Source organism: Lachnospiraceae bacterium (genome assembly GCA_025758065.1).
Lineage (GTDB): Bacteria > Bacillota > Clostridia > Lachnospirales > Lachnospiraceae > Enterocloster.
The window spans coordinates 1,525,858-1,641,200 of the sequence record CP107199.1 but is presented as its reverse complement, the minus strand read 5'-3'; the positions used below and the strand labels follow the sequence as shown (position 1 = coordinate 1,641,200).

At 40.6% G+C, this 115,343-nt stretch carries 94 protein-coding genes, 3 pseudogenes and 1 other annotated feature (2 of these 98 only partly in view); of the genes and pseudogenes, 34 read left to right on the top strand and 63 right to left on the bottom strand.

The features are described 5' to 3' along the window. Window positions 1–14: the 3' end of a TIGR04086 family membrane protein gene (locus tag OGM16_07485; protein ID UYJ48078.1), read on the top strand. 349 nt of this gene lie to the left of the window's left edge; 14 of the gene's 363 nt are visible here — the last part of the coding sequence; the start codon falls outside the window, past its left edge; its stop codon occupies window positions 12–14. Between the two features lie 247 nt (window positions 15–261). On the opposite strand, the gene OGM16_07480 is transcribed toward OGM16_07485, so the two are convergent. After that, complete coding sequence (locus OGM16_07480) at window positions 262–726, bottom strand: signal peptidase II (protein UYJ48077.1); 465 nt, start codon at window positions 724–726, stop codon at window positions 262–264. Window positions 727–962: 236 nt separating this feature from the next. On the opposite strand from OGM16_07480, the gene OGM16_07475 reads away from it, so the two are divergent. Then, on the top strand, window positions 963–2,726 hold the full coding sequence (locus tag OGM16_07475) for a S8 family peptidase (GenBank protein UYJ48076.1): 1,764 nt from the start codon (window positions 963–965) through the stop codon (window positions 2,724–2,726). A gap of 13 nt (window positions 2,727–2,739) precedes the next feature. Here the strand turns inward: OGM16_07475 and clpX are convergent, their stop codons facing one another. The 11 genes from clpX to OGM16_07420 all read right to left on the bottom strand — a co-directional run bounded on the left by clpX (window position 2,740) and on the right by OGM16_07420 (window position 18,474). Continuing rightward, window positions 2,740–4,197, bottom strand: coding sequence for an ATP-dependent Clp protease ATP-binding subunit ClpX (gene clpX, locus OGM16_07470; protein ID UYJ48075.1), 1,458 nt, complete (start codon window positions 4,195–4,197; stop codon window positions 2,740–2,742). 8 nt (window positions 4,198–4,205) lie between these two features. Further along, a complete protein-coding gene (locus tag OGM16_07465) occupies window positions 4,206–5,483 on the bottom strand; it encodes a trypsin-like peptidase domain-containing protein (protein UYJ48074.1) in 1,278 nt (425 codons plus the stop codon). Between the two features lie 207 nt (window positions 5,484–5,690). Then, window positions 5,691–7,442, bottom strand: coding sequence for an LCP family protein (locus OGM16_07460; GenBank protein ID UYJ48073.1), 1,752 nt, complete (start codon window positions 7,440–7,442; stop codon window positions 5,691–5,693). Between the two features lie 53 nt (window positions 7,443–7,495). After that, window positions 7,496–8,914 carry an undecaprenyl-phosphate glucose phosphotransferase gene (locus OGM16_07455; protein UYJ48072.1) on the bottom strand — a complete coding sequence of 473 codons (1,419 nt, stop codon included), beginning with the start codon at window positions 8,912–8,914 and terminating at the stop codon, window positions 7,496–7,498. 184 nt (window positions 8,915–9,098) lie between these two features. Then, window positions 9,099–10,085 (bottom strand): glycosyltransferase family 2 protein, encoded by a 987-nt coding sequence (locus OGM16_07450; GenBank protein ID UYJ48071.1) that lies wholly within the window; start codon window positions 10,083–10,085, stop codon window positions 9,099–9,101. Next, window positions 10,078–12,303, bottom strand: a complete 2,226-nt coding sequence (locus tag OGM16_07445; protein ID UYJ48070.1) for a glycosyltransferase family 2 protein — start codon at window positions 12,301–12,303, stop codon at window positions 10,078–10,080. Before OGM16_07445 ends, OGM16_07450 begins: the two co-directional genes overlap by 8 nt. Next, window positions 12,293–13,333, bottom strand: coding sequence for a glycosyltransferase family 2 protein (locus OGM16_07440; protein ID UYJ48069.1), 1,041 nt, complete (start codon window positions 13,331–13,333; stop codon window positions 12,293–12,295). Before OGM16_07440 ends, OGM16_07445 begins: the two co-directional genes overlap by 11 nt. Further along, complete coding sequence (locus OGM16_07435) at window positions 13,330–14,286, bottom strand: NAD(P)-dependent oxidoreductase (protein UYJ48068.1); 957 nt, start codon at window positions 14,284–14,286, stop codon at window positions 13,330–13,332. Before OGM16_07435 ends, OGM16_07440 begins: the two co-directional genes overlap by 4 nt. A gap of 11 nt (window positions 14,287–14,297) precedes the next feature. Further along, a complete protein-coding gene (locus OGM16_07430) occupies window positions 14,298–15,431 on the bottom strand; it encodes a class I SAM-dependent methyltransferase (protein ID UYJ48067.1) in 1,134 nt (377 codons plus the stop codon). Continuing rightward, complete coding sequence (locus OGM16_07425) at window positions 15,428–16,393, bottom strand: NAD(P)-dependent oxidoreductase (protein UYJ48066.1); 966 nt, start codon at window positions 16,391–16,393, stop codon at window positions 15,428–15,430. Before OGM16_07425 ends, OGM16_07430 begins: the two co-directional genes overlap by 4 nt. A 74-nt stretch (window positions 16,394–16,467) precedes the next feature. After that, entirely contained in the window at window positions 16,468–18,474 is a 2,007-nt protein-coding gene (locus OGM16_07420; protein UYJ48065.1) for a thiamine pyrophosphate-binding protein, read from the bottom strand. A 267-nt stretch (window positions 18,475–18,741) separates the two neighbouring features. On the opposite strand from OGM16_07420, the gene OGM16_07415 reads away from it, so the two are divergent. Both OGM16_07415 and OGM16_07410 read left to right on the top strand, forming a co-directional pair. Beyond that, window positions 18,742–20,160 carry a cell wall-binding protein gene (locus OGM16_07415; GenBank protein ID UYJ48064.1) on the top strand — a complete coding sequence of 473 codons (1,419 nt, stop codon included), beginning with the start codon at window positions 18,742–18,744 and terminating at the stop codon, window positions 20,158–20,160. Between the two features lie 213 nt (window positions 20,161–20,373). Then, window positions 20,374–20,859 carry a hypothetical protein gene (locus tag OGM16_07410; GenBank protein ID UYJ48063.1) on the top strand — a complete coding sequence of 162 codons (486 nt, stop codon included), beginning with the start codon at window positions 20,374–20,376 and terminating at the stop codon, window positions 20,857–20,859. Window positions 20,860–20,871: 12 nt separating this feature from the next. Here the strand turns inward: OGM16_07410 and OGM16_07405 are convergent, their stop codons facing one another. Next, window positions 20,872–21,693, bottom strand: a complete 822-nt coding sequence (locus OGM16_07405; GenBank protein UYJ48062.1) for a glycerophosphodiester phosphodiesterase family protein — start codon at window positions 21,691–21,693, stop codon at window positions 20,872–20,874. Between the two features lie 119 nt (window positions 21,694–21,812). On the opposite strand from OGM16_07405, the gene OGM16_07400 reads away from it, so the two are divergent. The 3 genes from OGM16_07400 to OGM16_07390 all read left to right on the top strand — a co-directional run bounded on the left by OGM16_07400 (window position 21,813) and on the right by OGM16_07390 (window position 27,028). After that, complete coding sequence (locus OGM16_07400; protein ID UYJ48061.1) at window positions 21,813–22,127, top strand: hypothetical protein; 315 nt, start codon at window positions 21,813–21,815, stop codon at window positions 22,125–22,127. A gap of 171 nt (window positions 22,128–22,298) precedes the next feature. After that, complete coding sequence (locus tag OGM16_07395; protein ID UYJ48060.1) at window positions 22,299–23,228, top strand: hypothetical protein; 930 nt, start codon at window positions 22,299–22,301, stop codon at window positions 23,226–23,228. Between the two features lie 44 nt (window positions 23,229–23,272). After that, window positions 23,273–27,028 (top strand): DEAD/DEAH box helicase, encoded by a 3,756-nt coding sequence (locus OGM16_07390; protein UYJ48059.1) that lies wholly within the window; start codon window positions 23,273–23,275, stop codon window positions 27,026–27,028. A 386-nt stretch (window positions 27,029–27,414) separates the two neighbouring features. Here OGM16_07390 and OGM16_07385 read toward each other — a convergent pair whose 3' ends face one another. The 7 genes from OGM16_07385 to OGM16_07355 all read right to left on the bottom strand — a co-directional run bounded on the left by OGM16_07385 (window position 27,415) and on the right by OGM16_07355 (window position 36,075). Beyond that, window positions 27,415–27,726: an RloB family protein gene (locus tag OGM16_07385; protein ID UYJ48058.1), complete on the bottom strand. Its 312-nt coding sequence runs from the start codon at window positions 27,724–27,726 to the stop codon at window positions 27,415–27,417. Window positions 27,727–27,729: 3 nt separating this feature from the next. Beyond that, complete coding sequence (locus OGM16_07380) at window positions 27,730–29,115, bottom strand: ATP/GTP-binding protein (GenBank protein UYJ48057.1); 1,386 nt, start codon at window positions 29,113–29,115, stop codon at window positions 27,730–27,732. Window positions 29,116–29,282: 167 nt separating this feature from the next. After that, the gene (locus OGM16_07375; protein UYJ48056.1) at window positions 29,283–29,726 is read right to left on the bottom strand and encodes a hypothetical protein; all 444 of its coding nucleotides are present in this window, start codon (window positions 29,724–29,726) and stop codon (window positions 29,283–29,285) included. After that, window positions 29,695–30,501 (bottom strand): transposase, encoded by an 807-nt coding sequence (locus tag OGM16_07370; GenBank protein UYJ48055.1) that lies wholly within the window; start codon window positions 30,499–30,501, stop codon window positions 29,695–29,697. Before OGM16_07370 ends, OGM16_07375 begins: the two co-directional genes overlap by 32 nt. A 91-nt stretch (window positions 30,502–30,592) precedes the next feature. Then, a complete protein-coding gene (locus tag OGM16_07365; protein UYJ48054.1) occupies window positions 30,593–33,133 on the bottom strand; it encodes a YfhO family protein in 2,541 nt (846 codons plus the stop codon). A gap of 76 nt (window positions 33,134–33,209) precedes the next feature. Further along, window positions 33,210–34,613, bottom strand: coding sequence for a hypothetical protein (locus OGM16_07360; protein ID UYJ48053.1), 1,404 nt, complete (start codon window positions 34,611–34,613; stop codon window positions 33,210–33,212). Window positions 34,614–34,656: 43 nt separating this feature from the next. Further along, a complete protein-coding gene (locus OGM16_07355) occupies window positions 34,657–36,075 on the bottom strand; it encodes a sugar transferase (protein UYJ48052.1) in 1,419 nt (472 codons plus the stop codon). Window positions 36,076–36,338: 263 nt separating this feature from the next. Between OGM16_07355 and OGM16_07350 the strand changes: the two genes are divergently transcribed. The 4 genes from OGM16_07350 (at window position 36,339) to OGM16_07335 (ending at window position 38,678) form a co-directional block, all read left to right on the top strand. Beyond that, a complete protein-coding gene (locus OGM16_07350; protein ID UYJ48051.1) occupies window positions 36,339–36,611 on the top strand; it encodes a type II toxin-antitoxin system HicA family toxin in 273 nt (90 codons plus the stop codon). A 211-nt stretch (window positions 36,612–36,822) separates the two neighbouring features. Next, a complete protein-coding gene (locus OGM16_07345; GenBank protein UYJ48050.1) occupies window positions 36,823–37,305 on the top strand; it encodes a type II toxin-antitoxin system HicB family antitoxin in 483 nt (160 codons plus the stop codon). Further along, on the top strand, window positions 37,292–37,660 hold the full coding sequence (locus OGM16_07340) for a hypothetical protein (GenBank protein UYJ48049.1): 369 nt from the start codon (window positions 37,292–37,294) through the stop codon (window positions 37,658–37,660). Before OGM16_07345 ends, OGM16_07340 begins: the two co-directional genes overlap by 14 nt. Window positions 37,661–37,736: 76 nt before the next feature. After that, complete coding sequence (locus tag OGM16_07335; protein UYJ48048.1) at window positions 37,737–38,678, top strand: tyrosine-type recombinase/integrase; 942 nt, start codon at window positions 37,737–37,739, stop codon at window positions 38,676–38,678. Between the two features lie 51 nt (window positions 38,679–38,729). On the opposite strand, the pseudogene OGM16_07330 reads toward OGM16_07335, so the two are convergent. Next, window positions 38,730–39,473 (bottom strand): annotated as a pseudogene (locus OGM16_07330) (PD-(D/E)XK nuclease domain-containing protein). On the opposite strand from OGM16_07330, the gene OGM16_07325 reads away from it, so the two are divergent. The 15 genes from OGM16_07325 (at window position 39,470) to OGM16_07255 (ending at window position 55,049) form a co-directional block, all read left to right on the top strand. Beyond that, window positions 39,470–40,186: a CDP-glycerol glycerophosphotransferase family protein gene (locus OGM16_07325; GenBank protein UYJ48047.1), complete on the top strand. Its 717-nt coding sequence runs from the start codon at window positions 39,470–39,472 to the stop codon at window positions 40,184–40,186. The pseudogene OGM16_07330 and the gene OGM16_07325 sit on opposite strands and share 4 nt — an antisense overlap. 15 nt (window positions 40,187–40,201) lie before the next feature. Then, window positions 40,202–40,921, top strand: a complete 720-nt coding sequence (locus tag OGM16_07320; protein ID UYJ48046.1) for a 2-C-methyl-D-erythritol 4-phosphate cytidylyltransferase — start codon at window positions 40,202–40,204, stop codon at window positions 40,919–40,921. 14 nt (window positions 40,922–40,935) lie between these two features. Continuing rightward, complete coding sequence (locus OGM16_07315; GenBank protein ID UYJ48045.1) at window positions 40,936–41,421, top strand: RpiB/LacA/LacB family sugar-phosphate isomerase; 486 nt, start codon at window positions 40,936–40,938, stop codon at window positions 41,419–41,421. Between the two features lie 20 nt (window positions 41,422–41,441). Further along, entirely contained in the window at window positions 41,442–43,148 is a 1,707-nt protein-coding gene (locus OGM16_07310; protein UYJ48410.1) for a 1-deoxy-D-xylulose-5-phosphate synthase, read from the top strand. A gap of 256 nt (window positions 43,149–43,404) precedes the next feature. Next, on the top strand, window positions 43,405–44,523 hold the full coding sequence (locus tag OGM16_07305; protein ID UYJ48044.1) for a glycosyltransferase family 1 protein: 1,119 nt from the start codon (window positions 43,405–43,407) through the stop codon (window positions 44,521–44,523). Beyond that, window positions 44,520–45,407 carry a hypothetical protein gene (locus OGM16_07300; protein ID UYJ48043.1) on the top strand — a complete coding sequence of 296 codons (888 nt, stop codon included), beginning with the start codon at window positions 44,520–44,522 and terminating at the stop codon, window positions 45,405–45,407. The genes OGM16_07305 and OGM16_07300 overlap by 4 nt, the downstream gene beginning before the upstream one ends. Before the next feature lie 89 nt (window positions 45,408–45,496). Further along, window positions 45,497–46,210, top strand: coding sequence for a glycosyltransferase (locus tag OGM16_07295; protein UYJ48042.1), 714 nt, complete (start codon window positions 45,497–45,499; stop codon window positions 46,208–46,210). A gap of 36 nt (window positions 46,211–46,246) precedes the next feature. Further along, window positions 46,247–47,647, top strand: a complete 1,401-nt coding sequence (locus tag OGM16_07290) for a polysaccharide biosynthesis C-terminal domain-containing protein (GenBank protein ID UYJ48041.1) — start codon at window positions 46,247–46,249, stop codon at window positions 47,645–47,647. Between the two features lie 5 nt (window positions 47,648–47,652). Next, a complete protein-coding gene (locus OGM16_07285; GenBank protein UYJ48040.1) occupies window positions 47,653–48,900 on the top strand; it encodes a CDP-glycerol glycerophosphotransferase family protein in 1,248 nt (415 codons plus the stop codon). Between the two features lie 71 nt (window positions 48,901–48,971). Further along, window positions 48,972–50,165, top strand: a complete 1,194-nt coding sequence (locus tag OGM16_07280) for a hypothetical protein (protein UYJ48039.1) — start codon at window positions 48,972–48,974, stop codon at window positions 50,163–50,165. 399 nt (window positions 50,166–50,564) lie between these two features. Then, window positions 50,565–51,746, top strand: a complete 1,182-nt coding sequence (locus OGM16_07275) for a transposase (GenBank protein ID UYJ48038.1) — start codon at window positions 50,565–50,567, stop codon at window positions 51,744–51,746. 259 nt (window positions 51,747–52,005) lie between these two features. Then, window positions 52,006–52,320: an IS66 family insertion sequence element accessory protein TnpB gene (locus OGM16_07270; protein UYJ48037.1), complete on the top strand. Its 315-nt coding sequence runs from the start codon at window positions 52,006–52,008 to the stop codon at window positions 52,318–52,320. Between the two features lie 87 nt (window positions 52,321–52,407). Beyond that, entirely contained in the window at window positions 52,408–52,791 is a 384-nt protein-coding gene (locus tag OGM16_07265; protein UYJ48036.1) for an IS66 family insertion sequence element accessory protein TnpB, read from the top strand. Further along, window positions 52,784–53,140, top strand: a complete 357-nt coding sequence (gene tnpB, locus OGM16_07260) for an IS66 family insertion sequence element accessory protein TnpB (protein UYJ48035.1) — start codon at window positions 52,784–52,786, stop codon at window positions 53,138–53,140. Before OGM16_07265 ends, tnpB begins: the two co-directional genes overlap by 8 nt. A 274-nt stretch (window positions 53,141–53,414) precedes the next feature. Beyond that, a complete protein-coding gene (locus tag OGM16_07255) occupies window positions 53,415–55,049 on the top strand; it encodes an IS66 family transposase (GenBank protein ID UYJ48034.1) in 1,635 nt (544 codons plus the stop codon). Window positions 55,050–55,149: 100 nt separating this feature from the next. Here OGM16_07255 and OGM16_07250 read toward each other — a convergent pair. The 22 genes and pseudogenes from OGM16_07250 to OGM16_07145 all read right to left on the bottom strand — a co-directional run bounded on the left by OGM16_07250 (window position 55,150) and on the right by OGM16_07145 (window position 80,556). After that, a pseudogene (locus OGM16_07250) lies at window positions 55,150–55,338 on the bottom strand (acyltransferase). Window positions 55,339–55,666: 328 nt separating this feature from the next. Then, window positions 55,667–57,136 (bottom strand): oligosaccharide flippase family protein, encoded by a 1,470-nt coding sequence (locus OGM16_07245; GenBank protein UYJ48033.1) that lies wholly within the window; start codon window positions 57,134–57,136, stop codon window positions 55,667–55,669. After that, window positions 57,126–57,857 (bottom strand): PIG-L family deacetylase, encoded by a 732-nt coding sequence (locus OGM16_07240; GenBank protein ID UYJ48032.1) that lies wholly within the window; start codon window positions 57,855–57,857, stop codon window positions 57,126–57,128. Before OGM16_07240 ends, OGM16_07245 begins: the two co-directional genes overlap by 11 nt. A gap of 2 nt (window positions 57,858–57,859) precedes the next feature. Continuing rightward, a complete protein-coding gene (locus OGM16_07235; protein ID UYJ48031.1) occupies window positions 57,860–59,602 on the bottom strand; it encodes an HAD-IIIC family phosphatase in 1,743 nt (580 codons plus the stop codon). Between the two features lie 15 nt (window positions 59,603–59,617). Further along, entirely contained in the window at window positions 59,618–60,754 is a 1,137-nt protein-coding gene (locus tag OGM16_07230) for a polysaccharide pyruvyl transferase family protein (GenBank protein ID UYJ48030.1), read from the bottom strand. Between the two features lie 12 nt (window positions 60,755–60,766). Beyond that, on the bottom strand, window positions 60,767–61,924 hold the full coding sequence (locus tag OGM16_07225; protein UYJ48029.1) for a hypothetical protein: 1,158 nt from the start codon (window positions 61,922–61,924) through the stop codon (window positions 60,767–60,769). Beyond that, window positions 61,921–63,015 (bottom strand): glycosyltransferase family 4 protein, encoded by a 1,095-nt coding sequence (locus OGM16_07220; GenBank protein ID UYJ48028.1) that lies wholly within the window; start codon window positions 63,013–63,015, stop codon window positions 61,921–61,923. The genes OGM16_07225 and OGM16_07220 overlap by 4 nt, the downstream gene beginning before the upstream one ends. Before the next feature lie 3 nt (window positions 63,016–63,018). Continuing rightward, window positions 63,019–64,176, bottom strand: a complete 1,158-nt coding sequence (locus OGM16_07215; protein ID UYJ48027.1) for a glycosyltransferase family 4 protein — start codon at window positions 64,174–64,176, stop codon at window positions 63,019–63,021. A 1-nt stretch (window position 64,177) separates the two neighbouring features. Beyond that, window positions 64,178–65,278: a glycosyltransferase family 4 protein gene (locus OGM16_07210; GenBank protein ID UYJ48026.1), complete on the bottom strand. Its 1,101-nt coding sequence runs from the start codon at window positions 65,276–65,278 to the stop codon at window positions 64,178–64,180. A 39-nt stretch (window positions 65,279–65,317) separates the two neighbouring features. Further along, window positions 65,318–65,692, bottom strand: a complete 375-nt coding sequence (locus OGM16_07205) for an acyltransferase (protein UYJ48025.1) — start codon at window positions 65,690–65,692, stop codon at window positions 65,318–65,320. A gap of 14 nt (window positions 65,693–65,706) precedes the next feature. Then, the gene (locus tag OGM16_07200) at window positions 65,707–66,444 is read right to left on the bottom strand and encodes a WecB/TagA/CpsF family glycosyltransferase (protein ID UYJ48024.1); all 738 of its coding nucleotides are present in this window, start codon (window positions 66,442–66,444) and stop codon (window positions 65,707–65,709) included. A gap of 9 nt (window positions 66,445–66,453) precedes the next feature. Continuing rightward, a pseudogene (locus OGM16_07195) lies at window positions 66,454–66,978 on the bottom strand (SIS domain-containing protein). Window positions 66,979–67,007: 29 nt separating this feature from the next. After that, entirely contained in the window at window positions 67,008–67,901 is an 894-nt protein-coding gene (locus OGM16_07190; GenBank protein ID UYJ48023.1) for a kinase, read from the bottom strand. A 520-nt stretch (window positions 67,902–68,421) separates the two neighbouring features. Then, window positions 68,422–69,609 (bottom strand): hypothetical protein, encoded by a 1,188-nt coding sequence (locus tag OGM16_07185; protein ID UYJ48022.1) that lies wholly within the window; start codon window positions 69,607–69,609, stop codon window positions 68,422–68,424. Window positions 69,610–69,625: 16 nt separating this feature from the next. Continuing rightward, window positions 69,626–71,374, bottom strand: a complete 1,749-nt coding sequence (locus tag OGM16_07180) for a glycosyltransferase (protein ID UYJ48021.1) — start codon at window positions 71,372–71,374, stop codon at window positions 69,626–69,628. After that, complete coding sequence (locus OGM16_07175) at window positions 71,374–72,843, bottom strand: oligosaccharide flippase family protein (GenBank protein ID UYJ48020.1); 1,470 nt, start codon at window positions 72,841–72,843, stop codon at window positions 71,374–71,376. The genes OGM16_07180 and OGM16_07175 overlap by 1 nt, the downstream gene beginning before the upstream one ends. A gap of 11 nt (window positions 72,844–72,854) precedes the next feature. Next, entirely contained in the window at window positions 72,855–73,772 is a 918-nt protein-coding gene (locus OGM16_07170; GenBank protein ID UYJ48019.1) for a glycosyltransferase, read from the bottom strand. Between the two features lie 137 nt (window positions 73,773–73,909). Further along, a complete protein-coding gene (locus tag OGM16_07165; protein UYJ48018.1) occupies window positions 73,910–74,890 on the bottom strand; it encodes a glycosyltransferase in 981 nt (326 codons plus the stop codon). Further along, window positions 74,871–76,148, bottom strand: coding sequence for a glycosyltransferase family 4 protein (locus OGM16_07160; protein ID UYJ48017.1), 1,278 nt, complete (start codon window positions 76,146–76,148; stop codon window positions 74,871–74,873). The genes OGM16_07165 and OGM16_07160 overlap by 20 nt, the downstream gene beginning before the upstream one ends. Next, window positions 76,148–77,386: a hypothetical protein gene (locus OGM16_07155; GenBank protein UYJ48016.1), complete on the bottom strand. Its 1,239-nt coding sequence runs from the start codon at window positions 77,384–77,386 to the stop codon at window positions 76,148–76,150. Before OGM16_07155 ends, OGM16_07160 begins: the two co-directional genes overlap by 1 nt. Continuing rightward, the gene (locus tag OGM16_07150; protein UYJ48015.1) at window positions 77,370–78,800 is read right to left on the bottom strand and encodes a sugar transferase; all 1,431 of its coding nucleotides are present in this window, start codon (window positions 78,798–78,800) and stop codon (window positions 77,370–77,372) included. The genes OGM16_07155 and OGM16_07150 overlap by 17 nt, the downstream gene beginning before the upstream one ends. A 148-nt stretch (window positions 78,801–78,948) precedes the next feature. Beyond that, window positions 78,949–80,556 (bottom strand): O-antigen ligase family protein, encoded by a 1,608-nt coding sequence (locus tag OGM16_07145; protein ID UYJ48014.1) that lies wholly within the window; start codon window positions 80,554–80,556, stop codon window positions 78,949–78,951. Window positions 80,557–80,803: 247 nt separating this feature from the next. Between OGM16_07145 and OGM16_07140 the strand changes: the two genes are divergently transcribed. Both OGM16_07140 and OGM16_07135 read left to right on the top strand, forming a co-directional pair. After that, the gene (locus OGM16_07140; protein ID UYJ48013.1) at window positions 80,804–82,609 is read left to right on the top strand and encodes an argininosuccinate lyase; all 1,806 of its coding nucleotides are present in this window, start codon (window positions 80,804–80,806) and stop codon (window positions 82,607–82,609) included. Between the two features lie 114 nt (window positions 82,610–82,723). After that, entirely contained in the window at window positions 82,724–83,899 is a 1,176-nt protein-coding gene (locus tag OGM16_07135; protein UYJ48012.1) for a choline-binding protein, read from the top strand. Window positions 83,900–84,100: 201 nt separating this feature from the next. Here OGM16_07135 and OGM16_07130 read toward each other — a convergent pair whose 3' ends face one another. Then, on the bottom strand, window positions 84,101–85,492 hold the full coding sequence (locus OGM16_07130; GenBank protein ID UYJ48011.1) for an ATP-binding protein: 1,392 nt from the start codon (window positions 85,490–85,492) through the stop codon (window positions 84,101–84,103). Window positions 85,493–85,829: 337 nt separating this feature from the next. Here OGM16_07130 and OGM16_07125 point away from each other — a divergent pair, with 337 nt between their 5' ends. The 3 genes from OGM16_07125 to OGM16_07115 all read left to right on the top strand — a co-directional run bounded on the left by OGM16_07125 (window position 85,830) and on the right by OGM16_07115 (window position 90,440). Continuing rightward, window positions 85,830–87,173: an ATP-binding protein gene (locus OGM16_07125; protein ID UYJ48010.1), complete on the top strand. Its 1,344-nt coding sequence runs from the start codon at window positions 85,830–85,832 to the stop codon at window positions 87,171–87,173. Window positions 87,174–87,406: 233 nt separating this feature from the next. Next, the gene (locus OGM16_07120) at window positions 87,407–89,173 is read left to right on the top strand and encodes an argininosuccinate lyase (protein ID UYJ48009.1); all 1,767 of its coding nucleotides are present in this window, start codon (window positions 87,407–87,409) and stop codon (window positions 89,171–89,173) included. A 103-nt stretch (window positions 89,174–89,276) separates the two neighbouring features. Further along, window positions 89,277–90,440 (top strand): choline-binding protein, encoded by a 1,164-nt coding sequence (locus tag OGM16_07115; protein ID UYJ48008.1) that lies wholly within the window; start codon window positions 89,277–89,279, stop codon window positions 90,438–90,440. A gap of 64 nt (window positions 90,441–90,504) precedes the next feature. Here the strand turns inward: OGM16_07115 and OGM16_07110 are convergent, their stop codons facing one another. The 14 genes from OGM16_07110 to OGM16_07045 form a co-directional block, all read right to left on the bottom strand. Next, a complete protein-coding gene (locus tag OGM16_07110; GenBank protein UYJ48007.1) occupies window positions 90,505–91,371 on the bottom strand; it encodes a hypothetical protein in 867 nt (288 codons plus the stop codon). Between the two features lie 302 nt (window positions 91,372–91,673). Next, complete coding sequence (locus OGM16_07105) at window positions 91,674–92,843, bottom strand: choline-binding protein (GenBank protein ID UYJ48006.1); 1,170 nt, start codon at window positions 92,841–92,843, stop codon at window positions 91,674–91,676. 121 nt (window positions 92,844–92,964) lie between these two features. Beyond that, window positions 92,965–94,767, bottom strand: a complete 1,803-nt coding sequence (locus OGM16_07100; protein UYJ48005.1) for an argininosuccinate lyase — start codon at window positions 94,765–94,767, stop codon at window positions 92,965–92,967. Between the two features lie 729 nt (window positions 94,768–95,496). After that, window positions 95,497–95,871, bottom strand: a complete 375-nt coding sequence (rplL, locus tag OGM16_07095; GenBank protein UYJ48004.1) for a 50S ribosomal protein L7/L12 — start codon at window positions 95,869–95,871, stop codon at window positions 95,497–95,499. Between the two features lie 102 nt (window positions 95,872–95,973). Then, on the bottom strand, window positions 95,974–96,474 hold the full coding sequence (gene rplJ, locus OGM16_07090) for a 50S ribosomal protein L10 (protein ID UYJ48003.1): 501 nt from the start codon (window positions 96,472–96,474) through the stop codon (window positions 95,974–95,976). A gap of 55 nt (window positions 96,475–96,529) precedes the next feature. Continuing rightward, window positions 96,530–96,667 (bottom strand) — a sequence feature (ribosomal protein L10 leader region). Window positions 96,668–96,799: 132 nt separating this feature from the next. Continuing rightward, a complete protein-coding gene (gene rplA / locus OGM16_07085) occupies window positions 96,800–97,495 on the bottom strand; it encodes a 50S ribosomal protein L1 (protein UYJ48002.1) in 696 nt (231 codons plus the stop codon). Window positions 97,496–97,562: 67 nt separating this feature from the next. Further along, window positions 97,563–97,988, bottom strand: coding sequence for a 50S ribosomal protein L11 (gene rplK, locus OGM16_07080; protein ID UYJ48001.1), 426 nt, complete (start codon window positions 97,986–97,988; stop codon window positions 97,563–97,565). Between the two features lie 80 nt (window positions 97,989–98,068). Continuing rightward, a complete protein-coding gene (gene nusG / locus OGM16_07075; protein ID UYJ48000.1) occupies window positions 98,069–98,584 on the bottom strand; it encodes a transcription termination/antitermination protein NusG in 516 nt (171 codons plus the stop codon). Between the two features lie 21 nt (window positions 98,585–98,605). Then, window positions 98,606–98,857 carry a preprotein translocase subunit SecE gene (gene secE, locus OGM16_07070; protein ID UYJ47999.1) on the bottom strand — a complete coding sequence of 84 codons (252 nt, stop codon included), beginning with the start codon at window positions 98,855–98,857 and terminating at the stop codon, window positions 98,606–98,608. A 26-nt stretch (window positions 98,858–98,883) separates the two neighbouring features. Further along, window positions 98,884–99,033, bottom strand: coding sequence for a 50S ribosomal protein L33 (gene rpmG / locus OGM16_07065; GenBank protein ID UYJ47998.1), 150 nt, complete (start codon window positions 99,031–99,033; stop codon window positions 98,884–98,886). Between the two features lie 175 nt (window positions 99,034–99,208). Continuing rightward, window positions 99,209–99,925 (bottom strand): ComF family protein, encoded by a 717-nt coding sequence (locus tag OGM16_07060; GenBank protein ID UYJ47997.1) that lies wholly within the window; start codon window positions 99,923–99,925, stop codon window positions 99,209–99,211. Window positions 99,926–99,985: 60 nt separating this feature from the next. Next, window positions 99,986–102,271 (bottom strand): ATP-dependent RecD-like DNA helicase, encoded by a 2,286-nt coding sequence (locus tag OGM16_07055; GenBank protein UYJ47996.1) that lies wholly within the window; start codon window positions 102,269–102,271, stop codon window positions 99,986–99,988. Between the two features lie 185 nt (window positions 102,272–102,456). Then, window positions 102,457–103,509 (bottom strand): rod shape-determining protein, encoded by a 1,053-nt coding sequence (locus OGM16_07050; protein ID UYJ47995.1) that lies wholly within the window; start codon window positions 103,507–103,509, stop codon window positions 102,457–102,459. A 405-nt stretch (window positions 103,510–103,914) separates the two neighbouring features. Further along, entirely contained in the window at window positions 103,915–104,499 is a 585-nt protein-coding gene (locus OGM16_07045; GenBank protein ID UYJ47994.1) for a PBECR4 domain-containing protein, read from the bottom strand. A gap of 469 nt (window positions 104,500–104,968) precedes the next feature. Between OGM16_07045 and OGM16_07040 the strand changes: the two genes are divergently transcribed. The 3 genes from OGM16_07040 to OGM16_07030 all read left to right on the top strand — a co-directional run bounded on the left by OGM16_07040 (window position 104,969) and on the right by OGM16_07030 (window position 107,957). Beyond that, a complete protein-coding gene (locus OGM16_07040) occupies window positions 104,969–105,820 on the top strand; it encodes a site-specific integrase (protein UYJ47993.1) in 852 nt (283 codons plus the stop codon). Window positions 105,821–105,838: 18 nt separating this feature from the next. After that, window positions 105,839–106,723, top strand: a complete 885-nt coding sequence (locus tag OGM16_07035; protein UYJ47992.1) for a tyrosine-type recombinase/integrase — start codon at window positions 105,839–105,841, stop codon at window positions 106,721–106,723. 169 nt (window positions 106,724–106,892) lie between these two features. Continuing rightward, window positions 106,893–107,957, top strand: a complete 1,065-nt coding sequence (locus OGM16_07030; GenBank protein ID UYJ47991.1) for a hypothetical protein — start codon at window positions 106,893–106,895, stop codon at window positions 107,955–107,957. Between the two features lie 342 nt (window positions 107,958–108,299). On the opposite strand, the gene OGM16_07025 is transcribed toward OGM16_07030, so the two are convergent. The 5 genes from OGM16_07025 to OGM16_07005 all read right to left on the bottom strand — a co-directional run. Then, window positions 108,300–110,036 carry a phospho-sugar mutase gene (locus OGM16_07025; GenBank protein UYJ47990.1) on the bottom strand — a complete coding sequence of 579 codons (1,737 nt, stop codon included), beginning with the start codon at window positions 110,034–110,036 and terminating at the stop codon, window positions 108,300–108,302. A gap of 717 nt (window positions 110,037–110,753) precedes the next feature. Further along, the gene (gene rho, locus OGM16_07020; protein ID UYJ47989.1) at window positions 110,754–112,619 is read right to left on the bottom strand and encodes a transcription termination factor Rho; all 1,866 of its coding nucleotides are present in this window, start codon (window positions 112,617–112,619) and stop codon (window positions 110,754–110,756) included. Window positions 112,620–112,788: 169 nt separating this feature from the next. Then, on the bottom strand, window positions 112,789–114,105 hold the full coding sequence (locus OGM16_07015) for a replication-associated recombination protein A (protein UYJ47988.1): 1,317 nt from the start codon (window positions 114,103–114,105) through the stop codon (window positions 112,789–112,791). A gap of 208 nt (window positions 114,106–114,313) precedes the next feature. Then, window positions 114,314–115,009 (bottom strand): polysaccharide deacetylase family protein, encoded by a 696-nt coding sequence (locus tag OGM16_07010; GenBank protein UYJ47987.1) that lies wholly within the window; start codon window positions 115,007–115,009, stop codon window positions 114,314–114,316. A gap of 184 nt (window positions 115,010–115,193) precedes the next feature. Continuing rightward, window positions 115,194–115,343 carry the 3' end of a GH25 family lysozyme gene (locus OGM16_07005; protein ID UYJ47986.1) on the bottom strand. The gene runs 1,785 nt beyond the window's last position, so 150 of the gene's 1,935 nt are visible here — the last part of the coding sequence; the start codon falls outside the window, past its right edge — the gene reads right to left on this strand; the stop codon is at window positions 115,194–115,196.

Sequence of the window (115,343 nt, the reverse complement as noted above, 5' to 3'; positions counted from 1 at the left end):
TGTTCAGCTTCTGATAAGACCATGTACTACAGTTTTGCCATAACATCATATGATACCAGGGTCAAAAGGTCATAAATCCGATGCAAGCTTGCTTGCAGGAGGATTTTTGAACTTGGGACCCGCCAAAAACATGAGTAAGAAGCCATTTTTTGAAGAAAAATGAGCGGATTACGAATGTTTTTAGAATTGCGAGAGTGCAAAGCACGTAGCAATTCGGTATCAGAGGGGTCAAAATACCTTTTGACCCCAACATCATCATATTCAGTCTTTCATGTCCTCTAACAGCTCTGCGGCCAGGAAGACCAGACTGCCCAGAAACACAAAAATATCGCCAAGATTGAATATCACATTTTTAAGACGCTTAAACTCAATAGAAAAATAGTCCACTACATAACCTTTTACCAGGCGGTCATACAGATTGCTGATGGCGCCTCCTAAAACCATGGAAAGGCCGATCTTCTGGGCCACACAGCCCTTTTTTGTAAAAAGAGCCGCCAGTGCGCCTGCAGCTGCAGATGTGACCGCCAGGGGAATACCTTTTACAAGCTGGGGGCGCTCTTTCATAAAGCCAAAGGGAAAACCTGGATTATAGCTTTTATGAATGCGTATAAAACCTTTTGTGCCAGGAAAATCTCTGGGAAATTCTTCAGTGCCTTCCCGTTCTATTTCGTCTTTTATAAATAAGTCAAGAGCGGCAATGCCGCCTGTAAGCCATGGTAAGAACATATTTTGGTCCGTCCTTTCTTGTAAGATCGACTTATGGATACACATTTTCCGTATTTTTCTGCCTGCTTTTATTTTACTATAATCTCCCTATCACGTCCAGTTATACAGGCAATGTTCATAACCCTAAGATCCAGTACATTTCCATGAAACCAAGGGGCAGTACAGCCGCAATATACATATGATCCCCATTTATCCCATATACTTACAACAACACAGCTTTACAGAAAGGCACTTCCATGCCCTCATGCACCTTAAATCCTGCTTCTGAAGAAGTGGCAGACTTTATCTATCGCTTCGGCTCCCTGCAAAATAACCTCCGCGACCCGGAACAATTTCCCTGTGTAGACTATGTGAGCAATGATTATGCCATTTTTTATACTCCTTTAAACGAAGCGCTGCCGGTCTCCCTGGAACGTTATCCTTACTACAGCATCCCCGGTCTTTTTACCCTTTTAGACGACTCTGCCATGGAAGCTTCCGGTATTCTGGCAGCTTTACAGACACCAGCTCTTTCTAATATGGGCAAAGGCGTTCTCGTCGGCATCGTAGATTCCGGCATTGACTATACCAGCCCTGCTTTCAGAAATGAAGACGGCACCACCCGCATCCTTGGGATCTGGGATCAGACACTGCCGGAGGACACTTCTGTTCCGACTTCCGGTGTACCTGACTATTATCCCATGGGCGGTGCTTCTTATGGAACGGAATTTACCAGAGAAGATATTAATTCAGCCCTTGCATCTGATGATCCATTTTCCCTTGTGCCGTCAAAAGATGCCAATGGCCACGGCACCTATTTAGCCGGCCTTGCAGCAGGAAGATCATTTCCCCTGCAAAATTTTACAGGTGCTGCCCCTATGTCAGATCTTGCCATAGTAAAATTAAAGCCCGCAAAGAAATATCTGCGGGACTATTACCTGATCCCCGAAAAAGCAGATGCTTTTCAGGAAAACGATATTATGATGGGTATTAAATACCTGCGGGTCCTTGCAGACCGGTTCCGCCAGCCCCTTGTTATACTTCTTGGTCTTGGAAGCAATTACGGCAGTCATACCGGCAGTTCCCCCTTAAGTCAGGTAGCCCAGAATTACGGGGGATTTTTCGGCATTGCCACTGTGATCGCAGCGGGAAACGAAACAGGGCTTGCCCACCACTACGCAGGAAGGCTTTCCGCTGACACCTCTTATGAGGATGTCGAACTGAGGGTTGGAAAAAAAGAAGCAGAACGGGGATTTATCCTGGAGCTGTGGTCCTCTGCCACAGAACTTTATACAGTAGGATTTGTTTCTCCCGGAGGAGAGCGGATCAACCGCATCCCTATTTTAGCTAACAATGAAACCAGGATCCCATTTTTACTGGAAAACACTACAGTCACTGTAAATTATGAGCTGATCGAAGCAGGAAGCGGCAGCCAGCTGGTATCCATGCGCTTCGAAAAACCCTCTGCAGGTATCTGGACGATCCGTGTATACAATACACAGTTTCTCACAGGAGATTACCACATGTGGCTGCCGGTCCAGAGCTTTATCTCTGATGAAACTGTATTTTTAAAACCAGATCCATCCAATACCATCACTGTACCTGGAAACTCCCGTCTCCCTATTACAGTAGGTGCATATGATCACAGGAATAACAGTATCTACATCCACTCCAGCCGCGGCTACATCAGCAGGGATTCTGTAAAACCGGATCTGGCAGCACCGGGAGTAGACGTACTTGGACCTGCCAATACCTCAGTCCATTCCGGTATCCTAAAAAACACACAGACATTCACCCACCGCACCGGTACCAGCGCTGCCGCTGCTATTACTGCCGGAGCAGTGGCCAATCTTTTAAACTGGGGCATTGTAATGGGAAATTACCCCACAATGAGCGAAGCCTCTATTAAAAGCTACCTCATCCGGGGCGCATCCAGAAATCCGTCCCTTTCCTATCCCAACAGGGAATTTGGGTATGGTACTCTGGACCTGCTGCAGACCTTTCTCAAGTTGCGGGAATAACAGAGAGATCGGTTTACATCTGACGCATCTGAATCAGAGGGCCGCCTTTCTTCTCCAGATAAGGTCTTGTGACTACCACAGACCCAATATTCGGATCTTTTGGTATCTCATACATAATATCCAGCATAAATTCTTCCAGGATGGCCCTCAAAGCCCTTGCGCCGGTCCCACGCTTTAATGCTTCCTCTGCGATCCAGGAAAGGGCATCATCTTCAAACACCAGCTTCACCTCATCCAGCGCCAGAAGCTTCTCATACTGGAGCAGGATAGCATTCTTTGGCTCCTTTAAAATACGGATCATCATATCCTTATCCAGCCCCTTTAAAGTAACAGTCACAGGCAAACGTCCTAAAAACTCCGGTATCATGCCAAAGGTGCGCAGATCTTCATTGGTCACATGGCTCAGGATATCAGGATCATTGTCATAGCTGTCTTTCAAAGCAGCTCCAAAGCCCATGGAAGACTTCCTGGTCAGGCGCTCCTTAATGATATTTTCCATATCAGGGAACGCGCCGCCACAGATAAACAGGATATTATCCGTATTTACAGTAGCCATAGGTGTCATGGCATTCTTCTGGTTGGAACCTACCGGCACTTCTACTGTACTGCCTTCCAGAAGCTTTAACAGCTCCTGCTGCACAGATTCGCCGCTTACATCCCTGGTATTGGTCTGCTTTTTCTTGGCTATCTTATCAATCTCATCAATAAAGATAATACCTTTTTCCGCACGCTTTACATCATTTCCTGCAGCTGCTAAAAGCTTGGAAACAACACTTTCAATATCATCGCCAATATATCCGGCCTCTGTAAGGGAAGTAGCATCCGCAATTGCCAGAGGCACATCTAAAAGCTTTGCCAAAGTCTTTACCAGATAGGTTTTTCCGCTTCCTGTAGGTCCGATCATTAAAATATTGGACTTTTCGATCACAACACCATCCGGATCCGTTCCGCCTAAAAAGGCACGTTTATAATGGTTATAAACCGCCACAGCCATAACCTTCTTTGCCTTGTCCTGGCCAATCACATATTCATCCAGTTTTCCCTTGATAATATGGGGTGCCGGAATATCCTTCATAGTCAGCTGCTTTTCCGAATCCTTCTTCTTTTTTAATTTCTGCCGCTGGGGGATCTCATTTACCGGCGGCATCTGGGTGAGATCACTGAAATTCATGCCCACATAAGGCATATTTGGCATATTTGGCATTTTAGAAAAATCCATACCGCCTTTTGTCACTGTATCAAAAGCCTTCTGCATACAGTCATGGCACAGGCACATGCCACCTGGCATAGTTATCATCGGTCCCGCCTTGCTCTCCGGTCTGCGGCACATGTAGCAGATCTTTTCGTAATTATCTGCATTATCACTGCTGCCATGAGCAGCCTTATCTTTATCCTGACTGCCATGGGCAGCCTTATCCTTATCCTGAATATCCTTCAGGTCTTCATCTTCAAAATTCTTATCTTCCACCATTTTTCTCCTTACTGCTTGCCACTTACCACAGATCCCGGCAGTCCGGTCAGTGTTACAGGGATCTGTATTTCCTTATACTGGCCATCTTCCTGGCGCTGTACCAGCAATTCTATGGTTTCGCCTGTTTCATAACCTTTTAAGAACTTCTGCAATTCCTGCATGCTCTTTACAGTCATTCCATCTAATTTAGTAATAATATCCTTTTCCCTGAGCTGGGAATCAGCTGCCGCTCCGTCTTTCAGTATCTTGTATACATAAACACCCTTTGGCATACCAAAAGCAGCTGCTGCATCCTCATCCACAGTAGTTCCCTGTATTCCCAGATAGCCCCGCTTTTCTTCCGCGACCTCAGAACGTGTTTTCCTGTTCATCAGTTCATCTAAAATATCCTGAACACCGGAAACAGGAATGGCATAACCAATGCCTTCTACCTCTGTAGATGAATATTTAGCCGCATTAATGCCAATAACCTCTCCCTTCATATTCAGGAGAGCACCTCCGCTGTTTCCAGGATTAATAGCTGCGTCTGTCTGAAGCAGCACTCTTGCATTACCATCGGAAGTCTTTATTTCCCGGTTCAGCGCGCTTACATAGCCTACTGTAACAGACTGTCCATATCCAAGGGCATTTCCAATGGCGATCACTCCCTGACCAACCTTTAAGCCATCTGAATCTCCCAGCCTTGCAACTGCTATCTTCTCTTTCGTTTCCTGTGGAATCTGATCCAACGGAACAGAAATAACTGCCAGATCTGTATCTGTGTCCGTTCCCTTTACAGCTGCATCTACTGCTGCATCATCCACAAAGGTGATCTTTAAGGACACTGTATCCTGTACCACATGATTGTTAGTAACAATCAAAAGTTCTGTATCGTTTTCCCCGATAATAATACCGGAGCCGCTGCTTGGCACTTCATAGGACTGGCTTCCGCCTCCAAAAAACCAGCCAAATCCAAAATCCGGCATCTGGTAAACTGCTGTACTGGCAACTGCCACTACCGCAGGCATGGCCTCTTCTACCACCTGTGAAACATCTGTAGCCGGTGCCGGGACTGCTGGCGCTTCAGGAAGGATCCCCGGTACATTTCCACCTGGAAATGGCTCAGGCAGCAGTTCTTCTCCCTGTTCAGGCAGTTTCTCATCTGATGAAACAATGGCAAAAAACTGGGAAACCATTCCGGAAGATGCGATCTGTACACCTGTCATCACTGTTCCTGCCACAGTTCCAAAAAGGACTGCCGAAAGAACGATCCATGCCGTCTTTTTCAATAAACTGTTTTTCCTCATGTATGTTCGTCTTCCCTTCTTAAAAAACTAACGGACATGTCACCTGAGGGTGACATCATCATTTTATACTGAATCTATCATTTCAGCAAGTGCAGAATATGGAAGTAAAAAAAGAGATCCCGCAGACCATACTTTCGCGGAATCTCTTCATTTATCCTTTACAGCCCAGACATATGCCGGTCTATAACATCTATTCTCACACTCACATCAGGCTGCCGGTACGATCATCGCTCCCGGACCACCTGTATTCTCTTCCTGAATGCTGTTTTCAGGGCTGAACTGTGAAGCTACTGTTGTCTCACGGCTTCCAGGACCAACTGCTTTGGTTGCAGCCTCTGTTGTTGCCGCTTCTGTAGCAGGTGAAGGTGACAAAGTACCGCTTGGAACTGTAGGCTTTAAACCTTCACTGGATTCTCCCGGATGAGGCGCCTTTGTGGTCTCTCCCGGATGTGCCTGGCTGGTCTCACCTGGATGCAACGAGCTTTCAGAGCTGTGTCTGCTGGTCTGTGGAATATAATCTTCCGGCGGATCGATCACATTTCCATCCTCATCTGTTTCATACTCAAAATCAGTTTCGCCGTCAATGATGCTCTCATCCACAGCTGAGGTGCTTTCATTGTTCGTATCAGAAGAAGAGCTGCTTTCTGAATTATCCTTCTGTGTACTCTTTTCATCTGTTTTGGCTTCTGTTTCCTTTGGAGTATAACCACCACCGGTTCCAACATCACCAACTGGCTTTCCTTCCTTGTAAAGACCTGTGTCAGATGCGATCTGTGCACTGATCTTCTTTACCATATCACTTGGTGTGTAATTCTCATCATTAAAGAGGAACTTATGAAGAGAGATCACGTTGCTCTCCAGTGTCTGCGGGATAACACAGTCACCCTTTTTCCCCATAGTCACATCACTTCTTGCCTCAGGGAATCCTGCTGTCTCTCCAATATGATAACGGGTCAGGTTCTTTGCTGCCGGGATCACATCATCCAGAGTGACACTGCTTAAGATCTGTGGGAATACAACTTCCATTACATTATTAACAACTGAGAAATTTGCCTTTTTAAGCTTGTCAAAGCTTAACTGGATGATCTTTCTCTGACGTTCAGTTCTTGCAAAGTCTGTATCCATTTTCCTAAGACGTGCATAGGCAACTGCCTGGATGCCATCTAAATGGTTTGGTCCGGCGCTCTTTAACTGGTAAGAACCAACACCGGTAGAATTTACAGTCTCTGTAATATAGGCATTGATATAGTAGAACTCTGCCTTGCTCAGCTCTACGTCCACACCGCCTAAAATATTAATAGCATCTGCCACTGCCTTCCAGTTAAAGGTAGCATAATCATCAATCTCCAGATCCAGGTTCCTATTTAAGGCCTCTACTGCCTGCTTTGGACCGCCTCTGAAATATGCCTGATTGATCTTATTATAGCCGTTCTTATCATCCACGTTCAGATAAGTATCCCTGAAAAGGCTGACTAATTTAATCTCGCCGGTTTCCTGGTTGATATTGCAGATAATGATAACGTCGGACATATTTCCTTTTCCAACAGAACTGTCACGGCTATCCACGCCAAACAGTGCTACCGTCCAGTAGCCCCTCATTGCCTGCTCTTTTTCCATGGAAATATAGGGGTTAGTCATATCTGCCTTATTAAACTCTGTATCTGTCTGCATCAAAGACATCATACGCTTTCCATACCAGCCTGCGCCGATAAGGGCCAGGGCAATGATCTCGGCCACAATAAAAATGATAATCGTCCTTAAACGGCTCTTTCCGGCCCCGGCAGCTGTCCTGCTGCCTCTTCCTGTACTGCCTCTTCCTATGCTTCTTCCTGTGCTGTCTGTCCCTGAAGTTCTGCCTGTGCGTCCGGAAGACGGGTATTTCCTTCCTTCTTTTCTGCGGCTGCGTCCTCTTTTCAGTTCGTCATCCGTCTCAAATTCGTTGTCAAAATCGTGATTCATGTACATTTCCTCATTGTAATGGTAACGGTTTTCGCTATGCGCTGTATCAGTGATCAGTAGGCATTCTTATTAATAAAGCCCTTGAATATAGTCAGGAACATGATCTTAAAATCAAATCCCAGACTCCAGTTTTCAATATAATACAGATCGTGTTCGATCCTCTTTGTAATAGAAGTATCACCCCTGTAACCATTGACCTGTGCCCATCCTGTAAGACCCGGTCTTACCTGGTGCTTGATCATATAACGTGGGATCTCTTCCTTAAACTTTTCTACAAAAAGAGGCCGCTCCGGTCTTGGGCCTACCAGACTCATATCCCCGATGAGGATATTAAAAAACTGAGGCATCTCATCAATGCTTGTCTTTCGTATAAAACGTCCAACCGGAGTAACCCGTGGATCATGTGGAGTAGTCCACTGCTTTTTCTCCTTGTTTGGATCCTGGACTTCCATGGAACGGAATTTAAACATTTTAAAAGGACGGTTGTGCAGTCCGATGCGCTCCTGACTGTAAATGACCGGTCCCGGAGAAGTGATCTTGATCAGTGCTGCTGTGATCAGCATAAGGGGTGAAAACAGAGTGATTCCAAAGAGTGCCCCGAAAATATCCACACAACGCTTTACCGTAGCATTAAATACATTGGTCAGCGGCACATGGCGGATATTGATCACAGGAAGTCCCTGAAGATCTTCCATATAAGGGATCGTAGGGATAATATTATTGTAATCCGGAATAAATTTCGTATGCACGCCGGATTTTTCACAGGCTGCTACGATCTGTTCCAGATTTGCGTACTCACCGATACTTAATGTAATAACGATCTCATCTAATGTATTGGCAGCAAGAAATGTCTCCAGATCGGAGATCGGTCCTAAAACCGGGATCTTCTTATAAACATAGCCTGGATCTTTATGGTCATCCAGGATCCCCTGGATGTGGTATCCCCATTCCGGATTTAAGGATACCCGGTCAATAAAACCTTCTGCCGCACGGCTGTAACCGATCATAAGCACATGCTTCTGATTATAGCCATTGGTACGCAGAGAGCGTAAAAACAGACGGATCGCCAGTCTCTCTCCTGCCAGAAGAAGAATATTCAAAGCAAAAAACACCAGGAGCATTCTGGTCGAGAAATACCCCAGATGAACAATAAAGCTTCGTCCGCCGAAAAGGATCAGCGTAAAAAGCATCAGACCGATCACATTTGCCTTACAGATATTGGCAAATTCGACCCGTCTTCCCTGGATGCGTTTGGGTACATACAGGTGAAAGCAGCCGTTTAAGATCAGATAAACAGGAACAATAAATATAAGAGCCACAAAATAAGGCCCCGGCTCAAGGGTGGCCCCCCTTAAAGGCACCACCTTACCGCTGACGATAATAAACCACGCCAGCACATAGGCTGCTGCTGTCACCACTGCATCCAGAAGCACCTGAACATGGTTCAGGCTTTTCTGGTTATCTTTAATCATTGTATATCACCTTTTGTTGGATTCCTGGTCCGCTCATTTTCCCGGTCGGGGAAAATAGCTGTTCATTCAAAACATTATACATGATACATTCCCATTATTCCATAGCTTTTCTCTTAAAATTATAATAAAATTTGTGCTTCTTGTTTTCATGAATGATGGAAACAAGAAGATGTAATGGCTGAACTCACAATTTTGCCGCCTGTCTCGCCAAAAATTCCCGGATATACAGCAGGGTTCCGGTACATAACCCCCACTCAATAGCCAAATAATTTTTCAGATGCTTCTTATCATATTTCACTTTTCTGCACTGTTTTGCAGTTTTAAATCCCTCTTTTAAACCGTCAATGTAATCCTTTCCAAAGCCGATCTTCCTGAAAAAAGCATATTTTACCAGGATTCCAAGTCCCAGGGGAAGACTGTTTAATACCAGCTGGAAAAGAGGCATGTTTTTATAATTCAGATACACATTATTCCTTGCTGCCAGCCGCACCTTAAAGGAATTATAGCGGGAACCGCTGGTGCCGCTTCCTACATGATAAACGACCGCTGTGGGGCAGTAAATATTATCATATCCATAGATACGGGCCCTGTAGCCCACATCAATATCTTCCAGATATGCAAAATGCATCTCATCAAAATAACCGATGGTCTCAAATACCTCCCTGCGGTAAATAGCAGCCCCAGCACAGGCAGAAAATACCCGAAAGACTCTGTTATAGCCGCCGGAGGGCCGTCCCACGCCCCTTTGAAAAGCCCATCCCATAAGAGTATACATATCTCCCGCATCATCCATTTTGCTGTGGTCATACAGCTGGATCATCTTGCTGCTGACAGAAAATATCTTCGGCGAACGCTCAATGGCCTTTATCATTTCCCCGATATAATGGCAGTCCGGCTCCGTATCATTATTTAAAAGGATCACATAAGGTGTTTTTGACGCCCTGATCCCCACATTGACAGCTCCGGAAAATCCGGTATTTGTCTCAAGGAAAATACTTGGGATCTCATGTTCCTTTAACCATTCCACACTTCCGTCCCCAGAGCCATTATCCACCACCAAGATCTCAAAATCCCGGCAGATCTGCATCTCCAGCGCCTTAAAGCATGGCTCCATAAACTTAAGTCCGTTATAATTGGGAATAACCACCGTTACTTTCGCAGCATTACTCATCACTGTTTTTCTCCTCAGGTGCAAACTTGTCGTAAACAGACAGGTCGTATGGCTCTCCGATCTTTTCTTTTAAGAGATCGCGAAGAGCAAAATTGGACTTTCTAAGGGTCAGGTTCGGGTTGTAGTAAGGATCACCATTTTTAATGATATCCGGCCACTTCTTAATGAAAATAGCCACCTCCCTGTTAAATCTGGCCACCTTCTCCGGTGTATCTTCCAGACCTCTGGACTTGGACTCATAATGGTAAAGGGTTGCATAAGGTGCATACACTACCAGTTTTCCCAGCGCCCGCACTTTCATGCAGTAATCAATATCATTAAAGGCAACTGCCAGCTCGGTACTTAAACCGCCAACTGCCTCAAACACAGACTTTTTAGTCATTAAGCAGGCCGCAGTAACGGCGCTGTAATCCTGGGCGCACATTGCCCTGTGGAAATAGCTGTTTTCCGCCTTATGAAGACCGATAAAGGTATGTCCTGCAATACCGCCAAAGCCAATAACAACGCCTGCATGCTGGATGGTATCATCTGCATACAGCAGCCTTGCGCCTGCAATGCCAACGTCCTCTCTCTGGCAGAAACCAAGCATTTCCCGTATACTGTCAGGCTCCAGCAGCTCTGTATCATTATTCAGAAGAAGCAGATATTCGCCCTTTGCAAAAGATGCGCCGAAATTATTGATAGCAGAATAATTAAAGCCCTCTTTCCAGGTGACTACATGGAACGCCGGATGCTTTTCTTCCATTTCCTCATAATAAGCAAAGGTCTCCGGCTCTGTACTGTTATTTTCCACAATAATAAATTCCAGGTTCCGGTAGGTAGATTTCTCTAAAATAGAGCGGACGCACACATCCAGATCCCTGCTGTGATCCTTATTGGGGATAATAATAGAAACTAAGGGTTCCCCCTTGATCTTAAAGGTAGTATGGTAAATACCATAATCTACACCCTTTTCCACTTTCTCTGCTGCAATTCCCATACGCTCATAATGAGCCATAATGGCTCTGGCTCCCGCCTCAAAAGCATACATCTTGCTTTCCGGGTTGCTGGCAGTTGATCCCTGATGGCAACGCCAGTGATATAGCACCTGGGGAATATGGACGATCTCTTTTGCCTGTTCTGTGCAGCGGAAGATAAAATCATAATCCTGCGCCCCGTCAAATTCCTGTCTGAAGCCGCCCACCCGGTCCAGTAATTCCTTTTTTACAACAAATAAATGACAGATATAATTTACACTGGTAAGCAGATCCGGGTTGAAATCCGGCTTAAAATGGGGATCAAATAAGGCTTTTCCATCCATATCCAGCTTATCTTCATCAGAATACAGCACATCACAGTCCGGATGCTTGTTAATAGCCTTTGCCACCTCATAAAAAGCCTGGGGCGGAATGGTATCATCATGGTCTGCCAGGATCACAAAATCACCGGCTGCCATAGAAAGGGCCCCATTGGTATTTCCTGCAATGCCACGGTTTCCCCCTAATATCTCATAATGGATACGGGGATCCTTTTCTGCATATTTTTTCAGAACCTTTTCCACATCCTGACCTCTTGGGCTGCCGTCTGCAATGCAGACCTCCCACTGTCCATAGGTCTGGTCCAGAATAGAGTCTAACATTTCCTTCAGATACCGTTCCGGTGTTTTGTATACCGGTATCACCACGGAAAATAAAGGCTCATACTCAAAATGAGTCTCCCTCTGGGCCTTTAAGTCTTCTTCTGTAGGCTTTGTCAGGTCATACCACTCACCGTAGTCGTAATCATTGTCCAGTCCCTGGATCTTGTGACAGGACTTTTTAATAAGGGCACGAAGACCATTTTCCTTCCAGAAATCAAGGGCAACGTGGACTGTTTCCATGTTCATCAGATCCTTGATCTTTTCCATGCGCTTATGGGCCACACTGGCTCTCTTTGTGATCAGTTCTTCATTATATTTGATCTTTGCCTGTCTGCCGTCACAGCGGATCAGCAGCCAGTAACTTTTTCCCCGCTCATAAGGAAACTGGATATCAAAACCAAATTCCCGGTCGATCACTTTCTTAAAATAAATCTGGCTTACATCATCTCTTCTGGTAGAGACCATTTTGCATTTCACCGGCTGGTGATGTTCATCCTCTACCCGGAAAGTGACCTTGCTCTCCGGTGACTTTCCCAGTGCCCAGCCGTTTAATGTGATCGAATTTTCACGGATACGGACCACATCTACCTTATACTTCATTTTCCTTACCGTCCTTTGTATCTACGTCCTTTGTATCTACGTCCTTTGTATCTACGTTCTTTGCATTTACGTCCTTATTAGCATTTTCCCTTTTCTGGTCAAAATTCAGTCTTTCTTCTTCAATGACCAGAGGACGCTTCATCACACGCTGGTTGATACTCATAATATACTCACCCAGAAAACCAATGAAAAATAACTGGACAGAGCCTAAAAACAGCATTCCAATGAGCATTGGCGCCATACCTGCCGGGAAACGGTCCCACCAGATCAGCTTCATTACCAGATAAACCAGTGCAATGATCATACTTCCTGCTGCGCAGATACCGCCGAAAATAGTGGCCAGACGAAGTCCCTCTTTTGTATAAGAAGTAACACTTAACATAGCCGCATCATAAAGACGGTAAAAGTTGTTGTGTGTCTTACCTGCACGGCGTTTTGGCTGCTCATAAGGGATCTCCTTGCGCTTGTAGCCAAGCTCTGCCACGATACCACGTAAAAATGGCGTTGGATCATCTAATTTACGCAGGATCTCAATAAATTCCCTGTCATAAAGGCCGGAGCCTGTGAAATGCTCGATCTGCTCTACCTCTGACATCTTTTTAATGACCTTATAATAACAGGTACGAAGCCAGTACATAACCTTATTTTCCTTGCTGCTGGTCTTAATACCGATAACGATCTTATAGCCCTTTTCCCATTCATGGACATACTTTGGTATCATTTCTACCGGATCCTGGAAATCCGCTACCATTTCAATCACACAGTCACCTGTCACCTGAAGCATGCCATAGTAGGGGGAATTAAACTGACCGAAGTTTCTGGCATTAAAAATAGCCTTTATCTTCGGATTCTGCCTGCAAAGCTCCCGGATCACATCACGGGTGCCGTCAGTGGAATCATTATCAATAAATACAAGCTCATAGTCATACTGGGGCAGCTCCTTCTCTATAATATCGGTAACTGCCTTGCTGATAGGGCCTGCATTTTCCACTTCATTATAACAGGGAATCAATACACTGATCTTTTTCATAGGTTTTTGTTCTCTTTCTCTTTTTTCATCATCGTCTCAATGCCTTTACGGAAGGTAAATCTTTCCTGCCAGCCACCGGTAAGCAGCATAAGGCGGGAAATATCCGGCTTTATGGAAAGCGCGCCTTCTTTTGCCTGGACAAAGGTGCCATATTCCAGCTGGCCTGCGCCGCCGGCAATGGTATGGATCTCCTCAACAAAGTCCTTTAACACCCTGGTGTCCCTGCCTGCAATATTTACGATCGTATTTACAAGTCCGTTTTTCTTAAACCCTTCCTCTGCTGACTGGGGCAGATGTGTATACAATTCATATACAGCTTCCACTGCATCATCAATGTACATAAAATTCCACTGATGCCTGCAGGCGCTCAAAGAAACCTTGTTTCCCGCCGGAAGCTCCCGGACCAGTGTGGAAATAATAGACCAGGGATGATCCCCTGTTCCATATACACTGAAAAAGCGCAGATGCACATAATGGAGTCCCAGGTCTGTGCAAAGAGGTGCTGCTTTCTGGTAGAACTCCCATTTTGCCTTTCCATACTGGTTTACAGGATGACAATCAATATCCTCCTGCATAAAACCGTCTGTCAGGCCATATTCCACTCTGGAACCGGCATCCATAAACATGGTACAGCCAAGCTCCTTTGCTGCACGGATGCATTCTAAAGAACCGGCCACATTTTTTGCCTGGACCTGTGGCGAGTCGATCTCCTGACGGTTTACACCGCCCCAGGCAAGATGAAAGAAAGCATCTGCCTGTCCGATCTGGCCTATGCAGTCCATTACATTGCTTAAACCACAGGAAACCATATGAAGTTTTTCATCCTTTGGAAGTGCCTCTAAATGGCTGGACTCCGGACGCACCAGTGCAAAAACCTCTGCCCCTTTCTCCAAAAACAGTTTCGCCAGATTACTTCCAATAAAACCAGTAGCTCCTGTTATGACTATTCTCATTCCATTTCCCCCTAAACCATTTCCAGATGATTAGAGCGCATGGCACGTATCTCTATCTTTTCACCAAAACGTTCTCTGATGATCTTTGCGATCTCGTCTGTATAGCCGGGAGCTGTGATCACAATAGCATCTACCGGATGTTCTTCAAAATGATCCGGCGGTACAATAGGCAAATGGGATGCAGGAGCAAATTTGCCATGCTTAAATGGGGCAGAATCAATAATATACTCCACATTTTTCCCAAGGCTGGTAGTAGCCGCCAGGGTAAAGCCCTGATGACTGGCACCCCACATACATACCTTCTTGTTCCATGCCTTCAAATACTTCATATATGTGTCCATTTCAGAACGCAGGTTTACATAACAATCAAGGAGGTTTTCTGTCTCCATCTGGGGACGCTTGCGCACCACCAGAGATAAGGTATCCCTGTTAACCATAGACGCCTCTAACACTGCAAAGCCGCAGCGCTCCATAAGAGAGGTAAGAGTATCAAAGGTATAATACGCAATGTGGTCACGGATCAGCTCATAATAGCTGCTGTGTTCCATAATATACTCAAAGCTGGGCACAGTGACCAGTCCTATGGCATCATCTTCCAGATTATTCCAGATGGCCCTGAGCATAGTCACCGGATCCGGCTGATGTTCCAGGAAATTAAAGGACAAAAATACATCGTAAAGTCCCCCTGGGATCACTGTATCCTCTGTCTCTGTAAAGCCCTGTACCACATCAATACCCTTGCTCTTTGCCAGCTTCACTAACTCCGGATCATGTTCCATTCCATGGACCTCTACCGGAAATTCCTTTAAAACCTGCAAAAACTCCCCTTGTCCGCAGCCAACTTCAATAAATCGCCTGCCTTCCAGGTGATAGGTCTCTATGAGATGTTTATACTGCTTTCTGCGAAGCTCTGCCATAGTGGTAGAATATCCACCGGCACGGATCACATCCCGGTAATAATCCACAGGCTCGCAGTCAAACTGCACCAGACCACAGCCGCTGCACTGGCATAGATCCAAAGTCAGTCCCTTATCTGCTCCCACATGGTCTGCATCAGGCATATGCTGCGCAGATGCCGGCATATTATCTAATGTAAGAAGCGGGGTCTCCCAAAGAGGAGCTCCGCAGGCAATACAACGTTTCATTTAACCTGTTCTCCTTTTATAGTCTCCAAAATTCCTTCTTTAAATGATACCTGCTGGTGAAAACCAATGGCATTTTTCAGCTTGCTAAGCTCCGGCATCAGGGAAACACAGCCTTCTGCATTTGGCGGCCGGTACCCGAATTCATAGCTTCCTTTTTCACCGCAGATCATAAATAACTCTTCTATATACTCTTTTAAAGGTCTTGTATCTTCTCCTGCCACATTATACACGCCTGCTGCGGCTTTGCCAAGAAGAAGTTTTACCAGTATCCTGGCTGCTTCCCCTACATACAGGAAGTTCCACTGCTGGGTGCATGGCCCCATTTCCATATGTCCGCCGGATAAAAAGGTACGGATACAGGTCTTAATAAGAGACCATGGATGATCACCTGGGCCATATACACTGAAAATGCGGGTATGGATGTAATCCACCCCCAGTTCCTTTGCTGCCTTCGATGCCTGCTGATACACCAGTACCTTATCCTTTCCATATTCAGATACAGGATGACACTGCTGTTCCTCTTTCATCCAGCTATCACAGATCCCATATTCTGCCTGAGAGCCGGAAAACAGGAAACGGCTGCAGCCAAGAGCCGCCGCTGTATAAAGAGCCTGAATAGCGTAACCAATGTTCTTTTCCTGCAGCTTTACATCCTTTCTCTTGTCACTGCCTGCGCCGTCCCAGCCTAAATGAAGCCATGCTTTTGCCTGCAATTCCTCTTTATTGTAAATTTTTTCCAGTTTTTCAATCTCTCCCAGCTCACAAAAGCAAAGTTCCAGATTTCCAATGCTCTCTCCTTTTTGCTCTGCCCGCTGTTTTAAATCCTTAAAAAGCTCCTGTAATGCCCCGGCCCCGGCAGATGCCGGCCGGGATACTGCAAGCACATTTTCCCCATTTACCAAAAGCTCTTTTACAGCTGCCCTTCCAATAAAACTGGTAGCTCCTGTAACGATCACAGTCATAGGATGATCGGTCCTTTCTTAGTTACATCTTTTATTTTTTACATCGCTTAGTTACATCTCTTTTTTACTTACATTTATCCTTTGATCCTTGGAATGATCATATTCTCATCCATTTCCTCATCAGGAAGGAAGGGAGCCAGATCTTCCAATGGAGGAGATACCAGTGTTCCATCCGGCAGACGTTTCGCAGATGACTTAGGCTCAAAGTTCTGATCCGTAGATACAAAGATCTCGCAGATCACAGGTCCTTCCATTGCCAGTGTTTTCTCCACAGCCTCTGCCAGCTCCCCATTATGCTCTGCTCTCACATAAGGATAACCATAGGCAGCTGACAATTTCTCCATATCCGGGAAGCTGAGGTCGCCGCTGTCATATCCAATGCCTATTAACGGCTCACCAAAGAAATTCTTCTGGGTCTGGCGGATGGAATGATAGCCGCCATTGTTGATCAGAAAGATCTTAATTCCCATTTTATGGTGGATAATGGTCTGCAGCTCCTGGATATTCATCTGGATGCTTCCGTCACCAGTTACCAGGATCACATCTTCTCCTTCCCTGGCAGCGCCCATGCTGTAAGCACCGTCTTTTCTGGAAGCGGCCCAGATACCGATCGCTGCCGGAAGATCATATCCCATGGACGCCACTGCTGAATTGGAGATAAATCTCTGTCCCTTTTTAATGATCTGGGCATGACCGCCTACAACGCAGGCAGAACCATTTCCCACTACTGTGATCTGGTCTTCCTTCAAACGGCTGCTGATAGCCTGAATAGCTGCGTATACATTAGCTGCCTTCTCTTCACTCTGGGCCCAGTGCTTCTCCTGTACCACCGGATATTTTTTCTTCCACATAGCACAGGTCTCATTCCAGGTCATTCCCTTAATGCCTTCACCATAAGCAAAGACCTGCTTCTTCCCTGGCTCACTTAAACTATCTGGAAGTGTATCCTTTTCTGCCTCCAGTACCTGATCCAGGCACTGATCCATCACTGCCAGCAGGTCTGCTGCATCTGCATGGACCGGCATATCCACATGTATGGAAGGCTTCTTTAACTCTTCCTCATCAATATCATTTACGATCACATAAGCAGCTCTGGCCCATGTTTTATAGTTATAGCCCACCTGGCGGATGCTTAAACGGCTGCCAATAGACAGCACCAGATCACTGTTCTGGATAGCAAAATTTCCCGCCCGGTCTCCCATATTTCCACCGCGGCCTGTATATAATGGATGCTCATCCCAGATACAGTCCTCACTGTCCCAGCCGGTAACTACCGGAATACCCAGCTTTTCAGCTACCTTCATAAAGGTCTCATGGGCACCAGCCAGACGGATGCCATTTCCCGCATTGATCACCGGGCGTTTTGCCTGACGGATCTTTGCGATAATAGTCTTTGCTGTCTCTTCTGTCACTTTCTCTGGAAGGACCTGGCGTTTTTCCCCTTCGCCCGCTTCATCTTCCGGGATAGCAGGCACATTTTTCTTCTCTGCCCAGCCATTTCCCCCTTTTTCATAATCTTCCGGGTCAAATCCAACAAGCTCATCTGTTTCCACATAAGCGCCCTGGACATTTAAAGGAATATCCAGCCAGCTTGGACCCTTGCGGCCGGAATCAGCCAGATACAATGCCTTTTCCATACAATAACGGATACGCATAGGATCAATGACCATTTCTGAATACTTAGTCATACAGTCAATGGCCTTACAGATATCAAATTCCTGATCCCCCATAGCGCGGATGCCTGTGCCTGACCAGCGGGCTGTGGTATCATAGCGCACCTGTCCTGAAAGCACGATCATAGGGATCGAATCCAGCCACGCTCCCAGCACACCGGTAATGGCATTGGTGCCCCCGGGGCCTGTTGTTACGCAAAGAGCTGCCATTTTATTATGGATCCTGGCATATGCTTCTGCTGCAATGGCACAGGCCTGCTCATGATGATCATAAATACAATGAAGTCCCTTCTGATGTCCCAGTGCATCATCCAGATGCATGGCACCGCCTCCAGTAACCATAAATGCCTGGTGGATACCGGCCTTCACTAACATTTCAGAAATATAATTTGAAACTTTCATCCTCATAATAGTCTTCTCCTTTAAGTCCGTTTACCCATTGATCTATCTGAAAACAAGCATACCACAAAATCCTTAAAAAACATACTGTCTTTTTCCTTAAGGGGGTCCCCTTCTCACCTGTTCCCAGGTGTGGAAACCATGCCCAGACTTACCAGTAACCTTCACTAGAAAGGCAGATCCAGCCTGGTTATAATGACCTACGTAATGCAGACAACAGATCAACAGCCACCGGCAAACTACGATCAACACATTAAAAAGGAGAGATTTAATATTATGAAAAAACAGGCAACATTTCTGGCTGTATTATCCACCGCAGTATTTACTGCATCCATGGCGTTCCCTGCTTATGCAAAAGCAGCAGGCTGGACCGAAGATAACGGCAACTGGTACTACTACGATTCCTACGGAGATCCCCTTACTGATACATGGAAAAAATCCGGGAATGACTGGTACTACTTAAACTCAGACGGGATCCGCGCTTACTCACAGCAGGTAGATGAATACTATGTAAACGACGAAGGTAAACGCGTCACCTATCAGTGGGTCTCCATTGAAAACGAAGACTACTGGAACGAAGATGATGCACCTGAATTCCTCTATTACTATTATGGAAAAGACGGCAAAGCCTTAACTTCCACCTGGGCTTCCATTAACGGCAGCTGGTACTACTTTAACGAAGACAGCATCATGGAAACCGGTTCCATCCAGGTAGATGGCTATAACTATTACCTTGGGGAAGACGGCAGCAGAAAGACCGGATGGGTCCTTTTAGAAGAAGAAACAGATGACCCGGAAGATCTGGAAGCATGGTATTACTTTGATGGCAACGGCCGCCGCGTAGAAAATGAAGTAGATAAAAAGATCGACGGTGCTTACTATACCTTTGAAGACGGAAAAATGCAGACCGGCTGGTATAAGCTTCCTGCTGCTGACAAAAATCCAGCTGAGAAGCTGACTGAAAATTCCGGTTCTGAAAATACCGATGCTGAAAACACAGAGACCGCCACTGGTTCAAACGCTGAAGCTGCAGAAAACAACGGATCAGAGGAAACTGCTGCTTCTACTGCTTCTCTTCCAGCCATCTCAGGCTACAAATACTATGACGAGGACGGAAAACGTGCTTCCGGCTGGCGCACCATTGAAGGTGTGGAAAACATCAGCGAAGACGGCGAATATTTCCGCTTCTACTTTAAAAACGGTACTCCTTACTACGGAAAAGAAGGACTTGAGATCTTCACCATTGAGTCCAAAAAATACGCATTTAACACTGCCGGTGAAATGCAGACCGGAAAGCAGTCTGTAAAAACCTCAGAAGGCGTTTACGCTAACTACTATTTTGATGAAGAAGGTGTTATGAAAACCGGCAAACAGACCATCTATGACGAGGATCTTGGCGAGACCCAGAACTGGCTCTTCCACGCAGAAGGCACAAAAAAAGGTCAGGGCTACCACGGCATCAAAGACAACACCCTCTATGTAAATGGTCTCCGCCAGGAAGCCGACAGGGATCTGCGCTTTGCACCAATGTCCTTAGACGGCATCCGTTACCTGGTAAATGTAAACGGCACAGTCCAGAAAGCCGGTTCAACCTCCAAATCTGCATCTAAGCCAGAGCTTGGCAGCGGATATAAAGACTTCAAAGACGAAAATGAAGTGATCTGGACTGTTAATACAGAAGGTATCATCCAGTAATAAAATCTCTGCCACACTTTATGGCAGGCTATACAGCTTTCACCAAAAAAGGCGCTCCTTTATCATCCGTTCACAAAAAGGAGCGCCTTTTTTTGTGCATTTTGACGAATTTTGAAAAAAATTAAAAACAGGCGGTATATTTTGGGGATTCGCGCGTTATTTATAGTGTAAGGATTTTTTTAAACGAACATTTTACTCAAAGGGGGATTTGTGATGAGAGAACTTGCTGTTTTTTACTGTCCAAAATGCGGATACTACGCCTACTACCAGACTTCACGCCATCCACAGTGTCCCAGATGCTTCTATCCGGATGAGATGCATATGGTGCGTATGCATTACAGGGAATTTATGGACATGGGATGTAAAGAAAGGGACGATTATCTGGCCCTTGAGATCTTAAAGGGCAATCCGTCTTACATAAAACGGATCACCGCACCACATAAGCGTTTCAACAGCCGTGAGATCATTGCAGAAATGAACATTGAGATCATGCGCCTTGACACAGAAAACAAAATACTCAGCGACACTGTCAAATGGATGCATGACACCATCTGGGAAATGATCCGTGAACAGAAGGGCTACACAGATAAAAATGTGGCTGAGATCTTAAACAGCCTTGAAAATGATGATTCGTTGAAAAATCCTCCAGAGGATACAACCACTGCCAAACCGTCTGCCAGTGAGCACACCCATCATTGATCTGGATGAACGTTAAAGACTACGGAGGGATCCCGGCTTATCTGTGATCATATTATCCACCTGGGCCTCTTCGCACTTTTTTAAAGAATAAGCATCATTAATGGTCCAGGCCACAGCCTTCTTTCCAAGACCATGTATCTGATCCACCAGTTCTTTCCTTACCAGCTCGATGCTGATCATAAACTGGTCCGCAGCCACATACTGCCCCGGATCTCCTATATCCCTGGAAGTGATATAACCAGTCTTAAAAGAAGGCTCCAGCGCCTTTACCTTCACTAAAACATTATAATCAAAGGATGTGATCATGCACTGGTCCACCATTTTCTTATCCCGGACCAGCTGTATGACTCTGTCCACAAAATCACCACTCTGGGTCCCGTCTTCTTTTATCTCAATATTTAAGGAGATCTTCCCCTTACAGGTATTTAAGGCCTCTTCCAGAGATGGTATCCTTATGCCTCCAAAGGCCGGTCCCATACTGTCCGCCGGATGAACCGCTTTTATTTCCTCCAGCGTCAGATCCCGGATCTTTGCATCCTTTCCCATGATCCGTTTTAAATTACAGTCATGGAAAACCACCGGCACATTATCCTTTGTTTCATTTACATCCAGTTCGATCCAGTCAGAACCACTCTCTATAGCCTTTTCAAAAGCAGGGAGTGTATTTTCCAGCGCCTTTAAGGAATCTCCTCTGTGAGCCGTAATCTCCACCTGATCGATCCAGGAAGTCCCCTGTGCATATACAGGCATCGTCTGCCCCAAAACCAAACAGGCTGTTACCATACAGACTGCCTTTTTCATGTAATTTATTCTTTTTTTACCTCTTAAAATCATAAAATATCACTTCCTAAGAAAAATTTTCACTTGAAATGCAGGTTCTGATGCCCTATATTAGAATGTCAGGGGCAAAAACATTTTGCCGCCAACCTTATATTTACTAAAGAGGAGCAAAAATGGATATCAATCAATTACTTAATGAACTAAAAGAAACCTATTCTTTTTCCAATGCAACATACACCCAGACACCAGGGGAGACCATGACTGACTTTGTATTCTGCCTGACCCAGGACCAGATCACCCGGTTCATCCAGAAAGCCGGCCGACTGACCTCCATCGTAGAATCCTGCGCAAATATGATCAGCATCTGCGAACCAGGTTTAAAAGATACCTTAATGGCAACTACCATCCGCTGTATAGGAGCAAACGAACTGCATATCCGCACCTGTGATTCCATGATCAAAATGCTGATCCAGTCTCTCTTTGACTAATGGGTAGTATAACACAATTTTTTGCAAAAATGCTCATTGTAAAAAAGCTTTCATAAAACCGTAAATATTTTTAGACATCCCCTTATAAATGATGTACAATATATGTATCTATACTATGCACGATCCATATTCAGTAAACTTGTATACTCATTATAGAAAGGGGATATTTTTATGCAGAAAAAACACTTGCGTATCCTGGCAACAGCAGCCTGTTTAAGTGCAGGACTGGCATTTTCCGCCTATGGAGAAGAGGCCATTTCCTCTGTTCCGCTCTCCTTTAGCTGGGATGGTGCCCCAAAAGGCGGAGAAATGGTAGGCACACTGACCGCTTCTACCACCAGCAAAGCCTTTATTGTAGAAGGAAGCGAATACTTAAAAGATGATGATACCTGGACCTACGGTGAATGGCCCTGCGCTGAGATCGAACTTTCCGCAGCAGAAGGCTACCATTTTTCCAGACCAAACCGCCGTACCTTCTCATTGTCCGGCTGCAATGTCCAGTACAAGAGCGCTGAGATCGACAGTGACGGAAGTACCCTTATCCTGCAGGTCTACTTATCCCGTATCGGCGGTCAGCTTCCAAAGATCACTGACCTTTCCTGGAGCGGCAAAAACGCTGTATGGGACAGCATAGAAGGAAGTGACAGCTACGAAGTATGCCTGAAAAAAGACGGCAAGACACTTGTGACCATAAACTCTAAAGGAACCTCCTACGACTTCTCTGACTACATCAACATTGCCGGCTCCTATACCTTCACAGTCCGTGCCGTCACTACCGCCAGCAACCAGAACAGCACCTGGTCCACAGGTTCTGAACCTTACATCCTCACCTTAGAAGATGCCTGGTACAGTGACAACGGCATCTGGAAACAGGTAGGAAATAAATGGCGTTTCGTCTATACTGATGGCTCTTACCCCACCTTCAGCTGGCGCCAGATCAAAGAAAAATGGTACTACTTTGACGGAAACGGCTATATGGTAAGCAATTGCTATGTAAAATCCCTTGCTGAAAATCTGTATTACCGGATCGGAGAAGATGGTGTGTGGGATGAGACCGGGGATACATACACTCCCAACCGGGCGAAATACACTGTTTATTAAAATAAATCAAAAATATACTGATAAAAAACGAGGATATATACACCATGAGATGGAGTCACTTATTCAGCAGCACAATCCGAAACCGGGGATTTCTATATTATAAAAATGGACATGTAGAAAAAGTCCACAAAGCAGGCAACACTTATACTGGAACCGTAACCGGTTCCAGTTCTCATATCTACCAGGTCACGGTCACGGTAAAAAATGATGTGGTCCGCTCCATGTCCTGCACCTGTCCCTATGCCCAGGGCAGGATCGGTTGTAAACACGAAGCTGCTGTTTTATACATGATCGAACAGGAACCTGAACTGATCCAGGACTCTGGTCCTGCAAAACCCGAAAAGCCGGATCCGCCTTTAAATCCCCTTATTTTAGATCAGCTTATGGCATCTCCCGGAAAATACACCTACTTTCATCCGGAAGAAATGGGAAAGTCCCTTCCCATCACCACTTCCATGTGGGAAAAGGCACTGGATTTTGTGCGTGAAGGCAAGCTTAAATTAAGCAGCATGAACACCACATTTTCCGGAGGATACTACTATTCCCAGGATGATTCCCTGAAGCTGGATATTACCGGCAGCTTTCCCAAATCTGAATCTTCCTACCGGCCAGAAGTCAGGATGACCTGCGATTCCACCCATATCCTCCAATGTAACTGTACTTACAAAGGCTGCAATGCCCATTATGACATTGGATCTCGTTTCGGTGCAAAGATCCCCTGTATCCATGGTCTTGGGCTGTATTATCTTGCAGGTTTAAAAATTAAAAAAGAAAAGCCCGGTGATGCCACTGACCGTGGTGGTCAGGATTTTCTCAGCCGCTTTCAGATTTTTAATATTCAAAATAAGCTTTTGGACATTGCAGACCAGCTTCCTGGAGAAACATTAGAATTAGAGGCCCGGCTTAACGATAAATACTTTGATGGGCTGACTGTTTCCTTCCGTATTGGCACTAAATCCCTGTATATAATTAAAGATCTGACACACTTTGTAGATCAGATGGAGAAAAAGGCTGTAGCCCCATTCGGCACAAAAACCACCTTAAAACTGGGAGAAGAATACCTTACAGAACAGGGAAAACGCTACTATGCTTTCATAAAAAAATACATTACCGAGCAAAACAGATACAATGCTTATTACCGCCATTCACCTGGCCAGTCATATTATGCAGAAGAAATAAAGCAAGAACTTCCTCTCTTTGGCCAGCGCATTGACGATCTGTACGAAGCCATTGGAAATCACACAATAGAGCTGTCCTCCTATGACAGATCCAAAAAGAAGAAAGAAATGCTCACCTGCCACGATGCATCTCTCCCTCTTTCCTTAGAGCTGTCACCTGTGTACACAGTAACAGGCTACTCAGCACCCTTGACAGATGCCAGTGAAAATTCACTGCCATTTGATGAATGTTTCGATGGCATCTGCATAACCGGTTCTCTTCACGAAACCATTAACGGTGCAAATGCTTCTTATTATGTAGCGCCACCTTATTTTAACCGCATTTCCAAGGACCGGATAAAAGAGATTGCTCCACTGGCAGCTATGGCTTATGACGGCCAGCTTCAATTCACCATCGGCCGCCGAAATCTGTCTCAGTTTTACTATAAAACACTGCCATGGATGCGAAGCATTGCAGACGTAGACGAATCAAAGCTGGGCGAAATACAGCCTCTGCTTCCCCCAAAAGCCCATTTTTCCTTCTATCTGGACACAGAAGAAAACAGGATCAGCTGTAAAGCAGAAGTTTCCTATGGTGAGCAGTTCACAGCCCCACTGGTTAAAAGAGAGCTGTCAGAAATATTACCGGAAACCTTCCGTGATCCAGACCGGGAATTTGATGCTGCACAAACCGTCTTAAGCTACTTTCCCTTTACAGAAGCAAATGGCCGTTACCACAGCGAAAAAGACGAAAGTTCCATCTTTGAAATTTTAACTAAAGGCATAGATCGCTTCCTCTCACTTGGCGATGTTCATACCACAGACCGCTTCCGCAGGATCACCATCCGCAAAACACCAAAGCTTTCCGTGGGCATTTCCCTGGATAATGGCTTACTGGACCTGTCTATTTCAGCAGAAGGCATTTCCAACGAAGAGCTGCTGGAAATCCTGAAAAGCTACCAGAAAAAGAAGAAATTCTTCCGCCTGAAAAATGGGGATTTTCTGAAATTAGAAGAGGACGCTGAAGATAATCTTCTCATACTGGAAGGCCTGTTCGATCAGCTGCAGATCTCCCCAAAAGACTTTGTAAAAGGGAAAATGCACCTTCCGGCTTACCGGGCACTGTACTTAAACCGTCTGATGGAACAGTCCGAAGAACTGTATACACAGCGCGACCGCCATTTTAAACAGCTGATCCGTGAATTTAAGTCTGTTAATGACACTGACTTTGAAGTGCCAGAACATTTAAAAGCCACCATGCGTAATTATCAGTCAGACGGATATAAATGGATCCGGCTTTTAGACCACTTTGGATTTGGCGGTATCCTTGCAGATGAAATGGGTCTTGGAAAAACCCTTCAGGCCATTTCTGTCCTGTCTGCCTGCAAAGCAGAAAATGGACACTGCCATACATTAGTAGTAACTCCCGCTTCTCTTGTATACAACTGGTGCGAAGAAATACATCGTTTCGCCCCAAAATTGCAGGCAGCTCCAGTAAGCGGCACCCAGACAGAACGGCAGCTGATCCTTGAAAAACAGGGGGATTACGATATTCTGGTCACATCCTATGACCTTTTAAAAAGAGATATCGATCAGTATGACGCACTGAAATTCGATTTCCAGATCCTGGATGAAGCGCAGTATATTAAAAATCACACTACAGCCGCTTCAAAAGCCGTAAAAGTGATCCATAGTAAGACCCGGCTGGCATTAACCGGCACTCCGATTGAAAACCGCCTCAGCGAACTGTGGAGTATTTTTGATTATCTCATGCCTGGTTTCCTGTATAAATATGAAACCTTCAAAAAAAGCTTTGAGACACCCATTGTAAAAAACAAGGATATGGCTGCATCCGAAAGACTCCGACAGATGACTGCCCCCTTTATCCTGCGCCGCCTAAAAAAAGACGTTCTCCGGGATCTTCCGGAAAAACTGGAAGAAGTACGCTACGCAAAACCGGAGAAAAAGCAGCTGGATCTGTACAACGGCCAGCTGGTGCATATGCAGAAACTGCTGAAAAACCAGAACGAAGACGATTTTAACAAAAACAAGCTGAAAGTACTGGCTGAACTTACAAGGATACGCCAGATCTGCTGCGACCCGTCCCTTTGTTTTGAAGACTACAACGGCGGTTCTGCCAAGCGGGAAGCCTGCATGGAGCTGATCGCAAGCGCAGCTGAAAGCGGCCACAAAATGCTGGTATTTTCCCAGTTTACTTCTATGCTCGAATTGCTGGAAAAAGACCTGAAAGCATCCGGTCTCTCCTGGTATAAAATAACCGGCTCCACCCCAAAAGAAGAACGTATCCGTCTGGTAAAAGCATTTAACGAAGACTCTGTTCCTGTTTTCCTAATCTCCTTAAAAGCTGGCGGAACCGGTCTGAACCTTACCGGTGCTGACATCGTCATCCACTACGATCCATGGTGGAATCTGGCAGTCCAAAACCAGGCCACTGACCGCGCCCACCGCTTAGGCCAGACCAAAACCGTCACTGTATACAAACTGATCATGAAAGACTCCATTGAAGAAAAGATCCTCAAACTACAGGAAGCCAAAAAAGACCTTGCTGATGAGATCCTAAAGGGTGAAAACGGAAACCTTGGAAGCCTTAGCCAGGAGGAACTGCGGGAGTTGATCGGGTAATCTTATCAGCGCCAAAGCTTTATTCTTGCATATCTAATATTTTAAAAGCAGTTGTCTGGAACACTACTTACTTTTTCAGATAACTGCTTTTTGATACATGTTATTCTTTTTCTATTTTATCCACATAAATCTCTGAATTAAGCATTACTCTAAAAGCTGCATTATCCGGATTTACGAAAATCCCCATTTTGCGCCCCTTTCACATTTAAAATGCCATTCGTAATTCTTTTTTGCTCTTCCTCAGATATTCTCCTACATATTTCCTAAAATCCTGATATTTAATCATTTTCAACCCATACAAGATGGTTCGATACCAATATAACGGCAAAATATGCCATTTCTTCATCTTTAAATATTCTCTGCAAAAATATATCTCACTGCAGATATTACAGGTATAGGCAAATGCCTTCACTTTTTCCGTACTGTTTCCATGAAGATGATGGACTGCTTTCACGTAAATTCTCAATTACCCTATCCAATATTTTCTTCGGATTGCTCCATCCATCCTCACTAAAACTACGAATTAATGGAATTAATTCTATTAATGGGTTTATTCCAATATCACCACGCAATGAGCGAACTGCATCAAAATATATAACTTCCGTCTCCGATCCCTCATATATAAGAAAATATTGCTTTCTGACTTCATCTGATTTTAATACTTTTGTTCTCTCTGCAAATGTTCTCTTTTCTCGCATACATTATCCCCTTTCACTAACAGGAAATACCGTACTAAATATCGGAACACCTCCATATCTGCCTTCTAAATAGGCCTTATCAATTTTCTGATCAAATCGTGTATTATATTCTTCCAAAGAATAAATATCACTTTCACCTGAATTTCTTTTATTTACAAACCAGATTTCATCACGTCGCAGCAGATCAAAATCCAATAGTCTCGACTCATGGGTTGTCACTATTAGTTGTATATTTCTCTTTGCCGCTAATTGCAAAAATGTGTCTACAAATTTATACGTTAAACTTGGATGCAGACATCTGTCTAATTCATCTATCACATATGTCTTATTCTCTTCTGAAAGCAAAACTACTAATAAATCCAAAATACGTATTGTTCCATCCGATTCCTCAGATATATTAAATAAAACATTTTCTTTTCCATGAGAAAACTTTATCGTCTTACACTCAACTTTCTCATTCCTATCTATAGTCAGTATGAAAAAATCTTTTGAGGACCGCATTACAACGCTAAATCCCTTAGCATTCTCATCATTCTTCATTTCTACCGTTTTTTTCTCAATTTCCGAAAGTATACTCTCACGAATAGCCTTTGGAATATTTCCTAACACTTTCTCTGGTGCCACATCTACCATTTTAAAACCTGTAATACCCGTTCCAAATGCAGAAATCATTCTGTAAATTTCTTCAACATTTTCGCTTTCTGCCAAATATGAATAATCTGAGATCAAAGTATTTGGATAGTTTATATCCAGATTAACCTTTATCCATCTGTAAACATCTTGGAAAACAGCTGCTTCATCATATTGTTGATACAATGTTTTTTTATTCTTATTCATAATAGAAAGGAATAATACTTCACTATCTTCCTGAATATCCTCAGCATACATTTTCAATTTTTCAATTAATCCCTTATCCCGCAGTGTATCTCCTATTTCAAACGTTCCATCTTCAATATTCCTGCTAAAAATCAACTTTTCTCGATTATCGCTTGTAAGCTCCACCAACCATTCTGAAATATATTTGCCTTGGTTTAAAATCGTTTCAAACCCATACGCAAAATATTTATCTCCCAGCATGATTTCTACTTCAAAATAGCTTGCCTTTTCCCTATTTGCCTCATCTACTTTACAATACATATCTGTGTATCCTACAGGGAATCCAAATAAAACTATTCGCCTCATGTAATCCATAGCTTTCACCAGATTGGACTTTCCTGAAGCATTTGCCCCATAAATTGCTGCAAATTTTAATAACTTTATTTTTTCATTATCATATACATGTTCTTTTTTATTCCTTACTTTTCCTGCAATCATAGAAAACTCTTCTGAGCCACCGTCTTCTCTTTCAGCAAATGACAAGAAATTTTTTACATTAAATCTGATCAGCATGATTTCTCCCTTTCTCTTCTAGTTAAAAGTTATTTTTTCGTTTTTATTATAATATTATAACCATTTTTAGCCATAAATTCTACTGCAAATGTGATTTTTTCACTTTATTTTATAATAAAAAATAGAACCCAAAAGTCTAATTTAAAACTTTTGAGTCCCACATATACTCATACATCTATAATAAGTCTTTCCCCAACTGCATTATAATCACTTTTGGAGATTTTCTTTAAAACTTTTGCAGCTTGTACTGGATTTTTCTGATATAATGCCTTTAACAAAAACAAACTATTATTGCATGTAATTCCACAGGCACTTCCTATCTTTCTGAGGAACAGATCATCACAGACATAAACGGCCTTTTCTCGTTTTGCTAATATCATTGCATCAATTTGATTCCTAGATAATTTAAATACCGAACGCAGCCGATCCATATCGCATCCCTCCAGAAACGGAAATTCCAGTACCTCTTGATCTGTAACACTGCATTGTTTAAAATTTACTGCAATCTTCAGAATTCGTTCCCATCCATCTACCTCTTCTAAATCAGGTTTAATCAGAATAATCTCTCCATCCGCCGTCTTACTTACACTTCCTGGTGAGATAGCTTTCATCCTTTTTTCTTCTTCCAATCGATCTCGCAAAAATGTAATCAATGAGTCTGGTACTAAAATATTTTGCCATGATAATAAAGCTATATCCACATTTATCCATGTGCTCGATGTTCTGTTTCGAGAAATATCCGCGGTCCAAAATAAAACCAACTTTCTTATATCCATATCCCTGTGCCTTATTCAGCATCAGTTTGAGCTGCGATATATCTACAATACTACCCGGATATTTTTCATAGAATAAGGGTTCCCGGTTATTCACATCATATCCCACGGCATAGTTAAATACAGGAAATCCTATATCAACCTTGGGCTTTCCATACTCTACGATCTCGACATCACCAGCCTGGCTGTTTTTGTTTGTGGAATCGTAGGATATATATTTTTTTTCACGATGATTTCTGGAACCGTTCCATTCATTCAGAAAACCGGCATTCTGATCTTCCGTGACTGACTGGAGAAAAGCAGAAACTGTAGAATCGCTGTATATCTTCATATTTTGTGTAAACAACGGGTGATTGTAAGCGTAATCCGGATAATACTGACTTGCATTATCTTCTGTAATTATGGAATACACTGCAAGATCCAGAAAAAGACCAAGATCACGATCCTTGAAATACATTCCCAGTATTTCTTCCAGTTTATAGTCCTTTATAATCTTTCTCATCACAATAAAAGCACCGGCACGCAGACAACTGCTTCTTGTGCTTCGGTAATCAGAGATTGGCAGCTCTGCATTTGGAAAGTACGTCAGATAGTTCTGGTTTGGCCGGAACATATCCGGCTTTTCCTTCGAACGTTTCCCTATAGTCGCACGCTTTGGATATGTGAACTTCTTTTCCCATATATAAAATATAACCTATCCAGCGTTATTTTTCAGTTATATTATTTTTTCTTTCCTTCCACCATATAACCGCCCATGCAGCTGCTCCGACAACAGAAAGACAGATTCCCGCCTTCAAGCCCGGAACATGATACCTCATCTCAATGGTATTTTCGCCATTTTCTAATGGTAAGGACATCATACAGTTACCAACCAGTTCCGGCTTTATCTTCTTCCCATTTACCTTAACAGACCATCCCTTATCATAAGGAACGGATAAATATAACCGGTCCAGATTCTGGGGATTCTTAACTGTTCCTGTAATAGAGCCATCCTGGATCAGCAAGCCATCTTCCCTTCTGTCCTGGATTTTTTGTATCACCTTTTCCAGCTCATTCAGATCAGTATAATAAAAGCAGGCACTTTCCACCCGGTTTTCCATATTGTCACCATCAATATGCACATGAGTAGAAGGTGCATCCGGCTGCTGAGGAATATATACAACTCTTGGACAGAGCCAGGTATTGTAAAGAGTCACATACTGATCATCTACATAGACCTTACCACCATCCTTATCCTTCATATTGAAATATCCATATACCGGATCATCCATATGCTTCACATCATAACCTACCGTATTGGAATCTGCCTTTGGCTCTGCCTCGATTCTTTTATTTACCTGTACATTTTGTCCTGACAAATAACTAAATAGCTGATTCTGGTACAAGAACTCATCCTTTTCCTCTGAATCCGGTAACATATTAGATGACTCATATGTAAATGCCACAGGCAATGCATAAGGGTTATAATACACAGACTTTCCATTTCCCGGTTCAATGTTCTCTAACTTTTTCAATCCAGGAATATCATAAGATGAAAGTACATACTTCACTCCCAGAATACTGTCTGCTCCCAAAACAGATGTATTTACAACATTCATAACATCTCCACCAATAGCATATCCCATCTGTTTCATAAAAAGGAGCTGATTTCGATCTGGATCTGAAGTATAACCGGAAATAGATTTATAATTGTATGCAATTCCCTCATTATAATTGGCAGTCAGTTTATTTCCATCTACATCTCTCGTGCTTGTTTGATTTATTCTGTAAAAGCCTCCATCCTGCTGCTGCAATTGGCCGATCAATTTCATCTCATCTTCCGCATATTGGGTAAAGTGTTCTACTCCACCATCTAAAGTCATGATCAGTTTAGCATTATAGACAAGTTCCGTAGATACAGTGACCGCCATCAAAAATATCACGATTCTTTTAACAGACACCCTTTTCGTCCAGAAAAGAATATCTGTAAAAAGCATTGTTGCAATAAAAGCAAGCACTGTCATATAGACATTAAACGGTTTTCCCAGCGGTTTCACATATTCCATAAAAAATAATACAAGAACCGCCACTGCTGTTGCCTTCCACATCAATGCCCTTGTATTCGTTTCCTGATCTTTAACAGAAAAAAATTCAGCAGCTATCACGATCAGCGTAATGATTCCAATATAAGAATACCGATACCAATAGCTTCCTACTACCTTCAACAGGCTAAATCCCCAGACAAACACCGGAATATAAAATAATGATAATACAAATACGATCAGTATACTGTGAAGAATTTTTTTATTTCTATCAATCTTTTTGCATAACATATAAGCTATACAGCCGATCACAGCCAAGCTTCCGCAATATAAAGAAACACTTCCATATTCACTTCTGGAACCCAATTCAAATCTCTGGATAAAAGAGAAAATATTTCCCCATCCATAGATCCCCAAAATAGGGATCCACTCTACATTGCCTTTTCCATCTGACATAGCCAGCGCTGCCGGAAGAAAAAGAAATGCCCCGATCATTAAAGCAGTTCCCATAGCAATACAATAGCGAACGATATGATCCACCATCTTTTTAATGTTTGATCTTTCAACAGGTGTTATAAGCAGCACCTCATACATAAACCAGATAACAGAGAACAGAAAATCAATAGCAGCGGAATACCAGTTAAACACCAAAGCAATTCCTGCTGCAGCCATAAGAAGTGCCTTTTTATTTTCATTTACAAGCTGGTGTACTCCCAATAAGATCAATGGGAGCATATACACGCCATCCAGCCACATAATATTACTTGCCTGTGCAATATTATACTGCATCATGCCATATCCCAGGGACAATGCCATTACGACTGCAATTTCAAGATTTTTAAAACGATTTCTTAAAAAAATACTGCAGGTCATAGAAGCCATAGACAATTTTAAAATTACTATTACAGTAAAAAATGCCTGCAGCTGATCTTTTCTAAAAAAAGCTACCAGAAGATTAAACGGAGAAGACAGATAATAGGCAAATACAGCTATATTATTTCCACCCAATGTCCGGTTAAAAGTATAGCCTATTTTTTGAGTTCCATTTAACACATCCTTTAAATATGCAAAAAAATCCAGATACTGGATCTGAGCATCCATGATCGCCATAGATCCCTTGCTTCCAAAAGGGACGATCCCCTTTAAATAGCATAAGACCACCATAGAAATGGATGTGATCATAAATACTGCGCTATATAATACTGTCTTTGTTTTCCTTGTCATTTGCAACCCTCTTTTTCATACCTGCTAAAAAGCACTGCAAAGCTAAACCCTTCAGTCTTGCCCGCAGTGCTTTTCTTTATACCACGATCACACCGATCACATCTATATTCACATTTTTAGCCAGTTCAATTTCCTGGGCAATAACAGAATATTTAGAATTTCCTCTCTCCTCTACCAGGATCACACCTTCTGCCTCAGCCAGCTTTCTGCGTGCAGATGCACTTTCCACCAGATTCCGCTCACATACGATCTGTGTCTGTGGAAGTGCTGCTTTCAGATGCCCACATACCTGTTCCATCTGCTTCTCAGATGCCAGACCTGTTACAAACAAAGCTTTCTTTCCCTCTGCATAGTTAGCAGCATTCGCCTCGATCATCTCATAGACCACAGCATCCGGCCAGATCTTATCACCACCGGCAAGACGACGCAGCCAGCTGTCAATAAAGCCAAATACCCGTTTCTCAGGAACAACAGAAAATGCCCCAAGACTCTTAATACGGAAACGATTAACGATCTCCTTATCAGAAGTAACCTTATCTCCCATGATATACATACCGGCTATCACGCATACAGAAACAAATCCACCTGCCAAAAATCCTAAAATCACATACTTCGCAAGTCCCTGTGAAGAACCGGCAACTGCATTTTCAGCTACTGGTTTTTCCAGACCATCCAGACTGGTCTTAAGATCTTTCTCAGATTTCTGAAGAATGGCTATATTATTACGTACAGACTGCTGCTGATCTAAAAGATCCTTATCTACCTGCTCACCGTTTGACTGGCCAAGAAGACGGATCACATGGGATTTCAGTTCAGCTGCAAATCTTCCATGCAGTTCCTCTGCCTGATTTAAAACAGCCTTCAAAACCTGTTCCGTATATTCACTATCAGCCCCAATAACCTCAATATGAAGAATGCCTCTTGCTGCAGCTGCATCCTGCATTGCAAACACAAAGCCTGCTTCACTGTTTTCATACGTCCCTAAACTGTTGCTTACACGGATCGTCTCTCTTACATAACGCTCCTGTGAATCTTTCATTTCCGCTATTTTCTGAATATAATCCCCATTCTCAAGGCCATATTCATACGCCTTTAAAAGACTTCCCATTCCTCGGTCTGTTATATCAGAAATTTCCACCAGTATATCCGCTGAAGAAAACGCCTCTTTATACGGATTGATCTGCATCAAAGGTGCCTCTGCAAGATAATGGTTCTGTTCATCCATACTGTTTTCCAGATTTTCAATGGACGTTTCTATAGCCAGTTTTTCCCTTTCATAATTGTCCAGTTCTTCCTGATAGCTTTCTGTCTGAGGCAGATCCGTCTGCTTTGCATTTTGTGCATTTCCCTTTACCGCCTTATATCCGCCTAAAAGGGCTGCGCCGATCACTGCTGCCAGAAGAAGGATCCGCCATCTGTATAACAATACAAATAATAAATCCTTCAGGTCGATCTCCTGTTCATAGTCCTCTGTGTACATTACGTTCTCCTTTAATATATATTTTCATAGTCACCGTTTTCTGTCATCTGGAACCTTTACCGGTAATAACAATTCCCACTGTCAGCAAAAGGATCTTAATATCCTTTAAAATGCTCCAGTTGTCAATATACTGCATATCAAGCTGCACTACTTCATCAAAATCCTTAATATCACTGCGGCCACTTACCTGCCATAAGCCAGTAAGTCCAGGAGTCATACTCAGACGGCACTTATGCTTTGCTTCATAACGCTCAAACTCATCCACGGTCGGCGGCCTTGTTCCCACCAGGCTCATATCACCTTTTAAAATATTCCAGAACTGCGGAAGCTCATCAATACTGGTCTTTCGGATAAATCTGCCCACTTTTGTAATGCGGGGGTCATTTTCCATCTTAAACATCAGGCCATGAACTTCATTCTTTGCCATCAGTTCCTTCTTGCGCTGTTCTGCATCCTGATACATAGAACGGAACTTATAAAACGTAAAACGGCGTCCATTCTTTCCAATACGGGTCTGCCCAAAAAATACTGGCCCCGGAGATTCCAATTTAATAGCCGGTGCAACAAGAATAGTAGCAACTCCAAGGATCACCATACCAACCAGCGCACCTGCAATATCCAACAACCGCTTCAGGATCAACTGCCTTGTAGAAATAACATTTCTGGCAAAAGTAACGACTGCATATTTTCCTACCTGGTTTAAATTCTTATTTCCATGGCTTAACAGATCAAAGGCATCAATATTTACATCTACAATAACGCCCATCTGCTCCAATTCAGAAACCCATTCCTTTAAAATATCACTCCTGATCCCATCTGTATAAGCAATAAATACTTCATCGATCTCATTATGGATCACATAATCCAGCAGCGTTTCTTTCGAAGCCACCACCGGATAACCCATAAACTCCATACCGGTTTCATCCTTATCCAGAAATACCAGGCCACTGAGCATACGGTTCCATTCCTTATAAGCGATCAGATTGTCGATCAATGCCCCTGCTTTGCCAGAGCTGGTCACAAGCAGCAGATGGCTACTGTATTTGCTGTATTTATAAACACGGGTCATATACTGCTTGAAGCAGATCCTTCCTATATACATAAGGATCGTATCAGATACAACAAAATAACAAAATACCAGTCTGGACAGCTCCGTACTTCTATGCATCGCATAAAGAAGGACGATCCAGCAAATAGACAATGCTATTTCCAGCCTGACTACACTTACCAGTTCATCAAAATAGCCTCTTCTGAAAAAGTGATGATTAAAATTTACAAATACGTTAATTAATATGTACAGCAGGCACATGGTCACTACCAGCCATACCTGGTCTCCATGCTGAAAGGCTCCATATAGTCTTCCATACCGGATCCCGAAAGCCAGAGCACCGCTGCACAAAATGCAGAAAATATCGATCAGCCAGATCAGCATATTTTCCATATTTCTTCGCTTTTGGTACATTCAACTCTTCTCCCCTGTTTTTCTATAACCTGCAGATTACGTCAAAACACCAAAATCTGCGTTAAACATGGGTATTATAACATATATCAGTCAAAAAGAAATGTATATTCCCTTAAATTTGTGTTTTTTTGAAATTAAATATTTCCAGATTTCCCAGATATTTTTCCTTTAAAAAATAATCTTGATTTAGTTTCCGATTCGTGCTACAATCATTGCAACTGAATATTAGTTGCAGTAATTATAAAGGTGGTGATCCATTGTAAATGTCTAAAAAAGATGACCTATTAAAAAAATTATGTCGAAAACCAAGTCCGAAAAACTTCACTACCAGAGAACTTGATGCATTGATGCGTCTGTGTGACTGTGAGAAATTTTCTGGCGGAAGAGGTTCTGGAATTGGTTTTGTACATAACAAAACCTTAAAAATACTACAATTTGACCAGCCTCATCCTGGAAATGAATTGTACCAATACCAGATCAAAAAAACGATACAATTCTTAAAGGATATTGAGGAGATAACAAATAATAATCCTTAAAACAATTTTATAGCTATAAACTGCTGCAGAACTCCCCATATGATCCGCAGCAGCACAATGATGAAATGATGATTCTATATAATACAAATGGCTATTTTCATTCATAAATGCTTTACAGTCCGAATATATTTTTAATACTAATAAATTTTTATTATATGATTTTGATGATTTTGACTGAAAACAGAATACACCATACATACGAGGTATAAATATGAGTTCGATGCTAGAATATAAAGGGTACCACGCATCTGTAGAATATGATGCAGAAGATAATATATTTGTGGGAGAAGTATTTGGCATTACTGATTCTTTAAATTTTCATGGTTCATCCGTAGAAGAATTAAAAGAGATGTTCCATCAATCTATTGACAATTACTTAAGTTTATGCGAAAAAATAGGGAAAAATCCTGACAAAGAATTTAAGGGAACTTTTAACATAAGAATATCCCCTGAAATGCATAAAAAAGCCGCATTAGAAGCTGCCAGGCAAAAAATAACTTTAAACCAATACATTACACAGGCAATCAAACAATCCTTTGAACCAAAAGAACCAACTAAAGAAATGATCATCTACATGCCATATGAATTGAAACAATCAATATGGCATGGGTATTCAGACACAAATCTTACATCACTATACAAAAATGAACCAACATGGTCAAAAAAGGAGAGTTTCAAATATGCAGGAAACTAATGCCAAAATTTTAAAACAACAAATCACGAATACTAATATTAATATATCACAGGACTTAACAAAAAAATTTGGATTGACTGTAAAATATCAGGCAGAATTAAGGCCCCCAAAAAATGAAGAAGAAAAAACCCTTCTGCTTAAAGTTAAATTAAATATTTCTTCTAAAGACGAAGCCCTTAAAATAGAATTAATTGCAAATATTATATTCGAATTAAGCTCCACTCCTGAAGATTATGATAAAATTGCAGAGGAATTTCTTGTTCCAATGGCTAGAGAATCTCTACTCAATTCTTTAGATGATATTTTAGTTTCCATGGGCTATGGAAAATTAGAATTAGCCGCCAAAATACGCTAAATATTTCATTACATCAAATAGTTCCTTTCCTTATTATAATGATTAAAAAACATTTCAATAAGGAAAGGACATTCTTATGATCTTCAATCTTGAACAACAACAGCTTTACACATCCAGATTTCTCAATGCTCTCTCTGTAGAACGTAATCTCTCCACTAAAACACTTCTGGCCTATCGCTGTGATATAAACGGCCTTCTGACCTGGTTTGATTCCCAAAATTTTACAAATATCAATGACTCTTCTATTTCTTCCTATTTTCTGTACTTACAAAAAGAACGCAGCCTGCAGGCAAAATCCATCCGCCGGAAATACGTCGCTTTAGGCCAATACTTCCATTTCTTAAAACTGGAATACAATATCAACGAAATCTTTTTCCGCTTTACATCCCGTAAATTCCACATCCCCAGAAATCTTCCAAAAACCTTAAGCAATCAGGAAATCAAAAACCTTATATCCGTTTCAGCAGCAGAATACCAGGATTCCATTTCCGACTACAAGCGCCGCCTGAACACCCGCAATATGTGTATCATCGAACTGCTCTTCTGCCTGGGACTTCGCATTGGCGAAGCCGCTTCCCTGAACCTGGATGACTACTGCCAGGAAGACTGTACTATCCTGATCCGCGGAAAAGGCAGCCGGGAACGGCTGTTATTCATCTCATCTCCCATTGTATGCCAGAAATTAAACCTGTGGATACAGACCCGTATGGAAATGTCCCCCACTACCACTGCCCTCTTTATCAACCGGTATGGAAATCGCCTGAGCATCTACAGCATCGAAAACATATTTTATAAATACCGCGACCTGTCCAATATCAACCCAAATGCCACACCCCACTATCTGAGACACAGCTTTGCAACCCAGCTTTTAAACAATGGCGCCGGTATACGGGATGTCCAGGAATTGCTGGGACACAGCAGTATTGTCACCACTCAGATCTATACAGAAATCTCCACTGCGCGAAAAAAAGAAGTCTTGATGAAATATAACGGACGGAACCGATTGGGGATGGAATAAACATAATCCCACTGGCATACTGTATATCTTTTGCCAGTGGGATTTCACTTATTACTCTTCTTTTTCGTATTTTTCTATCAGACACTGATGTTCTTTATTATCCTTATCATAATTAATTCCTACAAGCAATATGTTGCCTGTATAATTCAAAATAGATAATGGATACTTACGTTCTTTGATCTGCTGCATCGCAGTCTGCACCTTCTTATTCCATTTCAACTCAACAACTAATGCAGGATAGTCACCTCTATACTCTGGCTTAGGCAAAAAAACAAAATCTGCAAAACCTCGCCCTGCTGGCAGCTCACGAATCGGCTTAAAATAATACTGCATTGTACTCAGGTAAGCAATCGTTAAAACACTGCTCAGGGAATTTTCATTGTGATACTGAATAATTGAAACATACTCACCATGAATTTTTTCAAGCTGTCTTGCAACTGTATCTTCATCCATATTCAATGTAGCATCCAGTAAATTTTCTGATTCTTTCCAAAATCCCAGCATCTCACTCCACGCTTTGCTTTCTACTGCAATCGTCAATTCCTGTCGTATTTCTTCATTCGGTACAAACGCCATTTTCCTGGTTTGATCATATCCTAAATAACCTAAATGGATCATATACGTCAATACGTCATCTTTACTTTGAATATTTAATATATCATTTTTAAACGTTGCAGTATTCACTTTCACTGCTGCACCAGAAAGCATCTCTATAATAGCTGTTTTCAAACCGTCATAATCCATATTAATAAGAGGTACAATCGCCTCATAAGAAGCAGTTTCAGACCAATATGTCATCGCATTATTTTGATGATATTGCAAAAAAGTATTATGGAGTTAAAGAAGAAAATATCGCCATATGTGGACAACCTCGTACGGATGTTATGTTTAAGAATAACCCTATATATAAGGAACTAAAAAAATACAAAAAAATTGTTATTTGGATGCCGACATTTCGAAAATCAACACTTATGGGATATTCGAATACTTCTAGAGATTTGGTAATTCCCATACTTAATAGTGATGATTTTAAAGATATAAATGATTGGCTTGGAAAAAAAGGGGTATGTGTATTAGTTAAGCTACACCCTATGCAAGATATTTCTTCTTTTGAGAACCTCAATTTAAGTAATCTATACTTATTAAGCCATCTGGAATTTGTTGCCAAAGGATGGGATTTATATAGACTTATTGGTCAGAGTGATGCTTTAATTACGGATTACTCTTCTGTATTTTATGATTTTATGCTTCTTAATCGTCCTATGGCATTCACCGTGGATGATTATGATGACTACAAAGATAACAGAGGATTCGCTGTACAAGATCCTGATTATCTCACACCCGGTTATAAGATTAAAACCAAAGCAGATTTTAAGAACTTTATTGTTGACATAGAGAATGGCATAGATAAATTTGAAGAACCAAGAAAAGAAGTTAATAAATTAGTCAATACATTTAATGATGGAAAACAATGCGAAAGAGTACTTGCATTGTCCAAAATAGAGTGAATGAGAGGGATATTTATGAAAAATATTGCTTTAATTATTGCTGGAGGCGTTGGCGCTAGAATGCATCAGGACATTCCTAAGCAGTTTATACATGTGCATGATAAGCCTGTTATCGTTTATACACTTGAACAGTTTCAAAAACATCCGAACATTGATGCTATTGAGGTTGTATGTCTTGATGGATGGCATGATATCCTACGTGCATATGCAAAACAGTTTGGCATTACTAAACTTGAAAATATTGTTAGTGGCGGTGAAACAGGACTTCAGTCGATTCGAAAAGGTCTTTATGATCTGCAAAAAAGATATCATGATGATGATGACATTGTCCTAATTCATGACGCAATTAGACCAATGGTTAGCCCTGATATTATTTCTGACAATATTCGTGTTTGTCGTGAAAAGGGAAATGCAATTACTGTTGTACCTTGCACTTCTGTAATGCTGAAAACAATGGATAGTATTACATCAAACGATCAAGTTCCTAGAGATAATTTAAAGATTACACAAACGCCACAGACTTTTTATTTGAATGATATTTTAGCGGCTCACAAAGAAGCAATTGAAAAAGGAATAAATGACTCAATTGCATCATGCTCTTTGTATGTTGAATTGGGACGTGAGTTATATCTGTCTCTTGGAGAGGAGAAAAATATAAAGCTTACAACATCAGAAGATATTGAAATATTTACAGCTTTACTTGAATCCTCACGACCGGAATGGTTACGAAAGTAAAGGAGAACATAAAAATGAAGATTGCATTTGGATGCGATAAAAATGGGTTGGAATATAAAAACAAGTTAATTGAACATGCAAAAAAAATAGGGATTGAAGTAATTGATGTAGGCACAAAGGAATATATACCATGTGATAGTCCGTACTTTGCTGCTAAAGTTGGCAAACTAGTTTCCTCAGGAGAGTGTGACTATGGCATTTTGATATGTGGCACTGGGACTGGAATTGCGATAGCTGCTAATAAAATTAAAGGAGCGATGTGCGGAGTTGGGTATAGTGATGAAGAAACAAGGTTGATGAGAGAACATAATGATGCAAATATTATTGCCTTTGGTCAAGATCATATGGGTTACAAGGATGTTCAGAAGAGATTTGATATTTTTGTGTCTACTCCATTCAGTGGTTTAAAACATCAGGCCGCTAGAATACAACAAATTAAAGATATTGAAGAAGGAAAAGAAATTGAATTAACGCCAATTCTAAATCCGAATTGGAAATAACGGTAATGGAGGATAATGAGATGATTCTCGAGAGAATTAACGGGCCCGCAGACATTAAAAAGCTTGAAACAAATCAGTTAAATGTATTAGCCAAAGAAATGAGAAATGCGTTAATCAAAAAAACTAGTGCATGTGGTGGTCATTTAGCTTCCAACCTTGGCATTGTAGAGATAACCATTGGCCTGCATCGAGTTTTTGATGCACCTAATGACAAGATTATATATGATGTATCACATCAGACATATTGTCATAAGATGCTGACTGGCAGAAAAGACGCATTTCTTTATCCAGATAAATATGAGGACGTTTGCGGATATAGTAATCCTAATGAAAGTGAATATGATCTCTTTAATATAGGTCATACATCTACATCTATCAGTTTAGCATGTGGAATTGCAAAAGCTCGTGATTTAACTGATGGCAGAGAGAATGTCATTGCTGTAATTGGTGATGCTTCTCTTGACGGAGGTCAAGCATTTGAAGCATTGAATTATGGGGCAGAGATGGGAAGTGGATTGATCATCGTAGTAAATGATAACGACATGTCTATTCCCGAAAATCATGGTATACTCAACAATCGTCTCAACGCATTAAAAGATAACAATGGAAACATAGAGGATAATTATTTCAAGTCTCTTGGTTATGAATATATTTTTGTTGAAGATGGTCATGATATATGTTCTGTGATTTCTGCATTTGAAAAGGTTAAGGGAACAGACCATCCAGTTGTAGTTCATATCCGTACTCAAAAAGGAAAGGGATACAGTTTTGCTGAAAACAATAGTGAGAAATGGCATTGGGCCCATCCCTTTAACGTTGAGTCAGGCGAATTTACAAGTAATGTACCTACAGAAAACTACGGAAAAATTGCGTCGGAGTTTTTACTTAATAAGATAAAAAAAGATCCTAGTGTGGTTGTTGTTGCAGCTTCTACACCTTTATGTATTGGCTTTAATGAATCTAATAGAAAAAAAGCTGGTAAGCAATTTATAGATGTAGGAATTGCTGAACAAAATGCAATCTCGTTTAGCACAGGTTTAGTAAAGAATGGATGTAAACCTGTTTTTGCAACAAATAGTACATTTTATCAGCGTGCATACGACCAGATTGAACAGGAAATGTGTATTAGCAAGTGTGCAGTGACAATGATTGTAACGCACGCTTCTGTTTTTGGTCATGCTAATGATACACATCATGGTCTTTTAGATATAGCTTTACTTGGAAATATACCAGGACTTGTTTATCTTGCACCTACAAATAAGGAAGAATATATTGCTATGATGGAGTGGAGCATTGAACAGAATCAAACTCCGGTGGCTATTAGAGTGCCTTGGACTGGTGTTAATCACACGAATAAAGAAGTTGATTCTGATTATAGCCGAACAAAATATTTGATTAATGAAAATGGTTCTAAAGTTGCAATTTTGGCTTTAGGTGGTTTTTATCAGATTGGAGAAAAAGCGGCAAAACTGTACAAACAAAGAACAGGAATTCAGCCAACTTTAATTAATCCAAGATTTATAACCGGTATTGATAACAATACATTAGATTCTTTGTCCGCGAAGCATGATATAGTTGTCACCATCGAGGATGGGATTATCAGTGGGGGATTTGGTGCAAGAATCTCACAGTATTATTCTGCTAGTTCGACTAAAGTTATGAACTTTGGCTTTTCAATGGATATCCCTAACAGATACGTACCGACTGAATTAATGGAATGGCTTTAAAGACACTGGCGTTAAATCCACAGGCCGAGATGAAGCGATATGTGTTAGACAAGCACTATAGCCGGAAACATGGACCTAATGCGTATTATGGACAAAGTCAATATTTTCAGTGCGAATAATTAAGCTCGAGAGTTTGAATATGAAAAGTATCGACATCTGATAAGCAAATCCAAATTTGATACCGAAAAGAGAATTACAGAACACGAACTAAATTATATGAGTTAAGGAAATACGCATTCCTAGAATGGGGAGATTTATGGTACGTATTTTAGTGGTAATCACAACTTCATTTGTCCCTTATGGTGGTTTAGCATCTGTTATGATGAATTTCTATAGAGCAATTGATAAAACAAGATTCCATATTGACTTTGCGTCAACAAATTTAGAACTGAATCCAAAGCTTGCACTTGAGTTGAAACAGAACGGTTCAAAGTATTATGGTTTAGGAAACAGAAAGAAGTTTATAATCAATTATGCCAAAAGTTTGGATAGAGTACTTAAAAATGGCAAGTATGATGTGATTCATGTCAATTCAAACAGTGCAACTGCCACACTTGAATTATTGGTGGCATATAAAAATGGTATCCAGAAAAGGATAGTTCATAATCACACAAGCATATGTGATCATAAAATATTGAATAATCTACTGAAACCTGTGTTTAATAAACTTTATACAGATGCTGTAGCATGTTCAGACAAAGCAGGGAAATGGTTGTTTACCAATAATAACTTCCGTGTATTGAATAATGGGATAAATGCAGATAAATTCGCATTTAATGCAAGCAATCGGACATTTGTAAGAGATAAATACCATATTGATGATTCTAAAGTTGTTTTAGGGCATGTCGGAAAAATATACAAGCCCAAGAACCATCTGTACCTAATTAATGTGTTTAACCAATACCTAAAAAGGAACAATAATGCAATTCTTCTTCTGGTTGGGGATGGGGTTATGCGAAAAAAGGTTGAAACTGAAGTGAAATCTCTTGGCATAGAATGCAATGTCATTTTCGCAGGTATGCAGACAAATGTAGAAGCGTATCTATCAGCTATGGATTATTTTGTATTTCCGTCTATCTGGGAAGGCATGCCTCTTTCGGTAATTGAAGCACAGGCCGCAGGACTGAACTGCTTTATTTCAGACACCATTGATTCAGATGTTATTGTGACCAAAGATGTGACGTCTCTGCCAATTATTGAAGTGGATGAAGTATGGAGTTCAGTTATACCAACAAATTTGCCGGAAAATAGAGAAGCGAGATCAAAAGAGAATATTGCAAGAATTAAAGAAGCATTTTTTGACAGCAATGCATGTTGCAAGGTGCTTGAAAAAATTTATTTGAAACCATCCAAAGAGGAAAAGGAATGGTCATGAAAATTAAGGATGTTTTTACAACAAAATATGGCGAGTGGCAAGTTTACTATAGTGTAGCGGGTGGTGCATGGACTACACTGCACGGCTCAAAGGGATATTGGTATGCAGACCCAACTTTGATCAGTTATCAAGAAAACATATATTTGTTTACAGAGGCATTTCAGAATAGTAGTCAAATAGGAAGAATTGCAGTTTCAAAACTAAATAATGGAGTCTTCTCTAAACCTGAAATTATCATAAATAAACCATATCATCTATCATATCCATGTGTATTCGAATATGAGAACAGAGTTTATATGCTTCCAGAAACTTCACAGAATCGAACACTGGAATTGTATGTTGCAGAGGATGACAGCCTATTGGACTGGAGGCAGATTAAGGTCATCTGCGAGAATATAAATTGCGTTGATACAACTGTGTTTGTAAATGAACAAGATGTGTATCTTATTTCCTATTTTCAGGAACCTAATAACTATAGTACAGTGGTTTATAAGCTGAATATGATCAATTATAGTATCGCTGAAGTGTTTAGGAAGAGTGATCGTCTGAATATCTCAAGACCTGCTGGGAAAGTTTTTATGAATAAAGAATCTAACGAGTTTTATAGACCTGTTCAATCTAACGAGAATTGCTATGGCGAAAAGATGAGAATATTAAAGATTAATCCTAATATGAATGATTGGATGGGTGTTGAAGATAAACAAATCAGCATTGAAGACTTACACATTAACTTAATAAGAAGAACACATACATTTAATTCGGTTAATGATATCATCGTCGTAGATGGATTGATAGAACATAAAACACTTATGGCACCATACTTTGTTATTAAACGAAAACTGCATAATTTGAAATTCAAGATGCGGAACGATAAAAAAATTTGAAAGTAATTGAGTATCAAGATTGTAAAATAGTTTGAATACACGATTCTACAATTAAGGATTGATAAAATAATTCAGGGAGATAATTCAATATGATTCCTAAGACGATACATTATTGTTGGTTTGGTGGCAATTCTATGCCAGGTAATTTTCAGAACTATATAAAATCTTGGTCAGCCAAATGTCCAGACTATAAAATACAGCTTTGGAACGAAGATAATTATGACATAGAATGTCATCCGTTTATGAAAGCTGCATATAAAGCGAAAGCATGGGCCTTTGTATCTGACTATGTTCGTCTTGATATAGTATATCGGTATGGTGGAATATATCTTGATACGGATGTAGAACTTTTGCGGAATCTGGATTCCTTATTAATTAATAAATGTTATATAGGCATTGAGCAGCATGGAATGAGGATTAACACTGGATTAGGCTTTGGGGCCGAATGCTCAAATCCTGTATTAAAAAAATTGCTTGATGTCTATGATAATATTGAATTTGATAAGGAAAGACTTTATGACATTGAATGTCCAAAATTAAATGATGCAGTCATCAGAACTATAGGCGATATAAGTTATGACGAAATTACCTATTTCGATAATGTAACTGTTTATCCTGCGAAATATTTTGATCCTATTTCAACAGGAAAAACTAAGAATATGTTATGTGATGAGACATATTCTATCCACCATTATGCCGCTTCCTGGATGCCGGGACCTACAAGGTTTAAAAGAAGTCTGATTACATTCATCGGTGAAGAAAATTATTTTAAAATTAAAAAAATATTCGGAAGGACCATGTAATAACATATGTCCAGCATAAAGGAAAAATATAAATATTTGGGGAAGAATACACTGATATTTGCTATAAGTTCATTCAGTACAAAGTTTCTTTCTTTTCTACTGGTACCGTTATATACATCATTTTTATCTACTGCTGAATATGGAAAGATTGATCTGATTACAACTACTAGCACTCTTCTGGTTTATGTACTGACCATAAATATAGCAGATTCTGTGCTGCGTTTTACAATAGAAAATGTTAAGGAATCTGAAAAAATTCTGGCAGTAGGGTTAAAAACGCTTACTATTGGCTCATGCATATGTGCCTGTCTGCTTATGACAACATATTTGGTCAGAGTATTAGATTGGAATGCAATAGATTATTTCTATATCTTTCTGTTTTTCTTTTTCACTGCATTATATCAGATAATGACGAACTATCTGAGAGGAAGGGATAAGATTCGAGAGGTTGCAACTGCTGGTATCATATCCGCTGTGGCAATTATTGTCAGCAACATTCTTCTCCTCTTGGTTTTTAAAATTGGTATAGACGGATATTTAATCTCGATGATTACCGGACCAGCAATAGCATCGGTATTCTGCTTATTTTGTGGCGGAAAATTGCCAGAAATTAAACACATTTTTCTGAACAGAGATAAGTTTATAAAGGCGGAGATGTTCGCATATTGCATTCCGCTGATTTTTAACAATATCGCTCTCTGGGTTAATGGATCGTTGGATAAGTATTTCGTAACCGGATTATGTGGCATCTCTGAAAACGGTATTTATTCCATTGCTAGTAAAATTCCACACATTCTTGATGCGTGTATTATTGTTTTTAGCCAGGCGTGGAATCTTTCGGCAATAAAAGAGTTTGACTCGCAAGATAAAGATGGTTTCTTTTCAAAGACCTTTAATATCTATGGCTTTTTAATGGCAGCAACATGTTCAGCGATAATATTGATGAATATTCCATTGGCTAAGTTTTTGTATAATAAGGAGTTCTTTGCTGCATGGCAGTATTCATCTATTCTGCTGATAGCGACCATGTTTAATACACTTACTGCATTTATTGGAAGTGTATTTTCAGCTGTTAAAAAGACAAAAATTATTGCAATCACAACAGTAACATCCGCATTGGTCAATACCATATTGAATGCCTGTTTGATACCGCTATTTGGAGCATATGGTGCAGCAATAGCCACAGTTATCGCTTATATCACAATGTATACAATCAGACTTGTTGTCCTTCAGGATGTCATAAAGCTACAGACAAATTGGGGTGAAAATATCCTTACATATATGCTTTTATTTTTGCAAGTTATTTTTGAACACATGGATAGACATTTCTATATTGGACAGATTATTTGTTTGATTTCAATATGTTTGATTAATTACAGATTGATGCAAACTATGATTGAGATGTTAAAAAACAGAATCTTACAGCGAAGGAGTTAATCTTATTGAATCCTATAAAATATTTGAAAAAAAAAGGCTTTAAAAGAGCAATTAAGGTGATATGGCAATATAAGATTGATATTTTATTTCAAATGTTACTGAAAATATTATGTAAAAATAGAAGTCTGCTAAATTGCATTGTTATAGAAAGCCATAATGATTTTGACTCTAATGGTGGGGCTTTTTATGATTACCTTATTGACAAAAATCTAAATGAGCAGTACAGGATTATTTGGTTGCTTCGGAATAAGGCACCTAAACATCTGCCAAAGAATGTACAATGCTTCAACATATATACTCCAAGTATCAGAAAAGACTATTATATTGTTAATTCAAAGTTCATACTTACATGCCAGGATTCAATCGGAATCTTTAGGGAAGGGCAGAGGGCATATTATTTAACACACGGTGCAATGGCGCTTAAGAACACGAAAGGGAATATTTCGGTTCCTAAAACTATATCGTACATCCTCGCGCCGTCTGAGTATCTTCTGCCAATCCAAGCGGATTTGTTATCAATTAGTTATCCTAATGAAAAGCAGATTATTCTTGGCTATCCTTGTCATGATGTACTGCATAATATCAAGCATGGAGATGGCGATCTTAAGAAGCTAACAGGAAGAAAAAGTAGCTTTAATGTGGAACAAGAATCAAATCAAAAATTTGAAAAAGTAATCATCTGGATGCCTACATTTAGAAAATTGCGGTCAGGGGAGAGGATAGATTCAAATGTTGAACTTACAATGGGTGTGCCAATATTAAAGAATAATGAGGATTTTTGTAAACTTGATGAAAAGCTAGCAAGTAAGAAAGTGTTGCTAGTTATTAAGATTCATCCGATGCAGGATACATCAAAAATTAGAATTAGGTCTACGAACAATATTGTTGTTTTGGATGGTAATACAGTAAAAGAATTGGGTATCGATAATTATAGATTGATGGTCGATACTGATGCAATGATTACAGATTATTCATCATCTGGAACAGATTATCTTCAGACTCAAAATCCACTTGCATATACATTAAGTGATATGAATGAATATAAGCTTGGGTTTATCGTAGAGAATATTCACGAATTGATGCCTGGTAAAAAAATCTATTCTCTCAATGATCTATTGATATTTATTGATGATGTTGTAGATGGTAGAGATAAGTATGTTAAAGAGAGGAGAGTTGCTCTTGAAAAAATGTTTAAGTACCATGATGGTAGAAGTTGCCAACGATTGGCTGAACATATGGGGATTAACAAATGACGGAGGATTTTGTAAATAATCTCTAGATAAAATATTAAAGACTTAAGAGAGAAATTAGTGAGTGACCAACAATGGAAGTTTTAATTTTATTATTTTTGTTTTTGAATAATGGCATTATTAAATTGTTTCCAACTGCAGAATTCTTGTCATATTGGGATGAGCTGAGTTTATTGATTGCTTGCCTATTGTTATTGATTCGCACGGCAAGAAAAAAGTTTAAAAAAGACGACAGAAAATATCTTTTACTTATGATAGGGGCTGTTGCTATCGGATTGATTGGAAACATTATTTTTGAGTATCAAAATTCAAGCAGTGCTATTATAAGGGATATTGTTGGATTCTTGAAATTTCCATTATCATTGTATATTTTTTATAAATTGAATTCAGAAAACAAATTTGTTCTTAGAATAGGAAAATCACTACGCGTGTTTAAGTTGTTGACATGGGTCATATTAATATGTGGTATATTATCAATGTTTTTAAATGTTGGAATGAATTTACCTGAATTCAGGCATGGAATCCACCCATATATGTTTATATTTAAACACCCAACATATCTGACTACATGTTCAATAATGCTTATATGTTTGCTAAATGCATATGAGGAAACAACCATACTTTATGATATAATATTGATAATTCCCATCGTCTTAGGAATGAGAACAAAGGGATTTGCTTTCATAGCTGTATATATATTTGTGAAATATAGTGGAAATTGGTTAAAAAGGTTTAAGCCATTATACTGGATCATAATGGGTATGGTCATTCTTGCAGTTTCCTATAGTAAACTGGCATTATATGTTTCCTATTCCACATCTCCACGGGAAACATTATACTTAGGAGCGTTAAGATTATCTCAACTTTGTTTCCCTGTAGGTTCAGGTTTTGCAACATATGCTTCGCATATTTCAGGAAGATATTTTTCTGGAGTTTACAATATCATTACTATAGCAGGATTGTATAATTATGATGGAACAATTTCAGTTGCGATTGGAGATGCAGGTTTTCCATATTATATCGGTCAATTTGGGGTAATTGGTTGCATATTAATAGCAGTTTTGTTTATAAACTTGTACAAATTAAGTTTAAAGACCATACCTAAGTATAAAACAACCCCTATAGTTTTAATGTGGTTAATGATTATTATATCGTTAACATCTGAAACCATATTGGTTAATGATGGCTTTCAAATTGCGTTTATTATGTCTATTATCACAAAAACTTTATCTATAAAATATTCAAGCAATGTTAAAGCTATTGATTGATTTCCGCAGAAGTATGGCATGGAATTTCAACAAAAGTAAGTTCTGTTTTCTCTGCCATGGTAGGAACTGAAGCCTTTTGCTGACTGGTTCTATCTCCTATCAACGGAATGGAGTAAAAATCTATTAACTATCATCATTATGAACGTAAAGGTCAAACCACTCGCCTTTCGCTAAATCCATTTTTAGCAGAGATTTCGCTTTTAAGATAAAAAGTTCCCCATTTTGCCAGGGATCCATCTGGCAGAACGGGGAATTTTCATATTGAATAAAAAGTTACTGTTTTTTCTGCATAAGCAATCAAAAAGGACACCTTTTATTGTATAATTATGTTACCCACAAAACAACACGAAAGAAGGTGTCCTTAATGAAAAATTAGCATTAAAGAAGCTGCTAACTTATATGAAAAGTGTATATAAAATCCCGGAGAAAATCAAGGGGTTATCGGACAAAAGAAAAAGAAGATCGATCCCATTGTTTAATATCGTTATGCCGGCACTGCTCTTTCTGATACTGCAGTATGAGAGTTTTCATACAGTTTTTTCTGCGCCTGAAAGTATGGGAAAACGATTGAAAAACTGCATACATGGAAAGATACCTAAAATTGATGCGGTCCGTGACCTTCTTACCCAGATAGATCCAGATGAGATCCGTGAGATCCACGACCAGACGATCGATATCATAAAAAGCAACCGTGTATTTCGGGAAGGGACTATAGGGGGATATGTTGTAGCCGGTATCGATGGAGTGGAATTGTTCAATAGCACAAAAAAGTCCTGTTCGGACTGCCTTAGCCAGAAAAACCGTGCAGGTGAAACAGAATATTTCCACCGGAGCGTGGTCTGTATGACAGTAGGAAAAACGCCACATGTAATCCTGGGCCAGGAAATGTTAAAACCGAGGGACGGAGCGGAAAAAGATGAAGGAGAACTGACAGGAGGAAAAAAGCTGATCAGACGTCTGAAGGAAAGACACGGACATTTCGCAGATGTGATCGTAGCAGATGCGCTGTATCTGAATGCCCCATTTATCAATACGATAAAAGAGTGTGGACTGGATGCGGTGATCCGACTAAAAGATGAACGAAGGGAACTGTTTCAGGATGCGGAAAGCCTGTTTAAGCGGGATGAGGGGAAAAAAAGGTCGTTTACCTGTGGAAAAAAGAATATAGAAGTCTGGGATCTTTCAGGATTTGAGATAGATAATAGTCCCCATAAGCTTCGTGTGATCCGATATCATGAAAGCTGGAAAGAAAACGAACGCCGGATGTGGCTGGTAACGACTCTGGATCAAGGGGAACCTCGGGTTTTATGGGAGATGATGAACCGAAGATGGGATATAGAAGAGAATGGATTCCACCAGTTGAAAACGTATTATCACGCAAAACATTGCTATTGCCATGCAGCAACAGAAGTAATATTTGATCTGATGATCATCGGCTTCAACATGAGAGAATTATACCTGTATCGCCGTATTCAAAGATTTAAAGAAAGTGGAATCAGCCGAAAAAGTGTGAACCGGAAGTTTTGTGATGAGCTATTATTAGAAAAAGTAAAAAGTATCTTGTATGAAAAGGGCGGATAGTCTGTCAGTGGGAAAATAAAAACAGGCGCTTTGAAATGAGCTAAATTTAACTAAGGGGGGACTTTGTGCGCATTCAGCTATTCAGGAAGCAAAAGAGAAAATAAGCGTGAGAGGGGCACTATTTATAAATATAGTAAGCGCATAATTTCTGGGTAACTTTTCATCTGCCGTTTTGTAGTCCATAATGATGATAGTAAATAGATTTTTACTCCACTCCGTTGATAGGAGATAGAAATTCACTACACATGGAGGTTTCATTATGGCTGACAAACGTGCCTCAGGACGTTCTTTGGATGAATGGATGGATCTGGTAACTGAATGCAGACAAAGCGGTCTGACGGATGCTGCATGGTGCAATGAACATGGGATTTCTCCCAGCTGTTTTTACAATGCAGTTACCCGTCTTCGTAAAAAGGCCTGCCAGATACCTGAGCCAGCTGGAAAAGCCAGCACTCTGGACCTTACATCCCACAAACAGGATGTGGTCCAGATCACCATAGAGCCGGAGGATTCTCCGGCAGAACTGCTTCCGCATGCAGAAAACAGTTCCATGTACCTTGACAATTCACAGTAAAGGTCAAACCACGCGCCTTTCACTAAATCCATTTTTAGTGCATACTTGAGAAAAACAATAGATTTTTTCAAGGGAGGACTAAACACTATGGATCAGTGTACTCATGAAGTCCGTGCAGAGTACTGGAAGAAGATCATTCAGGCCTGTGGGCAAAGACCAGCAGGCCAGTCAGCCAAAAGCTGGATGGATGAGAATGGCATCTGCGAACAAAGCTATTATCACTGGCAGCGACGGTTCCGGAAACAGGCGTATGAAGAAATGAAGGGAAACTCTTCCGTTCCTGCCGTGACCGAGAAAACAGAACTGTCTTTTGTTGAAATTCCATGCCACACTTCTGCGGAAACAAATACATACATGGTTTCCGACAAACCTGTTGCAACGATTCGGACGGCAACGTTACAGATTGATATTTCCAATGAAATCTCGGATGTGCTCCTGAGCCGGATCATTCAGGAGGTGTCCCATGCTTGAAGATGCTGCTGGTATTCGCCGTGTTGTTCTTGCCTGCGGCACGGTTGATCTGAGAAAGGGCATTGATGGACTGGCAACGATTATAGGAGATAAGTATGGTCAAAATCCATTTGAGAAGGGAACGCTCTTTTTGTTTTGCGGGAAGCGTTCCGATCGGTGCAAAGGGCTCTTGTGGATGGGAACAGGATTCCTGCTTCTATATAAACGCTTTGAAGCAGGACGGTTATCCTGGCCAAGAAACATACAGGAAGCCGCAGATCTTACCGAAGAGCAGTACAAGTATCTTATGATGGGTTTAAATCCCCTGGATCCTAAAATCAAAGATGTCAATCCGAAAAATATCTATTGAAACGTTTGTACAAAACAGAGAAAATATATTTTCTGTTTTGGTACTGAAAAGAACTGCTATCGTTTACAATGGATGACCGGATCAGAACAATTCATTCGTCTGCTATCAGGCAGGAACGATGCAATTGCACCTTGAAAACCCTATATTTCCAAAGGCTGACATACGAATTCTGATGACTTTCGTGGCAGGAAAAAATGACGAACTCGGCCTGAAGGCTGATTCGCATTTGTCACAGATTTCTGCTATACTACCGTTAGTAAGAAAGGCGGATATCATGTGCAAAAAATTCACTCCAGATGAACTGAACAAGATGGATCATAAAACTAAGGACGATGTCATCTACCAGATGCAGGACCGGCTTGACCGACTGGAACACAACTATGAAAACCTCGTAGAGCAGATCCGGCTGGCAAATCAGCAGCGCTTCGGCCGCCATACGGAAAAACTGGATGATATCGCAGGCCAGCTTTCTTTTTTTAATGAGGCAGAAGCGAATTATGATGGAACAGCCAAGGAACCGACTGTGGAAGAGGTCATTGATTCATCCAGAAAGGTACCGCGAAAGCCTAAGAAAAAAGGCCAGCGTGAAGAAGACCTGAAGGATTTTCCGCAGGAAGTAATCCTTTATGATATACCGGAACAGGAACTGAATGAGGCTTTCGGTGAAGAAAACTGGAAAAGTATGCCGGATGAGATTTTCTGGCAGCTTCGTTTCGAACCGGCCAAATGGACTGCTGAAAAACACATCATAAAAGTGTATGTTGGAACAGATGGTGCGCATCAGGATGAATTTCTTCGTGGTGATCACCCGGAAACGATGTTCAGGGGAAGCATTGCTACTCCTTCTCTTGAAGCCGCAATCATCAACGCCAAGTATGTAAACAGCAATCCGCTTGACCGTATTTCCAGAGACTTCCAGGCAAACGGCCTGGATCTGTCCAAACAGACGATGTCGAACTGGACGGTGTGGACAGCTGAACGCTATTTATTGCCAGTGTGTGATCTCATGAGAAAACGTCAGCTGGAAGCACATGTAAATCAGAGTGATGAAACACCTGTAGATGTAATTCATGACGGCAGACCTGCAGGCAGTAAAAGCTATATGTGGGTCCACATCACTGGAGAATTAAGTCCGGTGCCGCCAATCATTGTGTATGAATACCAGAAGACACGACACAGCGATCATCCGAAAGCGTATTATAAGGACTTTGACGGTGTTCTTGTGACTGATGGCCTGGAACAGTATCATAAGCTGGAGCGGGATCTTGCTGGTGTGAAGAATGCGAATTGCATGGCTCACGCAAGGCGCCACTTCGCAAATGCGATTAAGGCAATTGGAAAAAGTAATCCAGAAGCGGTCGAGGCGTCTGTTGCGTATAAAGCACTGGTACGAATTGGTGCCATTTATGACCTGGAAGGAGCTTTAAAGGAACTGACTCCAGAAGGACGCTTAAAAGAGCGGCAGGCTTCCATCAAGCCTCTGGTTGAAGAATTCTTTTCCTGGCTCCGAAAGATACAGGCAGACCGGTCGGTGCTTCCAAAGAGCGAAACCGCCAAAGGCATCAACTATTGCCTGAATCAGGAAGAATACCTGAAAGTATTCCTGTCAGATGGAGAAGTGCCAATTGATAACCTGGCCAGCGAACGTGCGCTGAGAACTTTCACGATTGGCCGTAAAAACTGGATGACCATCAATACGGTACGAGGAGCTGATGCCAGTGCAATCATTTACAGTGTTACGGAGACCGCCCGGGCGAATGGCCTGAATGTCTACTATTACATGAAACATTTGTTGACAGAGCTGACACAGGTTGTTCGTGCCGATGGAAGTATAGACGAAAAAGAGTTAGAACCACTTATGCCATGGTCAAAAGACCTTCCGGCTGAGTGTTACAAGCGCCGCAAATAAGCGGCGCTGTATTTGGCGTGGAGCGAAGGATTTGACCTTTACGAATGGTGGTTCTCAAAGTCCGGACAGGTGGCTCAAAGAGCCCCGGAATAATCACAAATCATTTACCATACTTGCTCACAAGATAATACTGCTCATTTTTATCTAATTCAACATATTTATCTTTATCACGATACCCGATAATTTGAGCAGGATTTCCTCCAACAATAGCACAGCTCGGAACATCTTTAGTTACCAAGCACCCCCCTCCAATTACAGCACCTTCATGAACCGTAACACCAGGTAAAATAAAGGCAAACGAAGCTATCCAAACATTTTTTTCAATAACTATATCCTTATTAATTCCAATGCTATCATATGGCAACATATCACCTTTATAATTATGGTTTGACGTAAGAAATTTAACATCATTACCAATAATGACATTTGAAGAGATATTAAGATTTCCTCTACCATACATCTTACAATTAGGTCCGACATATAGGTAATCACTCAAATGAACTGTTTCTGGAGATGTAACTTCAATGTTTCCGGCAAACTCGATGTGCTTAAAATTTCCTTTAAGCCTCGACTTTAACTTTGTTTGTCTCAATTTGCAAATAAGCCAATAAATCATTTTACGAAATCCCCTTCTTTATTGCTCCAAGATTAAAAATTAGTAACGCCAAACCTACTGAAATCAAAAAAGTAACTATTTCCCAAATCACGCTAGTATCTAACAAAATAATCTTTACTGCAACACATGCTAATCCAACAATTATAGTTTTTATGCTCATTGTCAATAATTCTCGTACATGAAATTCAATGTAGTTTTTACAATATAACTTTGTTATTGTCACAATCAAAATACCTGTTAACGAAGTTGCAATAGCTAGTCCATAAACTCCTAGTAGCTTTGATAAAATTACATTTAAAACTATATTTAAAATTAGTCCACCCAAATTTATAAAAGATGTTATTTTGGTTTTTTTGTGTATATATAACAATCTATTGTACAAATCCCTTATACATAAAGCAAAATTACTGGGTATATAAATAATCAATAGTAGACTTAAAATTTTTATATTATTTTCATTCATTGCCCCTCTACCATAAATTATATTGCATACATTCTTCGAATCAACAAACATAACTATACAACATGGCAACAAAATTGATAACAAAAGAGATTTATACTTAGCAAACAATTTTCTGACTTCATCATCATCATCTTGTTTTTCACTAAGACTTGTGTAAACTATATTATTAAAAGATATCCCTATAACTGAATATATAAGTGCTGCAACTGTATTCGCATAACTAAGTAAAGCCATACTTCCAGAATCTAGTCCAGAAGCCATTGCTCTATCTACTATATAATTTAATTGCGAAACTATATTAACAATAAGTACAGGAGATGCCAGTTTTGCGACGCTTACAATATTAGGGTCATTTATTTTATATATAAAAGAATATTTAAATAATCTTTTTCCATTTATAAAAATCAATAGCATAAGCGCATTGATAAAATGTGCTAAAATTTTAACAATAATTATGCCTCGAATCTCATATTGATAAAAAAATAAAAGATAAACTATGAGCGAAACATTTAAAATTATTCCTTGAATTGAAGAGAAGATAAAATAATTATGCGCTTGAAGTACAACTATAAAATAATTCTCAGCAAAAACTAGCAATAATGAAATCATGTTTATTCTAGTAAGAACTTCCAAAGAGTTCATTACATCTGCAGAATATATATTGTAAAAACCCGGAACAAAAATTTTGAGGACAAAAGAAGAAAACAAAGCCAAAATAGCTGCTATCCCAATAATTATAGAACATAAAATATTAAAATAATTGCTAGTAAACCTATCCTTATCTTCATTTTGTAAGGATAATAATTTTGGAATATAAGTTGTACTAATTACGCCTGCACAAACCGTATATATAGCATTTATAATTCCATCCTCAAATACATAAACATCTGAAATAAAACCTGCTCCATACTTTGCCGCAATAAGAGACTCTCTAATAAAACCAAGTCCTTTACTAAATACCATTAAAAATATAACAACACTAAATGTTTTAAAAATTTTATTTCTCATTTATATTTTTTCTCTTAATCTTATCTCTTACCTTATATATCATATTTCTCAAACTAAAAGGCAAATGCCAAAATATAATCCTGCCTACAGTAATATAATCTGATGGGCAATAGGCTTCCGCATACTGTACACCATTATATCCACCTCGATATGAATTTAATGCTTCCACTGTTTTGATGTAATTAATGTCATGAAGTTGCGATGTATGTTCTGAAATCATACTTAATTTTTCATTCATTACATTTGAAATATCCAAAGTCCAGACAGGAAATTCCAGCAAGGTACCAACCTCATACTCAACCAATTTAAAATTTGCACTATTTTTTTTATACTTGCTTAAGATTTCAAATAATGCCGCATGATCGCGATTACCATCGAATCTGTTAGGAATAAAAACATAATCATATGGATTATAATTAAAGTTTTTTACAATATCCTCGTTTTCAATAGTTTTACCATCAGGTAAATCAAGAGCGTAGAAAGTATTAATTTTCACATGGGTCAACGCTTTTAAAATTTCTTTTTTTCTAATTGAAACTAGTTCATCCTCTTTTCCAAGATATTCTCCCGTATGTCCATGCCTTCCGTCAGTTATGAGTAATACATCACATTGATTTGGATAAAGAATCATTAAGCCACCGCACCCAATGCTCTCATCATCTGGGTGTGGTGCTATAATAAGTATATTATCCTCAGGTAGAATATTTATTTTGTCAACCATATTTAAACCTCATCTATAATACAAATATCAAATGGTAATGTAAAAGACTTAACTAATATAGGATCTTCAACTAAATATTCACCATTTTCTATAAACCCAGTTGTTTTAATTTTATCAATAATTTTTTTATTTCTATCTGTTGTCTTAAATTTAATTTTTACTGTATTTGACGAATACTTAGTCATAAGCCACTTAATAAAGTTTTCTTCAACAAATTTCATGGCTGCACGACATGAAAATAGCATATCCTCTACCACAAAATTTTCCAAAGAAATATTGCACACTCCAATGATTCCATAATCACCATATTTATCAGTAAGATGAATTTCGATAAATTCATAATCTGGTGATTGAATATAACTTACAATTTGTTCTTTGTTTAAACGCCTAACCGAAACATTAAGTTGATTGGTTCTCTGAACAATTTCATAATATCTATCTATGTTCTCTAGATTTCCCCTGTTAATTGTTAAATTCATATCAGCATTTTTCAAAAATGCAATAACATCGCCACCATTTTTTTGAATCTCTTTATTTCTCTGTATATTTTCAATATACTGTTTTTTTCGATTTTTTGTTTCTTCAGAAACAGGCGGATTAAACGGCTCAGTTTTAACGGTTTCAAATAAATCTAATATGTCGTACACTCTAACCATTGGCGCATTTGACCTAACTTCATTTCTTTCATTAATTGAATCATCAAAAAATGCTATTGAATCGACACCTATATTTAACAATTCTGCAATTCTTTTTATGTTCTTACTTTTTGGTTCCCAGTTAATTTGAGGTACCAAAAACATACTATCCAATTTTTGTGATTTTAAATATTCCATTACAGGTTCAAAATCATTTTTACTACAAATACTACTTACAATCCCTTTGTTTTCTAGCATTTTTATAATATCAATAACTTCAGATTTAATTTGTACATCTTCTTTTTGATCTACAAATATTCCATTCCAAAGAGTATTATCTAAATCCCATACCACACATTTAACCATTTTACTTGCTATACTTTTTTTATCCTTAATTTTTACAAGTTCTAAAGTCTTAAAGAATAGTTTATGTTTTTTGTCGAATTGCTCTGGATATAGATAAATATACTTTCTTTGCTTAATTTCATTTAACTTTTGACTATCTATTGAATCAATTATTAAATTTTCTCCTGTTGCTAAAGAATGGGATTTTCGGTATACAACAGTGTCTTCCGTCTTTATTTCCACTATTAAATTAAATTTTTCTCCAGGATTAACAATTTCACCTAGAAGTGCATTAGCATCCTCCGTACCCTTCCTTGATAAAAATGAAATATATTTTTGTCTCTCAAGTTCCCATCTGTGAAATAAAGACCATGGATCTTTTAAAAAGAATAAAGGATAATGTGTAAATTTAAAAATATTATCTAAAAGACTAATGTGCTTTTCTATCTTGAAATTTTCGTCTATACTAACCGCTTTTTCCCTATATAATATTTCTATTTTTGACCATTCTCTAAACTCGACAACTGCAGAGTATCCGTAAAGCCCGTTGAATTCATTTGAAGCTGATATGCCGTTTGTAACCCTTATGCATGAACCATCTTCTCTTCTTCGATATTTCTCGCAGGATTTATAGCATTCTGGCGGTGAACATTCTAAACAATGTTCTTCCCAAATAGTTGGAACAATTCGTTCTATTTTATCATTGATATGCTTACCAGTATATTTATTTACAGATTTATTTTTTTGCCATAGTAAACAAAACATTATATTTTACTCCTTTTAAGCATCTAGCAATGCATTAAATAAAATATCCTCAGCTTTTGTAGTGTTATACTTATCATTAATTGCTGAAATGATATTTAGTTTATATTGTTCATCGGAATCAATTCTTCTCAGATTCCGTATTATATTGTTAGCTGATATTTGAGAATATTCCCAGTTCTTACCATCACCTATATACTCTGCATATTTATCCAATAAAAAATCTTTCACGAAATCTCCATTCTTGCCATGATGCACAAGCGGAATAATTTTTTTCCCCATGATTGCTGATAATACAAGTGCATGATAGCGAATCCCAATAACATATTCGCATTGTGCTATATATTCTATTGCCTTATATGCATTATTTTGATCAACGCAAATTTTGACAATTTCAGGAATTTGAAGTTGCTCTAAAAACTCCTTATCTTCTTCATATAAAAATGGTATAACCGATACTTTATAACCTTCTTGCAGTAACTTTGTTATCAGTAAATTAATTTGATTTATATATTCGTCATAAACACTTTTTGTTTCATAACAAACTGCTGCTATCACTAAACCCACAGAATTATTAATTTTTTCTATGTTTTTTATTCTATCCAGAATACTCTCGGAATAGGAATAAACTACATCTCTTGATAAATATATGTTATTAAGTTTTAAAGTTTTCAATGTATCAAAAGAGCTTTTATCCCTCACTGTAATAATTCTTATTTTATCGAGTCTATTTTTGAAGCGTTTATATGATTTATTGATATTAATCGGGCCAGCACCAACATCTAACATATAAATTGGCTTTTTCATAAAAGAAAACATATCAATCATAAAAAAAAGTGTTATCGTCGATTCCTTGTGCCAGTCTGAAAGCGCACCTCCCGAGGATATTACCAAAACATCATTTTTTAATATATTCCTAATCACATCAAAAAAGCCATACTTAAACGCTCTAAGAAATTCTTTAGGCCTGTAGTCGATATATGTTGACACACGATTCATCCCTGCATGTAATTTTTTCACTTGACACGGCTTGGTCCCCATAACATTTATTTCTGCTGAGGGACACTGTTTTTTAATCAAGGACATACTTGCATCTAATATTAGTTCATCTCCAACATTGTTCTCACCAAACCAACCATACAACAAGATATTCATAGTTAATTCCCCTTAACTCTTCGCAATAACAGGACAGGTTCTCTTAGAATTATAAATTTCATTTATGGCAATCACATATAAAATGTACCACTTATAATCAGAAATTGAGGATTCTGTAATGCAAGTCAACATCATAGCGCTCAAACTAAAAAGTAAAATTTTTATTGTCGCACTATCACATGCCTTATCAAACAATTTTGAAATTTTTTTAAACCATACAGTATAAAGAAGTAGTAATAGAGCGCCTCCTTCAAAAAGAATTTCTAACAAAGAATCGTGCGACCCTAGTCCACCTATTCTTGCAGTTCCTGCGACATAACCATAGCCTAATAAATTATTTTTTATATAGTTTATTGTTATTCCCCAATAGTAATCTCTATTAGTAAAATTCAATTCCCTATGTAAAATATTTTTTATTAAAAAGCCAAAAATATTTTGTATCTTGAAAAATATAATTCCCACCGACAATAGCATTATTATTATATAAATAGTAAAAAACATTCCTTTTGGAAATCGTTTTTTTATAGCAAAAATAATGTTTAATGAAATAAACACCGCATAAACGACATATGCTGTTGCCGATTGTATCAATATCGTCGATATAACACAAACAATAATATTAAGTCTGGAAAACCATCTCCATTGTTTTTGTTTTATCAGCAATATTGAAATAACAAATAATGGGAATGAAAATACCAATGTAGTATTTGCATGCCCCAAAAAAGTGTAAATCCTTTCACTACCAAAATTGTACATTCCCTCTGGAAACATAATGATTGAAGCTAAATTTATATAAACCAATATTGCCAAAGCAATGCACACAGTTTTTATTCCAAGTTTGCGCTTAAATCTTAAATAATATGATATTAGTATAATCTCACAAATCAACCAAACAAACGAATAAACATAATCTTTCAGGCTTCCTTGCATAATAACTGTAAATAATAACGTATATGTCTTTATAACAATTAGTAAAACAAATTCAGGAACGAATAATTTCCTAAAATATTTAATAGCAACAATTGCACACACTATTAAACTTATTAACTGTAAAATTGTAAACGCACTATCAATGCTACTCACCTCATATGTATATCCAGGTTTATATAATGCCAGTAGTACAATTGCGCCAAAAGCTATACCGATTATGTTTTTTAAATGTATTTTCATATTCTACTATACTTTTTAAAACAATCCATGTAAATTGTGGCAACATTACTAATTGAAAATCTTTCATTAACATTGCTTACATTACCAATTTCACTAGTAGTTCTTTCTTTATATTTGAAATAAGAATTTATAAGTAAATGTAAACCTACTGCATCATTTGTAGCTGCAATAAATCTCTTATCGTAATTTAAAATTTCACTAACACCGTCATTTGGCGTTGATAATACCGGAGTACCGGCAGCTAATGCTTCAACTGCAATCATCCCAAAAGACTCGTTATCTGAAGGAATTACGAGGCAGTCTATTTCTTTTAAGATTGCTGGAATATCTTGCCTCTCACCAAGAAATATAACATTTCTCTCCAACTCATTATCATAAACGTATTTTTTTACTCTGTTATAGTAATCTTTGTCTTCTTCGGCTCCAAAAACACAGCCGCCCACTAATAAGCACGTAACATTAGCACCACCTTGTATAAGACTATTCAAAGCCTCTACTAATTTCAGTTGTCCCTTAATTGGTTGGAATCTACCTATGCAAGCTATCAACTTATTGCTTAATGGAATATTGAGTTCATTTTTTAAATTCGTGGGTTTCGCATTTTCATACCTTTCTAACGGTATCCCCAAATAAGATATGCTTGTATTTTTAAACCCCATTCTATCTAAGGATTCTTTCACTTTTGTTGATACACAAAAAATATGGCAGTTTGATTTTTTTATGAGTAGCTTCTTTAAGCCTTTAAAATTATACCATTGTCCGTGACATGTCCAAAATGTCTTTACTTTTAATCCTATGACAGCATAATGCATAATGATAGATGTAAGCGGATCATTACTATGAATAATTTGTATATTTTTATTTTTTGCCAGCTTTCTTATAAATAAAAGATTTTTTATAAGTTTCTTTTTATCTCTATAGTTCAATTCATATACCTGAATTCCATTACTCTTAAGTATATCATTAAGTCTTCCATTAGTGTTGCATAGAACACTTATATTGTTATCTTTCTTTAAAACAGCACTTAAATTTACCAAACTAGTTTCGCCACCACCCATACCCGATAAATCTGACGTAAATAAAATATTCATACTCTAATCAATTAGAAATTTATCAAACACATTTTTCCATGAATGATACCTTTCTACATATTCCTTTCCTCTCTCAGCGACCTTTTTTAATCTAACCTTATCGGTTAGAGCCTTACTAATTACTTCAGCCATATTATTTTTATCTACAAAAAAACAATTTTGACCATCTTGTAATCCATCTATACCTTCTCTACTAACATCTGTCAAAAATACAGGCATTCCAACAGCCATCGCCTCCAATACCTTATTTTTTGTTCCACTTCCATATCTTAAAGGCGATACATATATTTCCGATGAAGAAATAGTCCTATACATATCATCGACAAAACCTGTAATATGGATGTTTTTACATTTTAAATCTACTAATTTTTGAGTTGGATTCTTGCCTGCAATTACAAACTCAGCATCATTAATTTTTTCCTTAATTGCAGGATATACCTCGGTTGCAAAATAATATGCCGCATCCTCATTAGGGCCATAATCCATAACTCCTGAAAACACTATAGAGTTCTCTTTGGCATTACTAAATTGGTTATTTTCTGGTAAATCAACACCTAAAATTATATTATCAAATTTACAGGTGCAATTTTTATGCTCGCTTTGAGATCTTGTAGCATCTAAATCCGATACATAAATAACCTTCTTAATCTTATTAAAATATTTTTCTTCTACTTTCTTAAAATATTCGCTTTGCTTTCTATCATAAATTTTCTTTACAAATAATTTTTCAGCATTTGCCTTTCTTTCATACAACATTGCATTATTATCATGCATCATTGATATAATCGAAACATCTCTTGGAATGTACTCAGCAAAAGGCAAAGAATAAATCTGGTCCAAAATCACCACATCATACTTATCATAATCAATCTCTACATCAATTTTTTTTAAATCCACCTCCGAATAATAATCCGGAATACCGCTTATAAAATTTTTCATCCTAGTAAATTTATTAGGCATTTTATATAGTTTTTTATACTCTATTTTGTGGACAAACCTTTTTATTACTTGTTCAGCTTCAAGATCCCTCTCATAGTAATAAAAAACATCTAATTCTACATCAGATGGTACATTTTTTATAATATTATATATTGTGTGTATACCACCATTTTTGTGAGGTGGATAGGGGCATCTTTGAGTTATTAATAAATATTTTTTCATTCTATACCTTTAAGCATTCGTTATATATTCTTAGTGTCTCATTTATATTTTTTTCAATAGAAAAAATGCTTTTTGCTCTTCTATACAAATACCTACTTTGCTCATATCTCTTTGATTTGTCAGAAATTAAGTTTTTTATAGTCTCTGCTAAATCAATGATATCGCCAGGCAACACCATATGGATACTATCACCAACAATTTCCGGCATCGTTGAAATATTAGTCGTAATAATTGGTATACCATAAGAAATAGATTCTACCACTGTCATAGATAAACCTTCAAAATACGATGGCAGAACACATATACAAGTATTTTGTAAAACTTCGTTCTTCTTTTCTTTATCAATCCAACCAGGAAATATTATTCGATGATTTAAATTTAAGTTCCTAGCATATTCTTTTGCTTTATTTTCTTCATCAAAACCACATAAAATTATTGTGATTTCCTTTGGCAAATCTTTATCTATTAATTTAATCGAATCAATTAAATCATAAGCTCCTTTTCTTTTTGTAATCATTCCCATAAATGTAATGTAATTACCATTTATGTTATATCTGTTACTGCAAGAGCAATCTGCACCATTATATAAAACATCAATTTTGTCACTAGGAACAATTTCACATAATTGTTCTTTCCAATAGTTACCTAAAACCAATAATTTATCGGGACTATTCAATATTTCTCTTACTCTTTTTTTTTGATATTCTCGCAAGGTATTGTACCAACTCATTATTGGTCCAGCGTGCATCTGTATAATAGTTTTGATTTTAAATAATTTTGCTAATTTTACCACAAAACCCTTTCTGTACACGCTACCTTTTTCTGCCATATGAATATGGACTATATCAACTTTTTTTTCCGACAAATATACTAATATTTTTAGATACCCAGAAAACATCTTAATGGTTCTTTTGAATTTTGAGCCACCCGTAGATGTAGCAACATATTTCAAATTTACAAATTTATTGTATGTCTCATTTTTAATATAGGTTTCTGCTACACTCCACATACCGCCTATTCTACCTTCATCAACACCAACCATGAGGACATTTAATTTAGCCTCAGTCCCCGTACCAAAATCTATCATTTTCTGTTTTCTCACTAATCTCAGTCCTATGTTTCGTTAAAAAATCATCAGTTTTCATAATAAATTTGGCTGGTACACCCCCCAGATTTCTCCGCTCGGGATATCTTTTGTCACGCTACTATTGGTAGCAACAATCACATTATCGCCAATATTTATGCCAGGTAAAATAATACTACCAGCTCCTATAAAAACATTATTTCCTATCTTAACTTTCCCAATTTTTGCCCTTTTTAAAAACTTTCCCATTGATGCGTCATGACCCAATATATATACATTTTTAGCTAATGTTACATTATCACCACACGAAATCAAATGGCAAAAGGCAGAATCAATATTTGCACCTTTTTCTATATCAAAATTGTTTCCATGCTTAAAACCTTTATGCTCAAGTTTTTTTAAGTAAAGCTGTGTCATCAAATTTCCAAACATACAATGCTTCCTTTTTATCGATATTTCCTAATAAGTCCTATAATTTTAACATCATCGACTAAATATCTTTTTAACAATCTTTGGGGGTCCTGCGTTACTCTATATAACCATTCAAGTCCATGATTACTCATCCATTTTGGAGCTCGCTTCAAATTTCCAGCAATAAAGTCAACAGTGGCCCCTGCACAAATAGAAATTTTAGCATCATAATTTTTATAATTTTCATATATCCATTTTTCCTGTTTGGGACACCCAAAGCATGCTATGAGTAAATCTGGATGAGCAGTTGAAATCATTTTATTTATCTTTTCAAGTTCTGTTATATCCTTTTCAAACCCAAATGGAGGTGCATAGGTTCCAACAATTTTAATATCTCTATGCTCCTTTTCAAGATTGTCTTTAGCTCTCTCAGCTATCCCATCTTTACCACCAATAATAAATATTGAGTAGCCTTTTGTGGCAGCCACTTTGCATAGTTCAGGCACGAGATCTGACCCAGATATTCTTGCCTTAATTGGTCGCTTATGCCATTTTGAAATCCACACTAAAGGCTGACCATCAACCAGTACCATATCAGCCTCATCGACAACCTTTTTTAAATATTCATCATTTTCTATTTTCATTACCACATCAGCGTTAATAGCCACCACATATGATTTCTTATTAGTAGCAATCATATCCTCAATGGCATGGACGGTCTCATCCATACTGACATTATTCACATATGTATTCAATAAAGGCTGTTTTTCCATACGATTTATTTACTCTCCCAAAAATCTATCTTCAAGCATCAAACACAAACAATGATAAACAGGAAGATGTAACTCCTGTATCATGTAGGTTTCTTTTTCCGGTACTTTAATAGCAACATCGGCAACTATTGCAAGTTCTCCACCTTTTGTGCCTGTTAAGCCTATTACTTTAAGCCCCAATGCTCTTGCCACAACGGTAGCTAACATTACATTTTTACTATTACCAGATGTTGAAATTCCAAGGAATACATCTCTAGGTCTACCAAATCCATATAATTGCTGTGCAAATACTCCAAGGCTATCAACATCGTTGATATATGCTGTGGTTAATGCTTCATGTGCTAAAAGAGGAATCGCCATAAGTCCTCGTTCAAGGTTTTTTGAAAGGTTTTCGCCTCTTTCTTTATCAATTGCTTTTAACTTATCTGCAAAATCCGTTGAAACAGGTCGAAGAATTTTAAATCTCTTCATCAGCTCCCCGGCTATATGTTCTGAATTTGCTGCAGAACCACCGTTTCCAGCTATTAAAAGCTTGTGATATTATTCAATCCTACAATTTTCTACTATTCTTCATAAGGTTCTGGTGTGTAATGAATAACCTGAGTACCAGCATCTTCAAATCTAAATGGTATATACATTAAATCACTCATAGCCTCTTTAACTAGCTTTTGATTTTCCGGTTGAACATAAAACAGTAAAAATCCTCCTCCGCCAGCGCCTAGAAGTTTGCCCCCAAGAGCCCCCGCTTTCATTCCCTTATCGTACAATTCGTCAATACTTCCGGTGCTGATACTTGAACCAGTACCTTTTTTCAATTTCCATGTAGTATCAAGAAGTCTTCCAAAATCATCTAAATCTCTATCTTTATTTACAAGAACTTGCTCTGCTTCATTTACAAGTTCATACATTTGCTTAAGCTTTTTTCTTTCTGGATTTATAATTATTGGTCTTACTTCATATCCATCAGCGTTAAATTCTATTCTATTAAACCCACCGAAAGAAGCTGCTATCTGGTCTTGCCAACCGCCAGCTTCATTACATAAAACTCTTTCAAGATATATTGCTTCATCTGCAAGTTTTCTCTTATCAGCATATTTTCCTTTAAGTGCATAGAAGGCATTTAACATACCTATAGCAAATGAAGACGATGTACCAAGTCCAGAGCGGGCAGGAAGATCGGCCTCATATGTTAACCTAATTTCATGCATATCAAGCATCTTCATAGCTTCTCGAATAGCTGGATGCTGAATATCTTTTACATCAGTAACCCTTTCAGTTTTTGAATAAGATAGCTCTGTGGAATAATCAAAAAAACGAGGAAGGTGCCTTATATTTACATAGCAATACTTATCAAAAGTAGTCGAAATAACTGCTCCACCGTTTTCTTTAAAGTAATCTTCCATATCGGTGCCACCACCAAAAAAACTCATTCTAAATGGCGTCTTTGTTATAATCATACTATCTTATCCTCCCTCACTCGCATCAAAATGAATTTTGACATATACCTTCACATTCATTTATTTCTGACTTTTGAATATATTTGAGACATGCGTAAAGAATTGATAAGATAAAACAAAACCGATAATCGCACCCAACAGCAATTACCGGCTTCATTCCCTAAAACCATTTTACTCTTAAATTTTTGCATCAAATATCTAGGTCAAATCCCACCCCTTAACTCCAAATAATTGCTATTATTTGGACCTGATGGTAAGCACCGTTTCTTTGCCTCAAATATGACCACAGATACAAATGATCTGTGCGTTTTTTCAGAGTTTACTATAACACGTCCCATTTAAAACTTCAATAGATTAATACAATCTTAAGAGTTATTGTTATTGGAAATACTGGATTTAAATGGATACTATTTATTTTTACCTCACCGAAATAGCTTCTTTAGGTATTTTCTATAACATAGCCTGAACAACTTTATTACCGTTCAAGTTGGTATTTCTTAGTTTTGAAAAACAAAAAACTCTAACAGGAATATTTTGTTTTCTCATTTCCGCTGCTCTTCTCTCCAGCCTGACCATCATGAATATACGAATATGCCATTAAAAAACAATTATAACCAATCCAGGTCAGCTGGGGATCAAAGGTACTGTGTACTACAAATAAAACAAATACCAGAAGAAAATAAGTATCTTTTCTGATGGCAATAAAGATTCCCATAAGGATCAATCCTGCTAAAATCAATGCAAGGATTATTGGTCCAAAATTTAGGAGACTCTGCATATAGGAAGAATCTACATAATTGTATGCTATCCCTTCTCCCGGTTCTCCACCTACCCACTGGATCTTTTGCCCAAAAAGTTTAATGCCAAAGTTTACATATCCGCTTTTTCCCAAAGCTATTCTTCCACTTAATAATCCATTTAATTTTTTCATCCATTGTACGGATTCAGCATACTTAACTGAAATGCTTATAATACCAGCAGATAAAATCGGCACGATCCCTACTGCAATCACTGAATATATCCTTTTATAAATTCTTAAATACGGAATATATTTTAAAACAATTACTCCAATAATTGCCAGCATTCCCAGAATAAATGAGTTTTTAGTATCAGTTTTAATAAAGAAATATAAGCTTCCTGCCAGCATTGCAGCTAATTCAATCCATGTGATCTTATTCTTTCTCCAATATACCCACATAAGGATCATATAAAAGAATAAATTGCTTCCTTCTGTTGTATACTGAAATCCTAAGCTGTCCCGGACTCGTTTGCCGCCTTCTTGTACATAGATCCTGTTCTCCAGTATCCCCCCATAGCAGCTCCCAATTACAAATAGCACTGCCCCAAGATGCACCCAAAGTGACCATTTTATGATATCCTGAAAATCCACATCATGAGCTGCGACTATAAATACCCAGTAGATCAGCAGATTTTTATCTTTTGTTACATAGGCACTGACCAAGAATAATGTTCCCACTATAACGATCAATGCCAGTTCTTTTTTAGAATATCCCTTCTCCAGAAAATCCAGTATAATCTTTGCGCATATCAGTCCATATGCAATAAACCGTACTACAGGGAAAAATATTTTCATACTGTCCATTTCCCCGTATTTAGATGCAAAAAGGATAACCGATACCAGATAAATCCCATATGCAAAAAGGAACATCCATTTTTTCTTTTCTTTATCTATATATATTCCAGTCATGATCATTCTCTGCTCCTTATTTCCATTTTGCTTTCCATTCTTCTTTCTGTTTTACTTTCCGTTCTGTTTTCGGTTCTGCCTTCAATTCTTCCTTCTCTCTCTCATTCTCATCTAATCCCAGATACTTCTCCCAGGCTTCTTTCGTAGTATACTTCCCTATATCTCTCCTGTATTCTTTTGCTGCTTTTCTATATTTAAACAGCAGGCAGCACAGTGCTTCCAGAATGTAGCCCATACAGATGATGGTCTGGATCAGGTCTTTTTTTACCAGGATGGCTCTTTCTGATTGTTTATCCCAGATGACTACCTCATCGTGTTTCTGATAATCTTTAATGGGATCACCTGCTTTGACAAGTGGTACCGGGCCTTCCCGGAACTCATCTATATAGCTCAGTTTATCCGCCAGTTTAGCTAACTCTGTGTTCATTTCTTCCGGGTTCAGCTCCCAGATCCATTTAGGTCCTTTTAAGAAATCCAGGACACCTTCACAGGTAAGCTTCGTGTCTTTATACCGGTATCTGAGAAGCATTCCCGCCATCTTACGGATGGTATGTTTCATTATCAGGAACAGTGAATTCTTCTGTAATACCATTTCTATCAGAAAGTTCCTCATGTCATAGTAGGACATGATGCCGGGCATGGCACCTCGCACATCCCGGTGCCAGACACAGATGCCATTTAAGAATGTGATACCCACATCCCGGTTTCGTATTCCATATTCAATATCATCGTGGTGTACGAAGAACTGGAATGGAAGATTGTCTTCTCTTACTACGTTCAGGGAATAGCAGCAGCACCACCAGCCTGAATACAGCTTATGCTCGTTGGCTGCTTCAAGGACGAAATGATCAACTCCACTTTCATAATAAGTCAGATCAAAGTTGTAGTACTGGTTTGGTGTGGTTTTTCCCTTTTCCCACCACTCACCTGCGCTGAAGCTGTACCTCTGGTTTTCCTGGCGCAGAAGTGTTCCGCCTACAGTCATGTCCTTCCACTCTTCTTTTAAAACAGTTAAAAAGCCGTAAAGCCGCACCAGAAGGTCCGGCTGTATGATTGCATCATCATCCATAAGGAGAACATGGCTGTATCCCTCTTTTTCTTTGCGGTTCATGATCTCTATCATCCCTCTGGTAAAGCCCCCGGCGCCTCCGGCGTTCATATTTTGGATGATATCTATCTTATCCTTCATCTTTGCTGCCAGTTCGTTGACTCTCCTGCCATTGCACAGGCTTCTTCCATTATCGATCAGGAAGATATGGCTGTGGTGTGATACCTCCAGCTCAGGCTGAGTGAAGATATTTTCGTAAAGTCTCCTGAGGTTCTGGAAAACATAGCCTTCTCTTTTGTAAGTACAGATATCAATTCCTATATTTACTTTCCGGAAGGATTTTTCATCGACCTCGCCCCAGTACATGCCTTCCAGCACCCATTTTAACCGGTCTTCCACGATCAGTGCAAAGGCAAATACTCCATCATTATATTTATCATATGGAAATGGAACCACGTATTCTTTTTCATTTTCTCCATCCAGTTCTATTTCCTGTATGTCGTCTTTGTCATGCATCAGGATAAGCTTTTTGAAGCCTCTTAACCGGATTTTTAAACTGATTCCTGTAAGATTCGTATATTTTTTCCGCTTTGCGATATAAATAAGATTAAAGTAACCATTAAATGTGAGTCTTCCAAAAGCATCATGATAATACATGTCCGTAATACCACATATGTTATCCTGCTGCAGTAATACACTTTGCAGTTGAACTTCCATTATTCCTCTCGCTCCTTTTGTTTCAATCGTTTTGCGGCTGTACGCAGCAGTTCCATCAGGATCCGTTCTTTCATCCCAAGAAGCAGGATCCCATAAATACTGAAGAATACACTAAAGCAGATCACCAGCACCGGAAATACCGGCATATTCAGCTTATTTTTGATAAATATCATAGCTGCGCCGGACAGAGCCGCTGCCGGTAATATCTTCCACACTTCTACCTTCTTAATGATCTCCCATGCCATATTTTTAAGTGCTGCTGCCTGCACCACAAGGACTACTGCCTCTGCCACCAGCGTTCCAAATGCAGCTCCCGAAGCCCCATATCTGGGGATAAAAACAGCATTCAGGATAATATCAGCCACAGCTCCTGCACATTCCGAATACAGAACGATCGTTTCTTTTCCCAGTGGGACCAGCATCTGGACACCAAAAACATTACTGGCGCCTATAAGGATCAGCGTAGGCATGATGATGCACATGGGGATCACGGACGGAAGGTACGCATTCCCTGATAAAAGAAGAATACACTGTTTTGCCATAATAGTAAAGCTGACAGTAAGAGGAATTGACAGAACTGCCACAAATTCCAGTGCTTTACCGGATACAGTACGGAATTCCCGTTCCATTTTCATTTCCACATAATAGGAGGTTCGCGGAAGAAGGACTGCGCCTAGAGAAGTAACGATATTTACAAGAATGACCTTTATTTTGATCGCCACATCATAATATCCCACTTCTGTATTATCCCGCATAAATCCAAGCATGGTGATATCCAGATTGGAATAAATGGTGATCGCCACAGACATGGCAAAGAAGATAAATACCGGCTTTAAATGGCGGCGGAAATGATAGTCCTTAAAACGTTTGAATATAATATGTTTCCGCAGGTTAAAAAGATTAAATACCCCGTATCCGGTATTGGCAAGAACTGTGATCCCGGCATATTTTACGTAATCTTCTTTTGTATGCACCATCAGAAACATGCAGATCACTGCAAGTACCTTAAACGCCAGTGACCGCATGGTAATATACGTATAACATTCCAGAGCCTTGTAGACCCATTCCATGGCAATAAGATTTAAAAACAGTGACAAGCTGCATACTAACAGCAATATCCGCTCTGCCTTAAATCGCGGGACGCAGATAAGAGCCACTGCCAGTGCCGCATATGCAAGCAGCGTCATGATCCCATTGATCATCCAGATTTCCTGGGCTGTTTTTGACATCTGCTCTTTATCATCCCGCACCTGGGCACAGGCACGTATTCCATAAGTAGGTATGCCCAGCATGGCAAACATGGAAAAATAATTGATCACGGAGTTTGCAAAGGCGATCTTTCCGTTTCCTTCCGGCAGGAGAACACGGGTAATATAGGGAAATGTGATCAGCGGAAATACAAAGGCAGATGTGGTCAGAAGCATGTTCATGACCAGATTGAATTTTATGGATTTCTCTTTTTTCTCCATACTTTTCTTCCTTATTCTCCCGGTTTCCATCCTGGTCTATATACAGGATGAAGGCCAAATTTCTGCTGTCTGGCATTCTTAAAGGCTTCTTCCAGAATGTTCAGTTCCAGCTTTTTGTGCCCTGTCATATGATTTAAGAAGATCTTTACCCGGATCTTCAGACAGAAATAGTCGTAGCAGACTCCGGAGAAATGTTTCCGGTAGGTATCGATCATATTCCGGTAGGAATAATACAGCTTCCAGTTAATGCCGCTTCCTTCTTCTCCTACATCATGATAGGCTACAATACCCGGCACTCCTATAATCTTTCCTGTTTTTCTCATGCGGATCCCATGCTCCAGATCATCCCAGTAAATAAAGTAGTCTTTATTAGGCAGTCCGGCTTCTAAAAGCTTTTTCTTATTCATAATGGTGCCTACATAAGTAAAGCTTCCCATTTCAAACTCTTTTTTCTCATACATTTCTGCAGGAATAGATGCTTCACAGATACGGATCCCTTTTTTGTAATAATATTTTCCGTGATTGATATCCATTTTCCCGTTTTTGATAACTTTTCCGCAGATTGCTGATATTTTATCCAGATCCGGCTGTTCTTCCAGGTAATCGGATGCCTGCTTTAATGCATCATCTTTTAAATAGGCATCGTCATCAGATACCCAGATCCAGTCAGCCTCCTGCTCCATAGCCCTTTTTATACCGGCATAGAAGCCGCCGCTTCCGCCCATATTGCTTTCCATGGTCAGAATGATCTTTTTAAAGCCTGCATCTTCCTTTTGCCACTGCCGCAGATACTGCGCAGTTCCATCTGTGCTGGCATTATCTGCCACGATCACATAAGCCGGGAGATACAGCTGTTTTTCAAAGCTTTCCAGAGCCTTTTTCAGCTTATCCAGACGATTATATGTAACAACCACTGCGCCTATCTTCATCTTCTTATTCTCCATTCCTATTTTTATGTCTATTTTTATTTTATATCTATGTACTCCTAAAACCTTTCTTGTACATCCTTTCGTAAATAACCGTACTGATCGCCCAGGATGCGGATCTGAGTGTGCAGCCATTTTTTCTACTCCAGACCATGCTCCTTTAAATATGCGAAATACCTCTGGGGATCGATCACTTTTCCTCTTTTATTCTCAAGTCCGTCTTTTACAGCTTTGATGATCAGCTGGCTGCGGAGCCTGTGATAACCTTTTAATTTGCTCTTTACAATGATCGCCATCAGTCTCGCTGTCAGCAGGCCGAAGCTAAACCACCGCACCAGCTTATTTTCCTGAAATTCCCGGATCATAAAGTACTGGTTCCGGTTGCAGTAGTATTCTTTCCACCAGCCGGCCGGTGTCATATTGGCATCCAGTACCGGTGCATCCTGATGGTCGATCACAGCATCCCGGATCAGGTACAGCTTATGTTTTCCTGAAACACGCCTGGTGTATTCGGAATCATCTCCGTAAATGAAAAGACTGCCATCTGCTATTCCCAGTTCATCTACTACCTTTCCCGGAAATAACGGACCTACAAATGCATTTGCATCTTCTTCTGTCACTGCCTTTAACTGATCTGCATCCCGCACCACCGGGCTGTTTTTCATCATGAACCTGGACAGTTTTTTATGATGGAACAGCTGATAATGCTTCAGGTCGATCCCGTAGATAAGTGGGCAAAGTCCCCCGGCATCAGGAAGTTCTTTTCCTGTATCCAATAAAGTTTCCAGGCAGTCTTTTCTTGGATAAGCATCATCATCCATCAGCCAGTACCAGTCAGGAGACAGCTTTTTCGCCTCTCTCATACCTGCCTCAAAGCCACCTGCCCCGCCTCTGTTCTCATCTAAAAAAAGCAGCTTTATCTTATGGCTTTTTGCTGCGATCTTCCTTATCTTTTCCTGTTCTTCTTCACAGCTGTGATTATCAGCAATGATAATATGATCTATCGGACGGGTCTGGTTTAAAAGGGCATCTATGCATTTTTCCAGTGTCCTGGTCCGGTTGTAAGTAACTGTTATGGCTGCAACTGTTTCCTGTCTGCTTTTATTGTTTTCCATCTCCATATACTTGTGCCAATATCCTTTCGCTGGTCTTCCAGCTGAAATGTTCTTTGATATAGTTCCGGCTTTCCATAGCCCTGAGGCTCCGTTTTTCAGGATCATTTAGATATTCTACGATCTGTTTTTCGTATTCTTCATCTGTTTCTGCCGGAATGATCACCTGGTAATCCTCATCAATGCCTTCAGCGCCCACGTTTCCTGTAATGACTGCTGTTCCCAGTGCAAGGCTTCTTAAAACCTTTAGTTTAATACCGGCACCCAGAGTCAGTGGAAATACTGCCAGTGCTGCTGTCTTTAAATATATATCCACATCTTCTACAAATCCCGTTACATGGATCCACTGGTTTTCTTTCTGCTTCAGCTTTTCCGGCGGCCTGTTTCCTACGATATATATCTGCAGCTGGGGGATCTGCTTCTTTACCCATTCTGCAATGGTGATAAGACGCATTGCAGCCTGATAATTTTCATCTCTGCCCATTTGTCCCAGAAAGCACAAGGTATATGGCTGTGTTCCTGTTTCCGGATCTGCGGCTTTTATCCCTTTGCTTTTGGTCATTCTACTCTCTGCCACTTGATTCCCAGTCACCTGATCCTCAGCTGCTTCATTCTCTGCCACGTCATTCCTGATCACGTCGTCTTCGATCCCATAATAAGGATTCAGTACCTGACAGTTTTGTACATGATACTTTTCTTCGATCAGCCGCTTATCCTTCTGGTTAAAAGTAAAAACCCGGTCTGCTTTTTTACAGTATTTTCCTTCTTTTTCCAACACCCGGCCTAACTGAAATCCCAGATACGCCTTTTTAAGCCCATGACTGTCTCCCACTTTCCGTTCATAGGACTGTGCCGTCATGTCATGCTCTGTTATATTAAACTTCAGATCCGGAAAAAGCCTGCGTATCCACAGATATTGTCCCATAGATGCATATTCTGCATGGATAGCATGGATCTTATATTTTTTCACCAGACAGATCAGCTTCCATGCGAACCTGAAAGAGCTTCTGGCTGCAAAGTAGTTTGGCATCCACGGTTCCAGGGTCACATGGACCATACGGGTAAATTTATTGATCTTTACGCTGTGATAATGGTCATCTTCTGCATATTCTTTTTTAAGACCTGCATCAAATTCAGATGCCTCAAAGGTAAGCACATATACCTGATGCCATTTTTGTAATGTTTCTATCTCCTTTCCCATACACACACCGCCTGCGTGGTTGGCTTTTGTGGACGGGAAATAGGGGGATATATGAAGGATATTCATTATTTCGGGCCTCCTTCTAACAATGGGAATACTCTCTCACGGATCACATTTTCTGCAGCTTCCTGTGTGAAAAGCTTCATATACAGGCTCTGCATCTTGTATTTTATCGCTTTGATCCTGCCACTTTGAGCCAGTGCCAGCAGCTCCTGGGCACATTTTAAAGCTGCATCCGGCCGGTAATTGATCCCGATCTGCTCCTGCTTTACCAACTCCCATGTATCACCGGGAATATTATTTACCAGTGGGAGACCATAGCAGAAATAGTCAATGGATTTCATGGTCAGTCCTACACATACCCCCGGCTTCATCATATTGATCCCAAACATGCATCTGGAGAAGATCTCTGCTTTGACTGCTTCTTCATACACTGCACCGTAAAATTCTGCCTTAATGCCCTTGCTTTTTAACTTTTCCTCAAAAAGCCCTCTGTTTTCCCCATCTCCAACTACATGTAAGAATACCGGTGTCATTTTTCCGGTTATTTCCAGGAAATTTACGATCCCGTCTATATCTATAATGTTATTAATAGAACCAAGATAGGCAAAATGGATGACTGCCGGGGTACTTACACCCACATTTATATCCGCATTTTCTGAGGCAGTTTGGGATTCTGGCACCGGCACTTGGTTTTCCGGCGCTTCATTTTCCGGTGCTTCCATCTTCCAGCCCTCCGGCACTTCTTTTGGCCAGTAGACAACGGCTGTTTTCTCCTGCTTGGCATTTATAAACTTTTGAAAATAATGGCATTCTGTAATGACCAGATCTGCCGCTTTTAAATGATCATCCCGCAGCCGCCGCCAGCACTGGAAGGGCCACAGCTTCTGAAGCTTTTTTCCACCCAGGGATTCCGGCCACAGATCTAAAATATCAAACACAAGGACCGCCCTATTCATTTTCCTCTTTATTCTGTCCCCTGCAGCTGCCAGGGAATTTGCCGGAAGGATCATATAAACCATATCTGCCTGTTCTTTTTCCAGGATTTTTTCCGCTTTTCTGGCAAAATCATACTGGGAATACAGACGCCTTACAGAAAGATTCTTCCTGTAAGGCACCGTGTCAATGTACATATGGTCAGGTGCACTCCGCACCTTTTTTACTTTCTCTCTGTGGATAAAATCCGTTTCCACCCATAAAACCTGGGCGCCCTGTTGTTTAAACAGCTCTCCCACCCATTCTGCTCTTGGCTCATAGCTGGAAGAATTGGTAACAACTACTACTTTTTTACCTGCTCCATTCATCTTCTTCCTCTGCCTGGATCTGCTCTTTGATCCTGCGCTGCTCTTCCTCTGCTGTCTGCTGTTCCATTGCTGCAGATACCTCATCAGAAAATCCTTCTGTGCTTTCTTTCTCAAACAGGATCTTTATTGTCTTAAACAGGATCTCAATATCCAGTAATACAGAATAATTCTGGATATACATCAGATCCATTTTCAGTTTATCATAGGCTGTTGTATTATATTTTCCATACACCTGGGCATATCCCGTAAGACCACCCTTTACCTTCATACGGTAAGCAAACTCCGGGATACTCTCTGAATACAGGTGCACATGCTCCACCCGCTCCGGTCTCGGACCTACCAGGCTCATTTCCCCTTTCAGGATATTTAGCAGCTGGGGAAGCTCGTCAATACGCAGCTTGCGGATAATATTACCTACAGGTGTGATCCTTGGATCCCGCTCTGTAGCAGGTACGGAAGCACCATTTTTTTCCGCATCTACGATCATGCTGCGGAATTTGCAAATGGAAAATACCTTCCCATCCTTTGTACAGCGTTCCTGATAAAAAAATACAGGACCGCCGTCATGCATTTTAATAGCTGCTGCCGTCACAAGAAAAACCGGGGACGTGATCACCAGCATAACAGCTGAAACAAAAATATCCATGGCGCGCTTGATAAATGCCTGCTCAATGGAAAGTCCGTCATTCCTGGATAATAGTAATGGCGTATCAAAATAATGCATACTCTCTGCACTTCTGATGATAATATCCGAGATCTTCGGCGTACTGTATACACGAAGAGACTTTCCGTAACAGAACTTCAGCAGCTCGTTTCTCATTTTAGAAGGGATATCGCAGATCACTACTCCCTCATACTGAAGCAGTTTTTCTTTTAATTCTTCTGTTACAGTCTGGATTTTTACCACTTCACCGATCTCAAAACAGTCTTCACGGCTGTTGAGCTTATTCATAAGAGCCGCCACCGGGCGTTCCCCATATATCATGATCACCTTTCTGGGCGGATACAGCTTCCTGTAGATTCCATTTGCCAGATATCCCCAGATACAGATGATCACAAACTGCCCTGCTGTCATAAGGACCAACGGCATTACTGTTTTAAAATGCTTTACAAGGAGCACGATGGGAATATAGGAAACTGCATTGGCGCAGATGGTTGCCAGTGTGTGGGTATAGATCAGTTCCCCATTTCTGAAATATCCCAGGCGCAGGCTGCCATACATGGAGCTGGATACATACAGCATCACAGCATACACAGCTGCCAGAAAATAATGCCCCATCCTCTGATATGGCATTTCCATGTGCTCATTATAACAATGGATCCATACCTGCATAAAGATCCAGGACTGAATTCCGATCAGAAGCACACCTGCCAGAAACCGGATCAGGCGTTTATACTTTTCATAATTATTCACTTGAAACTATTACCTTTCTATCTGGTATTTAACCTTTGTACAGTATATCATTGAATCCCCCCAAACGCAAGAAAACCCTGTATTATCCAGTTGTCCGGATATGGACAAAATGGGATAATACAGAGCTTTCAAAATATTCTCTACGATTTTACTTTTCATCCCGGCAGGCAGCCAGTCCCATTGCCATCAATGTAAACAGGACCGGTGCTACAATAGGTACACTGATATTTACCAAAGCCTGGGCCCCATAGCAGATCACTGCCATGGCAATGGAAAGTACCACCGGATTTTCTTTACCTTTACGGATAAGACGGGCAAGTACAGTCACAAGCAGGCTGATGTATGCGATCATTCCCACAATACCGATCGTTACCAGATACTGAAGATATTCATTGTGGACGCTGTCGAATTTTTCATTATAGCGTCCTACCATTTCATCAAAATATCCCTGAACTGTTATGATACCAAAGGTATCTGGTCCATATCCAAACAATTTGTGAAGGATGGGGAATTTCTGGTAAATACGTATTGCCAGATGCCAGATATAGCCTCTGTGGGTTCCCCAGTCATCATTAAATAAAAGATATTTGCGAAGAGAACCATATTTTTCCACATTACCTGCAATATTCACATCATACAATACTTTTCCCAGTCCTGAAAATACGACGATCACCACAGCCAGCCAGATCCATCTTCCCAGATTGCTTTCTTTTGCATTTTTCAGCACATTACACTCCGCAAAATACAATCCAATCCCAAGGATCCAGAGAACCACTGTGATCACCGGAAGTCCTTTAAAATCCGTAATAACATTAAACAATCCATTAATCGCTAATACGTGTTCCGGGAACTTATCCACAGTAAATCCGATTCCAATAAACTCTGTACACACAATTGCAAGGATAACCACATAGTTACGCACACCTCTTACACTGTTAAACAAAACAAACGGAAGAAGTCCTAATAATGCCAGAAGTGTCAGATATGCATTATCGCTGATACCTGTGATAAGGGCAAACAGTGAGATCACAACACATACTGTATACCAGACTTTTCTTTTTGCCTCTTTTTCTACGGTAAACAGAACCGTGCTGACACCTACTACCAATGCCAGATATGAGGTATACGTATTAATATTTCCAATGGTTGATGTAAAATCCACATAGTCCAGATAATTCAGATCATTCTTGAACCCAATGGGATCAAATTCAAAGTAATGAAGAATACCGATGAGACACACGATCATTCCTGTTCCCAGAAAAACATCCAGATACCACTTTTTAAATTCCAGCTTCCTTGCTATGATAAAAAAGCTGATGGTATACAGCATGATCATGAACAGGCCTACAAATCTCCCCTCATTGCCCCAGAAAGACTCGTATACGTATTCTGACTGCAAAGTAGAGATGGCTGAGGCCAGTAAAAATGCCAGCATAGCCCATTCTGCTACAGTTAAAGATTTAAGCGATAAATTGCTTTTTAAGCCTTTCAGCAATGCTCCATCGCACCACTTTCTGTCCCTGTTCCAGAATATAACAGCCATGATCACATAAATAACTGCCGCTGCGATCACCACGCCGCAGTAATACCAGTATTTCACCTGAAGGATATTAAAATAATAATCCTGAAAAACAAGGGGCAGACCCACCATGATCAATACTGCCAGCACCGCCGCCAGTCTGGAACTTGCCTTGTTCCAGGAAGCGCGCACCTCTCCCTGCAATGTTTCCATCATTGTTTTCTGTTCTTTTGCCATATGTCCGATCTCTTTCTTTTATCTTTTATAGATTTATTTGTTTCTGACTGCACTTATTACTGCAGCTGCTATTAGTCAGTATAGCATTTTGGCCTTTTATACGCAACTTTATAACACGTTTTTTCCTCCTTTATCATTCCCCTCTCCCAACCTCACGATACTTTTCCTTATCGGAAGTATAATCTACTCGTAATGCAATAAGGAATTTCAAAAAGTATTTCAAAAATCAAAGGAGAGTGCATTCATTATGAAGAAGCAGACAAAATTAGTTGCTGTATTATCAACAGCAGCACTGCTTGCTATCGGTGCATCCATGACATCTTTCGCAGCTACAGGCTGGGCAGAAGAAGACGGAACATGGGTATACTATGATAGAAACGGTGACAAAGTAACAGATAAGTGGGCAAAATCTGGTAATAACTGGTATTACTTAGATAACAACGGCGAGATGGCAGTAGATACCCTGATCGAAGATGGCGACAACTACTACTATGTTGATGTTGACGGTGTTATGGCAGCTAACCAGTGGGTAGCTATTGATAACGAAGATGCTGGCGATGATGACGAGCCAGAGCATTACTGGTATTACTTCCAGGCTAATGGTAAAGCTTTAAAGCAGGGCGATTCTGATAAGGTTTCTTTAAAAACCGTTAACGGTAAGAAGTATGCATTCGATGACGAAGGCAAGATGCTGTACGGTTGGGTAGATGGGAATAATGCAGAGCGTATCGAAAATACCGATGGTGCTGCATTTAAGGAAGCAACCTATTACTTCGGTGGCGAAGATGACGGCGCTATGACTACTGGTTGGTTATTAGCAGATGTTACATATGACGAAGCTACCAATGATGATTATAAGTATACCGCAGCTGCATTTAACGATGATGAAGATCAGACTCGTTGGTTCTACTTCAAATCTAATGGTAAGATGGTCAAGGCTGATAACGGCGAAAGAACCAAAGATAAAACTATCAATGGTAAGAAGTACGCATTTGATGAGTACGGCGCTATGGTAGCTGAGTGGTCTCTGGATGAAGGCGATGAGAAGATCGCTTCTAAGTCTGAAGAGAGAGCAAAAGCTTCTGTTGGTGCAGCAACCACTTCTAATGCTTGGAGCGGTGCTGGAAACTATGCTAAGTATACTCAGGCATGGAGATACTTCAACTCTGTTGAAGATGGTTCTCGTGTAAGCAAGGGCTGGTTCAAGGTAGTTGCAGCTGAAATGCTGAACAAGGGCAAATATGATGATGATGAAGATGCTTGGTACTACGCAGATGGCAGCGGTAAGCTGTACGCTGGTGAGTTCAAAACCATCAAAGGCAAAAAATATGCATTCCGTAATGATGGCCGTATGATTAGTGGTCTGAAGTTCATCAAGGTAGGTAACCACGACTTAGTTGATGTTGTAGCTGATGATGATGATAACCATTCCTTTGAAGACGAAGATGCTTTCTTAGCTGAAGCTTATACATATTTCGAAGGCAATGGATATAAGTGCTACTACTTCGGAAACGGTGAAGATGGCGCTATGAGAACTGGTAAGACTTCTTTAACTTTCGATGGTGAGAATACTAACTTCTACTTCGAGAAGTCCGGCGGTAAGAAGGGTGCCGGTGTAACTGGCGAGAAGGACAACAAGCTGTATCAGTCTGGTATGCTGTTAAAGGCAAATTCCGATGACAAGTACACTGTTGTTGATAAGGAAACTCATATTAATGTCGATGGTTCTAAGTATTATACCTACACCAAGTTAGCTGACGCTGAGGCATTCATGAAGAGCGTTAAGGTTAATGGTGGTAAGGCTGATAATGCATTAGCAACGGTTAAGGATCCTGCCGAGAAGGTAAAAATTGGAAATAATTCTGAGAAGAAGGCTGAAGACTTAAGCGAAGCTTATACCATCGACTTAAAGAATGTTGTAAATCATGAGTACGTTCTGGTTAATACCTCTGGTAAGGTAATTGACAGCAAGGGCAAGAACAAAGATGGCAGCGATTACTATTATGTAACCGACACCAACGGAACTATCACCAATATTTATGTTGAGGACTAATCCATATTATCTTTGATAAATTTGCGATAATTAAAAATTAAGGGGGAAGCGTTATGGCTGATATAATATTATGTTAGCTGTGACGCTTCCTTTTTATATTCAGAAGGAGCTTATATGATTAGAAAAAAATTATTAATTTTAGGAGTTGCCCTTTGTCTGGCAACTTCCGCTAATATAGTTACTGCATTTGCAGAAACAACGACTTCTAATATCACAACTATGGAAAATTGCGGTGCTTATATTTTCGAGTGGCGTCCTATTGACTGCGGAAATGGAAATTATTTTGCTATCCTGGTTGGTGGAAATACATTATATGAAAGTGATGTAATCTTAAACCGTGGTTATGATTATGCTTATACTTTTGAACCAATGACATATTCTCGTCCATGGGGAACAGTACCGGATCTGGTAAATATAGATGGCAAATGGGGAATTCCAGAGAATTGGGCAACTATGCCACAGGATAGCCAGTCGGTTATGCAGATTGTCTTAAAAACTAATTATAAAACTTTAAGTACAGATAAACGTTATGTAAATGTTGTTCATCTTCCCTCTAATATATCGCCATCTTCCCTTCCAGCAGAAGTTCGTAAATATCTGATTAATTCAGACACTTCTGATGCAGGCGCTTACAATGATACTGTTACTCCAGGATGGCAGAAAGAAGAAGATGGATCTGAAAAGTACTTAAAGCCAGATGGCACTTATGTAACTAATGGATGGCTTCAGTTAGATGATAAAAAATACTATATGGATGAAAATGGTGTTAAATTGAAAGATACTGTTACTCCAGATGGTTTTTATGTAAATGCTGATGGTGAAAAAGTTTCTTATATGCCGGGCTGGTATAAAGACGGTGACAATTGGCGTTATATCCAGAAAGATGGATATTATAAAGCAAATTCATGGTATCAGGATACAGATGGAAAATACTATTACTTCAATATGGGAGCTGTCATGGTTGTGAATACTACAACACCAGACGGTTACTATGTAGACGAAAATGGTGTCTGGGATGGCAATGCCTCAACTGTTATTACTGAGAAAAAAAATCTTGGCCCTGGTGTAGACAAAGGCTGGGAGCCGATTGATATTGGCTGGAAGTTCAAGCAGGAAGATGGAACTTATTTAACCAATGCCTGGAGACAGGATTCTAACGGCAAATGGTATTACCTGAACGAAGATGGCTGGATGCTGAAAGACACTAATACACCAGACGGCTACCATGTAGATGCTAACGGCGTTTGGGATGGGGATGCTGTAACTGAAAGCGAAGAAGCAGCTGAATAAACACCAAAAAACAATAATCTTATATTAAAAGAAAATCGCCAGAAATGACTCATCGGTTATTTCTGGCGATTTGCTATAACATAAATATTGGCAGACAAAATGAATATTGCTTTTATAATAATATTTCATTAAAATTATAGACAGAATAGAAGATGAAATGATGTGTACAGGAGACCATTGATCGTGGCCTCTTGCGTATTATCATAAATTACAGATATCATTAAAAGAGATCAGTTTAATATTTGGTGTGTTTTCCACGTATTCTTTAACATCTTTTGTAAATCCCGTTTTTGAAAATAACATATAATATTGTTGCACATAATGGAATAGATTTCCACGTTCTAATAATTGTCTGAGGATCTCCATATTGATGTCAGCATTTCTCCACTTGCATTCGCCTAACAATGCCTGATCATCCTGCACAGCCATAATGTCAATTTCCTCCTGACGTTTCGCAACAGGATTATTTCCCCACCATTTTCCAATACTTCCAGGAAAGAACGGTAATGCAGCATAAATTTGAGGGTGGTAGAGATACTGGATGCAGATGTCTTCAAAAATATGTCCCATAAAATCACTGATATTGGGAGTGACCATTTGATAATAAATCGTTTCCCCAATGCCACGGGTAATACCGCTGATGTTAGGACGGACAAAACGATACCAGAACAGGAACATACTGTCTTCCAGGCGGTATATCGTCTTTCTGCTGGCAGCAGGTTCTGTCACAGGTGTTTCTTTCCGTATAATACCTAATGCAATAAGAGAAGTTATCTGATTACTGCAACCGCTGGTTTCCAGACCTGTTTTTCCCGCAATCTCATTTAGGCGGCTGGCACCACCTGCAATGGCTGAAATAATAGAATGGTAAGTGGCCGGTTCGCGGAGCTCCTGCTTCAGAAGATTAACGGGTTCTTCAAATAAACGACCGCTTTCATCAAAAAAAAGCTCTATAAGGTTTTTATCCAGTGAAATACGTGGATTAATCCTGGAAAGATATTCAGGAATGCCACCTGTAACGCCATATAAAACAGCCTGTTCCTCGGAAGTAAACGCTGCCAGCATCTGCCTTGCTTCAAAAAATGTAAATGGATGGATTTTAAATTGTGCAGTTCTTCTGCCATACAAAGGGCTTTTATAGCCAAGAACCTGTTCTTCCATAAAACTCATAGAAGATCCACATAAGATCAAAAACAAGTTGCTGTTTTTCCAACAATGGTCAATGTGTTTTTGGAGTAAAGAAGAAATTACAGGATAGGAAGCCGCCAGATAAGGGAATTCATCAATAGCAATGATATAGCGTTCTCCTGTTAAAGCTAACTGATCGATATAAGCCAATAAATCCTCGTAATCACCAAATTGAGATAAAGGCGCCAGAGAATCTTGAAGAAAAGCTTTTGACAAACCCGTAAGATTCTCTTTTTTAGTTCCTTCTACAGCCATATAATAAACCGCTTTTTTTCGCTCAATAAATTCATTGATCAGCATTGTCTTTCCTACACGCCTTCTGCCATAAAAGACTGCAAATTCAAACTGGTTGCTGTTATATAGTGCATTTAATTTATTTAATTCTCTGGAACGTCCAATAAACATTTATATCACCTCAAATTTGTTAAATTTGCTAATCATACAATTAGTAATTATATAATTAGTATATATCATTTTGGGTAAATAAGTCCAGAAAAATTAATGAAAATATCGAATTAATGTAAATGGTTTCGGCTATTTACTAGATGCAATATAACTAATGTTGAGGCTGAGGCTGTCGTTATTGCAGAATATATTTCCTGCTATTTTATATAAAAGTGTGATATATACGCATCAAAATCAAATAATTTTGTATTTTAATTGTAATTTTCATAGCTTTTGCATATAATAAAAGTGTGATCATTAAGCATAAAACTCCAATAAAAATGTGAGGAGAGATTCAATGGAACGATTTATCTTAAAAAAATTGCTGGCTTGGAAGAATTCTCCCTACCGCAAGCCTTTAATCTTGAAGGGCGTACGTCAGGTGGGTAAGACTTGGATTCTGAAAGAGTTCGGCAGACGCTGTTATGAAAATACAGCTTACTTTAACTTTGATGAAAATGAAGAATATAAGCAATTTTTTGAAACAACCAAGGATGTGGACCGGATTCTGCAAAACCTTATGCTGGCAAGCGGTCAAAAAATCGTGCCTGAAAAAACCTTGATTATCTTTGATGAGGTGCAGGACTGCCCTAAGGTCATTAATTCTATGAAGTATTTTTGCGAGAACGCACCGCAGTATCACATTGCCTGTGCCGGTTCTCTGTTGGGTATTGCCCTGGCGAAACCTTCCTCTTTTCCCGTGGGTAAGGTTAACTTTATGCAGATTGACCCGATGACCTTTAATGAATTCCTACTTGCCAACGGTGATGAAAATCTGGAGCAGTATCTGGAACAGGTGGACACCATTGAACCCATCCCTGACGCCTTTTTTAATCCGCTGTATGAGAAGCTGAAAATGTACTATGTCACCGGTGGTATGCCGGAGCCGGTATTGATGTGGACGGAGGCACGGGACGTTTCTGCCATGCAGGAAGCATTGTCCGGAATCATCGGAGCCTATGAGCGTGATTTTGCAAAACATCCTAATCTCAGCGAGTTCCCGAAAATCTCAATGATCTGGAAATCCATTCCTTCTCAACTGGCAAGAGAAAACAAGAAGTTTATCTATAAAGTGGTCAAGGAAGGTGCACGAGCCCGTGAGTACGAGGATGCCTTGCAATGGCTGGTAGATGCCCGTTTGGTGCATAAAATTTATCGCAGCTCAGCTCCCGGCCTGCCGATTGCAGCTTACGATGACTTGTCCGCTTTCAAGATTTATCTGGTGGATGTGGGACTGCTCCGCCGTCTGGCGCAGTTGGCTCCCACAGCCTTTGGCGAAGGAAACCGCCTTTTTACTGAATTTAAAGGCGCATTAACCGAAAACTTTGTGTTGCAGACTTTAATTACTCAGTTTGAAGTCATGCCTCGTTATTGGAGTCAGAACAACCCGCCTTACGAAGTGGATTTCCTCATTCAGCGGGAGAACGACATCTTCCCCGTGGAGGTCAAATCCGAAGCCAACACAACCAGCAAGAGTATGAAGAAGTTCAAGGAACTGTTTCCTGATAAGGTTAAGCTCCGCATTCGTTTCTCATTGGACAATCTGAAACTGGACGATGACGTGCTGAATATCCCGCTGTTCATGGCAGACCAGACGGATCGATTGATCAGGCTGGCATTGGAACAGAACAACGCACAATAATAGGAATATGGAGAATACAGATATGGCTATTAGTAAAAAACTTAAATTTTAAACAGTTCTCGATACACTGGAAGAAATTACTGAATTATTGACCATAAATTAACAAATATAACTCATTTTATCTCCCAAAACCTCTCCTCCCAATACTTTTCCTTATCGGAAGTATAATCTACTCGTAATGCAATAAGGAATTTCAAAAAGTATTTCAAAAATCAAAGGAGAGTGCATTCATTATGAAGAAGCAGACAAAATTAGTTGCTGTATTATCAACAGCAGCACTGCTTGCTATCGGTGCATCCATGACATCTTTCGCAGCTACAGGCTGGGCAGAAGAAGACGGAACATGGGTATACTATGATAGAAACGGTGACAAAGTAACAGACAAATGGGCAAAATCTGGTAATAACTGGTATTACTTAGATAACAACGGCGAAATGGCAATTGACACCCTGATCGAAGATGGCGACAACTACTACTATGTTGACGTTAACGGTGTTATGGCAGCTAACCAGTGGGTAGCTATCGATAACGAAGATGCAGGCGATGACAATGAGCCAGAGCATTACTGGTATTACTTCCAGGCTAACGGTAAAGCTTTAAAGAACGGCGATAACAACAAAGTTGCTTTAAAGACCGTTAACGGCAAGAAGTATGCTTTCGATGATGAAGGTAAGATGCTGTATGGTTGGGTTAAGTCTGACGATGCTAGCCGTATCGATGATACTGATGGTGATGCATTTAAAGATGGTGACTACTACTTCGGTGGCGAAGATGATGGTGCTATGACTACCGGTTGGGTACTTATGGACATCACTTACAATGAAGCAACCAGCGATAACGAAATCGCTCCTGTATTCAATGATGATGAAGACCAGAGCCGTTGGTTCTACTTCAAATCCAATGGTAAGAAGATCAAAGCTGAAGGCGATGATATCCAGAAGGGCAAGACCATCAATGGTAAGAAATATGAGTTTGATCAGTACGGTGTTATGACTGCTGAGTGGTCTCTGGATGTTAAGAAAGCTTCTGATGCAGGCGTACGTGACGCTTACAGTACTCAGGCTACTAACAGCAATGCTAGAACCGCTCAGTACTCACATCTGTGGAGATACTTCAACTCTGTTGAAGATGGTTCCCGCGTAAGCAAGGGCTGGTTCAAGGTAGTTGCTGCTGAATACATGAACTACGACAAGAACAACGATGATGAAGATGCTTGGTACTATGCAGATGGAAACGGTAGAATCTACACTGCAGCATTTAAGACCATCAAGGGCAAGAAGTATGCGTTCCGTGAAGACGGTCGTATGGTTAACGGCCTGAAATTCATCAAGCAGAACAACGCTGGTGAGATTATTGGTGTAGTAGCTGATGATAATACAGGACATCCATTCGATACTGAGGATGACTTCGTTAAGAATGCTCCATACTGGAATGAAAATGGATACTACTGCTACTACTTCGGTGATGGCGATGATGGTGCTATGAGAACCAACAAGACCAACATCACTATCGATGGAGACAGCTTCAACTTCTACTTCGAGAAGTCCGGCGGCCACAAGGGTGCTGGTAAGACTGGCGAGAAGGATAAGAAGTACTATCAGTCTGGTATGCTTCTGAAAGCTGGTTCTGATGAGAAGTATCAGGTAGTTAAGACTCTGGATGCTGCTAATGACACAAATGATAGCAATGAGGCAATCAGCGGATACATGAAACTGGATGATGTTAAGGCATTCCTGGATGAAGTAGGTGTAACATCTACTACAAATCCATCTAGCGTAACCTTAAGCAGCTACGGCATCAGCAAGAAGGCAGATGATATCGACGAACTGTACATCATTCCTTCAACTGATCAGGATGGTCAGAATGTAGCTGGTAAGTATTTCTTAGTAAATACTTCTGGTAAGGTAGTTGACAACAAGTCCAGAAATAGAGATGGCAATGATTACTACTACTGCGTAAATACTTCCGGTAACATCGTAGCTATCTACACAGAGAAATAATTGATTGTACATAGTACAGTTAAATAATTAAGGGGGAAAGCGTTGTGACTGATTAAATTTAGTCGCAGCGCTTTTCTTGCTTAAAACCGAAAGGAGACTTATTATGGTAAAAAAATTCACAGTGGCACTTTGCATGGCCTTATCGCTGTCTGTAACTGTTCCAACAGTTGCTTTTGCAGATAATACCACTACAACAATGGAGAACTGTGGCGCATATCTGTTTGAGTGGCGTCCGGTAGACTGTGGAGATGGTAATTATTTTGCAATTTTAGTTGGTGGAAATACGATCAGCGAAAGTGATGTCATTTTAAACCGTGGTTATGACTATGCTTACACCTTTGATCCAATGAACTATTCCCGTCCATGGGGAACAGTTCCGGATCTGGTAAATGTAGATGGCGTATGGGCAATCCCGGAAAACTGGTCTTCCCTTCCTGAAGGAACACAGCCAACTCTCCAGATTGTATTAAAAACCAATTATAAAACATTAGCTACTGATAAAAGATATGTGAATGTAGTACATCTTCCAGGTGGTGTAAACACTGCAAGCCTTCCTTTAGAGGTTAAAAAATATCTGATCAATGTAGACGGCTCTGATGCCGGTGCTTATGAAGGAACTGTGACTCCTGGATGGACTACAAATGAGGATGGAAAATGGATGTATCGTAAGCCAGATGGTACATTTGTAAAGAATGGATGGCTGCGTCTGGATGATAAGCAATATTACCTGGATGAAAACGGCTTCCGCCTGCAGGATACCGTTACACCAGATGGTGTTTATGTAAACGCAGCTGGTGAAAAAACCAAATATATGCCTGGCTGGAAGCAGGATGAAAAGGGCTGGCATTACGTCCTTAAAAATGGTCATTATGCCGGAGCAACCTGGATTGAAGATACAGATGGCAAGTGGTATTACTTTAATATCGGAACCTATATGGTAGCAAATGCTGATACCCCAGATGGCTACCATGTAGATGAAAACGGTGTCTGGGACGGCAAGGCTGCTACTGTTACCAACCAGAAGAACCTGGGACCTGGCGTAGACAAAGGCTGGGAGCCGATCGATATTGGCTGGAAGTTTAAGCAGGAAGATGGCACTTATCTGACCAATGCCTGGAGACAGGACAGCAACGGTAAATGGTATTACCTGAACGAAGATGGCTGGATGCTGAAAGACACTAATACACCTGATGGTTATCATGTAGGTGCAGATGGCGTTTACGATGGTCTTGCTGTAACAGAGGATACAGCAGCTGCCGAATCATAAGCAACAATAACTCAACACAATCGCCAGAAATGTACATACATATCATTTCTGGCGATTCAACTTTTTAGTATAATAAATTTTTTACTTTATCCAAAGATATTCCTACAATATCAGCAATTTCTATATCTGATTTGCCTGATTTATGAAGAGTGAATATCATTTTTGCAAAGTGTAATCCATTTTCGATTCCTTTTTCGATTCCTTTTTCCATTCCTTCTTCTCTTAAAGTTTCATTGTGAAGTTCTTCATCATATTCCGTTAAGATCATAGACATTACCTCCCCTTCGTTTTTTAACAGATATGTTTTTAATATGTCATTTTCTATACAATGCTTTACAGCCTGATGAACAGCTGTTTCAATGGTGCAGCCTGATTGCTTTCTGGTTCGTATCTGATGAATCAGCTCTGTGTAACCAGCCAGAACGCTACAGTTTTTCAGTAAACTAACATTATTATCCGGATTGATGTTGATCACATGTGCCGTCCAGTCATACCCTTTTACGGGATGCTCAAAGGCATCTGCCAGATGATACTCTTCACGTTCTGGCCTTATTTCTTTCCCGTTGTAAAATACATAAAATTGTGGGGCGGGTATTTTTAATAACTTCCTGCGATAAATATCTTTTTTTCTGGAAGCCAGCCATCCCTCATATTCTCTTGCAAAATACAGTAAACCTCTCAGCGGCATATTAGGATTTACGCTGCTCTGTTGTTCCCAAAGACTGATATTTCCACATAAACATATGGATACATCATTTTTCATTGTCAGATAAAGTGCATCTTCCAGAGTTACGATTTCTAACTCATTTTCATTTTTATAATCTGTGCCATTCAATGCATTGTACAGAGAAAGAGCATTCTCTTTCTTTGAAAAAAGATTACAGAACAGTCTGTCCTTGTGCGTTTGACGTACTTTGATAGTGTTTTTCATAGGCATTATCCTTTCTGTTTGCCGCAGGAAGATACTGCCTGTTCTCCCTGCTTAAATGATATGGAGTTTAAGCAAAGAGTTCTTAAAATAGATGCTGACAGATGCAGCTTGAATGAAATGAAAATTTAGATTTCTAGAAAACTTGCTTATATTTATTCTAACATGGGTATCGGGCAATTGCAATATATAAATGCCCCTACATAGGATTTTAGCCAATTTCACAATCATAACTAATACATGCAAAAACTGCAGGATCAGTGAATAAACGATCCTGCAGTTTTATAAACTAAATATAGATTAGATTATTCTGCTGTTTCTTCTGTTACAACAGGACCATCGTAAACGCCGTTAGCGTCCACATGATAACCGTCCGGTGTATTAGTGTCTTTCAGCATCCAGCCATCTTCGTTCAGGTAATACCATTTACCGTTGCTGTCCTGTCTCCAGGCATTGGTCAAATAAGTACCATCTTCCTGTTTGAATTTCCAACCTTTATCAATTGGTTCCCAGCCTTTGTCTACACCAGGGCCGAGGTTCTTTTCAGCTGCAGCAACTGTTGATGCATTACCATCCCAAACACCGTTTTCATCTACATAATAACCATCCGGTGTGGTTGTGTTTACTGCCATAACAGCACCCATATTGAAATAATAATACTTTCCGTCAGTATCCTGATACCATGAGTTAGCCAGATAATATCCATTTTTCTGGATATAACGCCAATAGTTACCATCTTTATACCAACCTGGCATATAAGATACCTTCTCGCCGTCAGAATTTACATAGAAGCCATCTGGAGTAATGGTATCTTTTAATTTAACACCATTTTCATCCATGTAATATTTTTTATCATCAAGCTGGAGCCAGCCGTTGCTTACATACGTTCCATCTGGCTTTAAATATTTTTCGGATCCATCTGCTTCTTTTTGCCATCCTGGGGTAACTGTGTCATTATAAGCACCAGCGTCAGAAGCATCTACATTAATCAAATATTTACGCACTTCTGCTGGTAATGTAGAGGAATTCACATTGGAAGGAAGATGAACAACATTTACATAACGCTTATCTGTATTTAAAGTTTTATAATTTGTTTTTAATACAATCTGGAGAGTAGGCTGAGCACCTTCCGGCATGGAAGACCAGTTTTCAGGGATCCCCCATTTTCCGTCTATATTTACCAGATCCGGCACAGTTCCCCATGGGCGTGAATAAGTCATAGGTTCAAATGTATAAGCATAATCATAACCTCGATTTAAGATCACATTACTCTCATTTAATGTATTGCCGCCTACCAAAATAGCAAAATAATTTCCATTTCCGCAATCAATAGGGCGCCACTCAAAAAGATATGCACCACAGTTTTCCATTGTTGTGGTACTGGCAGATGTAGTATCAGCAAAAGATGTGATTGCATTTGCTGATACAGCCAGACAAATTGCTGTTCCTAATACTAATAATTTTCTTCTGATCATAGATACTCCTTTCTGCAAGTAAATAAAAAGGAAGCGTTACAGCTAACATAAATGTTATATCAGCCATAACGCTTCCCCCTTAATGTTTAGTTATTACAAACTGTTTCTAAATCAAATCAGATTAGTCTTCAACGTAGATGTTAGTAATCTTACCATTGCTGTCAGTTACATAGTAGTAATCGCTGCCATCTTTGTTCTTGCCCTTGTTGTCAATTACCTTACCAGAGGTATTAACCAGGATGTATTCATGATTCTTAACATCCTTTAATTCAACGGAATAAGCTTCAGCTAAGTCTTCAGCCTTCTTGGTAGTGTTGCTTCCAACAGTTACCTTTGTAGAGCCTTCCTTACCAGCTAATTCATCGTTAACTTTACCACCATGGTTCTTAACGCTGTCCATGAATGCCTTAGCGTCATCTAACTTGGTGTAGGTTACATACTTAGTACCACCAGCCTTAGTATGTGTTTCTTTATCAACAACAGTGTACTTGTCGTCAGAATCTGCCTTTAACAGCATACCGGACTGATACAGTTTGTTGTCCTTCTCACCAGTTACACCAGCACCCTTCTTGCCGCCAGACTTCTCGAAGTAGAAGTTGGTGTTCTCGCCGTCGAAGGTCAGAGATGTCTTACCAGTTCTCATTGCACCATCTTCGTCGCCGCCGAAGTAGTAGCACTTGTATCCTTCACCTTCAAAGTAGGTAGAAGCCTGTGCTAAGAAATCATCCTCATTATCGAAGGAATGATTGTCATCATCATCAGCTATAACGTCTTCAAAGTCGTTAGTGCCTTCTTTGATGAACTTCAGGCCGTTAATCATACGTCCATCGTTTCTGAATGCATACTTCTTGCCCTTGATGGTCTTGAATTCACCAGCATACAGCTTGCCGCTGCCATCTGCATAGTACCAAGCATCTTCATCATCATCATATTTGTCCTTGTTCAGCATTTCAGCTGCTACTACTTTGAACCAGCCCTTGCTTACACGAGAACCATCCTCAACAGAGTTGAAGTATCTCCATGCCTGGGTGTACTTAGCGTAGTTTCCTGCACCATTCCAAGCTTCAGAAGTGGTTGCTACATCAACAGAAGCCTTTGCTCTCTCTTCGGACTTAGAAGCGATCTTCTCATCACCTTCATCCAGAGACCACTCAGCTACCATAGCGCCGTACTCATCAAATGCGTACTTCTTACCATTGATAGTCTTATCTTTGGTTCTTTCGCCATTGTCAGCCTTGATCATCTTACCATTGGACTTGAAGTAGAACCAACGGGTCTGATCTTCATCATCATTGAATGCTGCTGCAGTATACTTATAATCATCATTGGTTGCTTCGTTGTATGTAACGTCAGTCAGTAACCAACCAGTAGTCATAGCACCGTCATCTTCGCCACCGAAGTAGTAGGTTGCTTCCTTGAAAGCATCACCATCAGTATTGTCGATACGCTCAGCGCTGTTCTCATCTACCCAGCCATACAGCATCTTACCTTCGTCATCGAAAGCATATTTCTTGCCGTTAACAGTCTTTAAAGAAACCTTATCGGAATCTCCCTGTTTTAAAGCTTTACCGTTAGCCTGGAAGTAGTACCAATAATGCTCTGGCTCGTCATCATCGCCAGCGTCTTCGTTATCGATAGCTACCCACTGGTTAGCTGCCATAACACCGTTGATGTCAACATAGTAGTAGTTGTCGCCATCTTCGATCAGGGTATCTACTGCCATCTCGCCGTTGCTGTCTAAGTAATACCAGTTATTACCAGATTTTGCCCATTTGTCTGTTACTTTGTCACCGTTTCTATCATAGTATACCCAAGTACCATCTTCTTCTGCCCAGCCTGTAGCTGCGAAAGATGTCATGGATGCACCGATAGCAAGCAGTGCTGCTGTTGATAATACAGCAACTAATTTTGTCTGCTTCTTCATAATGAATGCACTCTCCTTTGATTTTTGAAATACTTTTTGAAATTCCTTATTGCATTACGAGTAGATTATACTTCCGATAAGGAAAATTATCAATAGTTTTTTTGCATTTTTTGCATTTTCTCCTTTTTTCTGGAGAATATTGATAACTTGCCCTGGAGGAATAACCTCTCCTTCACAATCCATAGTATATTATAATTTTCGAAAAAAAGCCATAACTTTTACCTGTGGTTTTTCTTACGTAATTATTACAAAACCACCTGTTTAAGCCGTTTTTGTACTTATAGTTGTACAATCCGTTTTTTTCTTAACCGAAGATGATCAGATCAGCCCGAAAAGGCCATCTGACGGGATTTTATCTGATAATGCCGGGCAGAAAAAAACACCCGCAATGCTTTTGCACCGGATGTTTTTCCCGTAGTATATAAAATACTCTCTTCCCCTAAAAAGACCCCAGGTGAAGGAGCTGCCTTATGATTAGTCGTTTGCTCCATGGCCTGAGGTCTTTTTTCGATAGTATGTTGTAAACACTTATTTTTATATTCTTTATTTATCCGTTTACCGGTTCGATAAACTTCAACTAATATATACTATTTTTTCAGAATACGCAACCGCATTATTGTACTTTTGGAAATACTTACGAAGTAAAAAAGAACCCGCAGACTGTTTCCACAGTCCTGCGGGTTCTGAAAGCACTTATATCTGAATACAAGTCTACACAGTAAGCTTTGATTACTTCAGGGTAACCTTTGCTCCTTCTGCCTCTAACTTTGCCTTGATATCGTTTGCTTCTTCCTTGGATGCGCCCTGCTTTAATACCTTTGGTGCGCCATCAACTACGTCTTTAGCTTCCTTCAGGCCTAAACCGGTAGCTTCACGAACAACCTTGATAACCTTAACCTTGTTTGGTCCAACTTCGGTCAGCTCAACGTCGAATTCGGTCTTCTCTTCAGCTGCTGCTGCGCCAGCACCTGCTGCTGCAACTACAACGCCTGCTGCTGCAGATACGCCAAACTCTTCCTCACATGCCTTTACTAAATCGTTCAGTTCTAATACGGATAATTCCTTGATAGCTTCGATAAACTCAGCGGTTGTTAACTTTGCCATTTTAATTTCCTCCTGTTTAAAATTATTTTTCGATAGGATCTGTGTTTCAGGCTGCTTTTTCTGGACTATGCAGACAAAAGAGCCACAAATTCATTTTGCAGATTAAGCCTCTGCTGCACCACCATTTTTCTCTGCGATCTGATTGAGTACGCGAGCCAGGTTGGTGATTGGGGACTGGATGCTTCCAAGCAGCTTTCCAAGAAGAACTTCTCTGGATGGAATGGTTGCGATAACCTGGGTTCCAGCCTGATCATAGTAGGTTCCTTCAACTACAGAAGCCTTCAGTTCCAGCTTAGGAGCGGTCTTAGCAAATTCAGCCAGGATTCTAGCTGGTGCTGTAGCATCATCCTTAGATACAGCTAATGCTGTAGGTCCTTCCAGATGTGGATCCAGAGCTGCGAACTCGGTTCCTTCTGCTGCACGCTTGATCAGAGTGTTCTTATATACTTTATAAGAAACTCCAGCTTCTCTTAACTGTTTACGCAGTTTTGTATCCTGCTCTACAGTCAGACCACGGTAATCAACAACAACTGCGCCGACTGCACCGTCTAACATTGCCTTGATCTCGTCTACTACTGGCTGCTTTAATTCAACTTTTGCCATGAATGGTTTACCTCCTTATATTATTTCGTATTGAAAACCGTCATAGCAAGGACACGATCTTATAAAAAAACCTCCCTGCCGCAATGACAGAGAGGTACGCAAAATCTCATTTGAGTTTTGTATGTTCCTCGGCAGGCGTTCTAAGCTTACACCTTACGGTACCTGCTGTCTCAGGGCATTCAACACGCATAATAAAATAACATATCTGAGCATGAATGTCAAGAGGCTTTTTAATAATTTTTCGTGAACTTTTTCATGAAAAATAAAAAGACCACAGAGAACCGGAATTCTCTGCAGCCTCATTATTTCTATTCAGGACACCTGATTAGTTTGTAAGCTTAGCTACGTTCAGCTTAACGCCTGGGCCCATGGTGGATGTAAGAGCTACGCTCTTGAAGTATGCGCCCTTAACGGTGCTTGGCTTAGCCTTTAAGATAGCGTCCATAAGCGTCTGGAAGTTGTCCGCTAACTGCTCCTCGGTGAAGGAAGCTTTTCCTACTGGCACGTGGATAATGTTTGTCTTGTCAAGTCTGTACTCGATCTTACCAGCTTTGATCTCCTTGATAGCCTTGGTTACGTCCATGGTTACGGTACCAGCCTTTGGGTTTGGCATTAAGCCCTTCGGTCCAAGTACACGGCCCAGACGACCAACAACGCCCATCATGTCAGGAGTAGCAACAACAACGTCAAAATCCAGCCATCCTTCGTTCTGGATTCTTGGGATCAGCTCTTCTGCGCCTACGAAATCTGCGCCAGCTGCCTGTGCTTCGTCTGCCTTAGCACCCTTAGCGAATACTAAGATACGAACAGTCTTACCTGTTCCGTGAGGAAGAACAACAGCTCCACGGATCTGCTGATCAGCGTGACGTCCGTCACATCCTGTTCTGATATGAAGTTCTACAGTCTCGTCAAATTTTGCAGAAGCATTCTTCTTAACGATAGAGATTGCATCTGCTACGTCGTAAAGTGCAGCACGGTCTACGTTCTTCATAGCCTCTGCATATCTTTTTCCTGTTTTCATTATAAAATAACCTCCTAGTGGTATTGACGGGGGAATCTCCCTCCCACGTTCATATATACGGTATTAATTACTCTTCGATGGTAACGCCCATACTTCTTGCAGTACCAGCTACCATGCTCATAGCAGCCTCAAGGCTGGCAGCGTTTAAGTCTGGCATCTTGGTCTCTGCGATCTTCTGCAGGTCAGCCTTCTTTAATACAGCTACCTTAGTCTTGTTAGGAACACCTGAACCGCTCTTTAAGCCACATGCCTTCTTGATCAGAACTGCTGCTGGCGGGGTCTTGGTGATGAAGCTGAAGCTTCTGTCCGCATATACGGTAATAACTACAGGGATGATCATATCTCCCTGATCTGCTGTTCTAGCGTTGAACTCTTTGGTAAACTGTACGATGTTTACACCGTGCTGACCAAGAGCTGGTCCAACTGGTGGTGCTGGTGTAGCCTTGCCTGCTGGAATCTGTAATTTGATATATCCTGTTACTTTCTTTGCCATCTTAGGCACCTCCTAAAATTATGTGGTATTGTCGGGAATGTCCCTCCCACCAGCTTCTGCTGCGCAAAAGCTGATCCATTTTACATTTTCTTTACTTCTGCAAATCCCAGTTCGACCGGTGTTTCACGACCGAACATTTCTACATTGATAGTGATGGTCTGCTTACTTTCGTTGATAGCTTTAATAGCACCAACTGTATCTTTCCATGCACCGGAGATAACTGTTACCATATCTCCCAATGTAAAGTCGACTAAGACGTCTTCCTTCATAAATCCAAGGCTCGCCATCTCTTCTTCAGTCAGAGGAACTGGTTTGGAGCCCGGACCAACAAAGCCTGTAACGCCTCGGGTGTTGCGTACTACGTACCATGTGTCATCGTTCATGACCATGTTGATCAGCACATAACCCGGAAACATTTTCTTGTCGGCTTTTTTCTCCACGCCATTCTTCAGTTCTACAACAGGAAGCATAGGCACGGATACCTCAAGGATCTGATCCTGAAGGTTTCTGTTTTCAATTGTCTTTTCAATGTCGACCTTGACTTTGTTTTCATAACCTGAGTAGGTATGGACTACATACCAATGTGCTTCTGACATACAATCACCCTCGCCTTTGAATTAAAGAATAAAGCTTAAACCGAATTTCATAACCATATCCAGTACACCGATCAGCGCACCGATGAAAATGGACATGATCACAACTGCAACTGTCTGTTTAGCAACAGTTTCCTTATCAGCAAAGACGATCTTCTTGTACTCTGTCTTCAGGTCTTTGAAAAAGCTTGGCTTTTTCTCTTTCTTAGCCGTCTTCTGGTCAGCCTTGGCCGCTTTTTCCGTGGTTTCTACAGTATTCACTGTATTTTCTTCCATAACTTCACGTCCTTTACTGATCAGGATTACTTTGTTTCCTTGTGTAACGTATGTCTCTTGCAGAATCTGCAGTACTTCTTAGTCTCCATGCGGTCAGGATGAGTTTTCTTATCCTTAGTCATGTTGTAGTTACGCTGCTTGCATTCTGTACATGCCAGTGTGATTTTTGTGCGCACGACTTCCACCTCCATTAAATTATCGTAATTCAATTTGCTTCTCGGTCTTAATTTTAAGCATAAAAAAAAGACCTATCTTCCATTCGCCCGTATACTATAACACAAAAATATTCATGACGTCAAGAGATATAGCTGGTCTTTTTCAGGTTTTTTCTCAGTTTATACAATTTTTTTGTCACCGGCCTGAGCCAATGGCGATCACAAGAAGGTAAACCTGTCCTGCTCCGGCTTTTTTCAAAGCCCTGGCACAGGCCTCTGCCGTACTTCCCGTGGTATAGATATCATCAATAAGGAGAACTTTTTTCATACCTGATGGCAGTTTTTTACAGAAAAATGCCTGTTCCAGGTTTTTAAGACGCAATGCAGGACCTAGATCCTTTTGAGGTGCTGTCTTTTTAGAGCGGATCAGATACTCCGAAGACATGGGGATCCCCAGATATACGCTCAGGCGTTTTCCAAATTCCTCTGTCTGGTTAAATCCACGTTTTTTAAGCCTGCTTTTGTGGACCGGCACCGGGATGATCAGGTCCGGTGACAACCGGGCAATGGTTTTAGCATATCTTCTGTATGCTGCTTCTGCATAGAAATCCAGATATTCCCGGCGGTCGTGGTATTTGACCATTGCCAAGGACGGGGCTGATATTTCATTGTAGTTAAAAAGCGCCATTCCATGGGAAAATGATCTTGGATGGGCTGCGCAGTCGGGACAGTATTCCATTGTCCCACTTATAATCTCTTTTCCACAGCATTTACATACAGGTCCCCGGACCCAGGATAATTTTTTCACGCATCCCGGACAGATCAGGCTGCCTTTTGGCATGACGATCTGGCCGCAGACGGGACAGCGGCGCGGAAATAACAGGTCCAGTATTATATTTATCAGAAAGTTCATATATTCTCCTTATAGACAGAGTTAGATTTATTAGAATATTTTAAAGATAAGCAACTATAATCAGGCGTATATTTCTTCTATCCTGGCTTTTAAACCGCAGTAACGTTTCTGCTCCATGGAGTTATCTGCCATAGTATAAAATGCATCTGGCCGTCCAACCAGGCAGACACAGGAGCGTGCTCTTGTCACAGCTGTATAGATCAGATTTCTGGTCATCAGCATGCGCGGGCCGGAATACATGGGAATGATCACTGCCGGATATTCGCTTCCCTGGGATTTATGGATGGTAATGGCATAGGCAAGCTCCAGCTCTTCCAGCTGTTTGAAGCTGTATTCTACCATTTTCCCCTCATCAAATTCTACGGTAAGATTTTCCGCATATTCATTGATCTCACGGATAATACCCATATCACCGTTGAATACACCGGCCCCTTTATCTGTGGGGATGCCGTATTTACTGCGTATCTCCCATTCCATCTGGTAATTATTTTTGATCTGCATTACCTTATCGCCGGTACGGTAGATAATGCCGCCGGATTCTTTCTCTTTTTTGGATGGATCCGGGGGATTTAAGTAATTTTGCAGGATCTGGTTTAAGCGTTCTACTCCAAGAGCACCTTTTCGCATAGGCGTCATTACCTGGATATCCCCAGGCTGTGCGTGGACATAGTCCGGAAGCTTCTGCTGGATCAGCGTGATAGCTGCGCTGATGACTGCATCTGGATTTTCCCTGCGGATAAAGAGGAAGTCCCTGCTGCGCTTTGCCAGGTCTACCCGCTCCCCCTCATTGATCTTGTGGGCATTTACAATAATGTCGCTCTGGGCCGCCTGACGGAAAATATGGGTTAGCTTTACTACATTAAAACAGCCTGAATCGATGATGTCGCGAAGCACATTTCCGGGGCCTACACTTGGAAGCTGGTCTACATCACCTACCAATATGAGGCGGGTTCCTACGTTCACCGCCCGAAGGAGGGAATGCATCAGGCTGATGTCTACCATGGACATTTCATCAATAATGATCACATCTGCATCCAGAGGATTTTCTTCATTCCGGTCAAAATGCATGCCGCCGGAGCTGAAGGAGACATTTTTCCCGGAAGTATTATTTCCTGCCATGGAACCGGAATCCGGAATGCCAGAAGGAACCAGCTCCAGCATTCTGTGAATGGTACGGGCCTCATAACTGGTAGTTTCCGTCATCCGCTTTGCCGCGCGTCCGGTTGGTGCAGCCAGAAGGATCTCCATTCCCTCATTTTCAAAATACTGGATAATGGCATTGATGGTGGTAGTCTTTCCTGTACCGGGACCTCCGGTGATCACTAAAAGGCCGCTGTTTACTGCCTCAAAAACTGCCTTTTCCTGCAATTCATCCAGATGTATCTGATCCCGTTTCTGGATTTTGGCCAGATTGGCCCGGATCTCCGTTTCCGGGATATCGCCCCGGATGTTCAGATTATGAAGCATGCGGGCGGTGTTCAGCTCCAGGTAATAATAATGGGAAGAATACACCAGATATTCCGGTGGTTCACTGTCCGTAACTGTTTTTACCACTACTTTCCGGTCGATCTGCATATCCATAAGATGTTTTTCCATGGCTGAGGGCTCAACCTTCAGTAAATCAGCAGCCTGGGAAAACAGCTCTTTCTGTGGAAGATAGGTGTGGCCGTTGGCTGATGCCTGAAGAAGGATGTACAAAAGGCCTGCTTTGATACGGTAATCGGAGTCCGTGAAAATACCTGCTTTTTCAGCTATTTCATCTGCCATTTTAAAGCCAACGCCGGGAATGTCATCTGCCAGCTTATAGGGATTTTCTTTGATTATGCTATACAGCTTTGGACCATATTCCTGATAGATCTTGGCTGCAAGATTTAATGTGATACCATAATTTTGCAGGAACATCATGGCTTCCCGCATACCTTTTTTCTCTTCTACCTGCTGGGCAATGGCCATTGCCATTTTCTCACTGATGCCTTTTACTTCGGAAAGGCGTTCCGGTTCTTCTTCCATGACCCGGAAGGTGTCAGCCTTGAAATGACGGACGATCCGGGCTGCCAGTGCCACGCCAATACCTTTGATAGCACCGGAGCCTAAATAACGCTCCATGGACTCTGCATCCTGTGGTGTTTTCATTTCATAGCTTTCGATCTGTAGCTGTTCACCGTATACAGGATGTTCGATCATGCGCCCCGATGCCTGGATCATATCTCCTTCAGCCGCATAGGAAAGTGTACCTACCATAATGACCTCATCTCCATCACTCTGATCTGTAACAGACATGACCGTATAGCCATTTTCTTCGTTCCTGAATTTAATTCTTTCAATAAATCCTGTTATGGTTGCCATTTTTCTTTCCTCTGCATTTGTGTAATGTACTTTCGGAATCTTTTTGTACTTGATTTTGCGAGAAGATTTTTTGTCAGTTGTGCCCAGATTTTGTTTCTATAAAAAACAGTCATAAATATTTAAAAAGGCCGCCGCATTGCTGCGGCAGCCCGGCCAATCATGTTGTATATTCACGAACCCTGCGCTCAATAATCTTCTTTATCGTTTCTTCCACCGCCGATTCCCATGGATGATTCCAGTGCGGAGGTCATACCGTGTGCAAATTCAATGAATTTACCTGTACCGATAGCTACTGCTGTCAGCGGATCTTCTGCGATCACAGTGGTAATACCTGTCTTTTCTTCGATCAGGGCATCCAGTCCGCTAAGAAGGGATCCGCCACCGGTCATTACGATACCGCGGTCAAAAATGTCGGCTGCCAGCTCTGGTGGAGTTCTCTCAAGTACATTGTGTACAGCATCTACGATCTGGAGTGCCGGCTCCCTTAAGGCTTCCAAAGTTTCATCAGAAGTAACTACAATGGTTTTTGGAAGTCCGGTTACCAGGTTACGTCCTCTTACTTCCATCGTCTGTACTTCCGGTCTGCGGTATGCAGCACCGATATTAATCTTGATCTCCTCTGCAGTACGTTCACCGATAAGGAGATTATGTTTCTTTCTCATATAACGGACTAAAGCTTCATCGAAGTCATCACCTGCGATCTTGATAGAGGTGCTGACTACAGGTCCGCCTAAGGAGATAACTGCAATGTCTGCAGTACCGCCGCCGATATCTACGATCATGTTTCCGCATGCCTTACCAATATCAATGCCTGCACCGATAGCTGCTGCTACAGGCTCTTCGATGATAGCAACCTCACGGGCACCAGCCTGGTAAGTAGCATCTTCTACTGCCTTCTTTTCTACTTCAGTAGCACCACTTGGGATACAAACGCTGATGCGGGGCTTACGCAGTGTTCTCTTGCCTACTGCCTTGTTGATGAAGTATTTCATCATTTTCTCGGTAATGGTGTAATCAGAGATAACGCCCTGACGAAGCGGACGGACTGCTACAATATTACCAGGTGTACGTCCGATCATCAGACGTGCTTCTTCTCCGATAGCCATAATCTTGTTGGTATCACGGTCAATGGCAACTACAGACGGTTCTTTTAATACAACGCCTTTTCCCTTGATATATACAAGGATACTGGCGGTTCCTAAGTCAATTCCAATGTCATTGGACATCATTGAAAACATATAGTTATTTCCTCCTAAATTGTGGGGTCACGAAAAGTTTCTTGTAGTAGTTTCTTAATATAACTCAAAAAAGGGCCTGCGCTTTAAGCATGACGAATACGCCTCAGAGCAGACTGAAGTTTCTTCTATTATATACAATCTTGAAAAGTTTTCAAAGGTTTTTTTCACTTATTTATATTCTTTATTATTTTTTTATATTATGTACATTTTTTAGACACATTTATTCCGTATTATAATAAGCGTCCACCGAGAGGCGGACAAGGCCTTTGTTTCAAGTGGTTACTTGAAATCACAAAGCTTTTTCATACTCATACCGGACGGAGGAATCCGTCCGGCCCCCCTAAATAATTTTATACCCCTCTAAAAATGCGATAACCCGTTCTGTGTAAGCAGAGCGGGGTTTTTTTATGTTTTTCTTAACATTAGCCGATCATACTGTACTACTGTTTTTCCAGTACTAACTATTGTTTTTTCTTTTTTTAGTAATGTATAAACTGCTTGTCCTTTTGTGTAATCCTTCTCTCCTTTTTGGAAAAAGGACCTGCAGAAAAAATGTCCCTGTTCTATATTACGATCAAGAAAAATATAAATATCCATTTCTTTATAAGGCGTAGACAAAAGATATTCCGCTTCTATCATTGAAAATGTTTGTAATTTTTCATTGTAACGAAAAATTGTTTTATTGCTGTCTAAAAGATACTCTATTTTATCAAAGAAGCACATACGATCTTGTATTTCCGGAAAATAACGGCTCTTTTTGATATCTTCCATGCAGATCGTTTTTGAAAGTATTTGATGAAATATCTTCTCACGATTTCCTCTTGCCAGACGGAGATCACGCAATTTATGTAGTCCAACTAAATGATGAAACTCTGTTGGATCAAAGCGGAGGGTTAATTCTGTTAATCGATTTTTGCGGCCTAAAACAATATGGTACTGAACATCCAATAACTGTTCAAAAGCTTCCGCACATTCCAATAAATGGTCCATATTTCGTCCCCCTCCTTATGTATAAAAGAAAACCGCCCTGTATAAACAAGACGGTTTTGAGCATTTTCATTCGGTCCATTGACCTACTCCGGTTTGAGGTTTCACTGCACAACCCCTCTTGAAGACTCCGTATAGCAAGGCTTTCCGGTACGCTGCTATCCTTCAACGTCTGGACAAACACACACTGTTGTCTGTCTGATATTATCATTATACAGTGAGGGGAGAATTATGTCAAGAAAATCCTCAATTTTTCTGACTGTCTACTAATCTAATGGGACACGAAAACATCGAAACTATGCGGATCTACCTGACAAAATCTACTGAGGAACAGCGGGCTACGCTAAGGCTTTTAGACTTGTGTGATCAGATCCGCAGACAAGTGAGTGGTATAGTTATTTTGAAAACGATGTACTAAGATTGTAATGCAGGTTTTCTGTATGAACATTTTTCACTTAAGGAGGATTTTTTTATGACAGGACAGATGAATGAGAATGGTGTAAGTACAGCAGGTAAACGGACGCAGGCACAGTTCCGGCGGTTTTTGGTGGAACGGAATATGTCGGAGCAGACAATCAAAGCTTATTCTTATGCTGTGAAACAGTTTTACGGGCTGTATCCCCAGCTGACGGATAAAAATCTGCAGCTTTATAAAGTATTTCTTATTGAACGTTATAAACCACAGACTGTCAACCTGCGGCTTCGTGCCATGAACTGTTTTGTACGTTACAGGGAAAGCTCCCTGTGTCCGGTCTCTATGGTACATGTGCAGCAGAAAGGATTTTTGGAACAGATCATCAGTCAGGCAGATTATGAGTTTTTAAAACAGCGCTTATGGGAAGATGGGGAATATAATTATTATTTTCTTATACGGCTTATGACTGCTACCGGGGTGCGTATCAGCGAATTGGTATTGTTTGATGTTGAAGATGTAAAAAAGGGATACCGGGATATTTATTCTAAGGGGAATAAGCTGCGCAGAGTTTACATTCCGGCTGTTTTGCGAACAGCTTTTAAGGAATGGCCCGGTTTTTCCCAGCGTCCGGATGGGATCTTATTTTTAAACCGGTTTGGAGCTCCCTTATCTGCTTCCGGTATCCGTTTCCAGTTAAAGGTTTTTGCAGCAAGATACGGCATTGACCCGGATGTTATGTACCCTCATTCTTTCAGGCACCGGTTTGCAAAGAATTTTATTGAAGTGTGTCCGGATATTGCCCTGTTATCGGATCTTTTAGGGCATGACAGCATTGAAACCACACGGATCTACCTGCGGCACAGCAGCCGGGAACAGTACCGTATTGTTAATCAGGTTGTAAACTGGTAATGGCAGGGGGTGCATTACATGGAAACTACATTTATTTTTCCCTCAGATAATACCAGGTTTGAAGAAAACGGATCTGAAAATACACTATCCAACGACCTGGAACTGACCCTTTTTAAGGACTTTCTGCTCCGCAAAGGAGCTTCTGATAATACGATCCGTATTTATCTTCTGGCTGTCCGCCACTTTTTCTCCCATTCTGATACGATTAACCCTGAAAACCTCCAGGCCCATAAAGCATGGCTTTTGGAGCATTACCGTCCTGCTACTGTAAATGTACATATCCATGGCATGAATCAGTATTTGCAATATCTGGAAATTTCATCTTTTAAACTTCCTGCCGTAAAATACCAGCAGAAGACTTTTATTGACAATGTAATATCTAAAAGGAACTATGAGATACTAAAAAAGAAGCTGAAAAGGGATGAAAACTGGTTCTGGTATTTTGTAGTACGGTTTTTAGGAGCAACGGGAATGCGGGTCAGTGAACTTTTGAAAATAAAGGCGGAGCATGTAAAACTTGGGATGATGGATCTGTATTCAAAGGGCGGCAAAATGAGACGTATTTATTTTCCTGCTGCTCTTTGTGAAGAAGCGGAAATATGGCTGAAAAGGCGTGACATCATTTCCGGTTATATTTTTACAGGGAGAAATGGACAGGTGATCACTGCCAGAGGTATCCATTCCCAGTTAAAGGTACTGGCAAAACGGTATAGGATCCCCTCTGAACAGGTTTATCCTCACTCTTTCAGGCACCGGTTTGCTAAGAATTTTCTGGAGAAGTTTAATGATATTTCCCTGCTGGCAGATCTGATGGGACATGAAAGTATTGAGACTACACGGATCTACCTGACCCGGTCTTCAGAAGAGCAGCAAAAATTGATCGACCGGGTAGTGAAGTGGTAGTGAATATGATATAATGAGCGCAGGGAAAAACAAGCGGCTGCGCAGCAGACATTTGTTTTTCACAAGCCATTAACGAACGAATCGCCTGCGTAAGCAGGCAGTAGAGCGCGAATGCGCGGGATTCGTGAGTGACCCCTCGCAAGAAAATACAACAAAGGATGGACAACTTATGTACAAATACACCTGGTATCAATGGCTGAGTTTCTTCTATATATATTGCTTTTTCGGATGGATCTTTGAATCTTCTTATGTATCCCTGAAACAGCGACGATTTGTAAACCGCGGTTTTCTGCGGCTTCCTATGCTGCCTCTTTATGGCACGGGAGCGGTGATGATGCTGTGGGTATCTCTTCCATTTAAAAGCAGTCTGGTCATGGTTTATATTTCCGGTGTGATCGGGGCTACGGTCCTGGAATATGTAACTGGATGGGGAATGGAACGGCTGTTTAAGATGAAATACTGGGATTACAGCAACCAGCCTTTTAACTTAAATGGATATATCTGTCTTTCCTCTTCTGTTGCATGGGGATTTTTGACGATTTTTCTCACTGAGGTGATCCACAAGCCCATTGAACGATGGGTGCTTCATGTTCCAACTATGATCGGCATCCCATGTTTGTCCGTGATCACAGTGGTTTTCATTATTGATACTGCAGAATCTGTACGTACTGCCCTGGATCTTGCCAAGGTTCTGGATGCCATGACAAAGATGAAAGCGGAACTGGACGATGTTCAGGTACAGCTGGCATTATTGAAGGCAGAAACAGAGCAGAAACTGGAAGAAGCAAAAGAAGATACTGCTATGAAGCTGGAAACTCTCCGTGTAGAAGCAGCCGGAAAAGCTGCACTGCTGCGAAATGAGACTGCCCAGCGTGCAGCCCAGCTGAAATATGAGACAACGGAGCGGACTGCCAGACTGCGGTATGAGACTGCATTAAAAGCTGCCCAGTTAAAGGAACTTGCTGATGAAAAAGCGTCTCAATACCGTGAAGAAGCTGCCTCCAGGATGGAGACTGCCAGAAATATAAAAGCAGCTATGGCAGCCAGCCGCAATGAACGTCTGGCAGCTATGAACAGCCGGATAGCAGAACTGACAAAGAAGCGTCAGGATATGACGAAACATATGAATTTCTACCACAAAAGTATTCTGCGTGGAAATCCTTCTGCATCTTCTATACGGTTTGCAGCAGCTTTAAAGGAATTGAGGGAAGCAGCTGAGAATAAGAAAAAGTAAGATATTATATTCCCGCCGGTGACTGGCGAGAAAAGCACAAAAATAACCCCCAGAATGTGAATTTTCCGTTCTGGGGGTTTTTGCGTTTGCCAGGTATACTTATGAGCCCCGAGCTAACGCGCTCTATTGCCTGCTTACGCAGGCGATTCGTTCGTTAATGGCCCTAGAAAAACAAATGTCTGCTGACGCAGCCGCTTGTTTTTCCCTGCGCTCATTATATCTTATACTCACGAATCCCGCGCATTCGCGCTCTACTGCCTGCTTACGCAGGCGATTCGTTCGTTAATGGCTTGTGAAAAACAAATGTCTGCTAACGCAGCCGCTTGTTTTTCCCTGCGCTCATTACATCATCTTATCAACCATAGCCATAACAGCTGCGCCAAGTGCATTTTCTTTCTCTTCTGCATCCTCCAGAGAGGTTCCCTTTACGCCGAAGTAGAATTTGATCTTTGGCTCAGTGCCGGATGGTCTTACGCAGATCCATGCACCGTCTTCCAGGTCATAGTAAAGAACGTTGGAAGAAGGAAGTCCGGTTGGCTTCACTTCGCCGGTTGCCATATCTTTGATGGTGTCTAACTTGTAGTCTCTTGCAGAAGTTACTTTGTAACCGCCAACTTCAGTTGGGGTATTATTTCTCAGTGTTTCCATAATGGACTGGATCTTTGCAAGTCCTTCGATGCCGGATAAGCCGATAGCCTTTACCGCGTCTTTGTAATAGCCGTATTTCTCATACATGGCGATCATGGCATCCCATAAGGTCATGCCTTTCTGCTTGTAGTATGCAGCTGCCTCGCAGAGAGCGGCTGTTGCGGAAATAGCGTCCTTATCACGGGCATAGGTTCCGATCAGGCAGCCGTAGCTTTCTTCCATTCCGAAAAGGTATGTACCATGTCCGGTAGTCTCATTCTTTAAGATCTGCTTTCCGATCCACTTAAATCCGGTAAGAACCTCGATCAGTTCTGCACCGTAGGCTTTTGCTACTGCATCGATCAGGTTGGTGGAAACTATGGATTTAACTACCTGACCGTCTGCAGGGATCTTTCCAGCTGCCTGCTTCTGGCTGAGCACGTACTCACACAGCAGGGAACCGGACATATTTCCTGTTAACGGGATATATTCGCCGGACTTAGTATCTTTTACATATACACCGAGACGGTCTGCATCCGGGTCAGTAGCCAGTACCAGATCTGCATTTTTCTCTTTTGCCAGCTTTAAGCCCAGCTCAAATGCCTCTTTTGCTTCCGGGTTTGGATAGCTTACAGTTGGGAAATCACCATCTGGCAGCTCCTGCTCCGGAACTACGTATACATGGGTAAATCCGATCTCTTTCATAACTCTTCTTGCAGGAATATTTCCTGTTCCGTGAAGAGGTGTGTATACAATAGTGATCTGATCCTGCATCTCATCAATGGCCTTCTGGTTTACTACCTGAGCCTTTACCTGGGCAATATATTTGTCATCGATCTCCTGTCCGATCACCTGGTACAGACCTGCTGCTGTTGCAGAAGCCTCGTCTGTGGTCTTTACTGTAGACAGATCTTCAATAGCCAGAACTTCTTCTGTAACGCCTTTGTCATGAGGAGGTGTAAACTGTGCGCCATCTTCCCAGTATACTTTGTAACCATTGTATTCCGGCGGATTGTGGCTTGCTGTGATATTGATACCTGCTACGCAGCCCAGCTCACGTACTGCAAAGGACAATTCCGGTGTTGGACGAAGGGATTCAAACTTATATGCCTTGATACCGTTTGCTGCTAAGGTCATAGCTGCTTCCATAGCAAATTCCGGGGACATATGACGGGAGTCGTATGCGATCGCTACGCCTTTGTCTGCTGCTCCCTGCTTGATAATATAATTTGCAAGTCCCTGGGTAGCACGTCTTACTACGTAAATATTCATACGGTTGATGCCTGCACCGATGATACCTCTTAAACCAGCGGTCCCAAACTCAAGGTCCATATAAAAACGCTCTTTGATCTCATTTTCATTTCCTTCAATGGCGCGCAGCTCTTCCTTTGTAGCCTCGTCAAAATAAGGGTTTGATAACCATTCCTGGTATATCTTCATGTAATCTTTCATTATAACATACTCCCTGCTACTAAAAACATATACAAATGTGCATATGCTAGATGATTTGCTATAATCTCACGATTTATAGTTACTGTTTCAACGTGTATGCTTTGGTGGTTAAAAGTAACACACTACTCACAAGTTCTTGTACACTCCACAGTCGTAAATTCCCGACTTAGCCATCGGTACACATCTGTAAATTCATATATTTGATTAGATACAGATTTCATCTAAGTAGTTTTTCCTTTCTTAATATTTTATGTTTTGCTACTTGGTTTTCGTAGACTTCTACCATTGTCCAAACGTCACCATCAAGGTTCTATCCTATAATTAGCAAGGCTGTTCCAACTTGCACTAGTACATCGTTTCGTAAATAACTGTACTAATCACGTAGGATGCGGATTTGAGTGTGCAGGTCTAAAAACGCAGGCGTAGCGGGCTACGCTGAGGCTTTTAGGCCTGTGCAATCAGATTTGCAGACAAGTGAGTGGTATAGTTATTTCGAAAACGATGTACTAGTTACTTCTCGACGTTTCCGACTGCTTTGACGTTAGCACAAACGAATACTCTGGATTTTGAGTATATTTGAACCTATTTGTTCACATTTAATTGTATTTTTAGTTACTTATCTTTCCTCCTGAATTAGATTTGGAGTCAAAAGGTCTTTGACATCCCCCCCTAATTCATGTTTTTTATTATACTATATCGCACATAAAAAAGAAAGTCTTAGAAGAAGCGAATCTTCTTTACCATCTCCACAAATTCCCGGTTGTTTCTGGTCTTTGCAAAGAGGTCTAATATCTTTTCTACTGCCTCATCCGGCTTTAGGGAATTGGTGGCTTTGCGGATAATATCCACTGCCTCTGCCTCTTCTTTTGTAAGGAGCAGATCGTCTCTTCTGGTACCTGATTTTAAAATGTCAATGGCTGGGAATATACGTTTTTCAGACAGCTTACGGTCCAGTACCAGCTCCATATTGCCGGTACCCTTAAATTCCTCGTAAACTACGTCATCCATACGGCTTCCGGTATCTACCAGGGCAGTTGCAAGAATGGTCAGACTGCCTTTTTCACGCATATTTCTTGCTGCACCGAAGAAGCGTTTCGGCATATGGAGCGCTGCCGGATCAAGACCTCCGGAAAGTGTACGGCCGCTTGGCGCAACTGTCAGGTTGTAGGCTCTTGCCAGACGGGTGATACTGTCTAAAAGGATGATAACATCTCTTCCATGCTCTACCAGACGTTTTGCCCGCTCAATGACCATTTCAGATACACGCTTGTGACGCTCCGGAAGCTCGTCAAAGGTGGAATAAATAACTTCTACATTTGGCCCTACAATAGCTTCCTTAATGTCTGTTACTTCCTCAGGACGCTCATCGATCAGCAGGATCATCAGATGCATATCCGGATGATTGGTGGTAATGGCCTTTGCCACCTGTTTTAAGAGAGTAGTCTTACCTGCTTTTGGCGGGGAAACGATCATACCACGCTGTCCTTTACCAATAGGTGCCAGCAGATCTAACACACGCATGGCAACAGTGGTCTTCTCTCTTGGATTTTCCATGTGGAGACGCTGATTTGGGAAAATCGGGGTCAGGTCCTCGAAGTTTGGTCTTGTTTCTGTGGCACTTAAGGGATAACCATTGACTGTTTTAATATAAAGAAGTGCGGCAAATTTTTCTGTAGCTGCTTTTATTCTTCTGTTTCCGATAATGATATCACCGGTCTTTAAGTTGAAACGGCGGATCTGGGACGGTGCTACGTAAACGTCATTTTCACCTGGAAGGAAGTTTTCACAGCGAATGAAACCGAAACCGTCAGGCATGACCTCTAAGATACCGTTTGCCTCGATACCACTATCTAATTCCGTCATGTCCTGTGTAGTCAGCCCCATGGCATCATTTCTGTATTCAGGTCTTGTCATGCGCTCCTGATTGTCCATATTCTGACTGTTATTCTGTCCATAGGTCTGATTCTGGGCAGAATAGCCCTGACTGGTAGAAGCTGCTGTCTGGGACTGGGAAACCGCAGTGCCAGATTCGGAATTGTCACGGTAGCTGCTGCTATTTCCGCTATTGTTATTATTATTGCTGTTATTATTGTAATTATTGTTATTGTTGCTGTTATTGCTATTGTTGCTGTAATTGTTATTATTGTTGTATCGATTATTGTTGTAATTGTTGTTTCCGTAGGTACGGATCTGAGGACGGGTCTGACCGTAACGCTCATAGCTTCTGTTATTTCTCTGGTTGTCACGGGAACGGTTGTCCTGGCTGCGGTTCTCCTGTGGGCGGGTCTCCTGACTGCGGTTTTCACGGTTTTCCTGGGAACGGTTCTCCTGTTCATGACTTTCCTGATAACGGGAGCTTTGTGGGCGGGTCTCCTGAACACGGTTTTCCTGCGTTTTGGGCGCCGGGACCTGCTTTGCCGGTGCTGGTGCTGCTGTCTCTTTTTCCTGCTTTCCTTTCTCTTCTTGTTCGCATAAAAGGTCGATGATCTCAGCCTTGCGGAGACCGCTGATACCTTTTATCCCCTCTTGTTTTGCCAGATCCTTCAGGGTAGTAAGGGACAATGTTTCTAATTTTTCACGCATATTATTCTCCTATCTGTTATGCATTCATGATCGCAATGTATATAATTTTTCATATTGTAAACAACGGGATTTTTTCCAGATACAGAAATTTCCTTAAAATAAATAGACAGAGCCTGCAGGCAGAATGAACTGCAGGCTGTTTTTCTTTACTTATTATAGTACGAAAATGCTACTCTTTCAACCATTTCATATGCTCTTTTATCTGCTTTTCGTATCCATTATCCGATGGTTCATAAAAAATCGTGCCTTCCATACCATCAGGAAGATATTGTTGGTTTACATAATGTTTCGGGTAATCGTGGGCATATTTGTAGCCTTCGCCATGTCCTAATTTTGCAGCACCCTTATAATGACGGTCCTGAAGATGAACAGGTACCGGCATGGTGCGGGTAGTCTTTACATTTTCCATGGCATTCTGGATCGCCATATAGGAAGCATTGCTCTTTGGGGCACAGGCTACATAGGAAGCCGCCTGGGAAAGGATGATCTGGGCTTCAGGAAGTCCGATGCGCTCTGCTGCAAGGGAAGCACTCACTGCCACGCTTAACGCCTGTGGATCTGCATTTCCCACATCTTCGGAAGCGCAGATCATAATACGCCTGGCAATAAATTTAATATCTTCCCCTGCATACAGCATACGGGCCAGATAATAAACAGCTGCATCCGGGTCTGAGCCCCGCATACTTTTAATGAAGGCGGAAACCGTATCATAATGGTTGTCCCCGTCTTTATCATAGCGCACTGCCCGCTTCTGTATACATTCCTGGGCAGCTGCCAGGTCAATATGTATCAGACCATCTTCACTGCGCCCGGTAGTGAGAACACCCAGTTCAATGGCATTTAAGGCTGCTCTGGCATCACCGTTGGCTGTATCTGCCAGAAAATCTGCAGCATCCTCATCCAGCTTTACCCGGTAAGTGCCCATACCACGTTCTGTATCAGTAACTGCCCTGTGGATCAGCTCCTTGATATCCTCTTTTTCCAGTGGCTTTAACTCAAAAATACGGGATCTGGAAAGAAGCGCCCCATTGACCTCAAAGTAGGGATTTTCCGTTGTTGCGCCGATCAGCGTCAAGGTACCGTCTTCTACAAAGGGAAGAAGATAGTCCTGCTGGCCTTTATTGAAACGGTGGATCTCGTCTACAAAGAGGATCGTCCGCCGTCCGTACATTCCCATATTGTTTTTTGCCTCTGAAACCACTTCTTCCATATCTTTTTTGCCAGCTACTGTGGCATTGATCTGTTTAAAATCAGCCTGTGTGGTATTGGCAATGACCTTTGCAAGAGTGGTCTTTCCTGTGCCTGGGGGACCATAAAATATAACAGATCCCAGTTTATCTGCCTTGATCGCCCGGTAAAGCAGCTTATCTTTTCCAATGATATGCTGCTGCCCCACTACTTCGTCCAGTGTCCGGGGACGGAGCCTGGATGCCAGGGGGGACTCTTTTTCCATGGCATTTTCTCTCATATAATCAAATAAATCCATTTATTTTCTCTCCATACCTTTTCGCTATGTACTTGTTGCCACTGATATTATTACTCAGATCACTACTCCGATCGTCACTTTGATTCCCACGCTGACACGCTCCACCGCCTGCCATCACAGGCTGAACCTTCCGTATATGGCCCGGTAAAAATATGACCCGGTAAAAACAAATGCCACCTGCACAGTGACGCCTGTTTTCCTTGCGGACTCATTCGATCAGTAATTCATCTGCCGTTACAAAAACATATCCTTCCTTTTGCAGTATATCGATCAATTCCAGAGCTGCTTCTACAGAGGAAGGAAATATATCATGTAATAATATAATATCCCCATCTTTTACATCTTTCAAGACCTGACGAATGATCTTTCCTGTATCTTTCAGCTTCCAGTCCAGGGAATCTAGTGACCACAGGACAGGTGTCATTCCAATCTCTTCTTCCAGCTCTTCATTCCAGTCTCCATAGGGCGGCCGTATATATTCCGGGCGTTTCCCTGTAATAGCTTCAATCTGTTCCTGTGTATGTTCCACCGCTTCACAGACCGCCTTCGCTCCTGCTTTCGTCAGCTGGATATGTTCATAACTGTGGTTGCCGATCAGATGCCCTTCTTCACTCATCCGCTTTACAATGTCTTCTTCTCCTTCTATGTTCTTTCCCATAAGGAAAAAGGTGGCATGGACCCCACGTTCTTTCAGACCGTCTAATAAGATGGGGGTATATTTCCGGCTTGGACCATCATCAAAGGTCAACGCTATATACTTTGGCGTGCCTGCTGTTTTTGAAATTACCGGAAGGGAAAATATTTTTTCTGTATCAGTATGACCATTTTTCAGGAAGAGGGCGGACAGAAAAAGATCCGTAGTAAGAAGTAAAAAGAGAAAATATTTTATATATCGGTTATGCATGACACAGATCACCTAAAGACTGGTATCTGTTTATTTTATGCTGAAAAATATTGAAAAATACTGTTTTTATGTCAAATGTTAAAACAGGATCCAGCAGGTCTAAACAATCTGAAAGAAACATAGGACCTTTCGCATGCACGAATGGTCCTATGTCTTTTAGGGACTTATTTCACAGCCCTGTTTATCAGCCTGGTGCCTGACCAGTAGTTATCTCACTGCTGTTTCCTGTATTAGCGGAGTCCTTCTTTACTCCCGGTCCTACGTTTTTGCCTGTTACTTTCTGATCATCAGAAGAGGAACCTGAATTACTGTTGCCTGATGGACCTTCAGAAGG

Bases quoted from the DNA above. Each gene is read 5' to 3' on its own strand.
- OGM16_07170 (UYJ48019.1), bottom strand. From the start codon at position 73,772: ATGAAGATAGGCGCAGTGGTTGTTACATATAATCGTCTGGATAAGCTG.
- OGM16_07325 (UYJ48047.1), top strand. From the start codon at position 39,470: ATGTCATCGCATTATTTTGATGATATTGCAAAAAAGTATTATGGAGTT.
- OGM16_07370 (UYJ48055.1), bottom strand. From the start codon at position 30,501: ATGTTCCGGCCAAACCAGAACTATCTGACGTACTTTCCAAATGCAGAG.
- OGM16_07165 (UYJ48018.1), bottom strand. From the start codon at position 74,890: ATGGAGATGGAAAACAATAAAAGCAGACAGGAAACAGTTGCAGCCATA.
- OGM16_07340 (UYJ48049.1), top strand. From the start codon at position 37,292: ATGCAGGAAACTAATGCCAAAATTTTAAAACAACAAATCACGAATACT.
- OGM16_07190 (UYJ48023.1), bottom strand. From the start codon at position 67,901: ATGATTATAACAAAGACGCCATTTAGAATGAGTTTTTTTGGTGGTGGC.
- OGM16_07050 (UYJ47995.1), bottom strand. From the start codon at position 103,509: ATGTTTTCAATGATGTCCAATGACATTGGAATTGACTTAGGAACCGCC.
- OGM16_07435 (UYJ48068.1), bottom strand. From the start codon at position 14,286: ATGAGAATAGTCATAACAGGAGCTACTGGTTTTATTGGAAGTAATCTG.
- OGM16_07265 (UYJ48036.1), top strand. From the start codon at position 52,408: ATGGATCAGTGTACTCATGAAGTCCGTGCAGAGTACTGGAAGAAGATC.
- OGM16_07185 (UYJ48022.1), bottom strand. From the start codon at position 69,609: ATGACTGGAATATATATAGATAAAGAAAAGAAAAAATGGATGTTCCTT.
- rplA (UYJ48002.1), bottom strand. From the start codon at position 97,495: ATGAAAACAGGAAAAAGATATGCAGAGGCTATGAAGAACGTAGACCGT.
- OGM16_07280 (UYJ48039.1), top strand. From the start codon at position 48,972: ATGGAAGTTTTAATTTTATTATTTTTGTTTTTGAATAATGGCATTATT.
- OGM16_07110 (UYJ48007.1), bottom strand. From the start codon at position 91,371: ATGAAAAACACTATCAAAGTACGTCAAACGCACAAGGACAGACTGTTC.
- OGM16_07180 (UYJ48021.1), bottom strand. From the start codon at position 71,374: ATGGAAGTTCAACTGCAAAGTGTATTACTGCAGCAGGATAACATATGT.
- OGM16_07205 (UYJ48025.1), bottom strand. From the start codon at position 65,692: ATGTTTGGAAATTTGATGACACAGCTTTACTTAAAAAAACTTGAGCAT.
- OGM16_07335 (UYJ48048.1), top strand. From the start codon at position 37,737: ATGATCTTCAATCTTGAACAACAACAGCTTTACACATCCAGATTTCTC.
- rho (UYJ47989.1), bottom strand. From the start codon at position 112,619: ATGCGTGAAAAATTAGAAACATTGTCCCTTACTACCCTGAAGGATCTG.
- OGM16_07440 (UYJ48069.1), bottom strand. From the start codon at position 13,333: ATGAAAAAGATCAGTGTATTGATTCCCTGTTATAATGAAGTGGAAAAT.
- OGM16_07015 (UYJ47988.1), bottom strand. From the start codon at position 114,105: ATGGATTTATTTGATTATATGAGAGAAAATGCCATGGAAAAAGAGTCC.
- OGM16_07315 (UYJ48045.1), top strand. From the start codon at position 40,936: ATGAAGATTGCATTTGGATGCGATAAAAATGGGTTGGAATATAAAAAC.
- OGM16_07140 (UYJ48013.1), top strand. From the start codon at position 80,804: ATGAAGAAGCAGACAAAATTAGTTGCTGTATTATCAACAGCAGCACTG.
- OGM16_07200 (UYJ48024.1), bottom strand. From the start codon at position 66,444: ATGGAAAAACAGCCTTTATTGAATACATATGTGAATAATGTCAGTATG.
- OGM16_07010 (UYJ47987.1), bottom strand. From the start codon at position 115,009: ATGCATAACCGATATATAAAATATTTTCTCTTTTTACTTCTTACTACG.
- OGM16_07455 (UYJ48072.1), bottom strand. From the start codon at position 8,914: ATGATTAAAGATAACCAGAAAAGCCTGAACCATGTTCAGGTGCTTCTG.
- OGM16_07420 (UYJ48065.1), bottom strand. From the start codon at position 18,474: ATGAGGATGAAAGTTTCAAATTATATTTCTGAAATGTTAGTGAAGGCC.
- OGM16_07475 (UYJ48076.1), top strand. From the start codon at position 963: ATGCCCTCATGCACCTTAAATCCTGCTTCTGAAGAAGTGGCAGACTTT.
- OGM16_07120 (UYJ48009.1), top strand. From the start codon at position 87,407: ATGAAGAAGCAGACAAAATTAGTTGCTGTATTATCAACAGCAGCACTG.
- OGM16_07105 (UYJ48006.1), bottom strand. From the start codon at position 92,843: ATGATCAGAAGAAAATTATTAGTATTAGGAACAGCAATTTGTCTGGCT.
- OGM16_07480 (UYJ48077.1), bottom strand. From the start codon at position 726: ATGTTCTTACCATGGCTTACAGGCGGCATTGCCGCTCTTGACTTATTT.
- rplL (UYJ48004.1), bottom strand. From the start codon at position 95,871: ATGGCAAAGTTAACAACCGCTGAGTTTATCGAAGCTATCAAGGAATTA.
- OGM16_07115 (UYJ48008.1), top strand. From the start codon at position 89,277: ATGGTAAAAAAATTCACAGTGGCACTTTGCATGGCCTTATCGCTGTCT.
- OGM16_07405 (UYJ48062.1), bottom strand. From the start codon at position 21,693: ATGATTTTAAGAGGTAAAAAAAGAATAAATTACATGAAAAAGGCAGTC.
- OGM16_07365 (UYJ48054.1), bottom strand. From the start codon at position 33,133: ATGACAAGGAAAACAAAGACAGTATTATATAGCGCAGTATTTATGATC.
- OGM16_07060 (UYJ47997.1), bottom strand. From the start codon at position 99,925: ATGAACTTTCTGATAAATATAATACTGGACCTGTTATTTCCGCGCCGC.
- OGM16_07395 (UYJ48060.1), top strand. From the start codon at position 22,299: ATGCAGAAAAAACACTTGCGTATCCTGGCAACAGCAGCCTGTTTAAGT.
- OGM16_07215 (UYJ48027.1), bottom strand. From the start codon at position 64,176: ATGAAAAAATATTTATTAATAACTCAAAGATGCCCCTATCCACCTCAC.
- OGM16_07410 (UYJ48063.1), top strand. From the start codon at position 20,374: ATGAGAGAACTTGCTGTTTTTTACTGTCCAAAATGCGGATACTACGCC.
- OGM16_07135 (UYJ48012.1), top strand. From the start codon at position 82,724: ATGATTAGAAAAAAATTATTAATTTTAGGAGTTGCCCTTTGTCTGGCA.
- OGM16_07030 (UYJ47991.1), top strand. From the start codon at position 106,893: ATGTACAAATACACCTGGTATCAATGGCTGAGTTTCTTCTATATATAT.
- OGM16_07025 (UYJ47990.1), bottom strand. From the start codon at position 110,036: ATGAAAGATTACATGAAGATATACCAGGAATGGTTATCAAACCCTTAT.
- OGM16_07345 (UYJ48050.1), top strand. From the start codon at position 36,823: ATGAGTTCGATGCTAGAATATAAAGGGTACCACGCATCTGTAGAATAT.
- OGM16_07035 (UYJ47992.1), top strand. From the start codon at position 105,839: ATGGAAACTACATTTATTTTTCCCTCAGATAATACCAGGTTTGAAGAA.
- rplJ (UYJ48003.1), bottom strand. From the start codon at position 96,474: ATGGCAAAAGTTGAATTAAAGCAGCCAGTAGTAGACGAGATCAAGGCA.
- OGM16_07220 (UYJ48028.1), bottom strand. From the start codon at position 63,015: ATGAATATTTTATTTACGTCAGATTTATCGGGTATGGGTGGTGGCGAA.
- OGM16_07235 (UYJ48031.1), bottom strand. From the start codon at position 59,602: ATGTTTTGTTTACTATGGCAAAAAAATAAATCTGTAAATAAATATACT.
- OGM16_07415 (UYJ48064.1), top strand. From the start codon at position 18,742: ATGAAAAAACAGGCAACATTTCTGGCTGTATTATCCACCGCAGTATTT.
- OGM16_07045 (UYJ47994.1), bottom strand. From the start codon at position 104,499: ATGGACCATTTATTGGAATGTGCGGAAGCTTTTGAACAGTTATTGGAT.
- OGM16_07305 (UYJ48044.1), top strand. From the start codon at position 43,405: ATGGTACGTATTTTAGTGGTAATCACAACTTCATTTGTCCCTTATGGT.
- OGM16_07430 (UYJ48067.1), bottom strand. From the start codon at position 15,431: ATGAAACGTTGTATTGCCTGCGGAGCTCCTCTTTGGGAGACCCCGCTT.
- OGM16_07100 (UYJ48005.1), bottom strand. From the start codon at position 94,767: ATGAAGAAGCAGACAAAATTAGTTGCTGTATTATCAACAGCAGCACTG.
- OGM16_07040 (UYJ47993.1), top strand. From the start codon at position 104,969: ATGACAGGACAGATGAATGAGAATGGTGTAAGTACAGCAGGTAAACGG.
- nusG (UYJ48000.1), bottom strand. From the start codon at position 98,584: ATGTCAGAAGCACATTGGTATGTAGTCCATACCTACTCAGGTTATGAA.
- OGM16_07155 (UYJ48016.1), bottom strand. From the start codon at position 77,386: ATGAATGGAGCAGGTAAAAAAGTAGTAGTTGTTACCAATTCTTCCAGC.
- OGM16_07230 (UYJ48030.1), bottom strand. From the start codon at position 60,754: ATGAATATCTTGTTGTATGGTTGGTTTGGTGAGAACAATGTTGGAGAT.
- OGM16_07125 (UYJ48010.1), top strand. From the start codon at position 85,830: ATGGAACGATTTATCTTAAAAAAATTGCTGGCTTGGAAGAATTCTCCC.
- OGM16_07450 (UYJ48071.1), bottom strand. From the start codon at position 10,085: ATGAGTAATGCTGCGAAAGTAACGGTGGTTATTCCCAATTATAACGGA.
- OGM16_07350 (UYJ48051.1), top strand. From the start codon at position 36,339: ATGTCTAAAAAAGATGACCTATTAAAAAAATTATGTCGAAAACCAAGT.
- OGM16_07275 (UYJ48038.1), top strand. From the start codon at position 50,565: ATGAAAAGTGTATATAAAATCCCGGAGAAAATCAAGGGGTTATCGGAC.
- tnpB (UYJ48035.1), top strand. From the start codon at position 52,784: ATGCTTGAAGATGCTGCTGGTATTCGCCGTGTTGTTCTTGCCTGCGGC.
- OGM16_07055 (UYJ47996.1), bottom strand. From the start codon at position 102,271: ATGGCAACCATAACAGGATTTATTGAAAGAATTAAATTCAGGAACGAA.
- OGM16_07270 (UYJ48037.1), top strand. From the start codon at position 52,006: ATGGCTGACAAACGTGCCTCAGGACGTTCTTTGGATGAATGGATGGAT.
- secE (UYJ47999.1), bottom strand. From the start codon at position 98,857: ATGGAAGAAAATACAGTGAATACTGTAGAAACCACGGAAAAAGCGGCC.
- OGM16_07360 (UYJ48053.1), bottom strand. From the start codon at position 34,613: ATGTACACAGAGGACTATGAACAGGAGATCGACCTGAAGGATTTATTA.
- OGM16_07355 (UYJ48052.1), bottom strand. From the start codon at position 36,075: ATGTACCAAAAGCGAAGAAATATGGAAAATATGCTGATCTGGCTGATC.
- OGM16_07160 (UYJ48017.1), bottom strand. From the start codon at position 76,148: ATGAATATCCTTCATATATCCCCCTATTTCCCGTCCACAAAAGCCAAC.
- OGM16_07310 (UYJ48410.1), top strand. From the start codon at position 41,442: ATGATTCTCGAGAGAATTAACGGGCCCGCAGACATTAAAAAGCTTGAA.
- OGM16_07320 (UYJ48046.1), top strand. From the start codon at position 40,202: ATGAAAAATATTGCTTTAATTATTGCTGGAGGCGTTGGCGCTAGAATG.
- OGM16_07295 (UYJ48042.1), top strand. From the start codon at position 45,497: ATGATTCCTAAGACGATACATTATTGTTGGTTTGGTGGCAATTCTATG.
- OGM16_07425 (UYJ48066.1), bottom strand. From the start codon at position 16,393: ATGACTGTGATCGTTACAGGAGCTACCAGTTTTATTGGAAGGGCAGCT.
- OGM16_07130 (UYJ48011.1), bottom strand. From the start codon at position 85,492: ATGTTTATTGGACGTTCCAGAGAATTAAATAAATTAAATGCACTATAT.
- OGM16_07245 (UYJ48033.1), bottom strand. From the start codon at position 57,136: ATGAGAAATAAAATTTTTAAAACATTTAGTGTTGTTATATTTTTAATG.
- OGM16_07255 (UYJ48034.1), top strand. From the start codon at position 53,415: ATGTGCAAAAAATTCACTCCAGATGAACTGAACAAGATGGATCATAAA.
- clpX (UYJ48075.1), bottom strand. From the start codon at position 4,197: ATGGTGGAAGATAAGAATTTTGAAGATGAAGACCTGAAGGATATTCAG.
- OGM16_07385 (UYJ48058.1), bottom strand. From the start codon at position 27,726: ATGCGAGAAAAGAGAACATTTGCAGAGAGAACAAAAGTATTAAAATCA.
- rplK (UYJ48001.1), bottom strand. From the start codon at position 97,988: ATGGCAAAGAAAGTAACAGGATATATCAAATTACAGATTCCAGCAGGC.
- OGM16_07445 (UYJ48070.1), bottom strand. From the start codon at position 12,303: ATGAAGTATAAGGTAGATGTGGTCCGTATCCGTGAAAATTCGATCACA.
- OGM16_07175 (UYJ48020.1), bottom strand. From the start codon at position 72,843: ATGGAGAAAAAAGAGAAATCCATAAAATTCAATCTGGTCATGAACATG.
- OGM16_07400 (UYJ48061.1), top strand. From the start codon at position 21,813: ATGGATATCAATCAATTACTTAATGAACTAAAAGAAACCTATTCTTTT.
- OGM16_07225 (UYJ48029.1), bottom strand. From the start codon at position 61,924: ATGAAAATACATTTAAAAAACATAATCGGTATAGCTTTTGGCGCAATT.
- OGM16_07390 (UYJ48059.1), top strand. From the start codon at position 23,273: ATGAGATGGAGTCACTTATTCAGCAGCACAATCCGAAACCGGGGATTT.
- OGM16_07380 (UYJ48057.1), bottom strand. From the start codon at position 29,115: ATGCTGATCAGATTTAATGTAAAAAATTTCTTGTCATTTGCTGAAAGA.
- OGM16_07145 (UYJ48014.1), bottom strand. From the start codon at position 80,556: ATGGCAAAAGAACAGAAAACAATGATGGAAACATTGCAGGGAGAGGTG.
- OGM16_07465 (UYJ48074.1), bottom strand. From the start codon at position 5,483: ATGAGGAAAAACAGTTTATTGAAAAAGACGGCATGGATCGTTCTTTCG.
- OGM16_07300 (UYJ48043.1), top strand. From the start codon at position 44,520: ATGAAAATTAAGGATGTTTTTACAACAAAATATGGCGAGTGGCAAGTT.
- OGM16_07460 (UYJ48073.1), bottom strand. From the start codon at position 7,442: ATGAATCACGATTTTGACAACGAATTTGAGACGGATGACGAACTGAAA.
- OGM16_07375 (UYJ48056.1), bottom strand. From the start codon at position 29,726: ATGAAAGCTATCTCACCAGGAAGTGTAAGTAAGACGGCGGATGGAGAG.
- OGM16_07240 (UYJ48032.1), bottom strand. From the start codon at position 57,857: ATGGTTGACAAAATAAATATTCTACCTGAGGATAATATACTTATTATA.